The 115,343-nt window shown below is 68.1% G+C and carries 108 protein-coding genes and 8 pseudogenes (1 of these 116 running past the window's edge); 46 read left to right on the top strand and 70 right to left on the bottom strand.

Going from position 1 to position 115,343, the window contains the following annotated elements:
- Positions 1–59 carry the 5' portion of a fluoride efflux transporter CrcB gene (gene crcB, locus SLUN_RS00575; protein ID WP_108146672.1) on the bottom strand. 313 nt of this gene lie to the left of the window's left edge, so the window shows 59 of its 372 coding nt (coding positions 1–59); its start codon is at positions 57–59; its stop codon lies off the left edge, out of view.
- 202 nt (positions 60–261) lie between these two features.
- Complete coding sequence (locus tag SLUN_RS40600; RefSeq protein WP_257153616.1) at positions 262–696, bottom strand: zeta toxin family protein; 435 nt, start codon at positions 694–696, stop codon at positions 262–264.
- Between the two features lie 600 nt (positions 697–1,296).
- Between SLUN_RS40600 and SLUN_RS00560 the strand changes: the two genes are divergently transcribed.
- The 13 genes and pseudogenes from SLUN_RS00560 to SLUN_RS00505 all read left to right on the top strand — a co-directional run bounded on the left by SLUN_RS00560 (position 1,297) and on the right by SLUN_RS00505 (position 15,610).
- Positions 1,297–1,803, top strand: coding sequence for a hypothetical protein (locus SLUN_RS00560; RefSeq protein WP_108146670.1), 507 nt, complete (start codon positions 1,297–1,299; stop codon positions 1,801–1,803).
- A 29-nt stretch (positions 1,804–1,832) separates the two neighbouring features.
- A pseudogene (locus SLUN_RS00555) lies at positions 1,833–3,366 on the top strand (ISL3 family transposase).
- A gap of 1,302 nt (positions 3,367–4,668) precedes the next feature.
- The gene (locus SLUN_RS39140) at positions 4,669–4,842 is read left to right on the top strand and encodes a hypothetical protein (RefSeq protein ID WP_159100096.1); all 174 of its coding nucleotides are present in this window, start codon (positions 4,669–4,671) and stop codon (positions 4,840–4,842) included.
- A gap of 638 nt (positions 4,843–5,480) precedes the next feature.
- A complete protein-coding gene (locus SLUN_RS00550) occupies positions 5,481–6,896 on the top strand; it encodes a cytochrome P450 (RefSeq protein WP_108146669.1) in 1,416 nt (471 codons plus the stop codon).
- Between the two features lie 211 nt (positions 6,897–7,107).
- Positions 7,108–8,592: a cytochrome P450 gene (locus SLUN_RS00545; RefSeq protein ID WP_254710033.1), complete on the top strand. Its 1,485-nt coding sequence runs from the start codon at positions 7,108–7,110 to the stop codon at positions 8,590–8,592.
- Positions 8,593–9,373: 781 nt separating this feature from the next.
- Positions 9,374–10,630, top strand: coding sequence for a group II intron reverse transcriptase/maturase (ltrA, locus tag SLUN_RS00540; RefSeq protein ID WP_108146667.1), 1,257 nt, complete (start codon positions 9,374–9,376; stop codon positions 10,628–10,630).
- A gap of 311 nt (positions 10,631–10,941) precedes the next feature.
- The gene (locus tag SLUN_RS39135) at positions 10,942–11,106 is read left to right on the top strand and encodes a hypothetical protein (protein ID WP_159100095.1); all 165 of its coding nucleotides are present in this window, start codon (positions 10,942–10,944) and stop codon (positions 11,104–11,106) included.
- Positions 11,107–11,401: 295 nt separating this feature from the next.
- Positions 11,402–11,611: a hypothetical protein gene (locus SLUN_RS00535; RefSeq protein ID WP_108146666.1), complete on the top strand. Its 210-nt coding sequence runs from the start codon at positions 11,402–11,404 to the stop codon at positions 11,609–11,611.
- Positions 11,608–11,940, top strand: coding sequence for a PCC domain-containing protein (locus SLUN_RS39130; RefSeq protein ID WP_159100094.1), 333 nt, complete (start codon positions 11,608–11,610; stop codon positions 11,938–11,940). Before SLUN_RS00535 ends, SLUN_RS39130 begins: the two co-directional genes overlap by 4 nt.
- 188 nt (positions 11,941–12,128) lie before the next feature.
- Positions 12,129–12,425, top strand: a complete 297-nt coding sequence (locus SLUN_RS42225) for a DUF4158 domain-containing protein (protein WP_371413802.1) — start codon at positions 12,129–12,131, stop codon at positions 12,423–12,425.
- Complete coding sequence (locus tag SLUN_RS00520) at positions 12,415–12,834, top strand: BlaI/MecI/CopY family transcriptional regulator (RefSeq protein WP_108146664.1); 420 nt, start codon at positions 12,415–12,417, stop codon at positions 12,832–12,834. Before SLUN_RS42225 ends, SLUN_RS00520 begins: the two co-directional genes overlap by 11 nt.
- Before the next feature lie 49 nt (positions 12,835–12,883).
- A complete protein-coding gene (locus tag SLUN_RS00515) occupies positions 12,884–13,387 on the top strand; it encodes a hypothetical protein (protein ID WP_159100092.1) in 504 nt (167 codons plus the stop codon).
- A 1,101-nt stretch (positions 13,388–14,488) separates the two neighbouring features.
- A complete protein-coding gene (locus SLUN_RS00505) occupies positions 14,489–15,610 on the top strand; it encodes a selina-4(15),7(11)-diene synthase (protein WP_257153615.1) in 1,122 nt (373 codons plus the stop codon).
- A gap of 218 nt (positions 15,611–15,828) precedes the next feature.
- On the opposite strand, the gene SLUN_RS00500 is transcribed toward SLUN_RS00505, so the two are convergent.
- Together SLUN_RS00500 and SLUN_RS00495 are read right to left on the bottom strand one after the other, a co-directional pair.
- Positions 15,829–17,106 (bottom strand): cytochrome P450 family protein, encoded by a 1,278-nt coding sequence (locus SLUN_RS00500; protein ID WP_108146661.1) that lies wholly within the window; start codon positions 17,104–17,106, stop codon positions 15,829–15,831.
- A gap of 93 nt (positions 17,107–17,199) precedes the next feature.
- Positions 17,200–18,474 carry a cytochrome P450 family protein gene (locus SLUN_RS00495; RefSeq protein ID WP_108146660.1) on the bottom strand — a complete coding sequence of 425 codons (1,275 nt, stop codon included), beginning with the start codon at positions 18,472–18,474 and terminating at the stop codon, positions 17,200–17,202.
- Between the two features lie 369 nt (positions 18,475–18,843).
- On the opposite strand from SLUN_RS00495, the gene SLUN_RS00490 reads away from it, so the two are divergent.
- From SLUN_RS00490 to SLUN_RS39125, 4 genes are all read left to right on the top strand, one after another.
- On the top strand, positions 18,844–19,776 hold the full coding sequence (locus tag SLUN_RS00490) for a helix-turn-helix domain-containing protein (RefSeq protein WP_257153614.1): 933 nt from the start codon (positions 18,844–18,846) through the stop codon (positions 19,774–19,776).
- Positions 19,773–20,633 (top strand): SAM-dependent methyltransferase, encoded by an 861-nt coding sequence (locus SLUN_RS00485; RefSeq protein ID WP_108146659.1) that lies wholly within the window; start codon positions 19,773–19,775, stop codon positions 20,631–20,633. Before SLUN_RS00490 ends, SLUN_RS00485 begins: the two co-directional genes overlap by 4 nt.
- Positions 20,634–21,434: 801 nt before the next feature.
- Positions 21,435–23,354, top strand: coding sequence for a helix-turn-helix domain-containing protein (locus SLUN_RS00480; RefSeq protein WP_108146658.1), 1,920 nt, complete (start codon positions 21,435–21,437; stop codon positions 23,352–23,354).
- A 230-nt stretch (positions 23,355–23,584) separates the two neighbouring features.
- Entirely contained in the window at positions 23,585–24,421 is an 837-nt protein-coding gene (locus tag SLUN_RS39125) for a hypothetical protein (RefSeq protein ID WP_159100091.1), read from the top strand.
- A gap of 382 nt (positions 24,422–24,803) precedes the next feature.
- Here SLUN_RS39125 and SLUN_RS00475 read toward each other — a convergent pair whose 3' ends face one another.
- Entirely contained in the window at positions 24,804–25,073 is a 270-nt protein-coding gene (locus SLUN_RS00475) for a hypothetical protein (protein WP_159100090.1), read from the bottom strand.
- 262 nt (positions 25,074–25,335) lie between these two features.
- On the opposite strand from SLUN_RS00475, the gene SLUN_RS00470 reads away from it, so the two are divergent.
- The 10 genes and pseudogenes from SLUN_RS00470 to SLUN_RS00430 all read left to right on the top strand — a co-directional run bounded on the left by SLUN_RS00470 (position 25,336) and on the right by SLUN_RS00430 (position 34,542).
- Entirely contained in the window at positions 25,336–26,688 is a 1,353-nt protein-coding gene (locus SLUN_RS00470; protein WP_257153613.1) for an MFS transporter, read from the top strand.
- Positions 26,689–27,109: 421 nt separating this feature from the next.
- Positions 27,110–27,436 (top strand): SH3 domain-containing protein, encoded by a 327-nt coding sequence (locus SLUN_RS00465; RefSeq protein ID WP_108146656.1) that lies wholly within the window; start codon positions 27,110–27,112, stop codon positions 27,434–27,436.
- A 274-nt stretch (positions 27,437–27,710) separates the two neighbouring features.
- A complete protein-coding gene (locus tag SLUN_RS00460; protein WP_108146655.1) occupies positions 27,711–28,799 on the top strand; it encodes a GNAT family N-acetyltransferase in 1,089 nt (362 codons plus the stop codon).
- Positions 28,800–28,989: 190 nt separating this feature from the next.
- Positions 28,990–29,199, top strand: a pseudogene (locus SLUN_RS42220) (isopentenyl transferase family protein); the annotation flags it as partial.
- Between the two features lie 23 nt (positions 29,200–29,222).
- Positions 29,223–29,747: an isopentenyl transferase family protein gene (locus SLUN_RS00450; protein WP_108146654.1), complete on the top strand. Its 525-nt coding sequence runs from the start codon at positions 29,223–29,225 to the stop codon at positions 29,745–29,747.
- Entirely contained in the window at positions 29,735–30,373 is a 639-nt protein-coding gene (locus tag SLUN_RS00445; protein ID WP_217505931.1) for an LOG family protein, read from the top strand. The genes SLUN_RS00450 and SLUN_RS00445 overlap by 13 nt, the downstream gene beginning before the upstream one ends.
- A 101-nt stretch (positions 30,374–30,474) precedes the next feature.
- Positions 30,475–31,023 carry a cytochrome P450 family protein gene (locus SLUN_RS39120; protein ID WP_159100088.1) on the top strand — a complete coding sequence of 183 codons (549 nt, stop codon included), beginning with the start codon at positions 30,475–30,477 and terminating at the stop codon, positions 31,021–31,023.
- A gap of 32 nt (positions 31,024–31,055) precedes the next feature.
- Positions 31,056–31,562, top strand: coding sequence for a cytochrome P450 (locus SLUN_RS39115; protein ID WP_159100087.1), 507 nt, complete (start codon positions 31,056–31,058; stop codon positions 31,560–31,562).
- A gap of 666 nt (positions 31,563–32,228) precedes the next feature.
- A protein-coding gene (locus tag SLUN_RS00435; protein WP_254710415.1) for an IS3 family transposase occupies positions 32,229–33,481 on the top strand; the annotation gives its coding sequence in 2 pieces (ribosomal slippage) (positions 32,229–32,511 and positions 32,511–33,481; 1,254 coding nt in all).
- 80 nt (positions 33,482–33,561) lie between these two features.
- The gene (locus SLUN_RS00430; protein ID WP_159100086.1) at positions 33,562–34,542 is read left to right on the top strand and encodes a pentapeptide repeat-containing protein; all 981 of its coding nucleotides are present in this window, start codon (positions 33,562–33,564) and stop codon (positions 34,540–34,542) included.
- Between the two features lie 53 nt (positions 34,543–34,595).
- On the opposite strand, the gene SLUN_RS00425 is transcribed toward SLUN_RS00430, so the two are convergent.
- Positions 34,596–34,805 (bottom strand): DUF397 domain-containing protein, encoded by a 210-nt coding sequence (locus tag SLUN_RS00425; protein WP_108146652.1) that lies wholly within the window; start codon positions 34,803–34,805, stop codon positions 34,596–34,598.
- A 211-nt stretch (positions 34,806–35,016) separates the two neighbouring features.
- On the opposite strand from SLUN_RS00425, the gene SLUN_RS00415 reads away from it, so the two are divergent.
- Positions 35,017–36,219, top strand: coding sequence for an IS110 family RNA-guided transposase (locus SLUN_RS00415; RefSeq protein WP_108146651.1), 1,203 nt, complete (start codon positions 35,017–35,019; stop codon positions 36,217–36,219).
- A 5-nt stretch (positions 36,220–36,224) separates the two neighbouring features.
- Here the strand turns inward: SLUN_RS00415 and SLUN_RS00410 are convergent, their stop codons facing one another.
- Entirely contained in the window at positions 36,225–37,127 is a 903-nt protein-coding gene (locus tag SLUN_RS00410) for a helix-turn-helix domain-containing protein (protein ID WP_108146650.1), read from the bottom strand.
- A gap of 354 nt (positions 37,128–37,481) precedes the next feature.
- Between SLUN_RS00410 and SLUN_RS00405 the strand changes: the two genes are divergently transcribed.
- From SLUN_RS00405 to SLUN_RS00390, 4 genes are all read left to right on the top strand, one after another.
- Positions 37,482–37,682 (top strand): hypothetical protein, encoded by a 201-nt coding sequence (locus SLUN_RS00405; protein WP_108146649.1) that lies wholly within the window; start codon positions 37,482–37,484, stop codon positions 37,680–37,682.
- Positions 37,683–37,869: 187 nt separating this feature from the next.
- Positions 37,870–38,844, top strand: a complete 975-nt coding sequence (locus SLUN_RS00400) for a D-alanine--D-alanine ligase family protein (protein ID WP_108146648.1) — start codon at positions 37,870–37,872, stop codon at positions 38,842–38,844.
- A gap of 14 nt (positions 38,845–38,858) precedes the next feature.
- Positions 38,859–39,500, top strand: coding sequence for a cysteine peptidase family C39 domain-containing protein (locus SLUN_RS00395; RefSeq protein ID WP_108146647.1), 642 nt, complete (start codon positions 38,859–38,861; stop codon positions 39,498–39,500).
- Positions 39,497–40,882 carry a UDP-N-acetylmuramoyl-tripeptide--D-alanyl-D-alanine ligase gene (locus tag SLUN_RS00390; RefSeq protein WP_108146646.1) on the top strand — a complete coding sequence of 462 codons (1,386 nt, stop codon included), beginning with the start codon at positions 39,497–39,499 and terminating at the stop codon, positions 40,880–40,882. Before SLUN_RS00395 ends, SLUN_RS00390 begins: the two co-directional genes overlap by 4 nt.
- A 101-nt stretch (positions 40,883–40,983) precedes the next feature.
- Here the strand turns inward: SLUN_RS00390 and SLUN_RS00385 are convergent, their stop codons facing one another.
- Entirely contained in the window at positions 40,984–41,571 is a 588-nt protein-coding gene (locus SLUN_RS00385) for a GNAT family N-acetyltransferase (RefSeq protein ID WP_108146645.1), read from the bottom strand.
- 13 nt (positions 41,572–41,584) lie between these two features.
- Entirely contained in the window at positions 41,585–42,841 is a 1,257-nt protein-coding gene (locus tag SLUN_RS00380) for an NsdA family TPR-like regulatory protein (protein WP_254710225.1), read from the bottom strand.
- 146 nt (positions 42,842–42,987) lie between these two features.
- Here SLUN_RS00380 and SLUN_RS00375 point away from each other — a divergent pair, with 146 nt between their 5' ends.
- The 5 genes from SLUN_RS00375 (at position 42,988) to SLUN_RS00355 (ending at position 45,189) form a co-directional block, all read left to right on the top strand.
- A complete protein-coding gene (locus SLUN_RS00375; RefSeq protein WP_159100085.1) occupies positions 42,988–43,545 on the top strand; it encodes an ATP-binding protein in 558 nt (185 codons plus the stop codon).
- Positions 43,542–43,937, top strand: coding sequence for a DUF6415 family natural product biosynthesis protein (locus tag SLUN_RS00370; RefSeq protein WP_108146643.1), 396 nt, complete (start codon positions 43,542–43,544; stop codon positions 43,935–43,937). Before SLUN_RS00375 ends, SLUN_RS00370 begins: the two co-directional genes overlap by 4 nt.
- A complete protein-coding gene (locus tag SLUN_RS00365) occupies positions 43,934–44,434 on the top strand; it encodes a DUF6302 family protein (RefSeq protein ID WP_108146642.1) in 501 nt (166 codons plus the stop codon). Before SLUN_RS00370 ends, SLUN_RS00365 begins: the two co-directional genes overlap by 4 nt.
- Before the next feature lie 138 nt (positions 44,435–44,572).
- Positions 44,573–44,812 (top strand): hypothetical protein, encoded by a 240-nt coding sequence (locus tag SLUN_RS00360; protein WP_108146641.1) that lies wholly within the window; start codon positions 44,573–44,575, stop codon positions 44,810–44,812.
- Positions 44,812–45,189 (top strand): fic family toxin-antitoxin system, toxin component, encoded by a 378-nt coding sequence (locus SLUN_RS00355; RefSeq protein WP_108146640.1) that lies wholly within the window; start codon positions 44,812–44,814, stop codon positions 45,187–45,189. Before SLUN_RS00360 ends, SLUN_RS00355 begins: the two co-directional genes overlap by 1 nt.
- 947 nt (positions 45,190–46,136) lie before the next feature.
- Here SLUN_RS00355 and SLUN_RS00345 read toward each other — a convergent pair.
- Positions 46,137–47,282: pseudogene (locus SLUN_RS00345) on the bottom strand (IS701 family transposase); the annotation flags it as partial.
- A 217-nt stretch (positions 47,283–47,499) separates the two neighbouring features.
- On the opposite strand from SLUN_RS00345, the gene SLUN_RS00340 reads away from it, so the two are divergent.
- Complete coding sequence (locus SLUN_RS00340) at positions 47,500–47,706, top strand: DUF5958 family protein (protein ID WP_108146639.1); 207 nt, start codon at positions 47,500–47,502, stop codon at positions 47,704–47,706.
- An 85-nt stretch (positions 47,707–47,791) separates the two neighbouring features.
- Positions 47,792–49,168, top strand: coding sequence for an IS1380 family transposase (locus SLUN_RS00335; RefSeq protein ID WP_108146638.1), 1,377 nt, complete (start codon positions 47,792–47,794; stop codon positions 49,166–49,168).
- Positions 49,169–49,348: 180 nt separating this feature from the next.
- On the opposite strand, the gene SLUN_RS00330 is transcribed toward SLUN_RS00335, so the two are convergent.
- The 6 genes from SLUN_RS00330 to SLUN_RS00305 all read right to left on the bottom strand — a co-directional run bounded on the left by SLUN_RS00330 (position 49,349) and on the right by SLUN_RS00305 (position 55,466).
- Positions 49,349–49,900 (bottom strand): SUKH-4 family immunity protein, encoded by a 552-nt coding sequence (locus SLUN_RS00330; RefSeq protein ID WP_108146637.1) that lies wholly within the window; start codon positions 49,898–49,900, stop codon positions 49,349–49,351.
- A gap of 35 nt (positions 49,901–49,935) precedes the next feature.
- Positions 49,936–51,495, bottom strand: a complete 1,560-nt coding sequence (locus tag SLUN_RS00325) for a WXG100-like domain-containing protein (RefSeq protein ID WP_159100084.1) — start codon at positions 51,493–51,495, stop codon at positions 49,936–49,938.
- A gap of 312 nt (positions 51,496–51,807) precedes the next feature.
- A complete protein-coding gene (locus tag SLUN_RS00320) occupies positions 51,808–52,002 on the bottom strand; it encodes a hypothetical protein (protein ID WP_108146635.1) in 195 nt (64 codons plus the stop codon).
- Between the two features lie 100 nt (positions 52,003–52,102).
- Entirely contained in the window at positions 52,103–53,791 is a 1,689-nt protein-coding gene (locus SLUN_RS00315; protein ID WP_108146634.1) for a hypothetical protein, read from the bottom strand.
- Complete coding sequence (locus SLUN_RS00310; protein WP_108146633.1) at positions 53,788–54,666, bottom strand: nucleic acid/nucleotide deaminase domain-containing protein; 879 nt, start codon at positions 54,664–54,666, stop codon at positions 53,788–53,790. The genes SLUN_RS00315 and SLUN_RS00310 overlap by 4 nt, the downstream gene beginning before the upstream one ends.
- Positions 54,667–55,055: 389 nt before the next feature.
- Positions 55,056–55,466: a hypothetical protein gene (locus SLUN_RS00305; protein ID WP_159100083.1), complete on the bottom strand. Its 411-nt coding sequence runs from the start codon at positions 55,464–55,466 to the stop codon at positions 55,056–55,058.
- A 341-nt stretch (positions 55,467–55,807) separates the two neighbouring features.
- Here SLUN_RS00305 and SLUN_RS00300 point away from each other — a divergent pair.
- Positions 55,808–56,788 (top strand): annotated as a pseudogene (locus SLUN_RS00300) (IS701 family transposase); the annotation flags it as partial.
- A 274-nt stretch (positions 56,789–57,062) separates the two neighbouring features.
- Here the strand turns inward: SLUN_RS00300 and SLUN_RS00290 are convergent.
- Positions 57,063–57,497, bottom strand: a complete 435-nt coding sequence (locus SLUN_RS00290) for a DUF6196 family protein (RefSeq protein ID WP_108146631.1) — start codon at positions 57,495–57,497, stop codon at positions 57,063–57,065.
- Positions 57,498–57,613: 116 nt separating this feature from the next.
- Between SLUN_RS00290 and SLUN_RS40595 the strand changes: the two are divergent.
- Together SLUN_RS40595 and SLUN_RS00275 are read left to right on the top strand one after the other, a co-directional pair.
- Positions 57,614–58,249: pseudogene (locus SLUN_RS40595) on the top strand (transposase); the annotation flags it as partial.
- A gap of 97 nt (positions 58,250–58,346) precedes the next feature.
- Positions 58,347–58,661, top strand: a pseudogene (locus SLUN_RS00275) (P-loop nucleotide/nucleoside kinase family protein); the annotation flags it as partial.
- Between the two features lie 57 nt (positions 58,662–58,718).
- Here the strand turns inward: SLUN_RS00275 and SLUN_RS00270 are convergent.
- Together SLUN_RS00270 and SLUN_RS39110 are read right to left on the bottom strand one after the other, a co-directional pair.
- The gene (locus tag SLUN_RS00270) at positions 58,719–58,937 is read right to left on the bottom strand and encodes a hypothetical protein (RefSeq protein WP_217506092.1); all 219 of its coding nucleotides are present in this window, start codon (positions 58,935–58,937) and stop codon (positions 58,719–58,721) included.
- 678 nt (positions 58,938–59,615) lie between these two features.
- A complete protein-coding gene (locus SLUN_RS39110; protein ID WP_159100082.1) occupies positions 59,616–60,002 on the bottom strand; it encodes a hypothetical protein in 387 nt (128 codons plus the stop codon).
- A gap of 944 nt (positions 60,003–60,946) precedes the next feature.
- On the opposite strand from SLUN_RS39110, the gene SLUN_RS40590 reads away from it, so the two are divergent.
- Positions 60,947–62,731, top strand: a complete 1,785-nt coding sequence (locus SLUN_RS40590) for a DUF2637 domain-containing protein (protein ID WP_371413800.1) — start codon at positions 60,947–60,949, stop codon at positions 62,729–62,731.
- Positions 62,732–63,582: 851 nt separating this feature from the next.
- Here SLUN_RS40590 and SLUN_RS00260 read toward each other — a convergent pair.
- A protein-coding gene (locus tag SLUN_RS00260) for an IS3 family transposase (RefSeq protein WP_254710415.1) occupies positions 63,583–64,835 on the bottom strand; the annotation gives its coding sequence in 2 pieces (ribosomal slippage) (positions 63,583–64,553 and positions 64,553–64,835; 1,254 coding nt in all).
- On the opposite strand from SLUN_RS00260, the gene SLUN_RS39105 reads away from it, so the two are divergent.
- Positions 64,834–65,256 carry a hypothetical protein gene (locus SLUN_RS39105; protein ID WP_159100081.1) on the top strand — a complete coding sequence of 141 codons (423 nt, stop codon included), beginning with the start codon at positions 64,834–64,836 and terminating at the stop codon, positions 65,254–65,256. The two genes, SLUN_RS00260 and SLUN_RS39105, sit on opposite strands and share 2 nt — an antisense overlap.
- Before the next feature lie 162 nt (positions 65,257–65,418).
- Here the strand turns inward: SLUN_RS39105 and SLUN_RS00255 are convergent, their stop codons facing one another.
- The 26 genes from SLUN_RS00255 to SLUN_RS00130 all read right to left on the bottom strand — a co-directional run bounded on the left by SLUN_RS00255 (position 65,419) and on the right by SLUN_RS00130 (position 93,907).
- The gene (locus SLUN_RS00255) at positions 65,419–68,706 is read right to left on the bottom strand and encodes a LysM peptidoglycan-binding domain-containing protein (RefSeq protein ID WP_159100080.1); all 3,288 of its coding nucleotides are present in this window, start codon (positions 68,704–68,706) and stop codon (positions 65,419–65,421) included.
- Positions 68,706–69,173, bottom strand: a complete 468-nt coding sequence (locus tag SLUN_RS00250) for a pilus assembly protein TadG-related protein (protein ID WP_108146629.1) — start codon at positions 69,171–69,173, stop codon at positions 68,706–68,708. The genes SLUN_RS00255 and SLUN_RS00250 overlap by 1 nt, the downstream gene beginning before the upstream one ends.
- A 6-nt stretch (positions 69,174–69,179) precedes the next feature.
- The gene (locus tag SLUN_RS00245; RefSeq protein ID WP_108146628.1) at positions 69,180–69,623 is read right to left on the bottom strand and encodes a TadE/TadG family type IV pilus assembly protein; all 444 of its coding nucleotides are present in this window, start codon (positions 69,621–69,623) and stop codon (positions 69,180–69,182) included.
- Between the two features lie 5 nt (positions 69,624–69,628).
- Positions 69,629–70,036: a TadE/TadG family type IV pilus assembly protein gene (locus tag SLUN_RS00240; RefSeq protein WP_108146627.1), complete on the bottom strand. Its 408-nt coding sequence runs from the start codon at positions 70,034–70,036 to the stop codon at positions 69,629–69,631.
- Positions 70,033–70,284 (bottom strand): hypothetical protein, encoded by a 252-nt coding sequence (locus SLUN_RS00235; RefSeq protein WP_217505277.1) that lies wholly within the window; start codon positions 70,282–70,284, stop codon positions 70,033–70,035. Before SLUN_RS00235 ends, SLUN_RS00240 begins: the two co-directional genes overlap by 4 nt.
- Before the next feature lie 53 nt (positions 70,285–70,337).
- Positions 70,338–71,219 (bottom strand): type II secretion system F family protein, encoded by an 882-nt coding sequence (locus tag SLUN_RS00230; RefSeq protein ID WP_108146626.1) that lies wholly within the window; start codon positions 71,217–71,219, stop codon positions 70,338–70,340.
- Complete coding sequence (locus tag SLUN_RS00225) at positions 71,216–72,130, bottom strand: type II secretion system F family protein (protein ID WP_108146625.1); 915 nt, start codon at positions 72,128–72,130, stop codon at positions 71,216–71,218. The genes SLUN_RS00230 and SLUN_RS00225 overlap by 4 nt, the downstream gene beginning before the upstream one ends.
- Positions 72,127–73,497, bottom strand: a complete 1,371-nt coding sequence (locus SLUN_RS00220; RefSeq protein ID WP_306610638.1) for a TadA family conjugal transfer-associated ATPase — start codon at positions 73,495–73,497, stop codon at positions 72,127–72,129. The genes SLUN_RS00225 and SLUN_RS00220 overlap by 4 nt, the downstream gene beginning before the upstream one ends.
- 106 nt (positions 73,498–73,603) lie before the next feature.
- Positions 73,604–74,446: a hypothetical protein gene (locus SLUN_RS00215; RefSeq protein ID WP_108146623.1), complete on the bottom strand. Its 843-nt coding sequence runs from the start codon at positions 74,444–74,446 to the stop codon at positions 73,604–73,606.
- On the bottom strand, positions 74,446–75,045 hold the full coding sequence (locus SLUN_RS00210; protein WP_175309990.1) for an SAF domain-containing protein: 600 nt from the start codon (positions 75,043–75,045) through the stop codon (positions 74,446–74,448). Before SLUN_RS00210 ends, SLUN_RS00215 begins: the two co-directional genes overlap by 1 nt.
- Before the next feature lie 131 nt (positions 75,046–75,176).
- Positions 75,177–76,061 carry an ATP/GTP-binding protein gene (locus SLUN_RS00205; RefSeq protein ID WP_108146621.1) on the bottom strand — a complete coding sequence of 295 codons (885 nt, stop codon included), beginning with the start codon at positions 76,059–76,061 and terminating at the stop codon, positions 75,177–75,179.
- Positions 76,055–76,672: a hypothetical protein gene (locus tag SLUN_RS00200; protein WP_159100079.1), complete on the bottom strand. Its 618-nt coding sequence runs from the start codon at positions 76,670–76,672 to the stop codon at positions 76,055–76,057. The genes SLUN_RS00205 and SLUN_RS00200 overlap by 7 nt, the downstream gene beginning before the upstream one ends.
- A 213-nt stretch (positions 76,673–76,885) precedes the next feature.
- Positions 76,886–79,501: a type IV secretory system conjugative DNA transfer family protein gene (locus SLUN_RS00195; protein ID WP_108146619.1), complete on the bottom strand. Its 2,616-nt coding sequence runs from the start codon at positions 79,499–79,501 to the stop codon at positions 76,886–76,888.
- Positions 79,498–80,136: a hypothetical protein gene (locus SLUN_RS39100; protein WP_159100078.1), complete on the bottom strand. Its 639-nt coding sequence runs from the start codon at positions 80,134–80,136 to the stop codon at positions 79,498–79,500. Before SLUN_RS39100 ends, SLUN_RS00195 begins: the two co-directional genes overlap by 4 nt.
- The gene (locus SLUN_RS00185) at positions 80,133–81,239 is read right to left on the bottom strand and encodes a C40 family peptidase (RefSeq protein ID WP_108146617.1); all 1,107 of its coding nucleotides are present in this window, start codon (positions 81,237–81,239) and stop codon (positions 80,133–80,135) included. The genes SLUN_RS39100 and SLUN_RS00185 overlap by 4 nt, the downstream gene beginning before the upstream one ends.
- On the bottom strand, positions 81,236–83,500 hold the full coding sequence (locus SLUN_RS00180) for a hypothetical protein (RefSeq protein ID WP_159100077.1): 2,265 nt from the start codon (positions 83,498–83,500) through the stop codon (positions 81,236–81,238). The genes SLUN_RS00185 and SLUN_RS00180 overlap by 4 nt, the downstream gene beginning before the upstream one ends.
- Entirely contained in the window at positions 83,497–83,754 is a 258-nt protein-coding gene (locus tag SLUN_RS00175) for a hypothetical protein (RefSeq protein WP_108146615.1), read from the bottom strand. The genes SLUN_RS00180 and SLUN_RS00175 overlap by 4 nt, the downstream gene beginning before the upstream one ends.
- Positions 83,751–86,426 (bottom strand): ATP-binding protein, encoded by a 2,676-nt coding sequence (locus tag SLUN_RS00170; protein WP_108146614.1) that lies wholly within the window; start codon positions 86,424–86,426, stop codon positions 83,751–83,753. Before SLUN_RS00170 ends, SLUN_RS00175 begins: the two co-directional genes overlap by 4 nt.
- Positions 86,423–86,983 carry a hypothetical protein gene (locus SLUN_RS00165; RefSeq protein ID WP_108146613.1) on the bottom strand — a complete coding sequence of 187 codons (561 nt, stop codon included), beginning with the start codon at positions 86,981–86,983 and terminating at the stop codon, positions 86,423–86,425. Before SLUN_RS00165 ends, SLUN_RS00170 begins: the two co-directional genes overlap by 4 nt.
- Complete coding sequence (locus SLUN_RS00160) at positions 86,980–87,288, bottom strand: hypothetical protein (RefSeq protein ID WP_108146612.1); 309 nt, start codon at positions 87,286–87,288, stop codon at positions 86,980–86,982. The genes SLUN_RS00165 and SLUN_RS00160 overlap by 4 nt, the downstream gene beginning before the upstream one ends.
- Positions 87,285–88,322: a conjugal transfer protein gene (locus tag SLUN_RS00155; RefSeq protein ID WP_108146611.1), complete on the bottom strand. Its 1,038-nt coding sequence runs from the start codon at positions 88,320–88,322 to the stop codon at positions 87,285–87,287. Before SLUN_RS00155 ends, SLUN_RS00160 begins: the two co-directional genes overlap by 4 nt.
- Before the next feature lie 469 nt (positions 88,323–88,791).
- The gene (locus SLUN_RS00150) at positions 88,792–89,697 is read right to left on the bottom strand and encodes a replication-relaxation family protein (RefSeq protein WP_108146610.1); all 906 of its coding nucleotides are present in this window, start codon (positions 89,695–89,697) and stop codon (positions 88,792–88,794) included.
- Between the two features lie 434 nt (positions 89,698–90,131).
- Entirely contained in the window at positions 90,132–91,001 is an 870-nt protein-coding gene (locus tag SLUN_RS00145; RefSeq protein WP_257153611.1) for a helix-turn-helix transcriptional regulator, read from the bottom strand.
- 388 nt (positions 91,002–91,389) lie between these two features.
- On the bottom strand, positions 91,390–91,752 hold the full coding sequence (locus tag SLUN_RS00140; protein WP_108146608.1) for an STAS domain-containing protein: 363 nt from the start codon (positions 91,750–91,752) through the stop codon (positions 91,390–91,392).
- 775 nt (positions 91,753–92,527) lie between these two features.
- Positions 92,528–92,875 (bottom strand): hypothetical protein, encoded by a 348-nt coding sequence (locus SLUN_RS00135; RefSeq protein WP_108146607.1) that lies wholly within the window; start codon positions 92,873–92,875, stop codon positions 92,528–92,530.
- A 72-nt stretch (positions 92,876–92,947) separates the two neighbouring features.
- Entirely contained in the window at positions 92,948–93,907 is a 960-nt protein-coding gene (locus SLUN_RS00130) for a hypothetical protein (protein WP_108146606.1), read from the bottom strand.
- Positions 93,908–94,159: 252 nt separating this feature from the next.
- On the opposite strand from SLUN_RS00130, the gene SLUN_RS00125 reads away from it, so the two are divergent.
- Positions 94,160–95,479 carry an FAD-dependent oxidoreductase gene (locus SLUN_RS00125; RefSeq protein WP_108146605.1) on the top strand — a complete coding sequence of 440 codons (1,320 nt, stop codon included), beginning with the start codon at positions 94,160–94,162 and terminating at the stop codon, positions 95,477–95,479.
- Entirely contained in the window at positions 95,476–96,135 is a 660-nt protein-coding gene (locus SLUN_RS00120; RefSeq protein ID WP_159100076.1) for a HEAT repeat domain-containing protein, read from the top strand. Before SLUN_RS00125 ends, SLUN_RS00120 begins: the two co-directional genes overlap by 4 nt.
- 23 nt (positions 96,136–96,158) lie before the next feature.
- Here the strand turns inward: SLUN_RS00120 and SLUN_RS42555 are convergent.
- From SLUN_RS42555 to SLUN_RS00005, 24 genes and pseudogenes are all read right to left on the bottom strand, one after another.
- Positions 96,159–96,396: pseudogene (locus tag SLUN_RS42555) on the bottom strand (IS630 family transposase); the annotation flags it as partial.
- A gap of 526 nt (positions 96,397–96,922) precedes the next feature.
- Positions 96,923–97,063 (bottom strand): annotated as a pseudogene (locus SLUN_RS42550) (IS630 family transposase); the annotation flags it as partial.
- On the bottom strand, positions 97,054–97,401 hold the full coding sequence (locus SLUN_RS00110) for a hypothetical protein (RefSeq protein ID WP_108146603.1): 348 nt from the start codon (positions 97,399–97,401) through the stop codon (positions 97,054–97,056). The pseudogene SLUN_RS42550 and the gene SLUN_RS00110, both read right to left, overlap by 10 nt.
- 28 nt (positions 97,402–97,429) lie before the next feature.
- The gene (locus SLUN_RS00105; RefSeq protein WP_108146602.1) at positions 97,430–97,783 is read right to left on the bottom strand and encodes a hypothetical protein; all 354 of its coding nucleotides are present in this window, start codon (positions 97,781–97,783) and stop codon (positions 97,430–97,432) included.
- A gap of 159 nt (positions 97,784–97,942) precedes the next feature.
- Positions 97,943–98,551: a hypothetical protein gene (locus tag SLUN_RS00100; protein WP_108146601.1), complete on the bottom strand. Its 609-nt coding sequence runs from the start codon at positions 98,549–98,551 to the stop codon at positions 97,943–97,945.
- 45 nt (positions 98,552–98,596) lie between these two features.
- The gene (locus SLUN_RS00095; RefSeq protein WP_108146600.1) at positions 98,597–99,133 is read right to left on the bottom strand and encodes a single-stranded DNA-binding protein; all 537 of its coding nucleotides are present in this window, start codon (positions 99,131–99,133) and stop codon (positions 98,597–98,599) included.
- A gap of 96 nt (positions 99,134–99,229) precedes the next feature.
- Positions 99,230–99,619, bottom strand: coding sequence for a CpaE-like family protein (locus SLUN_RS00090; RefSeq protein WP_108146599.1), 390 nt, complete (start codon positions 99,617–99,619; stop codon positions 99,230–99,232).
- A 138-nt stretch (positions 99,620–99,757) separates the two neighbouring features.
- Entirely contained in the window at positions 99,758–100,141 is a 384-nt protein-coding gene (locus tag SLUN_RS00085; RefSeq protein WP_108146598.1) for a hypothetical protein, read from the bottom strand.
- 169 nt (positions 100,142–100,310) lie between these two features.
- On the bottom strand, positions 100,311–100,946 hold the full coding sequence (locus tag SLUN_RS00080; RefSeq protein ID WP_108146597.1) for a hypothetical protein: 636 nt from the start codon (positions 100,944–100,946) through the stop codon (positions 100,311–100,313).
- Between the two features lie 214 nt (positions 100,947–101,160).
- Positions 101,161–101,529, bottom strand: a complete 369-nt coding sequence (locus SLUN_RS00075; protein WP_108146596.1) for a hypothetical protein — start codon at positions 101,527–101,529, stop codon at positions 101,161–101,163.
- Positions 101,530–101,628: 99 nt separating this feature from the next.
- The gene (locus tag SLUN_RS00070; RefSeq protein ID WP_108146595.1) at positions 101,629–103,113 is read right to left on the bottom strand and encodes a ParB/RepB/Spo0J family partition protein; all 1,485 of its coding nucleotides are present in this window, start codon (positions 103,111–103,113) and stop codon (positions 101,629–101,631) included.
- Positions 103,114–103,539: 426 nt separating this feature from the next.
- A complete protein-coding gene (locus tag SLUN_RS00060) occupies positions 103,540–104,277 on the bottom strand; it encodes a methyltransferase (RefSeq protein WP_108146593.1) in 738 nt (245 codons plus the stop codon).
- Between the two features lie 126 nt (positions 104,278–104,403).
- Positions 104,404–105,315: a DNA-processing protein DprA gene (locus SLUN_RS00055; RefSeq protein ID WP_159100075.1), complete on the bottom strand. Its 912-nt coding sequence runs from the start codon at positions 105,313–105,315 to the stop codon at positions 104,404–104,406.
- A gap of 222 nt (positions 105,316–105,537) precedes the next feature.
- Positions 105,538–106,476, bottom strand: coding sequence for a DUF3560 domain-containing protein (locus tag SLUN_RS00050; RefSeq protein ID WP_159100074.1), 939 nt, complete (start codon positions 106,474–106,476; stop codon positions 105,538–105,540).
- A 120-nt stretch (positions 106,477–106,596) separates the two neighbouring features.
- Positions 106,597–106,947 (bottom strand): hypothetical protein, encoded by a 351-nt coding sequence (locus SLUN_RS00045; RefSeq protein WP_108146590.1) that lies wholly within the window; start codon positions 106,945–106,947, stop codon positions 106,597–106,599.
- Positions 106,948–107,054: 107 nt separating this feature from the next.
- Positions 107,055–108,248: a hypothetical protein gene (locus SLUN_RS00040; RefSeq protein WP_108146589.1), complete on the bottom strand. Its 1,194-nt coding sequence runs from the start codon at positions 108,246–108,248 to the stop codon at positions 107,055–107,057.
- 173 nt (positions 108,249–108,421) lie between these two features.
- A complete protein-coding gene (locus SLUN_RS00035; protein ID WP_108146588.1) occupies positions 108,422–109,102 on the bottom strand; it encodes a hypothetical protein in 681 nt (226 codons plus the stop codon).
- A 28-nt stretch (positions 109,103–109,130) separates the two neighbouring features.
- On the bottom strand, positions 109,131–109,742 hold the full coding sequence (locus SLUN_RS00030) for a hypothetical protein (RefSeq protein WP_108146587.1): 612 nt from the start codon (positions 109,740–109,742) through the stop codon (positions 109,131–109,133).
- Between the two features lie 158 nt (positions 109,743–109,900).
- On the bottom strand, positions 109,901–110,701 hold the full coding sequence (locus SLUN_RS00025) for a hypothetical protein (RefSeq protein WP_108146586.1): 801 nt from the start codon (positions 110,699–110,701) through the stop codon (positions 109,901–109,903).
- A 244-nt stretch (positions 110,702–110,945) separates the two neighbouring features.
- Positions 110,946–111,386, bottom strand: coding sequence for a hypothetical protein (locus SLUN_RS39095; protein WP_159100073.1), 441 nt, complete (start codon positions 111,384–111,386; stop codon positions 110,946–110,948).
- An 11-nt stretch (positions 111,387–111,397) separates the two neighbouring features.
- Complete coding sequence (locus tag SLUN_RS00020; protein ID WP_108146585.1) at positions 111,398–111,895, bottom strand: hypothetical protein; 498 nt, start codon at positions 111,893–111,895, stop codon at positions 111,398–111,400.
- Positions 111,896–112,137: 242 nt separating this feature from the next.
- Entirely contained in the window at positions 112,138–113,439 is a 1,302-nt protein-coding gene (locus SLUN_RS00015; protein ID WP_257153610.1) for a DUF932 domain-containing protein, read from the bottom strand.
- A gap of 12 nt (positions 113,440–113,451) precedes the next feature.
- Positions 113,452–114,009, bottom strand: coding sequence for a hypothetical protein (locus SLUN_RS00010; RefSeq protein ID WP_108146583.1), 558 nt, complete (start codon positions 114,007–114,009; stop codon positions 113,452–113,454).
- Positions 114,010–114,089: 80 nt separating this feature from the next.
- Positions 114,090–114,437 carry a hypothetical protein gene (locus SLUN_RS00005; protein ID WP_108146582.1) on the bottom strand — a complete coding sequence of 116 codons (348 nt, stop codon included), beginning with the start codon at positions 114,435–114,437 and terminating at the stop codon, positions 114,090–114,092.
- Positions 114,438–115,343 lie beyond the last annotated feature (906 nt).

Raw genomic sequence — 115,343 nt, 5'->3', positions numbered from 1 at the left:
GTCAGAAACCTCAACGGCGCCCCGATCGCCGCTCCGGCGACCACCAGCAGCCAGTTCACTTCGCTGCCTCCCGGCCCACGTACCGGGCCGCGTTGTCCTCTGCACCGGGAAGCGCCGCCCAGTTCCTGTCCAGCGCCGCCGCGTCCCATCAGGCTGGCTACCGGGTCGAGCTCGTCCTCCTGGGCGTGCGGGCGGCGGACAGCCGTCAGGGCACTGCCGCCCACTACGCCGAGGTGAGCCGGAACGGTCTCCCAGCCCGGTTCACCACCGCCGACGGTCACGACGTGTGCTTCCGCGCGGTCGCCGACGCGGCCGTGGCCGGGCGCCCGCCGTGCGGGGCGACTCCTGAAGAAGCCGCAGGTAGTCCGGGTGGGAGACTTTGAAGTCGTCGCCCACGATCCGGGTCGGCCTCCGGCCGCGCAGGGCGCGCTGGACCAGACGGGCCGCCCGCGTCTTCCCCGCACCCGGCGGACCCATCACGTACACCGCCATCGGGCGCTCCTGCGCGGTGATGTCGCTCAGATAGGACGGCACGATCAACTCGTCGAAGATCCACTGGTGCTCGGCGGCCGACAGGCGGTGGTAGTCGAAGCCCGGCGGCTCCGTCCTGGCCTGAGCGATTCGACGCACCGGCTCGGCCAAGGCGAAAGTGCGCTCCGCGTCACCGCGAACCAGCAGGCGCAGCTCGGCCGGCACGCTTTCGTGGTGGACGCGCGGGAGTTGTGACGCAGGTAGTCGATGGTCGCGTGAGATCTCGAAGGACCCGGTGGGCCTCACCCAGGAAATGTGGGGACTGCTCACCAATGAACGCCCTCGCGGTCGCGGCCGAAGCGTCGCCCGAGGCGCGGTTCTCGCCGCAGGTCTTCGCTCCGTTGACCCGCACCTGCGCCTGGCCCTCGGATGAAGCCGCCACCAGGCCACGGCAGACGAATCGGAGGAACCGATAGGCCCGCTGCGCCAGACTCCGCGCCCTCACTGATCGCCGCCTCATGATCCGCCCGGTCCGCTCGTATGGCGAGTTCACCACAAACGGAACGGGACAGAGCGGGCCGGCCGTTCAAACTGCTCAGGCCAAGGACGCAACGGACGCCATCATCTCAGCCCCCAGAGAGGCAACCGAACGAAAGCCGAGGCTCGCAGTGACGAAACCCGGCTCTGCCGGGTCCGGCAGAGCCGCGCGTGGGTCGAGCAGCTCAGCGGCTACGTACGCTCCGAACACACAATATGTGACGGCGGGATGGTTGCGCGTAGACGGCCGACCGGTCGGCGGCGGCCTCCGACTCCGCCGACTCTGGGGTGACCAGCGTCGCGGTGGCGGCGCCGGGCCTCCGTCAGCCAGGCCGGCCCCAGCTCCACTGCGGCCAACGCCAGCGCCGCCGCCGCCAGTTCTCTTGCGCGGAGGAGCACGAGGAGGAAACGGGGCCGGACCGGGAGAGCTTCGGTGCGGGGGCTGTCCGCGCCGCGTTGCAGGAGGGTGTCGTACGGATCCGGGAGACGTTGGTGGACCGTATCGAGTCCATCGCCGCCACGGAGCCCTCGCGGCCGACCGACCTGCCACCTCTGTATCTCACGGCTCCCGCTCCTGCTCGGCCCGGCTGGCGGCGGCCCATGACCGCCATGCCCGGCTGGACCACCCCCGAGCACTGTGCCAGGGCCGTCCAGGAGTGGCGGAAGTCCCGTCTCGCCGAGCACATCCGGCACGACCGCCGACACCCCGGCTGGGACGCCATTGACTGGCAGGCCCCCGCCAGCCAAGGCGTAGGGTCTGTCAAACGAGCGGCTCTGTTCCGTAGTCAGTGGTGACGGCAGGTGACGGGCGTCGTTGACGTTGTATGCGAGATGTCAACTCCCTTGTGGCAACGGTGTTTTCAGGGCTTTCGGCGCTGGTCATCGAGGATGTGGCGGACGACGGCGAGGTGATCCGGGTCTTGGCCCGGACCCGGGATGTTCCCTTTCCCTGCCCGATGTGCGGGGTCCCGACGGGGAAGGTGCACGGATACCACGTCCGGACAGTTGCGGATGTGCCGGTCGATGGCCGCCGGGTCGTGGTCAACGTCCGGGTACGACGTCTGGTCTGCCCACTCCTGGGCTGTCGGCGGCAGACCTTCCGCGAGCAAGTCCCTGGGCTGATCGAGCGCCTTCAGCGCCGCACCACGCGTCTGACCAGCCAGGTCTCGGGGGTGGTCAAGGAGTTATGCGGCCGGGCGGCCGCCCGGCTCACCCGGTTACTGGCCGTGCCCGTATCGTTCGCCACCGCCCTGCGGGCGCTGCGGGGTCCCCCCGCCGGCGGTGCGGATCCCGAGGGTGATCGGGGTCGATGACTTCGCCCTGCGCCGCCGTCACCGCTACGCCACGATCATCATCGATGCCGAGACCGGGGAACGCGTCGATGTCCTGCCCGACCGCGAAGCCGCCACATTGGAGGCATGGCTGCGCGGGAAGAAAGGGATCGAAGTCGTGTGCCGGGACGGCTCGGCCACCTACGCCGAGGCGATCCGCCGGGCCCTGCCCGACGCGGTGCAGGTCAGCGACCGCTGGCATCTGTGGCGGAACCTGTGCGACAAAGTCCTGGCCGAGGTCCGCGCCCACGCCCCCTGCTGGGCCACCGTCAACCCGCCCCGGCCCGGCGGCGTCCGCGAGCAGACCACCCGCGAGCGCTGGCACAAAGTCCACGCCCTCCTCGACTCCGGCGTCGGCCTGCTCGACTGCTCCCGCAGACTGAACCTCGCCCTGAATACCGTCAAGCGCTACGCCCGCATCCCCGAACCGCCCGCGGATCGCATCGCCCCCCGCTACCGGCCCACCCTGGTCGACCCCTACCGCGACCACCTGCGCCGGCGCCGGTCCGACAACCCGGCCGTTCCCGTCACGCACCTCCTGCACGAGATCAGGGAACTGGGCTATACCGGCAGTGCCAACCTGCTGGTCCGCTACCTCAATCAGGGCCGCGCCGAAGGCGACCGCCCCGTGACAACCCCCCGCCGCCTCGCCCGGCTCCTGCTCACCCACCCCGAGCACCTGTGGACCAGGGACACCGACCTGCTCGGCCTCCTCACCGCGGCGTGCCCGGAGATGACCGCACTCGCCAGGCTCACCGGCGAGTTCGCCGCGCTCCTGACCCCGGCCCAGGCCAACGACGACAAGCTCACCCAGTGGATCGCCACAGTCCGCACCGCTGGCCTGCCCCACCTGCACAGCTTCTGCAACGGCCTCGAACTCGACCGCGCCGCCGTGAACGCCGGCCTCACCCTGCCCCACCACAACGGCCGGACAGAGGGCGTCAATACCCGAACCAAGAAGATCATGCGGCAGATGCACGGCCGAGCAGGATTCGACCTCCTCCGCCACCGCATCCTCCTGCAATAAGGAGAACGCACCGTCACCACCGACTACGGAACAGAGCCGAACGATTTACAGTCCCGCCCCAGGGGCGAGGCCTAGGGCTATCCCCGGGGCGTTTACCGGGGTGCCCTTTGCCCGTTCATCAGTAGCGTGCGGAGCGAGATAGTCCGCAGTGCCACGCGCAAGGCCCGACTCCGACGCGTGCGTGTCGGCGGCAATCCCACTCTCCACGGGAGGACAACACTTGCACACCGCCCCCGGCGACGAAGGCAGGCCTGCCGAGCCCGGCTCCAGGCCGTGTCCGTATCGGGATCCGCAGCACAGTCCAACACGCTCGGCCCTCCGGAGCGCGTCCGCGAGGATCGCGGCGCCACCAGCTGCTCGGGCTGCCCTGCGCCATCAGCCGTCGTAGACATATGAATATGCACAATATTGCCTCATCTGAGGATTTACTCGCCTCATCGAAAGGCAATTTCGGCCCCGATCAAACCAGTTAGCCGAATCTCTTCCGCAGCGTGACGGTCGTCTGCCCCCTGCGCATCAGGGCACCCTGTCATGCCGCGTCACGGGAGGCGCGGCGTGAGCAAGACCGACCCCGTACCGACTCTTGACGGCGTCCGCGACGAACTCACCAAGATCGTGGGGGCAGTTGGCGGTAAGTCCGCGGACCACTGGCCCAACCCTGTTCTGCGCGAACTGGCGTTGGCGCTCCGTCCGCCACCGTCGTGGTCATGCTATGGGACCTGTTGCTCGACTGGGCCCAGACGATGTTCGTGCCGTGGCCGGCCGGGTTGCTCTGTCAGGCCGCCGCCGGGGCCCACACATCGCGGCCTTCTGATGGAACTCTCAGATCACTCATCCCAGCCCCATGATCGGTCAAAGGGAAACGATGACAATGCGTCGCAGGTACCCAGTGAGCCCGACCCCGCCGAGCCAATCCCCGCCGCCGCCCTCACCACTGACGTGGCCCCGCTCCTTCGTCGGTCCCATACTCCTGGCCGCGATCACCACGGCCGGGGTGTGCGCGGTCCTGTTCACATTGCTCGTCGTGTTGAAGGCCGTCACCGCTGCGGCTGCCGCCGTGGCCGGGGCTGCACCCGCTGCTGGTGGCGTGGCCCTCAGTCTTGCCTTGCGCAAGAGGAATTGACCCCCTACGTGGCCCTGAAACAGACCTCTCAGATCCATCCCCGTTCGCGGGCCTGCAGAGCAGCCTGGAAGCGGTTGGAGGCGCCGAGGCGCTGCATGATCGACGCCCTTCACCTCCTTCACCGATCAAGAGCTGGACACCCGTGCCATCACCTCGCGGTTCGTGGTGTCGGCCCCTCGTTGTTCGCTCTGCCCGGCGGAGTGCGGGCACTGGAGGAGAAGGTCCTGGCCGAGGCCGCAGTCGACTGGCTCCGGCCCGCGGTGCAAGCTTTCGCCCTCGACGAGGCACCGGCCTCGCACCAGGCCCTGGAATCGCGGGCGACCATGGGGAAGCTGGTCCTCATTCCTCGGTAACGCGGCGGGTACCGCATGCCGCCCGCTGGCGACCGGCTCTTCTCAAGCGGCCACCGCCGGGCGGCCGCGACCGGAAGCACGCGTCTCCACCCTCTCAGGCTTCAGGCGCCCCCGCAGCTTTAGGTATTCGGATCTATCGTGTCGGCGAGTTGCGCCTGGGGGTCTGCGTCCGTAGCACTGCCCAACGGACGATGAGGGCACTACGACCTGCTTCACGGCAACGAAAGCGAAGATGACGAGAAGGACGATGCCGAGGATGAGGGGGATCATGCTCCTCCGATGAGCGCAGGTTCTCGAGCGGACTCTGACTTTTCGGTACATATTGCGGCGCGTTCCAGGGTGCCGCGCCGGTGCGACTCTCAGATTCTGGCCTACCCCGTCGTCGAGAGCCAGAGGGCTGGGAGACCAGGGCGTTGGAACTCGCCTCGCAGGGGCACCAGTTCACGGTCCGCTGCAATCGCCTGACGGCTTGTCGGGCGGAGAAGGGGCGGGGATATGCTGCGTCCGGCTCAGGATCTTGTAGGACCGCGGCAGGGCATGCGGCCCGTGGTCCGGCGCCGCCAGAGACGTTCGTGAGCGCGCTGCCGGGAACACTCATCCGTGACGGTGGCAGCTCCCCCCATGGCTTCGGAGGCCACGTGACCACCCCGCACCCAGACGTATCCCACGACGGTTCCGCGCTGGCGCCGCCCCCCGGCTGTCCCGCGCACGGTGTGAGCGCCGAAGGGATACGCCGGCTGTACGGGCCCGACGCCGAGGCCAACCCTCAGGGGCTGTACGAGGAACTCCGCGGGCAGTACGGCCCGGTTGCCCCGGTACTGCTCCACGGCGGTGCTGACGTCGAGGTGCCTGCCTGGCTGGTGCTGGGCTACCCCGAGAACCTTGATGTGATGCGTACGCCCTCCCGGTTCTCACGCGACTCGCGGAGATGGAACCAGTGGGACCGAGTCCCGGCCGACTCGCCGCTCAATCCAATGGTGGGCTGGCAGCCGCTGTGTGTCTTCGCTGACGGTGAGGAGCACGAGCGGCTCCGCGGCGCGGTCACAGCGGGTCTCGAACAGTTCAACCGTCACGGTGTGCGTCGCTACGTGAAGCGCTACACCGAGCAGCTGGTCGATTCCTTCGCGGCAAAGGGCGAGGCCGACTTGATCCGGGACTACGCCGAGAAGTTGCCGATGATGGTGGTGACCCGGCTCCTGGGGATGGCGCCCGGGGAGAGCCCGGACCTGGTGGAGCCCACCCTCGATCTGATGAAGGGCACGGGCACCGCAGCTGCCAGCAACGACCTCGTGACACGCACACTGGCTGAACTGGTCGAACGGAAGAAGAAGAACCCCGGACGCGATCTCGCCTCCTCGCTGATAGGCCACGACCCCAAGCTCACCGACAACGAGATCATCGAGCACCTACGACTCACCCTCGTTGCAGCACATCAGGGCACGGTGAACCTGATCGCCCACACACTGCGGCTGATGCTGACCGACCCCCGCTTCCGCGGGAGCCTGTCCGGTGGTCAGATGACGCTCCCCGACGCCCTGGAGCAGGTGATGTGGGACAACCCCTCGATCGCCGTAGTCCCGGGCCGGTGGGCCACCGGCAACACAACGCTGGGCGAACAGCACATCAACAAAGGCGACCTGCTGCTCCTCGGCATCGCGGCCGCCAACGTCGACCCCGCCATCCGGCCGAATCTGTCGGCCCCGGTCCACGGCAACCGCTCGCACCTCGCCTTCAGCAGCGGCCCGCACGAGTGCCCCGGAGCGGACATCGGCCGCGCCATCGCCGACACCGGAATCGACACCCTGATGGGCCTGCTGCCCGGTCTCGAACTCGCCGTCCCCGCCACTGAGCTCACGCTCGACGCCGCCTGGCTGACCCAGCGACCGGCATCCCTGCCGGTGAAGTTCCCGCCTCGGCACGGTGACGGCCAGTCCACAGGAGAGGTGTCGCAGCCGCTGCCGCCTTCGGTCCCGGTGGACAGCCCGTCATCGGGACCTGCAACAGCGGTGGCTCCCGGCCGCCGCTCGTGGTGGAGGTGGCTGCTCCATCGCTGATACGCGCGCCCGTGCTCAGCTGCCGGTAAGGCATGGGTGGCCGTACGGCACACCGTGTTCCAAGCACGTCGCGGGCAGGCAGTTCACAACTCTGTGATCCGCAGGACCGTTTGCCCACAAGTACTCGACGGGCCGTCCCGAGTCGATGAGAACACCGTTCTCAAGTGCACGGGGCGGTCCGTCGCGGTCTCAAGGCTGTGCACCTGCGCCATTGGAACCGCTGGGAACCCTGGGTACGATGCCTCTGGTTGATCATTTCGGGCGTCCTCCCGACCGCAGCACCTACCGCGCAGACCACACCTGCAGGCCGCATCGCGCGGGCCGGCGCAGAGAACGCCTCGTGAAAGGATCCCCCATGTCATTTGAGCTGGCGGCCATACCCCGCGCTCCGGGCGGCATACCGTTCCTCGGGCACGTCCTGAAACTGAAATCTGACCCGCTCGCGTTTCTCAGATCCCTTCGGGAGAGCGGCGAGTTGGTCCGCGTCGACATCGGTTCGATGCCGATCTACGTGGCCACCAGCGCCCGACTGATCAACGACGTCATGGTGACGCAGGGCCGCTTCTTCGAGAAGGGCCGTCTCTTCGACCGCGTACGCCCGCTGGTCGGCAACGGGCTCGCGACGGCCGGCGGTGAAGTCCATCGCCGTCACCGCCGCTTGATGCAGCCGATGTTCCACAAGGAGCGCCTTGCCGGTTACGCGGAGGTGATGAGCGAGCGCGCCCGCGCGCTGTCTGACTCCTGGAAGCCCGGACAGAGCATTGACGTGCACCAGGCGATGAGCGAGTTCGCCATCGAGACACTGGCGGCGACCCTGTTCTCTGCCGACATCGGGCGGCCTGCAGTAGAGGCGGTGCGACGGGATCTGCCGATCATTCTGAAGAACATGCTCGTGCGGGCGGCATCGCCGAAGATCCTCGACAAGCTCCCGATCTGGCGCTCTTTCGACAACGCGACCGCGAGCATGCGTCAGGTAATCGACGAGGTGGTTGCGACCACGCGCGAGGCGGGGCAGAGCGACCAGGCTGACCTGCTGTCGGTACTGCTCGCAGCGCGGGACGCGGACACGGGTGAGCCGCTCACCGACGAAGAAGTCCGCGACGAGCTGGTCACGATCCTGTTCGCCGGCACAGAGACCACGGCCTCCACCCTCGCCTGGGCGATCCACCATCTCGCCGCAAACCCCGAAGTCGAAGAGAAGCTCGTGGCTGAGATCGACGAGGTCGTGGGCAACCGTCCCGTCACCTTCGACGACGTCCCGCGTCTCGTCGGTATCCAGCGCGTGCTGGATGAGGTCATCCGTCTGCACGGGGTGGTGCTGCTGATGCGCCGCACCATCGAGCCGGTCGAGCTCGGCGGGTTCCGCATCCCCGCTGGCGTCGAGGTCGCCTTCAGTCTCTACGCCATGCACCGGGACCCGACGCTCTACCCCGAGCCGGACACTTTCGTTCCCGACCGGTGGCTGCCGGACCGGCGGGGGAGCATCCCGCGGGAGGCCGTCATGCCCTTCGGCGCGGGTAACCGGAAGTGCATCGGGGACGCTTTCTCCTGGACGGAGGCCACCATCGCGCTGGCAACCATCCTGGGACGCTGGAAGCTGCGCCCGGAGGAAGGTGCGAAGGCTCCCCGGGAAGCTGCCGCATCGATGGCCCACCCCGACCGGGTGCCGATGGTTGTCCTGCCCCGGGACGCCTGATGTCGGCGACTCGCCACAGGGTATTCGGTGAGCAATAGTCGCTGAGTTCCCGGCCTCGCCCACGACCGACCGGCGTTCTTGAGAGTGCCTGTACCAAGCGCACGCCGCCGCGGTCGCGCTCAGGAGCGACGTCGAGGCGTGACCGGCCAGCCGGCCAAAGTGGCCGCCGCCTTCTTGACGGGAACGTTTGAGCTGGTCGTGTGTCACGAACGCTGAAGGAGGCGTCGATGTAGGAGCTTTCGGAAGCGGTGCTGTGCAGGAGATGGAGGTAGGTCCTCCGGGGTCGCCCTGCAGGGGGAGGCTCCAAACCACCGCAGGCTGCGTCGGTTAAGTGCCGTTCGTGGTGAGCGCTGTGGGAAAAGGCGCGGCTTTGATCGCGTCAGGTGTGGGTCAGGAAGGCGAGCGAGAGCGAACCGCTGATGACGTGTCGTAACAAACTTCAATGGCGTCGAAACCAGGGCGAGACCAGGGCTCTGGGACAAGTCCGGGGGGAGCCTGCTGACTGCCCGGGTGGCGTCCGGCATGTAGGCGGCGCGAGCCTGACCTTGGCTCTTGCGCGGAACGTGAGAACCTGTCGCCCCGATACTGCTGCTGGCCCGCGAGGTCGGCGGCGAGAGGGAGATCCCCAAGTGGCCAACACCGTAAGGGGCCGAGTACCGATGCGGGGCACGGGGGCAGACCGTCTCGTAGTAGTGAGGAAGCCCGGTAATGCGGGTGGAGCGAAGGGGACGGATCATCCAGGTCTGCTTGGCGGTCAACCGGAGTTCCCGGGAGGAGCCGGATGAGCGGACCGAAGCCGTTCGAGATTTCGAAGCATGTGGTCTGGGAGGCGTATCTCAGGGTCAAGGCGAACCGGGGAGCGGCCGGGGTCGACGGCGAGTCGATCGAGCAGTTCGAGGCTGACCTGCAGGGCAACCTCTACAAACTGTGGAATCGGATGTCGTCGGGCAGCTACTTCCCGCCGCCGGTGCGGATGGTGGAGATCCCCAAGCCCGGGGGAGCAGGCAAGGTCAGGGTTCTCGAGGTGCCGACAGTCGCGGACAGAATCGCGCAGACAGCGGCGGCCATGGTCCTGGAACCGGAGGTGGAACCGCTGTTCCACCCTGATTCTTATGGGTACCGGCCCCGCCGAAGCGCGCTGGACGCGGTCGCGGTCTGCCGGGAACGGTGCTGGAGGACCGACTGGACGGTCGACATTGACATCCAGGGGTTCTTCGACAACCTCGATCATGACCTGGTCCTCAAGGCGGTGGCCCACCACACCGACCAGCGGTGGATTCTGCTGTATGCGGAGCGCTGGCTGAAGGCCCCGCTGCAGCACAGGAGTGGCGAGCTGGCCGCGCGAGATCGCGGGAGTCCCCAAGGCTCAGCGATCTCGCCTCTGTTGGCGAACCTGTTCATGCACTACGCGTTCGACACCTGGATGGACCGGGTCTTGCCGGGCGTCCGGTTCGAGCGCTACTGCGATGACATGGTGGTTCACTGCCGCACCGAGGCCGAGGCGCACCAGGTGCGTCGGGCGATCGGCCGGCGGCTGGCCGAGTGCGGGGACTTGCGGCTGCATCCCGACAAGACCCGCATCGTGTACTGCAAGGACGGCAAGAGGCGTGGTTCGTACGAGCACGTCTCGTTCACCTTCCTCGGATACACGTTCCGCTCGCGGAAAGTCCGGTCGAAGACGGGGAGTTACTTCTTCGGCTTCAACCCGGCGATCAGCGACGAGGCGGCGAAGCGCATCCGGGTGCGGATCCGCCGATGGCGGCTGCACCAGCGCAGTGGATCGTCCCTGGCGGACCTCGCACGGGAGATCAATCCCATCGTGCGGGGATGGATCAGCTACTACGGCCGGTTCTATCCGTCCGCGTTGGTCCCGAGCCTGAAGGGCATCGATCAGTACCTGATGCGATGGGCCACGCAGAAGTACAAGCGGCTCCGGCGTCGCCGGAGCCGGGCGTGGCAGGGCTTGGAGAAGACCGCCAGGCTCTACCCGGGGCTCTTCGCCCACTGGAAAATCCTCCGGCCTCGAACGACCGGGTGATGGGAGCCGTGTGAATCGAGAGGTTCAAGCACGGTTCTGAGAGAGCCGGGAGGTGAGATCCCTCCCGGCTACTCGCTAACGGCTTGTAGGGGGTGCCGGGAGCCGTCACAGGGCCGGGTCCGTTACGGCTTCGCGTAACCGTTCCGCGCGGCGGGCCCGGTAGGCGGCCTGTCGGCACGCGTTTGACGCCGACCGGTAGATGGCCATTCCGATTCCTACCTGGCCAGTCGCGTCGGGGCGTGTGGAGGTGACCTCGCACATGAGTATGTCTACGGGTAGCCTGGCGCCGCCGCGATCAACAGGATGGCTCCATGAGTGAGCTCGAGCGTTATCCCCAAGTCCCTGCGGGACCCGCCCGCGCCCATCGGCCCGCCCGCAAAGTGATGAAGGCCGTCCTCATCGTGGCGGCCGTAGCGGCTGCGGTCCTGCTGCTCTACATGGCTCTCTTCATCGGCATCTTCGTCATGGCAAGTTGATCGTTGCACCACGGCTGCTGATCGAGTGCCTGCCAGACGGCAAGGAGACCGCTGCGGACATTCCCGCTCTCCAGCCGAAACGGCCAGCAGGCCAAGAACACTTCGGGCTGATCGCTGCGGCATCGCCCGTACCTCAAGGCACGCATGGGAGCAAGGCCAGGCTCGCTGGCGGCTGCGGCACGTAAGGCCAACTACCGCTCGACACCGTGGCCAGCTATGAGTCGACGACGGCCAAGGCCAGGCCGACGACATCGCCCACGTCCTGGCCCCCGACGAGGAGGCCCGCCACCTCTACATGACGGCCGTCACCTCCCGCGTCTGCGCCGTGCACTGGACAACCGCCGGCCGGATCGCCTCCCGGCCCGCCACCTACGCCCACCGCGCGGACTTCCTCGCCACCCGCTTCGCGAGGGAGGCCCTCAACCCACGGGACTCTGGCGCACGCTGGTGCTCCTCGGTCATGCTGCGGGAGCTGAGCCCCATGATCGGACGGAGTCCCGCATGATCGTCTTTGAAGTCCCCCAGGGTGAGCTCGTCGACGAGCTGAACCGCCAGGCCGCCGAGGCTGGCATCACCGACGCGGCGATCGTCTCCCTGATCGGGGCCGCAGACTCCTTCCCCGTCTCCACCATGCCCGAAGGCGACGCGCTCAAGGACACCATCACCAAGTACGACCTGCCCGGCGAGATGACCGGCACCGGCGAGATCCGCAGCGGCTTCGTCCACCTCCACGTCGTCATGGGCGTCGAAGGCGACCGCGCCATCGCCGGACACCTCCACGAAGCCTCAATCGGCACCCACTTCGCGCGCGCCTACGTCATCCCGGCGGGCTGACCAGCCCCCAGGTTCGGGAGTGCGCACTATCGGCCCCGGGCGCCGGTACCAGGTCCGCACGCCCTGCCGGGCCGCTTCACCGATATCCGCGCCTGCCCTGCGTCCGCGGCTCTACCGTCCAGCCCGAGAGTTGATCACGGGGGCGGGCGGAAGGCTGCGCAGGGGGGCGGGATCTGGGTCTGGACGGGGTGGTGGACCACTTCACCCTGGCCAGCGATGAGGCGGGCTGGTTACGGAACAAGGCGGGGGCCACGAGGTTGGGCTTCAGCGTTCAGCTCAAGTTCCTGACCTGGCGCGGCCGGTTTCCCAAGGCGCGGCACGAACTCCCCGACGACGCGGTCGAGCACCGCGCGGCGCGGTATCGCCCATCGGCGCAACCTCACCCTTGCCGAGCAGACGAGCAGGCTGCACCGCGACCGAGCACGCCCGAACCACATCGGAGATCAATTACGGACAAGCCGTATGGTGGCTGCTGTGAACGGTGAACTGGGGGAGCTTGAACACGCCGTCATGACGCGCATATGGCGATGGAACCGCCCGGTGACGGTGCGGGAAGTCCTGAATGATCTCAAGAAGGAACGCTCCATCGCTTACACCACCGTCCTGACCGTCATGGGCAACGTGCATTCGAAGGGCTGGCTGCGCAGGTCTCTCGACGGCCGCGCCTTCCGGTACAGCCCGGTCTCCACCCGCGCTGTCTACTCGGCAACGCTGATGAACGAAGCCTGGTCAAGGAGCGATAGCCCCGCAGCCGCGCTGGTCGCCTTGTTCGACATGATGTCGGCGGAACAGCGCGAGGCCTTCCACGACACGCAACGCATCATCAAAGCCCCCGGGAGCGCCTCCGAAGACCTCCCGCAGCACGAGGTTGAAGTGACGGCCGACCGCGGTTGACCCGCAGACCGGTCGAGAGCAGCGGAGCCGAGCAACCTACACTCATCTGGTGGAACTGAGTTCGAGCGACCGCAGCCAACTACGGTCCGCCAAGGAAGACCTCGTGGCCTGCACAGCCATGGGGGAGCGTCGCGTCGCCGGCATGCAGTTCGACTTGGTCGAAGCCCGCTGGGGTGCCCAGGGGCTGGACCATATGCTGCTCCTCCTGGCCGAGGACATCGTCCAACACGCAGCAATCAGCGCACGCAACCCCTTCGCCAGAGTCGTGCCCGAGCAGGCACTGACTCCCGACCAGCTCGAGGCAGCGAGGGAACGAGTTCTCGGAGAGCCCGAGCCTGTATCCGATGCTTCTGACAGTGCCACGCTCTGCGAGCGAGTCGCCGCGTACCTGAATGCCGTGCAGCGCGATGACACCGACGGTCAGAAGCGCGTCCTGACACAGATTCGGAACGGCCGACCAGGCGATCTGTACGCAGTTCGCGAGATCACCCTGGAGCTTGCCGCCCTGTACTCCCCAGACGCACACACCCCGCCCACACCTCCCCCCACGTAAGGCTGTCCCCTATCTGTGGGTATTCGCGTGGCGTCACTCGGCACTGCAACGTAGCGGGGGGTTTCGTGCCCTGCTTGAGGTTCGCAGTCGGGCGGCCCCGGAGCTCGGCTGTGGGCAGCGATGATCAGTCAGGTCCAGCCGTCGGCCGTTCCCTGCCTGAGCGCCTGGGCTGTGTCCAGCCGAGGCTCTCTCGTGACTTCGGCGCGGCATAGGCTGCTCGTGCTGCGGCTACAGCTGAACTGGGATCTACACGGGGGTGAATCATGGAGTATGGCTCTGAGAGCGGCGACGGCTCGACTTCTGAGCGGTACACGCGGGATATCCGTGGAGAACGCCACTCTGTGCGCGAGGCACTGGGCTCAGATCTCCCCGCTGCCCACATAGGCCTAGGCGCCGCAGTCATCGCCTTGGTCGTGGTCGCCAGCTTCGCCGGCCCTCGATGGACCTTGATCGTCGCTGGTGCTTTCACGGCCTGGTTCATTCTTGCGCTGCCAGTGATTCACATCGGCAGTGGCCATGGCTGGAATGCCGTCCGAAGGGCCTACATCGCCACGTCTTGCTGGGGCAACTGGATCTGAACCCCCAACGCCCCGGCGGTGATGGGCGCATGGACTCCATGTCGTACCTTTCACGCCAAGGCGCGCCGGGACCGTCGAGGCGATGAAGAGGGCAACTCGGCGACGAAGTCCCAGACGGTGCCGTCCGCCAGAGCCCGGTCCCTCGGAATGCGGCACTCGCCCCGGTACCTGCCCGCCGTGTCGACCGTGACTGAAATCTCTCCTGCGCCGACGCGGGCATGCCACGCCTTCAGATGCTGCCCGCGCCCGCAATGCAGGGGACGGCGTGTCGCAGCTGAGCTCGCTCCCGTCGGCGGGCGCGACCTGGGGACCTTTCCGAAGACTGGTTACCGATGCGGCCCGCCCCGGGGGATCCCGGCGTCGGTTGGTGACGCTGTTTCGCCTGGTGTTGGGCTTGCGTAGGCGGTGCCGTGTGGCGAGAAGGCCCTATTGGAACGGCTGATACCTATGCGTACTATGCGGTGTAGTTGATCAGTCGCGCGGCGCAGGTATGCCGGCGTCCGCCTTGCAGAGAGGTGGTCCCGTGAGACCGGAGCTGGCTGTTCCGCCGATCTACTCTCCGATACCTCCGGCCATACATCCCAGCCATCCGGCCATAAACGCCCAGACCACCGCGTGGGCGGAAGCGATCGGCATCGGGTCAGACGAACTGCGCGACCGGCTCGTTCAGCACGACATCGGCACGTTCGCTGCCCGGGTCCTGCCCGATGGGCGAGAAGCAGTCATCGGCATCCTCTCCGATTTTGTTCTGTGGCTGTTCGGTGTGGACGACGGATACTGCGAGGAAGGCGAACTGGGCCGCAGGCCGGGGGCGTTGATGGCAGCCCTCCAGCGGCTGCTGCGCATCGCGCAGAACCCTGAAGCCCCCATGCTGCTGGACGACCCGCTCGCCGGCGGGCTACGTGACCTGCAGCGCAGAATCTCCCAGCACGGCTCAGTCGGGCAGACGGCTCTCTGGGTCAATGCCCTGCGCGAGTACTTCTCCACCGTGGTCTGGGAAGCCGAGCACCGCAGCACGGGCACTGTTCCCGATCTCAACGACTACACGTTGATGCGTCTCTATGACGGCGCAACGACGGTCGTGCTGCCGCTGCTCGAGATGGGCCACGGCTACGTTCTGCAGGCCGACGAGCGGGACCAGAAGCCCGTGCGGGCCGCGGCCGAGATGGCCTCCTTCATCATCACCTGGGACAACGACCTGTTCTCCCATCACAAGGAGAGCCGGGGGCCGGGCTACTACCTCAACGTCGTACGGGTTCTGGAGCACGAGTACCAGCTCAGCCCCAGCCAGGCCCTCGATCTGGCCATCGCTCAGCGGGACCGGGTGATGCGCCTCTTCCTGCGCCTGCACGAGCGACTACTTCCGGCGGCAAGCCCCCAGCTGCGGCAGTACCTCCACAACCTCAGAACGTTCATACGCGGTGCCCAGGACTGGGGCATCAGCTCCGTGCGCTACACCACACCCGAAGACCCGGCCAGCCTGCCCACAGCCTTCCGCGAGACACCCACCGACACCAGCGACAAGCCGCTGGACATCCCCGCCATCGCCTGGTGGTGGGACCTCGACCTCCTGGCCGAGCCCCACCTTGCAGGCGCCACCCAGGCAGCAGGCTCACCGCCTTCCCCGCGGCAGCGCACTGCGTAGACGGGCTTGGGCCCGAGGAACGGCACGGCGAGGGTCAGGTTCCCCGTCGCGGACGCGCCGAACTGCCCGGCGAGGCAGTTGCCGTAGAGAGTCCCGACCGGGCCAAGCACGAGGCACAGGGGCACAGGCCCTGGCCGACGGTGGCGAGCACCGCCGGTGGTGGGCCACCGCCGGAGGTACGGAACGGCATTACCGCAGGGGTGACTGAGGCGGCACGGTCATGACGCCACGTCACCTGCGCATCCGGCGGTCGGACGTGTCAGCGGATGGCTGTCGGCGTTGAGGAAGACCGGCAGGCTCGTCACGCCCTGCAGTGCGATGGACTGGATCGGCGTGAGGTCGGCGCTCGCAAGGGTGAGATCGGGAAAGCGGGTGAACAGCGACGACAGAGCGATCTCGATTTCTGCCCGGGCAAGGATCGAACCGGGGCAGAAGTGGGGGCCATAGCCGAAGCTCAGGTGCTCGGCGTTCGCGCGGATGTCGAAGGTGTCGGCCGCGGGCCCTGCGACTGGGCATTTGCCCGTGTCGCGGCCTGCTGCGGCCAGGCCGACGACGACGGGTTCCCCCGCGGGCACGGTGACCCCTGAGATGTCGACGGCCCGGGTGGTGTACCGCATGAGGACGTATCTGACCGGGGAGGCGTACCCCAGCCCTGCTTCGACCGCCGCGGACACGGGAACCGTTCCCTCGCGGATCAGGGCCAACTGTCGGGGGTTCTTGAGCAGGTGGTGCACGGTGTTGGTGATGCCGTTGACCGAGGTCTCGTGGCCGGCGGTGATGACCTGGAACAGGTTGTCGACGAGCTCCTGCTCGCTCAGTCTGGAAGCGTCATCGTCTCGTGCTCGGATCAAAGCGGTGATGAGATCGGGCCCCGGCTGCGCGCGCTTGGCGTCGATCAGCTCTCGTAGAACACGGCCGGATTCCTCCACGGCAGCGCCCATCTCCTCGGATGTACTGATGGTCAGCAGCCGCTCGATGGGGGCGCGCAGTCGGGCCGAGGCATCGCCGCTGACGCCCATGTAGTCGCAGATGACCAGCATCGGCAGCGGGTAGGCGAACCGCTCGCGCAGGTCGACCGGCTGGGCGGGGTCGGTGTCGGCCAGCTCATCGAGGAGCTGATCGGCTATCTCCTGGATGCGGGGACGAAGCGCGGCTACGCGCTCGCGGCTGAAAGCGGGAGCCACCAGGTTGCGCAGGCGGGTGTGGGCGTCACCGTCGCAGTGGAGCATCGCCGTTCCCTGGATCAGGCCGAGCAGGGGCCAGTCCCGGGGTATTTCTCCGTCCTCCCAGGCGCGCCAGTAGCGCATTTCCTTGCTCAGGAGCGGGTGCCTGAGGACGGTGCGAGCCGTGTCGTAGTCCGTCGTGACCCAGGCCGGCACCCCGCCGGGCAACTCCACGTGGACCAGCGGGCCGAGCGCGCGCAGCCGCGCTGATTCGACCGCGACGTCGGCGATGTGGGGGTTGAGGGCTATGCGGGGCGGGTGCGTGGAGCCCATGGGGCACCTCCAGAATTATGGCGGCATGCAAGGCAGCGACAGAAGGCGCGCCTTGAGTCGGCGGTGGTTCCGCGATGGGGGCGCGGGCGTTGGCTACTTCCTGCGGCTGCCTTGCCACAGTGATCGCCAGCTGGCAGAGGCAGGGTCGGTTGGGGTGGTGGCGGGTGGCAGCGGTGGGGGAGCGCTGGTGAAGTCGGTGTCGGGCAGCCACCGGACGTCCCCGGTGATGCACGGCTGGCCGGGGAGGAACTGCACGGGCAGAGACTGCGGGTAGCGGACCGTCAGGGCCTGCTTCCACAGCAGCTCGCGGGCGGGCATGCTCAGGCGCAGGTCGCGCAGGCGGAAGGCGAGCCGGTCCACCGCGGTCATGACCACCAGCCACATCAGGTCCTGGGTTGCACCGGCGTCCCCGGCCCCTGCCCCCGGGGCGTCGGCAACTGCCAGATCAGGGGGGCTTGGAACCGGGTCTCCGCCGGCAGCAGCGAGAGAAACGATGACTAGATCGCCCTCGCGGATGAATACGCCGCCCAGCGAGGTGTCGCGTGCGGCGACGCGGCCGAACAGCTCCGGGGTCGCAGGACTGTGCCGCATGACGCTGCCGGTGATCTGCGGAACGTCAGTGCGCTGGCCGTCCGGCTGGCGGCCGCCGGGATCGGGCAGCAGCGGGAACAGGACGCTGCCCATCAGCGCGGTGCATCCCTCCACAACGGCCAGGAGCAGCAGCCGCGCCTGATGGGCGAGCTCCTGCCCGCTGAACTCGCGCCCGTAGTAGATCATCCAGGAGGCGAGATCGCGTCCGGGCGCCTGGGACTTCTCCTCCACGAGCTGGAGCAGAAGCTCGTCCAGGCGCGGAGAGGCCTGGTCGGAATGCGGCTTCCTCTCGAGCAGGTCGGGGACGCTCTGGCCCACGCCGGCGGCATACCGCTCGTCCATGCCGAGCAGCCCCATCATGACAAGCAGCGGAAGCCGCTGGGCGAACTGGCCCATGAGATCCGTCCTGCCTTGCGGGGCGCATTCGTCGATGAGCTCGTCCACGAGTTGCTGGATGAAGTCTGGGGTGCAGGGCGCGAGTTCGCCCAGCGCGCGGGCTTGGGGGGATGGCAGGGGGGCGGGTTCGCCGGAGGTGCTGTGGCCGGACTGGATGCCCGGGCGCCAGCGCAACAAGCGATCCGGGCGACGGCGTCGGGCAGGCACGTCGCCATGCCACCGGCGCGAGTCAGGGCTCCACGCCCCGTCGTCGTTGCCCAGCACCTCCAGCACCTCCTTGCTGCCGAGGACCAGCCATCCCCATCCCGCGTCCTCGCCGCACACCACCGGGACAATCGGCCCGAGCCGTCGCAGCGCCGCGTAGCAGGCATCGGGATCCACATCGAATCCCGGTCCGTACAAAGGGACGGCGTCCGCCGGGCACCGGGCTGGCGGGCGCGGCAGTTGAAGGCGTTCCCCTGGGCCGGGGCTGGCGGTGGCGTGAGGCGGTACGGGCACGAAGTCTCCGCTCAGTGAGGCAACTTCAGGGACGGGCCGCGCCGGGAAGAGGCGGCACCGGATAAGAGGTTCACGGCGCGGGCTGCCACATTGAGCGATGCGGCAGCACGGGCCAGAACCTTGTGATCTCACTGCGCCACTATCCCCGTCGATCGACTCAACTCGCAATATGAAGCCTGCAATTTGCAGCCTGTTGCTTGCAGGCGGTCTGTGGCAGACTGCGGGGCCGCAGGTCAACAAGGGAGGAGCGGTGTGGTAACGACCAAGGCGATGCCGACGGCGCTCCAGCTCCGGCTGGGGAGGCAGTTGACGGTCCTGCGCGAGGAGGTCGGCCTTACCTGGGAGCAGGCCGCTGCGCACCTGGGTGTCCATCCGGGAACGGTTCGGCGCCTGGAGCTCGGCCAGGCCGGCAAGCCGAAGGCCATGGCTGTCCGGACGCTCCTGGAGCTCTACCGGGTCCCCGGCGAGGAGGTCGCCGGCTTCATGGAACAGGTGAAGCAGGCGAACACCGCGGAGTGGTGGAACGAATTCCGGGACGTTCTGCCCGAAGGCTTCGGCAGCTTCGTCAGCCTGGAAGGGGCCGCCAGTCTCATCAGGGCGTACGAGCCCCACAGCATCCCGGCCCTGCTGCAGACCGAGGACTACGCCCGCGCCCTGTTCAGAACGGACCACCCCGCGGCATCCGACAAGGAGCTGGACCGGCGGGTTGAGCTGGTGCTGGAGCGGCAGCGGCAGGCCCTGACCGGCCGCGCCGCGCCCCCCACCTTGTGGGTGGTCATGGATGAGAGAGCGTTGCGCTGGTCCTACGGCGGAGCGGCCGTCATGGGACCGCAGATCGAGCGCCTCATCGCTGATGTGGAACGGCCCAACGTCCAGCTACAGATCCAGCGGCACGCCGCCGGCGCCTACTCGGCGAAGCAGGGACCTTTCACTCTCTTCCGGTTCGTCACCGCACCCGAACTGCCCGACTACGTCTACGTCGACAACCTGACCGGCGGCGAGTACCTGCAGCAGAGGACGAGCCCCTACCTGGAGAGCCTGGACCGGATGAGCGCCGCGGCCGTGCCCCTGAAGCACACCCAGGAATTCCTCCGAGACATCCACCAGCGGAAGTGGGCCCAGCCCGAGGTGTCGAAAATGCACGAGGTTTCGGAGAGTGGGAACACGAACGGAGAAGTGGCATGAACGGGGACTACCGCGGATTTTCCGCGGAACGCATCGATACCAGCACCAGCGTCGCTCACCCAGCGCGGGTGTACGCCTACCTCCTCGGATACTCGGACTGGTACGAAGCAGACGAGAAGGTAGGCGCCCCGATCATGAAGGATCACCCCGAGGCCCGGCGCTCGGCGTGGGCCGCCCGCCACTTCATGCAGCGCAGCACCTACTACCTGGCCCAGCTCGGCATCAGGCAGTTCCTCGACATCGGGTGCGGCTTCCCCATGTCTCCGAACCTCCACCAGATCGCCCGGCACGCCTCACCGGACGCCAGGATCGTTTGTGTCGACAACGACCCGGTTGTGATCCGGCGCTTCGAGGCCGAACTCAAGGGCTCGCCGCAGGACCGAACCGCTCTGGTGTATGCCGACTTCACCAACCCCGGGTCGATTCTGAAGGCACCGGAGCTCACCGCGACGCTGGACCTGGGCGAGCCGGTCGCACTCTGCCTCAACAGCATGCTGTGCTTCGTCGCCGACGACGACCAACCCTACGACAGAGTCGCCGAGCTGGTCGACGCGCTCTGCCCGGGCAGCTACGTCTCGCTGAGCCATCCAACCGGCGACTTCCGCGATATGGGAAAGGTGGTCACCAGCTACAACACCCCGTGCGGGACCGGGCCGCTCGTGCTCCGCAGCCACGCCGAAATCCTGCGCTTCTTCACCGGCCTCGAAGTCATCGACCCCGGCCTGACCGTGTGCCACCAGTGGCGACCCGACGTCGTTGTGCCCGACATCGGCGACGGCTCCGGGCCCAAGGTCGACTCGTCAGGGATCGGCGCACTCGTGGACTCGAAGTACGCGGGCATAGCCCGCAAACCCTGACCGCCCACGTCACCTCGGCCGGATGCTGTGCAACCAGCCCCGACCGCCTCGCAACCCGGCCAACCCGCACGAAAACGAAGTGTCCGCCCCATTTGGCGAAGGAACGGCCACCACAGACTCGCCAGAGTCAACGCACCACCAGAGATCCAACAACCGAAGCCACATCTCTGGGGTGCTCTAGCAGGCGTGTGCTACCACGCCGTGCTCAGGATAGACCGGCAGCTCCCTGCCGATCTGAGCGCCAGGGCTCCCCGCCTTACAGAGGGGAGCCCCTCATGTTTTCTGCGCACTTACCAGGCCCGGTCACCTCGCCAACCCAAACCGCCGCGGAGACAGCGTCGCCGGCCGGGGCGCAGGTTCGCTTGGTGCCCACAACGACCACACAAGACCAGCGAACTCGGAGATTCCCCGCCGAAAGGGGAAACGACGTTTCCCCTTTCTGGCGCCTCGCGGAGAAATAGCCATGATGGTGGTCCAGCGGCCACGTGGAGCTTCGAAGGCCCTGGTCGCGTGCGCTGTTCCAGAGGCGAGGCCTCGTCGTGGGGTGAGCTTGGGGTCGCCATCGTCGATCGCCGGGAACCAGGTCGCCCCTTCCCCGTTCATGGCGCGTCGCCGGGGTCCAGGGCTCCCCGTGCCACCCGATGACTACGTGCATCTGGCGCGGAAGCACGGGCTCACTAAGCCTCCGCCCAGCCCCCGGAAGCTCCTGCAGCTCTTCACCAAGCAGCACCACGCACCGCCGTCCCGCCCTCCTCGATCGGCACGGGGAGATCCATACACACGCCAAGCGAGGAGGGAGACATGCCGACTCTCGGATACCTGGTCGACAACCGCCCGGAGCTGCAACTGCGGTTTGTCGAGGCGAACACAGCTCAATGCGTCGAAAGCAAGGTCGCGACCATGGTGATGGTCAGCCACGAGGAACTACTCGGCGGCCGGAGCGACTTCGCCCATCCCCCCGGGACTCTGATCCTTCTCACGCTCACCCCTGACGGCATCACAGGGAGCACCGCGGCTGCCGTCGACTGCATGCTTGGCGCACTCGCGCGGTACAAGGCGGCTGGGCTGGTGGTGACGGCGCCTGAGCACGACGTGCGCGCCTTCCCCGCCGCGACCCGCACCCTCGCCAGCCGCTTGCGGGTCCCCTTGCTGACGACGACAGCAGCGCCCACTGAATGGCAGGACCTCAACTATGGAATTCAGCAGTGCCGCACCCAGTACGCCGAGCGCCAGGTGGACAATCTGGCCGGGCTCCTCCATCGGCTGCCGGCCCAACTCGCTGATGGCAGAGCGATGCAACGCATCACCGACTGGCTCGCCGCCGCGCTGGAAGCGCAGGTTCTCGTCAACGAACCGAAGCACGGTATGATCGCCAGGGCTCCTGCCACCTCTCCCGCACACCTGGCCCACGCTGTCATCACCCAGGCCGCTGATCCGGCACGGGTGCAGTCGGAGTTGGAGAGGGCCGGGGTCCACACTCGGCTTGTCTCCTTGGCGCCGACCCGCCGGGGAGAGGCCGTCCTCGTGGTGGCCGCGGAGAGGCCGTTCGACCAGGCCGACTCGCTCCTCATCCAGCACGCCGCGAAGCTGCTCGGGTTGGTCGACCAGGCTCGCCGCGGGTTCGCGATGGCGGCACAGTCCGCTCGCGAGGCCCGGGCTGCGACCTACCAACTGCTGATGAACGGTGAGCCGGCCAAAGCGCAGCGCGTTTTGGAAGGTCTCACCCCCGGTCTGCTGGGCACCGACTCGGCGCGCGTTTACGTGATCGACTGTGGGTCTGCGGAGCTACGCGAGACCACGGTGCGCAGTTGCGAGGAGGCCGTAAGCGATCGGGCGCTGGTCGTCCGCTGCCCTCTCCAGGAGCGGCACATTGTGATTGTGGAGCCCCTGGGCGACCCAGACCCCGGCGGGCTTGGGATCGCCGGCGATGTGCAGAGTCTCGTACTTTCCCTGGCCGGCCCACACCGGCTTGGAGGCAGCGGCCGACGCCCTGTCGCCCTTGCATTCAGCGCGTATGAGGAGGCCCTCACCGCGCTCGGTTTCACTGAACACACGCAGGATCCTGTCGTCCTGACGCTTGGCCAGACGAACCTTGTCGATCTCCTGGACCCCATTGCTGCTCGTGGCTGGGCCTTGCGCGTCCTGGCGCCCATCCGGACGCTCCCCGTCACCCAGGCGGAACAGATCGAGCGCACCCTGCCACTGGCACTCGGCCACCCGCATACCGCCGCTGCGCGCATCCTCGACGTTCACCGCAACACGGTGAAGCTGCGGCTGAACCGGGCCGCCGATCTCTTGGACATGGATCTTGGCCGGCTAGGCAACAAGGTCGTCATCGGGCTGGCCCTCGACATCACCTCTCTCCCCGCCACCTCCGCGTGCGTCCCGACGGGGGGTGCGCCCCTTGATGGCGAACTGGACAGCCTTCTGGCCGGTCCGCGCGTACGCGCTTGGGCCGAAGCTCTGCTGGATCCTCTGCAGGCCGACCGCCGCGACCTGACCCGCACGCTGCAGGCGTGGTTGAGCTACGAAACGCGGGTGGATGCGACTGCTCGAGTGCTGGACGTGTCCGAGGTGACGGTGCGAAGCCACCTCAAGAACGTCGAGCAGGCCACGGGCCGGGACCTCACCACCCTGGCCGGCCTGCGCGACATCGCCGTAGCCCTGAAGGTCTGTACCGGAATTCCCACGCTCGCCCTGTGGAGCCTCGCCGCGGCTTGACCGGCCGGCGCAACCCTAACTCGCGGTTCAGGAAGGTTACCGGGCCGCAGGCGACCGTCCTTCTCGCTAAAGCTGCCGTGCACTTTGGCGTAATAGGCACTCCGTTCCATGCACGGCAGACCGCCGCCGAGCCAGGGGAGTGCATGTATGAAAGGCAGCGAGCAGACGAGTGTGCACTCATGCAGTAGCACGGCCCTTGCAATGCGGCCTACCGTGATGCCCGTTCAGAAATGAAGCCCCCGGAATTTGAGGTCATCGACATGACATTCCGCCGCGCTGCCGTACTTGGATCGGTGTGTGATGCCCTTCCTGTCGTGGACGCACTGCGTGCAGCAGGTGTAGAGGTCGACACTTGGTTCCTGCCCGCGGGCTGCACTGGGCGCGAGGCAGCAGTTCTCGCCGAGATGGCAGCGACGGGCCCGGAATGGTCTTCCCGCTTCGCGGGAACCGGCCTTGTCGTCACCGTGTTCCCTGACTCGGAGATCCTGTCCCAGGCTGTCGTCCCCTATGTGCTGCCGTATCTGCCCATCGGCTCCGTGTGGCTGCACATGGGGTACAGCACCAGCGACGAGACGGACGGCCTCACCGTCGCGGCCGCCGACTACGAGATCAGTTTCGTCCAAGCCCAGCCGGTCCGGAAGAAGATGCACGTCGCGATTGCCCGACTGAATGGGCCTACCGACATTCACCCCACAGCGACCATGGGCGGAGTGCGGGCGCGGCCTCTGGAGCTGCTCACTCCGAGGCAATCCGGCCCGATTCTTCCTGCCCTGGAGCGTCGTGTGATTGAGAAGAATTCGCCAGCCTTATCCACTCACGCCGGATCCCTGATCACCCGTCGGGATCCTGGGTGGGATCGGGTAGGCGCCGTTCGTCAAATGCCGCGCACTGCGGAAACGGGTCGATTGGGCGCCTGCACCAACCGCGGCCGCGAGAGTCCGCCTCATCGTGGGTGTGCTGCCGCCGCAGCGCCGGAAACGGATACGCCGAATAGGAGCCAGGCTGTCATCTGCGGGTCAAGTGTCCGCGGGGGAGGGGCGGTTCACCACCCTGCTGCGCCGCCGTAGGGGCGGAGACGGAGGGCTGATTGGAGTCGGCCTTTCTGGCGCCCAGCACCCTCAAGGGTGCACGCCGGTGCCGGCCTGTCGAAGCGCCGGCACCACTGACTCGTGCGGAGTCACCACCAGCAGATCCATCAAACCCACTGGGGCCTTGCCGCCGACGTGTTGGAGCACATCAGCGGCGCTCAGGATAGACCACCAACCCCCACCGGGGACAGTACGGACGGCACCTCGCCCGCCTGGTGGACCCTGAGCAGCAAGGCCCCTCGGAACCTACCGAGGGAAGCACCATGGCACCTCACTTCGGCCGCCTCACCGCGGCCACGTCGCGACCTCAGGGCTCGCTGACGCCGACCTCAGATCCCTGCGACCGCGGCCCGGGTCGGCCTCACCACCACATGGTCGTCGGCGACTTGACGTCGCCCGGCGACCCGCCGTCGGCCCTGGCGTAGCCGCCAGCTCGGCCGACCGCTCGGGGGAGCCAGTAGCTCCCGTCGCGCGGGCGGTGCCGGCAGTAGCTGAACTCGCTCCCCAGCAGCAGCTCCTGCCGGCACCACACCCATCGCGCACCCCGCATCGGGGTCCGCCACGTCCCGCCTCCCGAGGCGAGGACGAAGGCGGCGAACTGGCAGGCCGACGCCACGGGCACCTTCGACATCGCCGACGACGGCAAGCCCGAGAAGAACTGGGACCTGACCGCCACCCGCGCCGTGTACTAGCGCGCCGCTCCCGCTCACCCGCACCTGCCCGCAGACCGGCCAAGACGCCGTTACCACCATCCCTGGGCGGCTTCCACTTGGCCCCTTGGGGGTGCCGCTGTCCCCCCGGCGGCGGCACCCCCATTCCCCCTCTGACGCCCGACGCCGAGCTGTGCCCGGCGCCGAGAGCGCCCCGCGCAGAACTCCGCTGCAGGAGTGTCCGTGTCCATCACCGCCCCCGCCCGCACCACCCTTCCAGCCGCCCCCACTGCACCTGAGACGCATCGGTGGCCCCCCGTCATCTGGGCTCTCCTGCTTGGCACTTTCGTCGTGCGCGCCGCCGGGTTCGCCCTCCCGTTCCTCTCCTACCGGCTGGCCGAGCTGGGCTTCTCCATCAGCACGATCGGCCGCATCCTGGCCGCGTTCGGCGGCGGGTGGCTGCTGGGCCAGCTGCTGTGCGGCTGGCTGGCCGACCGCGTCGGCCGCCGGACCACGCTGGTCGGTGCGATGACCGTCGCGACGATCACCATGCCGGCGCTCGCCGCGGCCCAGTCCCTATGTGCCGTGCTCGCAGCCGCGTTCGTCTCCGGGATGGTCTTCGACGCGCCGCGCCCGATCGTCTCGGCGGTGATCCTCGACACCATCCCCACCGAGTCCGGCCGCACCCAGATCAACGGCTGGCGTCACATGGCCGTCAACGTCGCGGCGGGACTCACCGGCGCCATCGGTGGCCTCTTGGCCGGCGACGCCGGAACGAGCCCGCTGTTCCTGATCAACGCAGCCGGCTGCGCGAGTTGCGGCATCCTCGCCCTCCTGGTCATGAAACCCGACCGGACCGCCCCGAGGCCGTTGGCCGAGCGCTCGAGCCTGCGCCGCCCCCTGACCGACGGACGGCTGTGGCTACTGTGGATGGCCAGCCTCGCGGCCCTGACCTGCGCGGCCGCAATGTTCAGCGCGCTGCCGCTGCTCATGGCCTCCGACGGCTTGAACGCAGCCGCCTACGGCCGCACCCAGGCCGTCGCAGCCATCGTCGTCCTCGCCCTCTCACCCGTCCTGACCCCACGGCTCAGCCGCCGCGCCGAGCGCCCCACCCCTATGGTCGGCGTTCTTGCGACCGGCTCGCTCCTGCTGGGCGCCGGGATGGGAGCGGCCGGTCTCGCCAACGACACCGCCGGCTACGCCCTCGCCTCGTCCCTGGCCGTCCCCGGCGAGATCGTCCTGTTCATCGCCGCGGGCTCCATCCTGAATCACATCTCCCCGCCCGACAGCCGAGGCCTGTACGCCGGGATCTGGGGCACGACGATGGCCGTCGCCGTCATCGTCTCGCCACTGCTCGCCGCCTGGTCCCTCCAAACCGGTGGCGACCTGCTGGCCGGCGCCACCATCCTCGGCTCAGGCCTGCTCGGCGCCGCACTGTGCGCACCGTTGAAAGCCCTGCTGCATCCGGGCAGCCCGCCAACCGCCACGCACCCCGCGGCCGCGGAATCTCTTCGACTGCAGAGGGTGCCCAAGCCTTCGGCCTCCGGCCGGCTGCTGCATCCCGACGCCGCTCTCCACGGGGGAGGCGCCTCGTGACCCACTCCGTTGCGGACGCGTTCGAACGTCGCCCTCGCGCGCAGCCCGGACCGCCAGCCCGTGCGGCAACTCGCCATCGGCGCATCCCTGCTGGGCATTGTCGGCGAGGCCCCCTCGGTGCCGGGGGCGGCCCTCGCTGGAGTCGGACACCGGGACGTGGGCGGGCGGATCGACGTCCGGCGGCTGTCCTCTCCGATTGCCGCATGCCCCTGGCCCGCGGGCCGTGATGCCGAGCGGCCCCCCTCGCTGCGGCCATCGCGTGCACGTCACCCCGCGCGAGCCCATGCGGAAGCCATGAAGCCCGCCCACCGGCATCGCGTTGCTGGGCGCAGGAAGCAAGAACCGAGCTCCCACCATCACACCGGTCACTCCCCGGTGTCCACTCACCGCCTCCATGAGGCGGAACACGAAAGCGAGAATCATGCGCGTCAAGTCTCGAGCAGTGGCCATCACGACGTCAGTACTCGTCGCCTTTGGCGGAGCGGTCCTCACCGCGGCCCCTGCATCCGCCGTTGGCTCGTCCTCGTGCAACTTCACCTGGGCATGGCCCCAGGACAACCGGACCACGGCCACGGTCAACCTCCGCAACGGCCCCGGGACCGGCTACTACTCCAAGGGCATCGTGGCGAAGGGGTCCCTGTTCACGGAGTACTGCAACAAGGACTGGAAGTGGTCCTACGGCAAGGTGATGAGCGGGCCCAACACCGGCAAATGGGGATGGATCTCCAAGGCCTACATCGGCGCCTGACAGGCCATCCCCGGGGGAAGGGCCAGCTCTCTCCGGAGAGCTGGCCCACCCCCGGAGGCCGTAGCTCGTCAGCGCCCGGAGAACCCGACGACTTTCATCTCCATTTCCGCCGTCAAACCAGCTCTGCCTCACCAAGGTCCTGCCGGGCGGCCGGAACCTCGTGCACACCTCAAGCCGCCCTTGCGTGTCCCCGCAGTCAGACGGATGCGGGGTGGGTGCATGTGCCGCCGCGCCTGCTGTTCACCATCGTTGCTCGCACGGGAGTTGATCGCCGATGACCAAGTCCGTAGCCGACGCCCTCATGCGCGGGCCGGGAGGACTGACGCCCCTGCCCTCCGCGTCTTCGGTGACCGTGGACGTATTGGAAGGCCCCGGGGCGAAGGACTTCCTTATCTCCCAGTGGGCGGCCCTGTACGACCAGACTCCAATGGCGACGCCGTATCAGTCGCCGGTGTGGCTTGCCGCGCACGCGGATCTTCTCCCGCCCACAGCCGTGCTGCAGATCCTGGTTGCATCCTCCGGCGCAGGCCCGCGCGCGGCCCTCGCTCTGGTCCAGGACCGCGGTCTCGTAGGCCGGATGGAGGTGCAGCCGCTGTCTGCTCCGGACGCCGAGTACATCCGGCTCGTCGGACCCGACGCTGAGCAGCCCGCCGTCGCCGCAGTCATCGCCGAGTCGCTGACCGGGCTGAATGCCGACGTCATGCTCCCGGACGTCCCGGCCGACAGTGCTCTGGGCCGCTACATCGCGCAGTGGCAGCACACTCTCACCCGATGCGCGAGGATCCAGCTCCCGGTCGACTACACCGCAATGTCCCGCTCCACCCGGCGCGAACACAAACGCCGCACCCGGGACTGGAATGACCTGGCCGCCGACGGCCACACGGTCACCTACCGCCGCACCAGCTGCGCCACCGAACTCCTCGACGCCTACGCCGACCTGGCCCAGCTGCATCAGCTCCGCTGGCGGGGGACCGGGCCCGGGGATCGCCTCACCTCCGCTGACGAACGGTTCCGTAGCGTCCTCGAGCGCTGCGCCGCTATGGCGTTCATCGCCACCCTTGCCATTGGGGAGGACGTCGTCGCCGCTCAACTGTGCCTTCACCGTGGCCGCCACGCGTACTCCCTGCTGCCGGCTATGAACCCAGCCCTTCAGGACCTGGCCCCCGGGCACGCCCTGCTCCGCCGACTCACCGCAGACCTCGCCGCCGCTGGCTACACCGCGCTCGACCTCGGCCGCACATCATCCGCACCGGGCCAGCTCGCCTACAAATCCCAGTACGCGCCGACCTGGACTGCCACCCTCACCGCCGCCCAACCCAGCACCGCAGGCAGCGCGCTGACCGCGCAGAAGGGGATCGCCTGATGCTCACCACCCCAGGACCACCACTCCCACGCGATCCGGCCCGCCTCCAGGACCGCGACCTGCCGGCATTCGGAACTGGGCAGCCGCCCCTCGCCGAGGCAACGCAGCCGCCGTATCTCCGCAAGTTCATGGCGGAGCCCGCCCGGGCACGCAGCGCGCGAGCGACGGCGACGGGGGAGAGGACGCTGTCATGAGTTTTGCCACGCTCGACCTCGTCCTCGGCGCCACCTGCCTGGGGAAAACGCGTCTTGCCGTTGGGCTCGCGGCCTCCGCGGAAGGCCCGTGCCCAGTGGTCGCCCTCGACCGTATCCAGGGCCACCCTGAGCTCGGCATCGGCTCCGGTCGGCCCTTCAAGCAAGAGTTGGGCAGCACGACGCGGCTCTACCTCGGCGACGGCCCGCTGGCGGTCGGCCCGACGCCGCCATCCCTGCCATCGACCAACTCGTTCAACTGCAGCGGCGGCTCCTCGAGGGCGGCACCCGCGCACTGGTCGTGGAGGGCGGGTCGATCTCTCTCCTGGACGTGCTCCTGGCCCGCCCCGAGTGGTCCAACGGATGGCGCGTCCACGTCACCGTGTGCGTCGAGCGCAGCGCCAGCCGATACGACGCGGATGTCGCCGCGCGGGTGGAGCGGATGCTCGGATACGGCACCCGCCCGGGCGAGGCGCGCACGCTGCAGCACGAGCTTGTGGCCCTGTGGGACCACCCCCAGGCCCGAAAGCACACGGCTGAAGTCCTCGGCTATCAGCAGGCCATCGATCTGTGCGAGATCCATGGACTCCCTCCGCAGCAGCTCACCGGCCCGGCCGGACCGCTGTGGCGCGGGGAACTGGCACAGCTCATCCACGGCGCGCATCTCGCCTACGCCCGTCAGCAACGCCGCGCCCTCGCTGCGGCCCTGCCAGCCCTGAACGACATCGCGGAAAGAGTTGAGCTGTGCGAGACCTGACCATCCCCGACCCGCAACGAACCCTGCGCGTTGCGGTGTTCTGCGGCGCCGCCCGCCCAGCCGACCCCGTACATCTGCAAGAGGCCGCCACGATCGGCCGACTCCTGGCCGAGCACAGCATCCACATCGTGATGGGCGGCAGCAGGCTCGGTCTGATGGGCGCGCTCGCCGACGCCGCGCTCGCCGCCGGAGGCCAGGTCACGGGCATCATTCCCCGCCCCCTCAACACCCCGCGCATCACCCATCCCGGGCTCACCTCGCTCGAAACCGTGCCGGACATGACGTCGCGGAAGCAGCGATTCGTCGACCTGGCCGACGCCTATCTGGCACTGCCCGGCGGATTCGGCACACTCGACGAGCTCGCGCACGTCTGGGCAGGCGCCGCACACGGCGCCCGCGCCAGGCCCGTCGGCCTTCTCAACACCAGCGGGTACTACACGCCGCTGCTCACCTTCCTCAACCATGCCGCAGCAGGCGGCTTCCTCACCCGCCACCCCGATCTGCGGCTCGACGAACTCGCCGTCGTGGACGACGACCCCGCCCGCCTCCTGCAGAGCATCGCCGCGCGCATCGACCGGCCGACGGCGACACGACATGCGATGGCCACCCTTCATGGGCCGTCGTGAACGCCCCGCCGATCCGGCCGCCCGGAGCATGCCCACACCGCGAGATCCATCCCGGGCCCGGACTGCACCAGCAACTGGCCCACCTGCGCGAGCACGCCCCGGTGGCCCAAGTGCTGCTGCACGGCCGCGTGCCGGCCTGGCTCGTAACCCGAGCAGCCGACGTCGAACGAGCCCTCCTGGACCCCAGGCTCAGCAGCAGCGACCACTGGCTGAGCGCAGCCCCCGACCGGCGCGAGGCAGGCCGGTCCAGCATCAAAATTTCGCTCATGGGGCTCGATGGCGCAGACCACCAACGGCTGCGACCTGTCCTCGCCCGTCCGTTCGGGCCACACCGCATCGAAGCACTGTCGCCACCCATCCAGGTCCTCGCCGACAACCTCGTCGGCCACATCGCCGCCCGCCTCGAACGCGGCGAGATCGTCGACCTGGTCCAGAGCTTGGCACTGCCGCTGCCGCTGCCCCTGCACGCCATGTGCGACATCCTCGGCATCCCGCCGGACGACCGCAAACAGGTGCATCAGCTGACGCACCACCTACTGGCCCCCGGTACCGCCCCCAACGCACGAGAAGACACCCGGCAACAGCTACGATCCCGCATCAGTATTCAAATCGGCCGCCTCGCCGCCCCCGACCTCTTGCCGGAAACCTGACTCTGGAGGAGAAGGTCGACGCCGGGCTGCTGTTGCTGGTCGCGGGCTACGAGACCGTCGCCGCCCTCATCGCGAGCACGCTTCTGGTCCTACTGGACACCCCCGCGGCCTACAGGGCAGTGACACAGGACCCGTCCCTCGTGCCTGCCGCCATAGACGAGATCGCCCGCATGGAAGGGCCGGTCGCCTTCGGCGTCACCCGCTACACCACCACCGACATCACCATCGCCGGCACAGGCATCCCTGCGGGGCAGCGCGTGCTGCTCAGCCTCGGCGCTGCCGACCGGGACCCGGACCGCTGGTCGCACCCTGACGAGTTCGACCTCGCACGGCCGGCTGGACACACTCTCGCCTTCTGTCACGGTCCCCACTACTGCCTGGGCGCTCACGTCGCCCGGCTGGAAGCCCGGACGGCTCTCGCTGCCTGCGCACGGCGCCTCCCGCTACTAGAGCTTGCTGAGAGAGCCGACGGCATCCCACGACAGGGCGGGATCTTTCAGGGCCCGGCCCGGCTGCTGGTACGGAACAACATGCGATGAACCGGCCTCCTGACGATCCGGCCCAGCTCCGGAACCGTTGGCACTGCGCGGCCCGTGTCGGCGTACACATGAATGAACGTGCCCAGCCACGTACGAATGAACGTGCCCAGTTCTTGACGTGCTGAAGGTTGCTGCTGGGCAGCCTGCTGCTGGCCTATTCGGGGTGGCGGAGGACTGGTCAACCGCCGCAGCAGCTCTCGGCTGCGGCACGACGTGAACCCGCAGCATCACTCCATCGGGACCGGGAAGCTGGCAGCCCTCGCAGAGGTGTGTCCACAGATTGACGTTCAGCTGCGGGCCGAGCAGTCGAAGCGGTCAAATGGTGCATGTCATTTCGTCGGCGCCAGCAGTTGCACCGTGTGGCCAGCCGCAGGCCCCGCGTCGGGGCGGTCCCGACACCTCCAGCCCGCCGCAACCCCAGTTCCCCGGCGCCTTCCCTACAGACATCGCCCCCGGCGGCCCCTGGCCCCGCAGTTAGCGACCCTGGCGACACCACGGCCGGAAGGGACCGTTGGGCAAGACGAATTGAGCTATTCGCCATCCTCGCGGGTGTTGTGGCTCTGGTGTGGTCCAACATGCAGGTACAGGGCCAGTTGCAGGTCAGCCAAGGCGAACTGAACCGCCCCGGTTCGAATGGAGACTCGATTCCGTGTAAGGATCAGAGTCATGGCACGTCCCTCCTCCTATCCCCCTGAGCTGCGCAAGCGCGCGGTGCGCATGGTCGCCGAGGTCCGCGGTGACTATCCGACAGAGTCAGCCGCGATCAACGCGGTGATGGCCAAGCTGGGCATCGGCTCACGCGAGACACTGCGCAAGTGGGTCCGCCAGGACCAGATCGACTCCGGGACCCTGCCGGGGGCGACGAGCGAGGAGTCCGCGCAGATCAAGGCGATGAAGAAGGAGATCGCCGAACTCAAGCGCGCGAATGAGATCTTGAAGGCCGCGGCGAGTTTCTTCGCGGCCGAGCTCGACCGGCCACTGCCTCGCTCGTAACGTTCATCGACGAGCACCGGGACCGCTTCGGCGGCGTCGAGCCGATCTGCCGCACGTTGACCCAGCACGGCTGCAAGATCGCCCCCTCCACCTACTACGCCTGCAAGAAACGACAAGCGACTCCCTCGCCGCGAGCCGTGCGGGACGAGGAACTCAAGGAGCTGATCCAGGAGGTCTACACGTCCAACTACCGCGTCTATGGCGCGAGAAAGGTCTGGCGCGAGCTGAACCGGCAGGGCCATGCTGTGGCCCGCTGCACGATCGAGCGCCTCATGCGTGAGATCGGCATCGCCGGCGCGGTCCGCGGCAAGAAGGTCATCACCACCCTCCCGGACCCGACCGCCGCCAGGGCCCCGGACCGCGTCGACCGCGACTTCGTCGCCCCGGCCCCGAACCGGACCTGGGTCGCCGACTTCACCCACGTGGCCGCCTGGGCCGGCGTCGTCTATGTCGCCTTCGTCGTGGACACCTTCTCCCGTCGCATCGTCGGCTGGTCCGCCTCGCTGTCGAAAGAGACCCAACTCGTCCTGGACGCCCTGGACATGGGTCTGTGGCAGCGCGATCGCGAGGGCCGCCCACCGGCGCCTGGCCAGCTGATTCATCACTCCGACGCGGGTTCTCAATACACGTCATTCCGGCTGGCCGAACACCTGGACGCGGCCCAGATCGCGGCCTCCATCGGCTCGGTCGGCGACGCGTACGACAACGCGCTCATGGAGTCGACGATCGGCCTGTTCAAGACAGAAGTCATCAAGCCCCAGCGGCCGTGGAAGACGCTCTCACACGTCGAGCTCGCCACCGCCGAGTGGGTCGACTGGTACAACCACCGCCGACTCCACGGTGAGATAGGGCACATCCCGCCCGTCGAATACGAAGCCAACTACTACCGAGCAACCACGAAACCCCAGCTCACAGCCACCAACTGAGATCTCCACCGAACCCGGGGCGGTTCAAACTGAGTGTCGGCAGGGAAGGACTCATCACCGACCGGTATACGGCGGCCGTGGTGAACCTTGGCGATGACGCTATGGACGTGCGTTTGGGTGGCATCTATGCCCTGCAGCGGATCATGGAGGACTCGCCTCGTGATCAGCCCACCGTCGCTAACGTCCTGACCGCCTACGTCCGCACCCACGCCATGAAGGCGCCTGCCAAGAAGGCCACTCGTCCCTCGGTGCCCCCAGCACAGTCAGCGAGTCCTCTGCCCGCCGACGTGTTCGCAGCCCTCACGGTGCTCAGCTTTCGCGATCCCAGCTTGGACGGTGCGTTCACTCCCGATCTTCGAGGCACGCAGCTCTCCCGTGCTGAACTGGCGCCCGTTGTATCCGGCTCCGATGCAGCGCCGCGGTATGCGCAACTCACAGGCGCAAACCTGACCGGAGCCGACCTGGCCGATGCGAACCTGACCGCCGCCAAACTGGGCGGCGCATCGCTATACGGCGCCGACCTCACTGGTGCCATCCTGACTCGAGCGAACCTCAGCGACGCGAACCTGGATGGCGCGAACCTGAGAAGCGCGGATCTGGAGAAGGCGAAACTCGTCGAGACGACCCTAGTCGGCGCACAGATGACCAATGCAAATCTGACTGGCGCCGATCTACGAGACGCGAACTTGACTTACGCACATATGCCGGGGTCGTTGGCACGCAACGTGAACCTGGCTGGGGCGGCACTGGGTGAGGCGGACCTACGCTCTTCGGTGATGGTCAATTGCACCCTGACTCACGCCAGTCTGTGGGCTACCGACTTGCGTGGTGCGAACCTTACGTACGTGACCATGACGGGCGCAGACTTGCAGGAGGCTGACCTGCGAGGAGCAAAGGTGACGGTGCAGCAGATCATCTCTGCCAATCCCACCGCCAAAACGAAACTGTCGCCTGGCCTTGCCAAGAGTCCTGCCGTCATAGCGCGCATAGCCGAGGTCGAGAAGCAGCGAGCTCAAAGGAGGCTGGCTGATGCTGAGTCGAAAGCCTTGAGCGAAAGGTGAACAGCGAGTGTCCCTCCTCACAGTGACCGAGGAGGGAACCCGCTCGTGCGCAGTCAGACGTCGAGCCGTCCGCTGTTCACCTCGTCCACGAAGGCGATCCAGGACGGTGCTGGGAACAGAAGTGCTGGCCCGCACGGGTCCTTGGAGTCGCTGACGGCCATGCTCCCGTTGGGGCAGTGGGCGCCTCGGACGCATTCGCCGCCCTGGTCGTTGCTGTAGCTCGATGTGAACCACTCGACTGGCAGGTCACGGGCGTTGGTCATGTGAGCTCCGTAAGTTGTTAGGCGGCCCGGGAGGGCCGGATGTGGCTTATGTGGGCTTGCTTCAGTGGCTCCCAAGGAGTGGCCGTCCGGCTCTCCGGGGCGCCCTGGCTGCTGATTGAGATGTGCGCGCCGTGTGCGGTCGCTGATTACGGAGATGACAGCGGGGTGTTCCTCGGGCCGACGGCATGCTGTTGGAACTGAGGAGGAGCGAGTGAGCGAGCGACAGGCCCAGGTCTGGGCCGGCATCGACGCCGGCAAGGGCCATCACTGGGCCGCGGTGGTCGACGAGACCGGCGCGACCCTGTGGTCGAAGAAGATCGACAACGACGAGTCGGCGATCCTTTCCGCGCTCGGCGAGATCCTGGAGCCGGCGGACAACGTGCACTGGGCGGTGGACATCTCCGGCACGTCCTCCGCGCTGCTGCTGGCCCTGCTCGCGGCCCACGGCCAGCAGGCCGTCTACGTGCCGGGCCGGACCGTCAACCGGATGTCCGGCGCCTACCGGGGGGAGGCCAAGACCGATGCCCGCGACGCCTACGTCATCGCGGAAACCGCTCGCCACCGCAACGACTTCGCCGCGATCGGCGTGCCGGCACAGCTGGCGGCCGACCTCGCGCTGCTGACCGCCCACCGCTCTGACTTGGTGGCCGACCGGGTGCGGATGATCAACCGTCTGCGCGATGTGCTGACCGGCGTCTTCCCCGCGCTGGAGCGGGCCTTCGACTACTCGGCCCACAAGGGCGCACTCGTCCTGCTGACCGGTTACCAGACCCCGGCCGCGATACGCCGCCGCGGCCGGGCCCGGCTCACTACCTGGCTTGCCAACCGCAGCGTCCGCACTGCGGATACGGTCGCGGCGACCGCCCTGGAGGCGGCTCAGGCCCAGCAGACCGCGCTGCCCGGCGAGGACGTCGCCGCCCAGATCGTCGCCGACCTGGCGGCACAGATCCTCGCCCTCGACGACCGGCTCAAGCGCATCGACAAGCAGATCCGCGAAACGTTCCGCAGCCACCCGCAGGCCGAGATCATCGAGTCGCTGCCCGGTATGGGCCCGATACTCGGCGCCGAGTTCGTCGTCGCCGCAGGCGACCTCACGGCCTACGCGGATGCCGGCCACCTGGCCTCGGCGGCCGGGCTGGTACCGGTCCCGCGCGACTCCGGACGCCGGACCGGCAATCTGCACCGGCCCAAGCGATACAGCCGACGCCTGCGCAGGGTGTTCTACATGTCCGCGCAGACCAGCATCATCCGTGAGGGACCGAACCGGGACTTCTACCTCAAGAAACGCGGCGAGGGCTGCAAACACGTCCAGGCCGTCATCGCGCTGGCCCGTCGGCGGGCGAGCGTGTTGTGGGCGCTGCTGCGTGACGAAAGGGTGTTCACCTCCGCCCTGCCGGTCACGCAGGCGGCTTGACTTCGTCATTGAGACTCCTTGACTGCGTTCTTGATCATGCTCAGGGATTCCTGGTATCCCGGGGCAAGTGCCTTGAGGTCGCTGATGGCGGCCTCGTACAGCCGGACGTCCTGTTCCCGCCGCGAGACGCTGGCGCCGATGAGGTTCTCCAGGTAGACGATCGGCTTGAGGGGGTCCCGGAACTTCAGGCAGGTGAACTGGCCGTTCATGCCGGGGTGGGTTCCCAGTTCGAACGGCACGACCTGCACCTTGACGTGAGGGTTGCTGGTCGCGAGGTCGGCGATGTGCGCCAGCTGGTCGCGCATGACGGCCGCCGTTCCGACCCGGCGGCGAAGCACGGCCTCGTTGATGATCGCGGTGAACTCCAGCGGGCTCTGCTCGCGGTGCAGAACCTCCTGCCGCGTCATCCGGACGGCGACCCGGCGGTCGATCTGCTCTGCGGGGAGGCCGGCGTGGGCGCGCTCCAGGATGGTGGTGACGTATGCCTGGGTCTGCAGCAGGCCGGGCACGTACTCGCTCTGGTACGTCTCCAGGCGCGAGGCCACGGCCTCCAGACCCAGGTAGGCCTTGAAGCCGGGCGGGATGACGTCCCGGACGTCCTGCGTCTGCCACCAGTCCCGCTTGGTCTTCGTCACGGTCGCGTAGCCGACTAGCTGCTCGGTCTTCTCCGGCGATGCGCCGTAGATCGAGCACAGGGCCATCACGTTGGTGGGTTCAACGATCCCGTTGTCCGCGGTCTCCAGCCTGGTGAGCTTCGACGGCGCCCAGGTGAACGCACGCGCCACCTCGGCCGCGGTCTTGCCCGAGGCGAGCCTGAGCTGGCGCAGTTCCACGCCGAGGTGCAGTCGGCACAGCGCCGGTGTCGCCGACTCGATCGCAGGCTCGGTCGATTCTGCTGCTTCGGTCATTCGTGCCCTCCCCGTGCATGCCTGCCACACAGTGTGACGGCGAACATTCGAGCCGTGCAACGAATCTTTCACGGTCTCGCGGAACATTCGAGGTGTTGCTCCAACTCGCCTTGCCAGGACGGAAGTTCGGCACGCAATTCGTCTCACAGAATTCTGCCAGATGCATTCCATGGTGGAGATTCTGCTGCCATGCTGGAGCTCGCCGAGCACACGGCGTTCCCATCAGGGAACTAACCGTGATCTTGACGCTGCGTCAGTGAGGCTCCGCCCCATCCCACCGCGTCCGAGAGGCAGTTCACCCTCCATGAGCACACCCGCTGCGCCCCCGGTATTCCTCCCGCAAGCGCTCGCGACATGAGCGGCCACTTACACGCGCCCAGGCGCCTGCCACGGCTGCGGTTCGCTGCGCGACACCCCGTCCGAACCCTGCGGCGCAATCAGCGAAAGGCGATCCGCGGCACCGGCTTCGGACTCGGACAACTCGTCGGCATCGGCGTGTTCGCCATCTGCGTCGTCGGCTGGCTCGCCTACCAGTACCTGTCGCAGCGCCCCTGACCGCCGCGCGCACCGTTCTCCGCTCGGAGATCCGGAGGCACGATGCCCGGATCTTCGAGCGGTCTCAACTGGGCGCCCGGTACGAGGCACGCAGCCCGCCAGCCTGGACAGCGAACGCGGGCCACTGCACACGTACCGGGACGCCGTCGACCGGAGCACCACACTCCAATCACGAAGGAGCCTACGCATGCCCGCAACACCCGACCAGCTCTCCCAGTTCGACGGCCGCATCGGCGTGCTGTTCGGCGGCGACTCACCCGAGCGCCCCGGCTCGATCGCCTCCGCGGAAGCCGCCTGCAAAGCCCTGACTGTTCGGGGCCTGACCGCGGAACTCATCGACCTGCGTGGACTGGACCTGACCGCGCTCAAGGGACGGGCCGACGTGGTCCTGCTCGCCTCCCACGGCCTGGGCGGCGAGGACGGAAAGATCCAGGGAGCGCTCGACACGCTCGGCATCCCCTACACCGGCTCCGGCGTCAAGGCCTCGGCCCTCGGCATGCACAAGCCCGCCTTCAAGGAACTGCTGGGTGCGAGGGTGATCGACACCCCGCGGTGGGTGGACGTCCACCCGGCTCATTCCACCGCTACCACCGTGTCGATCGCGGCCATGACGCTCGCCTTCCCCGTGTTCGTCAAACCCGCTTCCGGCGGTGGAAGCCTCGAGGCCGGGATCGCCCGCGACCATGCTGAGCTGACGTCACTGCTGGAGCAGCACCGCGAGCAGCCCTACACCGAGTACATGGTCGAGGAGTACATCGTCGGCACTCCGGCCACGATCGGCGTGCTGGACATCGCCGGTGAGGCGACCGTTCTGCCGGTGCACACCGTGGAAACCGACCGAGAGTTCTACGACTACGAGGCCAAGCACGACCTGCACTTACGACGTGAGACCTGCCCGGCCGATCTTCCCGATCTGACCGCGAAGCGGCTGCAGCAGAAAGCACTGCAAGTGCACCGGCTGATCGGGGCCCACGGTGTCTCGCGCGTCGACTTCCTCATCTCGCCCGACGGCCGTACCCCGGTCCTGGAGATCAACACGGTGCCGGGACTGTCCGAACTGGGCAACCTCGCCACCATGGGACGCGCAGCAGGCATCCCGTACGACGAGTTGATCGGGCATGTTCTGGCCACGGCGTTCACCAAGGAGGCGTACGTGCCGTAGCAGACTGTGGAGTCATGACTGGCTCTACGACCACGCACCGAGTGCCGTACTACTCCCAGTGGGAATCCGCCGACCTGGTGCCCGAGTTCATCACGGGCGCCCGGTCGGCGGCCGACGATCCGCTGTGGCAGAAATCCGGAGCCGACAGCCGCGAGGAGTACGCCTTCTGGGCCCCACGCATGTGCGGAATGGCGTGCCTGCGCATGGCCCTGGACCACTGGGGCCACCCCGTCCCGCCCTCCCTCCCGCTACTGCACGAAGCCCTGGAAGCCGGCGCCTACGTCCGCACGGGGGAGACGACCGTGAAGGGCCTGATCTACGCCCCGTTCGCCGACTGGGCGACACGTCGTTGGGGGCTGCACGCCGAAGTCCGCCCGGAGCTCGTCGCCGCAGACATCGACACCGAGATCGCCCGCGGACACCTCGTGCTCCTGTCGGTCCACAAGACGATCCGCACCCTCGCCCCCTCGCCGCCTCAGCGTGGCGGGCACCTGGTGCTCGCTGTCGGCGCCGGCCCGGCCGGGCTGACGCTGCACAATCCCTCCGGCCTTCCCGGACGCTCCCAGCAGTTTCACCACGTCCCCTGGAGCGACCTCCACCGGTTCTTCGCCGGCCGCGGTGTCGTCCTGGGCAGCCACGCACAAGGAGTCCAGTGATCCCCCTGACCCTCGCCGAGATCGCCGACGCGACCGGCGGCACTCTGGACCACATCACCGACCCGCACACCCGAGTCACCGGCCCGCTGTCGTTCGACTCACGCCATGTCGCCCCCGGAGGGCTGTTCGCCTGCCTCGCTGGCAGCACCGTGGACGGGCACGCGTTCGCCGCGCAGGCGGTACGCGACGGCGCCGTCGCTGCGCTCACCACGCGCCCGGTCGATGCACCGGCCATCATCGTGCCGGATGTTCTCGACGCCATGGGCCGCATCGCCACCGCGGTCGCCGCCGCCTACACCGGCACCGTCATCGCCCTGACCGGCTCGGCAGGCAAGACCAGTACCAAGGACATCCTCGAGACCGTCCTCAGCCAGCACGGGCCCACCGCCGCCAATGAGCGGTCCTTCAACAACGAGATCGGATTCCCCGTCACCGTCAGCCGCGTGATGCCCGACAGCCGCTACCTGGTGCTGGAAATGGGAGCCCGGGGCAAGGGCCACATCGCCTCCCTGTGCCAAATGGCCCGCCCTCGCATCGCCACCGTTCTCGGCATCGGATCAGCGCACGTCGGCGAGTTCGGCAGCCAACTCGCCATCGCCGACGCCAAGGCCGAAATCGTCCGAGCACTCCCCGATCACGGCGTGGCCATCCTCAACGGCGACGACCCGCTCGTAGCAGCAATGGTCCACGACACCAGCGCGCAGGTGCTGCTGTTCGGCACCGGCAGCCACTGCGACGTACGAGCCGAGGAAATCAGCGTCAACTCCCACGGCCAGCCGAACTTCACACTCCACCATGGACACCACCACAGCTTGGTGCAGCTCCGTGTCCACGGCCGGCACAACGTCACCAACGCGCTCGCCGCCGCCGCAACCGCCATCGCCGCAGGCGTCCCCTTCGACCGCATCGTCACCGGTCTCACAGAAGCAGAACTGTCCTCCGGGGCCCGCATGGAGATCCTGCAGCGCGCCGACGGAGTCACCATCATCAACGACGCATTCAACGCCTCGCCGGAGTCCGTCATCGCCGCACTCGACGCCCTCGCCGACATGGCCGGCACCAACCGCCGCAGCGTCGCCGTCCTCGGAGAGATGGCCGAACTCGGCGACGACGCACCCGCATGGCACGACAAAGTCGCGGACAAGGTCCTCGCCGTCGGCGTCGACCGGCTGATCGGAATCGGCGGCGCGCACACCCTCCGAATGATCGGCACCGTTCGGGAGGGCAGCGGGCACGCCACAGAAGCCGACTCGACCATTCCCCTCGCTCAGCACGTCAACACGCTCCTCCAGCCCCATGACGTCGTTCTGGTCAAGGGCGCCAACGCCCTCGGCCTTGAAGCAACCGCACGCGAACTGGCCGGCATGTGCACAACTAGGTAGTGGCGGCGCCGGTGGCTGTGCGCACGACGTCTGTGCCACCTGGATTGGGACCGCGAGCGTGCAGACCGATCTCCCAAGTGGCTCCGCGCATGGCGACGGCGCTATCCAGACAACCTGGTGACTGGGGCGGCCCCGTAGCAGGCTTGCCGCAGAGGCAGCAGCATGGCGTGAAAGAGCGGCGCGTCTGGGATCCGAGGGCGGAGGTCGCCGAGGGTCTGCCATCCCCATGTCTCGTATAGCCGGTGGACCTTGGGGTGTTCCTGGTCGACCAGCAGCGTCGCCCGCTCCTCACGCCTCCCGTGGAGGAGTCCGTCGTGCAGCAGGCGGCTGATGCCCGTCTTGCGCCATGGGAGACGGACCATCAGCTCGCTGAGGGCGTAGGTCCTGTTGCCCGTCTCCATGACCACCTCGGAGGGCACGTCGATGAGCAGTCCGCCCCACCACGGTGTGCCTGCGGGGAGTGGGGCACCGTAGGCGTAGCCGACGGGCTGGTCGCCGTCGTAGCCGACCACGCACGTCCAGCCGGGTTTCCCGCTCCAGCCGTCGAGGCCGCGGGCGAAACGTTCGGTGGAGGCGAACGGGTCGGACTGCTCAGCCTCGTAGACCTCGGCGTACACCTCGAGCAGCAGCGGGCGCAGTTCGGCGGCTTGGCGGTGGTCGTAGTGCCGTATGGCGATCCCGGGGGTCACGGGCGGGGGCCTCCTATGTGGTGAGGGTGCGTTGGACGGCGGCGAGCCGTCCGGCGATGCGGCGGCTGTCGAGGGAGCTGGCGTCCAGGGCCTGGACGGTGGCCGCGGCTTGGGCGCGGTCGCGCTGTGTGAGCTGCAGTTCGGCCAGCTGTACGGAGTAGTAGGCGTGCGAGCGGCGCATGGACGGCGGGAGCAGCCGCAGTGCCTGGGTGGTGGCGGCCTCCGCCCGGTCGTACTGGCCCAGCGCTTCGTAGGTGATGGCTGCCAGCCCGGACAGTTCGGCAGGGGAGAGGAAGCCGAGCCACGTCGGGGCCGGCCCGGCGGCGTCGACCCGGTCGTATGCCTTCTCGGCGGCGAGGAGCGAGCGTGCGGCCCCGGAGCGGTCGGCGGTCCGGGCCTGGCCGATGGCGAGCCGGGCGTGCAGCAGGGCGGCGATGCGCGGGTCCTGGCGGGCGCGACGGCTCTCCAGCGCAGCTTTCGTGATCTGGACTGCTTCGCGGTGCCGTCCCTCCATTCGGGCCTGTAGCGCGAGGTTGGACCAGGCGCGGGCGGTGGCGGAGGGGTCGGCGGCGAGCAGGGCGCTTTGCAGGGAGGCGGTGTGCAGCAACGCGGCCCGGGCGGGTTCTCCGCCGTCGTGGGCGGCCCAACCGGCTGAGGCGTAGAGGCTGCTGATCGCGCCGTGCAGAGCCTTTTCGACACGGCCGCCATAGGTGCAACTGTCCTGGGCGTCTCGCAGACGGCCGACGTATGCGGTCGCCGTTTCGGCGAGCGGCCCGCCGCCGATCTCGAAGAAGTGGGCATCCAGACGGCCGATGCGCTCGTGGACGCGGTCGATGTCACTCATGGACAGGCGGCCGCGGACGGGTGTCTGGTCGATGCCCAGGGCGAGGACCACCGTGGCGGCGGACGCGGCGATGAACCGGCGGCGCTGCACGGGCTCCACCTCCTTCGGTGCCGGTGACCGTAACTGCGGCGGGGTGGGGAGGTTGGCGCTGTGCTTACCGCGCGGCACGAACCCCAGCCCCTGGGCCGGACGGTCGAAGATGCGTTCCAGTGGGAGAAGGTACTTCGTCCACGGCCAGCGGACTTCCCCGCTGATCCAGCGCCTGACATGCCGGTCCGTGCAGTCCCCGGCCTTGCCGAAGATCTCGCCCGTGACCTTGTTGACTTCCTTGGCAAGGCTCGTGTGGCTGAAGTCGAACTCGGTGAGAAGGGCCTCTAAGCGGGTGTTGCGCTGTCTTTCCATCGGTCCCCCGGGGCTGCTGAGCATTGGGCGTGACGGTAGTCCTGCCATGCGCCCGCCGTTGGCAAAACTGTCCGGTCCCTGCCCGATAAGTGCCCAGTTTCTGGCCTGAGCCCACCCGATCGTGGCGCGGTTGTATGGGAGTACGCGAGAGACAACCGTGGGGAGACGCCGTGCCGAACCTGTCCGGCGACAGGACCTGGTGCTCGCTGGTGACGGTCAATGCCAGCCAGTGGGCAATGGCGACACGTTCTACAGCTGGTGCTGCGCACCAGCTTGGCGACTGGAGCAGGGACACCACGCCAGCCGACGCGATCCTCAACGGGATCGAAGTCGCAGTCGCATGCTCCCCTCAATCCGGAGCCGGCCTGAGTGCCGAAGATCTCCGGCGGCCGGGTCAGCTCCGGCGGATCGGCCTCGCATGCCTGCGGCACTGGCGGCTGGACTGTCTCGCCGACAACGCCGCACTCCTGATCACCGAGCTGGCTACTAATGCGCTCCTCCACGGCAGCGGCACGGAGTTCGCGCTGCGAATGATCCACACTGCCAGCGAGGTGCGCATCGAGGTCTACGACGGATCGCCGGGCCGGCCGTGCGAGCGTGCGGCGGGGCCCGACGACGAGAGCGGCCGCGGCATGGCCATCGTCGCCGCCATCGCAGACTCCTGGGGCACCAGCGGGACAACCACCTGGTGCGCCCTCACCGTACCCACAGCAGGGAAAGCCCAGTGAAAGCGCAGCACGTGCGGCACTGGGAGCAAGACGACGACGTCGTCGAGCGGGTCCTGTCCGGACTCCGGCTCTCCCTCATCCTGGACCGCCTCTACCTCGACACCTTCTACCGCGACCTCACCGCAGTCCTCCACGAGAATGCTGCTCCGACGATGGACGAGATCGAGAAGCTGGCCGACAGGCTTCGCGGGGCGCTCATGCCGCTCGTGGCCATCGTCCTGGAGCATCATGACCAGCCCGGCGAAGCATCCTCAAGGACGATCACGCGCGCACGTGCCCTGCAGGAACAGGCGCCGCCCGGAAACCTCCTGCCGGCCCGCGCACATCTGCACCAGCTGGCGATGGCCACTCAGGACCTCCTGAAACTTCTGAGGCAGGAGGACACCCGATGACCCCTCCCACGGCACCTGGCCAGCCGCCGACCATCACGGTGCTCCCCCCTCACACGGCCGTCGACTACGCCAGCACCGCCTCCCGGCTGGAGGACCCCCACCTCCTGTCGAACAGCCTCGCCATCTGCTTCCTCCGCACGGCCCTCATCGCCGTACCTGTCGGGGGACGCCGCCGCGGCGGCTGCCTTGACGCCGGCCGCAGCGAGATTGCCCTGGCGATCCGTGATCTGCTCCTCGGTCGACCCGGATTCCCCCAACCGCGGGTACGGCTGACCTCATCGCAGAACCGACCTCACTGGGTTGTCGAATGGGGTGAGCGCGCACCCGATGTACGCGCGAGCAGCACCGACCGGTACCACTTCTACGGATACTCCGACATCGCCATAGCGGCGCACACCCCCAAGACGCTGTCTCCCCCCGGGGCAGCACGGGCCTGCCCGGCGTCCCCCGGCGCCGGGCAGGCCACATCCCCGGGCCGTCGCACTGGAGCCGAATGAGAGCCCCTGACGGCGAGGCCGCGACCAGCCGGTTTGCCCTGGTCGTGCCGACGTCATCTGTGGCGGGCCGGCATGCTGACCCTCGACGCGCTTCAGGAAAGGCATCGCCAGCTTGGTAACAACTGTTACCATGCAGGGATGGCGAAGACGCAGCTCGGTGCACGTGTGGATCAGGACGTCGCGGACCTCGCGAAACAGCGCGCCGCAGACCTGGGCCTGAGTGTCGGGGACTATCTGGCCCGCCTCGTGCAGGACGATGCCAGCGGCCTGCGCGCACGCGGGGTGGATGCGGCTGCCCGGTTCCTTGCCGAGCACCAGGTGGTCTTCGACGAGGCCGAGGACGCGCAGCAGACCTCTGCGGGAGGGCGCGCCGCCTGATGGACCTGCACATCGACGTTCCCTGGATCCTGCAGGTCGCAGAGGTGGCCGGGGCAGGCGATCCAGCACCGGACGATTACGGAGTCCCTGTCGCCGCCTGCGCGCGCCACCGGGCCGAGCTCTTCGAGCAGCCGGTCTACAACGGTCCCTACGCCAAGGCGGCTGCACTGGTGCACACTCTGGGGCGGTGCCGCTGGCTCGAGCGCTCCAACATGGCCGTCGCGGCCGCCACCGGCGTCATGTACCTGGAGGCCGCTGGCATCGCCGTCAAACCCACCCGCGACGACGCCATCGCGTTGCGGGACCTGCTCCTCGGACCCACCTGCACGGCCGCGAAGATCGCTGCACTGCTGCGCTCCTGGCCCACCGCCAGCTGACGCCGCCGATCACGCACCGCGCCCGTGCACGTACACCTGCACGCCGACAGTCACGGCTCCATGTCAGGGCTCGCCGACGCGCTCCTGCTCTACCCGCAGTGGTACACACCGGCCGCAGGTCGGCCGACCGCACATCTCCAGAGGGGTACCGCCTTGGTCCCATCGGTTTCTCCCTCGCCAACGTTCCTCGTAGCAGAACTGGTCGGGCTTCGACTGCGGGATTACCTCCAGTGCCCGGCGCAGGGCCGCCCGCCCTGGAGTCCCTTGAGAGCCTGCCGGATCGGTAAACAGGTGCCACGCCCGCTCCACCTCTTCTAGGCCTTGCAAGTGCCCCGGAAGCTCATTCGTCGGCACCACTGTTCCCCGCTGGCGGTCCGCTGCGTCCGCCGCCTCTCGCCACTCCCGGGCACCAGGTTCCCTATGCCAAGGCAGCATCGCTCTGCACTCCGTTCGCCACGGCCACTCAGGCAGCCACCGATTCCATCCACCCTCTTGCGACCGCCCCCGACGCGGACACGCGGGTACGCCCCGCTACTCTTCTTCACCTGAGAAGTGCTTCTTTCCATCGCACGATCTGGACTCTCGACAAGTCCTATCGTTGCAGGTCAGGAGCAATTCTCTCGTTTTCGATCACACCTCGGACAACCCGCCTCGTGAAAGCCCGAGGCTAGTACTCCAGTTGTGCTTCTCCATTTGTCCTGGTCAGCGTGCCTGTTTCGAGTCTAGTGGACTGACGCTGCATCAGGGCGGTGGTGGCTCGTGACCCACCCGATCGGGGTGCGTGCGGCGTTGGTAGTGGCAGTGGCGGGCGACGGCTTGATGGCGTCGGCGCCAGTGCGACCAGTGGAGCCGGTGTCCGGGCCGCGGTAGCCGGGCTGCTGGGGAATGGGCAAGATCCAGGAGCCGTCGCACTTCTGCCACGGTGAGGGGAACGAGACTGCTCGGACCGTTTCTTCGGCCCCCTTTTCGAGGGCGTGGGCGGCCATCGCGGCCAGGAAGGCGTGCGCCAGCATGGCCAGCGTGATGTGGCGGTACCAGCCCACGTAGCGGCGGACTTCGTACTGGTCCAGGCCGCACTCGTTCTTCGCGGCCTGGAAGCACTCCTCGATGGCCCATCTGGAGCCGGCCACGCGGACCAGTTCGGAGACGTTCGCCTCCGTGGGAGCGAAGGCGAGGTAGTAGGCAATCTCCTCGGGGCGGGCCAGGCTACGGCGGGCCAGCACCCAGCGATCGTGCGTGGGTGCCTCGCCGTTCGCGTCGGCGGCGGCAGGGAGCCTGGCTGCGGCCCAGTCGTAGACCCGAGGCCCCTTCGCGCCGTCCCCGCACGAGATCCGCTCCCAGGCGTCGTCCGGGGCACCGGTCAGAACATGGTCGATGCGCCAACTCCCCGCAGTCGACTTGACCTGCTGCGACTTGGGAACCGCCAGGACATAGCCCACGCCGGCTTCCTCCAGCATCCGCCGAAAGCCCCGTTCTTGCCCGTAGGCCGCATCAGCGGTCACCCAGGCGATCGGCAGCGCGGAGCCGAGGGCCCTCAACACCATCGCACGCGCCAGTTCGGGCTTCGTCGCAAAGGACCTGTCCTCAGGAATTCTCGCCGTGCGGCACCGATCCGGGTCATCGGTCCAGGACTTGGGCAGATACAGCTCCCGGTCCACCAGGGCCCGGCCCTTCGCCGAGGTATAGGCGGCGAACACGCCGATCTGGCAGTTCTCGGTGCGGCCGGCCGTCCCCGAGTATTGGCGCTGCACCCCGGCTGAGACGGTGCCTTTCTTCAGGAAGCCGGTGTCGTCCACGATCAGCACACCGTCCGGTCGGCCGAGCCGCTCGGCCACGTAATCCTGCAGGTCGTCACGGATCTTGTCTGGATCCCACTGGCACCACGACAGCAGCCGCTGCAGGCCGTACGGGGTGGCATGGCCTGCGTGCTCGGCGAGCTGCCAGCTGTTCTTCCGGCCGACCGGGCCGAGCAGCCCGCGCACGTAGTCCTGCATCCGACGTCGTGGCTCGATGCGCCCGAACCGCTGACCCACCCGCAGCAGCAACGACTCCAACTCGGTGGCCCACAGCCCTGCTTCGATATCCGGCTCCATAGCAGGCTCAACGCACCCCGATCGGGTGGGTCACGAGCCACCACCGCCCTGATGCAGCGTCAGTCCACTAGACTCGAAACAGGCACGCTGACCAGGACAAATGGAGAAGCACAACTGGAGTACTAGTACTCCAGTCACACTTTGCGATCTGGTTGGATGACCTGAGGGCCTTTCGGCTCGGGCGGGTCGTGGAGGTGGGCGGATACACGAGCGTGCGGTGATCTTGAATGAGCTCGCTCAGGGCCTGCGCCCGATCTCGCAGGGGATCGACTGGTTCGAGGCCCTGACTGACGAAGCCCAGTCTGAAGCTCTGCGGGATCTCTGCCAGTTCTGCGTCCAGGCCCGTGCCACCAGCGATGACGGCCCCGAGAGCATCCGCCGTTCTAGCCTCGGGCTTTCACGAGGTGAGCTGTCCGATGCGTGATCGAAAACGCAAGAAGTGCTCCTGACCTGCAACGATAAGACTTGCTGAGGGTCTTGTCCGTTGCCGTCGAAGGAGCACTTCCCGGGTGAAGAAGCGTATCGGGTCCTATCCGCGTGTCCGCGTCGAGGGTGGCGGTCGCGGGGTGGTCTCGCAGTCCGGAGCCGTGCTGCTGGTCGAGACCGCCCGCAAGACCGGTCTCGACCAGGCGATATCGACGGCCCTGACGCCGTGGCGCAAGCCACGGGCCGTGCATGATCCGGGGAAGATCCTGCTGGATGTGGCCCTGGCGGTCGCGCTTGGCGGGGACTGCCTGGCGGATGTGGGCATGCTGCGGGCCGAGCCGGCCGTGTTCGGTGCGGTGGCCTCGGATCCCACCGTCTCCCGCCTGGTCGGCGTCCTCGCTTCTGCCGGACCGAAGGCCCTGGCAGCGATCCGCACCGCACGTGCGCAAGTCCGCGAACGGGTCTGGAAGTTGGCCCAGGCGGCGGCTCCAGATGCCGGCGGGCAGGTGATCGTGGACATCGACGGAGTGCTCGTGCTGGCGCACTCCGAGAAGCAGGACGCCACCGCGACCTGGAAGAAGACGTTCGGGCACCACCCTTTGATGGGCTTCGTCGACCACGGAAGCGGCGGCAGCGGGGAACCGGTCGCCGGACTGCTGCGGCCCGGGAACGCGGGCAGCAACACCGCCGCCGATCACATGGAAACCGCCGAACTCGCCCTGGCTCAGCTGCCGAAGAAGTACCGGCGCGGACGCCAGACACTGATCCGTACCGATTCCGGCGGTGGCACCCACGAGTTCGTGGCCTGGCTCGCCAAGCGCGGCCGGTGGTTGTCCTACTCGGTCGGGATGACCATCACCGACGCCATCCACCAGGCCGTTCTACGGGTTCCCGCCACTGCCTGGACGGTGGCCGTCGAACCAGGCGGGGAGATCCGTGACGGCGCCTGGGTCGCCGAGCTCGACGGTGACGTGCTCAAGGGCTGGCCGAAGGGCATGCGGCTGATCGTCCGCAAGGAACGTCCGCACCCCGGTGCCCAGTTGCGGTTCACCGACGCCGACGGACTACGGCTCACCGCGTTTGCCACCAACACCACCGACGCTCCCATCGCCCACCTGGAGCTGCGGCACCGCCGACGTGCTCGCGCCGAGGACCGTATCCGAAACGCCCGCGCCACCGTCCTGCGCAACCTGCCCCTGCACGACACCGCACAGAACCGGATCTGGCTGGAGATCGTCCAGCTCGCCCTCGACCTGCTGGCCTGGATGCCGATGCTCGCCCTCACCAGCAAAGCCCGCAGGTGGGAGCCCCGCCGACTGCGGCTGCGGCTGTTCGCCGCTGCCGCCCAGCTCGTCACCACCGGCCGGCGGCGGCATCTGAGATTCGCGGCCCACTGGCCCTGGACCGACGTCATCACCGACGCGATCCAGCGGCTCGACGCCCTCCCGAACCCCGGCTGACCAGGCACAACCAATCGTCCCGACGAACCTGAACCACCCCACCGGAACCGTGGAACCCGGCGCACCCCCGACGCGACAGCCGGGCCATCACCCTGCCCGCAACCCGCCCAACAACCCGAAACGGCCCGCCAGTTGAACTGACGAGCCGTCATGAAAGATCGAGGCTAGAGGAAACAGAATTCACCAGGTCCCTTCGATGATCTCTTCATAGATGATGTTCCACTCGGAGATAGGGTCCGCAAAAGGGTTGTCGTCGAAGCGCTCAATCTTTGACCGCATCTCTTCCGCGAAGGCATCCTTGTCCTCGACCGATTCCCTTGCCAGCTGGAAATTCTGCAGTGCGCAGAGAGCGTGCACCAGGGATTCGACGTTGCGGTGCATCAGTAGGTGCCTATTCGTCCCTTCCGGGAATGCGTAGACTTGCCCGTTCGCCGGGTCGAGCGCCAGGATAGAGTCGAGAAAGTAGCCGAGGACGAGCCATTTCTCGGCTGCTGGCGGATACGGGCGCTGCTGCCGCGTGAGTGTCTCCCCGAGGAGCACTGAGTCCTGACCGGGGTCGGTGGCGTCGATGCGCGAGAGGAAGACGTCATCGTGGGGTAGGCCGACTTCGTGGAGGAAATGGATGGACGGTGACTTGTCGGAAGCATCGCCGGGTTCTTCCCGCGGGAAGAAGACGATGCCCTGCACGCCGAACAGGTTAATAATGTCGTCTGCGCTGACGCTGTATTTCATTCCAGAAGCTCCCTGATCCTCTTCTCATTTCATGCTTAGCGGCCGTGAGATTTCTTCAATCCTTCAATATACTTTGCTTGTTGGGCGTTTCCTTCGTCCTTTTTGCCCCCTAGCTGATCATAGTCGACCGCGTTTCGGACTTTCAGATCAGGGTTTTCTGCGGCGAAGTATTTGGCGAGCCAGGCGTCGCATCTACTGTTTCGCAACTGGCAGGGTGCTCGTTCGGTGAAAACTTCGTCAAGTCCAGCCGCCTTCCCATTATTCAGCAATGGATACCCGATTACGCGCTCGGAGTGCATGCCCCGATCGCTGGCTCCGATCAGGGTAATCTCTTTGCCTGTTGTTGGGTCGATGTATCGCCCGGCAGCATAGTTAACGTCGGGATTATAGTCATTGCGTGCATAGCGGGCTAGTTGGGTCGCCTTACCCAATTCATTTTCATATGGGTCTATTTTGTCAGACTTCACCGTGTTTTTGGTGTCGTCCAAAGAGACCCTGTACCTCCCGCTCTCACCCCGTGACGTGGGGCGCCATGCTTTTCCGTCCGCCTCAAGGAGGTCGTGGATACCGGAGTTGTCGTTCTTACCGACTGGCTTGAGTTTACCGTCCGGGGTGAGTTCTTGGACTGTGCCGTCCTTGCTCAGGAGGTACATCCGGGTGTCTCCGTCTGCGTCCGGATGGCACTTGTCTATCTCTTTTTTCGTGTGCTTGTCGTTCTCGTCGTTGGTGCGCTTGGTCTTGTCCAGGCCGTCGACGTTCTTCTCGATCTCCTTGTGCATCTTGACGGCTGTGGACTCGACCTTGTCCTCTGCTTTGTCGATGGCGGTTCCGAACTTGGCGAAGCGGTCATCCTTCTTGGTTACCAGGCTCCGCTTGTCGCGCTTGTCGCCGAACTTCTTCTTTTTATCCTTGAACCTTCCGTGTTCCTCGCCGAGTTGGTCGATGGCGTCGGCGAATTCAGCGAACTCGATCCACAGTTCCTGGCCCATGGCGTCGGAGCCCTCGGGGAGGAGAGCGCCGTTCCTGTCGCGTCCTCCGGAGATGGCTTCGACGTCGAAGAGTCCTTCGAGTTTCGACATGATCTCGCCCTCGACCTTCTCGACGGCCAGATCGATGAGCTGTTCGACGAGGAGGTCGATTGCTTCCCTGATTGCCAGCTTCAGAGCGAGGGCAGCAGCGGCCCCGAGCAGGGCGGTGAGGCCTCCGGTGAAGATGGCGCCGATGATGCCGCCGGCGATGCTTGCTGCGGCAGCGCTGAGGTCGGCGATGACTGCCACCTTGCATGTGGTGACATACCGCGCACCGGTGTCCATTGCGTCGGCCAGCAGGTCCATTGCGTCGGCCAGGTACTTCATGTCCTGGCCGGAAACCTTGCCCCAGCGTTGCTTGAAGGCATCGACGGCCAGGCCCTTGCTTCTGCCCGCCACCACGTTGCTGCATGCCCTGTTGGCGTCGCGGATGGTGTCGCGCAGTTCTTCGGCGAACTCGCGGTACTCGCCTGCGGTGGCCTTGAGTTCGTCCTCGTCGATGTCTGGCCAGTCGACGCCGACCATCTCCATGACGTCCCGCAGGTCCTCTGGCACCTGTATGCCCACCAGCCACACCCCCCGTAGTACCAAGCCCAGATCACAGCAGTGATCCACTTTACGCGAGCGCCTCAACAGACCTGCGCCCGGCGGCCGTTGGATGAGGTGAAGATAGAGCGGTGAGCGATGCAACGGCATTGCCGATACCGCTCGTCCGTCAGTCGTGTCGCAGTCAGGTCGTGACAGCGCCCGGCACGCAGCCAGCCGGCTGCTCAAACAAGCGCCGCCCGGGACACGCATCCCGGGCGGCATCTGTACCTCAACGACAGAAAGGCCCACTCTGCAGTCACTGCAAGTCGTCCTTCATGACTGTTCCTTGCCCTACGGGAAGCTCCTACGCCGGGATGCCGAGTCATCCGAGCGGAGGCGTGGCAAGCTGAAATGGTCGATGATTATCCGGATGGTTTCCTCGCCACCGAGGTTGAAGTCGTCGTCCTCATAGCGGGAACCGTCGTTGCCGATGATCCCGGCCGCTTCCAGAGCCGGAGCCAAGATGTCCTGCCCCTCGGCCGACATACGCTCCTCCTCACTGCCACATCCCATGCCGAAGCAGTGACGAAGCGGCCATCCCTGCCGTGAGTGAACGCGGGCCGCCATGCGCTGGGCAAGCGTCAAGTCAGCGCGGGCGTAGGCAGATCAGCGCTTCGTCGGTGCCGATCAGCAACTCTTCACCTTGAGTTACACCGACGGCGTTGACGGGTGGGCCAGGACAGAAGAACCGCACATCGCCAGTATCAAGGCGGCGGTACTCAACGATGCCGTCCGCCCAGCCAATGGCCAGCACGAGCCCCGCCGTGACATGAGCAGCGTCCAACGCGACTACCGGGCACGAGCGTTGAGCCACAGGTGTAGGAAGTGGCTCACCGGCGGGAGCCCAGCAGCGGACAGTGCCGTCCGAGCCACCACTGTAGAAGAGCGTCAAAGGCGTGCCCTCATCGCCGGCCGGCAGGTCGACCGCCGCCATGGCCGTGACACATCCCCGATGGAGTCGAGCGCTGTGCCCGGTCGCCTCTGCTGCGTCGTTGACGACGTGCACGCTGCCCTGCGCATCGCCGACGGCAGCATCCCGCTCCGTGGCTGCCAGGGCTGTTCCCCGCGCTTTCGCTAGCTGGGCGGTGACAGCCTGGACGAGTCGCTCCGTTGGTGTGGGACCGTCATCGAGTAGGGCAGCGAGGCCCGAGCCGGTTTTGTGATCTGCCGAGGGCACTTGCTGGACGTGCAGCTGGCTGTGGCTGTCGAGGGCCAGCACCGTTCCGTCTGTCAGCGAGGCGAGAGCGGTTGTCTGAAGGGCAGGTTGGGCAAGGCGGCCGCTGGGAGCTGCATCAGCCACCTGCATGATGCGTACAGCTCCGACATGGTCGGCCACCAGCAGCTGGCCTTCCAGGAGACCACGGCCAGGGCACAAGGCCACGGCCGGACCCGGCCAGGGCGGACGGACATCCCCGCGAACGCGGCTCCAGAGCACGTCCCATGGCGCTGCGGCAGCGAGTTCGGCCAAAGCCGGCCGGAGTCTGGGATCGGCGCCATCGCCCAAGGCCGTCAACAGGACGAGCGCACGCTCCGCGGACTCCTGGTCATGGCACAGTGACTGGCCAGCACGCAGCCAGGCCGTGCGCAGTCCTCCGTGCTCATCCGGATCGGCCTCATAGGCTCCAGTGACCAGCAACGGGTCCGCAGAGCAGATCGCAGCCGGGTCATCCAGGGCCGCCGCCGGCCCGGCGCCACTCATCATGTTTGCAACAGAGGCGTGTCGGGCCTCGGGTTGCGTCTCACGCCAGGCTTGATAGCGAGCCGGATCCGTCCACTTCGGGTCGTCGAGATCCATCACCGCCGGCCCTGCTCCGGTCAGCGACCGGTAGCAAGAACCGTCGCTGCGCGTTTCGACGATCAGCCGGACGTGCTCCAGCTCCCACAGCGTCAGCACCAGCTCTGCGAGAGCGTCAGGATCGATGCTGGCGTGCAAGTCGGCCAGCACGATGACGGTGCGGCGCCGGTCGTTCGCCAGCGCCTGGACCAGTTCACCCGGAGCCCGCGCGACCACACCGAGCTGGTCGGCGAGCGCCCACACGGCGCCCTGCACGCTTTCCCGGCCTATCGGCACAAACGCATGCACGGTCCGCTCCACCGGCGTGTCCGACCGGCTGGCGTGCCGCACCAGCCACGCGAGCAGAGACGACTTTCCACACTCCGCACTGCCCGAAATCAAGCACAGCCGTGGCGCAGCCGGATCGACCAACCATTCGAGCAGTGCCGTAGCGGCAGGCTCCCTGCCGGCCGCGGGCCGCTGCCACACAACCCTGCTCACGAGCGTCCAGCCTGCTGTGCCGTGTAGGTGATCAGCTCCTTGAGTCCCGCCTCGCGGGACGCGGCGCTGGCTCCGTAGTCGAAGCTATGCGTGAACTCTGCGGCAGGAAAAGTGCGTTGCATCCATACCGCGCAGTAGTGCCCGGGCATCAGGCACGGTGCCAGTTCGCAGTACACCCGCTTCACCTGGTGCGGCGAGATACCGGCCGCCGATAGCTTCTGCCAGATCAGCTCCTCCGGATGCGGTCGCCCCGGCCCGGTCGCCTCGGTGACGATCTGCTTGCGGCCTGTGTCATCTACGTATTCGAAGGCCGCAGAGAACGGGAAGTTGAGTGTGTGGCGCACATCGTCCAGCACCCGCGGCCACCAGCTCTCCCGTTCCCCGAACGCCGCAGCGTCAATGTCGTGCAGCTCCGCGTTCAGGTCCCGGTAGGCTGCTGCCGCCTCCGACAGACCCGACGATGCCGCGATCACCGGAAGCGCCCGGTCCAACGCCGTCAGCGCGGCATTGAGCGCGGTGACGCTGGTGTTGACGAACATGTCGTCTTCTTCGGTCCCCAAGATCACCGCCTGCACCGCGCCGTCCGGCCGGACGCACAAGTGCCCCAGCCCGTCGTCGCCGATGCGCAGCCAGTTCTCCAGCTCCGCCGGCGGACGCGGCAGCCCTTGATGCCCTGCGAACACCGAGAGCTTGACCGCCTCGCCCTTGCCCGAAGCAGTGAAGTACGGAGCAACCAGCAGCGGCACACCCACCGCTTCAAGCACCGCGCGTGAGTTGTCTGTCAGGCGCACCTCATGGATGGCGCCGAATTGGAACCGGCGCAGTCCATGCTGGCCGAAGTGATCAGCAGCCTGATCTGGCGAAGGAAATGACATGGGGCTACCTCACACGACAGACATGGCGACGCCACAATCCTAGTTCGGAAATTGTCCGCGGTGTGGGCTCCCCTGGACGAGGTACCGGTCGACTCGGAGATGAGGAGACCACCCTGTTGGTTTCTGGGTCACCCGCACCGACCGGGACCGGCTCGATGACCTCAACACGGCGCGGCCCCTGGCCGCCGCTTCACCAGCTGCGCCAGATCCAGGTCCCGCATTGCCACGTTCTCCGCGGCCCGGCTTAACCCGAGCGAGGCGGCGTCGGCTGAAGCGACCGAACGCCCGCTTGCTCGGGAAGAACTGCCTCCAGGTCCTGGTCATCCGGCGGGAGAGCGCAACACCCCTGCGTGCGCCGGCCGGGGCTCGGGAAGTGTGGTCCGGGAGTCTCAGTACCCGCCGGAGTCGCGGAGTTCTTGCGTTACCTGGGCCCGCAGAGCGGGGCAGTGGGACTCCACCCCTAGGACGACCAGCTCTTGCGCGTCCGGCTTCGCCGTCCCCCAGTCCATGTCGATTGGATACAGGTTCGCTCCCTGCAGGCTGAGCAGGTAGTCGACGCTGTGGCCTGCCTGCAGCTTGGCACACCACTGAGCTGGGTAGGGCGCCAACTCCTCATCCGTCGGCCCCTTGTCCTTCCAGCTCTCGAATGCTCGGGTTCGGACCGCCGTGAGGAACTGCTGATCGGGATTGGCCGTCACTGTTGGCTTGGCAGCGGGCTTGGTATCCTCCCCTCCGTCGCTGCCGCATCCGGCCAGGCCGACCAGCAGAAGCAGGATGGCGGCTAGCGTTTTGGTGCGCATGGTCCCCCCCCACGGACGTGCCGTTGAAGCCTGCATCATCCCGTTCGGACGGGCTCCGTGCACGATGTGCGACGAAACCGTGCCCGAAGGGGTGATCAGCCACAGTTCGTGGGCGGGTCTCCCGCATGTCGTGATTCAGCACCCCTGCCCGCCATGCCCCACATTCCGCTACTGTCGCCTCCTTACCGCACCTTGGGGCAACTTGCCCAGGACATGTACGTCGTCGCATCCGATGGAGAGGAGAGGGGACGAGAGGCGCCGGGCGGGGCGCGCGGGTCGGGGACCGGGGCACGGCGCCCCCTCGCCACCGATCAGGTGGACGTCGTGGCTCGATGCGCCACAAGATCCGTGACGACCTGCAGGATTACGTGGCCGAGCGGCTCGGCCGACCGGACGGTGTGCTGATCGTGGACGACACCGGCTTCCTGAAGAAAGGCACCGTCTCAGCCGGGGTGCAGCGCCAATACTCGGGGACGGCCGGCCGCACCGAGAACTGCCAGATCGGCGTGTTCGCCGCCTATACCTCGGCGAAGGGCCGGGCCCTGGTGGACCGGGAGCTGTATCTGCCCAAGTCCTGGACCGATGACCCGGATCGGTGCCGCACGGCGAGAATTCCTGAGGACAGGTCCTTTGCGACGAAGCCCGAACTGGCGCGTGCGATGGTGTTGAGGGCCCTCGGCTCCGCGCTGCCGATCGCCTGGGTGACCGCTGATGCGGCCTACGGGCAAGAACGGGGCTTTCGGCGGATGCTGGAGGAAGCCGGCGTGGGCTATGTCCTGGCGGTTCCCAAGTCGCAGCAGGTCAAGTCGACTGCGGGGAGTTGGCGCATCGACCATGTTCTGACCGGTGCCCCGGACGACGCCTGGGAGCGGATCTCGTGCGGGGACGGCGCGAAGGGGCCTCGGGTCTACGACTGGGCCGCAGCCAGGCTCCCTGCCGCCGCCGACGCGAACGGCGAGGCACCCACGCACGATCGCTGGGTGCTGGCCCGCCGTAGCCTGGCCCGCCCCGAGGAGATTGCCTACTACCTCGCCTTCGCTCCCACGGAGGCGAACGTCTCCGAACTGGTCCGCGTGGCCGGCTCCAGATGGGCCATCGAGGAGTGCTTCCAGGCCGCGAAGAACGAGTGCGGCCTGGACCAGTACGAAGTCCGCCGCTACGTGGGCTGGTACCGCCACATCACGCTGGCCATGCTGGCGCACGCCTTCCTGGCCGCGATGGCCGCCCACGCCCTCGAAAAGGGGGCCGAAGAAACGGTCCGAGCAGTCTCGTTCCCCTCACCGTGGCAGAAGTGCGACGGCTCCTGGATCTTGCCCATTCCCCAGCAGCCCGGCTACCGCGGCCCGGACACCGGCTCCACTGGTCGCACTGGCGCCGACGCCATCAAGCCGTCGCCCGCCACTGCCACTACCAACGCCGCACGCACCCCGATCGGGTGGGTCACGAGCCACCACCGCCCTGATGCAGCGTCAGTCCACTAGACTCGAAACAGGCACGCTGACCAGGACAAATGGAGAAGCACAACTGGAGTACTAGTACTCCAGCTGTAGATCGTGATCTTCACCGTTTGTGGATGGATCGCCGCCTGCATGCAGATCAGCTGTCTCGTAGCGTCCTGACGACCGCGATGGCCTGATCCAGCAAGTCGATGGGACAGCCCCAGTAGTCATAGATGCCGCCGCGGGCGCGGTTGCTGCCACAGACAACAAATACGCCGGTCCCCAGCTCAACCTTGAGGTGGGTGGCCAGCCAGCCGACGAAACCGCTGTTGTCCACATGATCGGCGAAGTGGAAGGAGAAGATTCCGAAGCGTTCGACGTCGTCGCCCTCCTGGGTGAGCGGGACCAGGCGGCTCCAGCTCTCCCGGTCCCGAACCACTGCCAGCGTCTCGGCGGTGAGCGTCGGCGGCTGGTCGGCCGGAGACTCTTCAAAACACCAGACGCCGTCGTGCACGACGAGGTCAGCCTGAGCGATCTCACGGCGTAGCCGCTGCTCTGTCTGTTCTGCAGTCTCCATACTCACACTGACCATCAGCGAGACTCCTTGATTCGTAACGACCTCCCCCGCGATTGATCGTGAGCGGGCCGTGACAGGAAAGTGGCTGCGCGGGTTCTTGAGGTGTGAAGATCAAGCAGGCCCGCGCGGCCATGTCTCATCCTGCCTTCTGTGGTGTCTCGCTCCAACATCTCGGCGATTTGATCGAAGAACTCGCGCCACGTTGGCAGGCACAGTGCGAGTCCGGGCGCCACGAGAGACGTCGGACTGCCCGTAGGAGGTCGGCCGGAGCCGGGCCGAAGTACGAACTCGTCTTCGTCGACCGGGTATTGGCTACCTTGGTCCATCTGCGCACCGGCCTGACACACCAGGCGCTGGCAGTGCTCTACGACGTGAGCTCCTCCACGATCGGCCGGGCGATCACCGAGATCCGCCCGCTGCTGGCAACGCGGGGGTTCGCCGTCCCCGACCGGCCCGGAGTGCGGTTGCACACCTTGGACGACGTGTTCGCCTACGCCGAGGCCGAGGGCGTAGACCTGTGCATCGACGGCACCGAGACCCAGGTCGGCCGCTCCAAAGCGCACGGCCCTGGACGCCGCGCCTTCGTCTCGGGCAAGCGCCGACAGAACACCATCAAAGCGACCACGATCAGCGACCACCAAGGTCGCACCCTGTGGTCCGGCGCCCTCCGGCCGGGCCGGATGCATGATCAGACCGCGATGCGTACCGAAGGCATCGCCGAACTGTTGCACCGGCATCCGACGGTGAAGACCGAGGTCGACGAAGGCTACCGGGGCCTGGCCAACGAGTTCCCGAGCCAGGTCAGCGCCCCGCCCAGGAAACCCAAAGACCTCGACAACGCGCCCCGAACGCCCGGTCGTCGACGCCGTGCGGCAACAGGTGGCCGACGAGCTGGCCGCCGGCCGCGATGTCGTGCTCGACCACGGGCTGTGGCTGCGCGAGGACCGCGACGCGTGGAAGAAGACCGTCGAGGCCGCCGGCGGCCGGTGGGCGCTGGTGTACTTCCCCGTCGAGAAGACGGAGCTGCTACGGCGCCTGAACGAACGCAACCAGCGCGCCGACGCCAACGCGCTCACCGTCACCCCCGGGGCGCTGGACGACTTCTTCGCCCGCTTCGAGCCCCCGGCCCCGACGAGGACGCCGTCAGCGCCAACGAGCTGGACGGGGCGCTGGCAGTGAGGTGATCAGCTCACCCACTCGTAGCCGTCCTCCTAGTCCCACCCGGCCCCCTGGTCCTCACCGCTCAGCAGGGGAGTTGGTGAGCTCCGGGAACAGCCGTTGATCAGCTTGGCCGGTCGGCCCGCCCATCGCCGGCCTGCCCGGGGTGATCCCGGATGCCTCCGCCAGCGCCCGGTACTTCCTGATCGTCTTGAGGTCCACCCCCAGCGACTCCGTCGGCTCGCTCTTCGAGCGGCCCGCGTACCAGTGGACGTAGACCTCGGTGATGTCGACCACGACGAACGTTCTCCTTGCCGTCCGGGCTGCCCATCGGCCTTCCGAACCGCAGGCCGAGAGTCACCCACGCGCCTCCGCGATGATCAGGTCCCTCGCTCCCGTACTCCGCAGTGCCCAAGGCCAATGAGGAGAATTCGTGATCAGGGATTGCCTGACGCTCAAACCACCCAGGATGGGAAAATGTGATCGCCGACAGCTGGCGAACGCGACGGTACAGGTGAGGCCCCTCCCGGCCGGTGCGGTTTGCGTCAGCTGGCAGAGCACGCGCGGTGCTCAGATTGGGTTCATCGCCACGCTCTGGACTGTGCACACCCGAAAGGCGATCGACTGAGATTTGTGCACCTGTGGAGTACCCGGAGATCGGTGATGTGCATACGGTAGTTCATGCTGTCGGCGAGATGCCTTGCGGCCAGGGGTTGATGGCCATGAGCTTCTACTCGCTTCGTTCATGGGGCTGTTGGACCACTTCACACCATCGGCAAGCGGATGCGTTGCCGATAATGCGACTGGAGATTGGGCAAACCGTTTGAGCGGAAGGCCATAGGGCTGACTAGAAGTATCTGGATCCCAACGGTGCTTGAGGGCAGGGGTACTTCTATAAATCGAAGCGCGGTTGTCATGTAGTGGGACGAATCTTCGGTCTGGGGAGCTGCGCCCGACGCTGACGTCTGACCAACATCAACACTCCGGGAGAGGAATGCGTTGAAGGGCTATGGCGTGGGTGTGCGGCGTGGCGTGATGGCTGAGGATCACTTCACCCAGATCGCCAATGCGCTCTTTCGTGACAGTCGAATCAGCTTCAAAGCCAAAGGTCTCTTCGGTTTGATATCGACGCATCGCGATGGCTGGCGCGTTTCGGTGGGAGACCTTGCACATTCGGGCCGGGAGGGGCGAGACGCTGTCAGCGCCGGCCTGCGAGAGCTGGAGCGCTTTGGCTATCTGGCCCGGGAGAGGATGCGAAGGGCCGATGGGACGCTCGGTGAGGTCGTCTATTCCATCACAGATGTGCCGAACGCCGAGACCGACGGCTTCGGTGGCGACTCCGCGATTGTGCAGCTGCACCACAGCAGGTCGCAACCTGAATCGGAGAATCCAGCATTGGGTAAGCCAGGCTTGGCTGATCGATCCATAAAGAATACCAGCCTGAAGAAGACCATCACAGAGAACGGCCAACTTGTCATTCCGTCCGTCCGTGACGAGCGGGCGCGTGACACGTCGAGGGGCCTGGGCGATCGAGTTCCTGCGCCGTCTAGGAATCCTGCGTTGGAGAGCAGTTGCCGAACCAACGCAACGACGCCCGGAACTGAACTACTCCTGTCGATAGGGGCCGTTCACCCCGAGCTTCGGCTGACCGGCCAGGCACTGCACGACCAGGGTTTGGTCATCGACGGGCTCCTGGACGCCGGCTGGACGGCCTCTCAGGTTCAGCATGTTGTCGCTTCCCGTCCGTTGCCCAAGCCCGTCCGCAGAACTGTCGGGGCAGTCATAGCGGCCCGCCTGCGGGCTGCGAGCGAAACTGCGCCGCCCACCGATTCCGCTTCCTCTTTCATGGATGCGAGGGTGCGGGGGACTTCCGCGAGCCGGCCCGTGCCAGACGCTGTCGCCTACCGGGCGTTGGTTGAGTGCACGGGCTGCGGCAGTCCCGGGAGGGCTGCAGGATTGGAGTTGTGTCCGGCCTGCCTGGGCTGGCCTGCGTGCTCGAGTTGCACTGGACCGACGCCGCGGCGGGCCAGTCCAGCGGGAGACGGGAGATGCACCGTCTGTGCTGCGGAAGCGTCCCAGGCATCGTGAAAGGCCCGGCGGCCTGTCGGATGTGTGGCCATTTTCCTTTCGTCCTGCGTCTCGTGTGCCACCGATGAGGCAGCGTTGTCGGTGAGGGGTTCGCAATGGGTGCCCATGTGGCTGAGGGGAGGCCGATTACTCGTGGGCAGGAAGCCAGTCGGTGTTGCTGGTGCTGATGCAGCGCCGCTTGTGACGGTAGTTCAGCAAAGGCTCGAGGACGGCGAATCGTGGTGTCCGACGGAGAATTGAGGCCTGGGGAGCTGACACGTGCGCACCGAATACTCATCGGGCTCGTGGTCGCAGGCGCGGTGATCATTGCCGCGATCGGTTTCGCAGGCTCGTACGCCGCTGTGCGTGAGCTCGCCGAGCGCAAGGGGTTCGGCGACTTCTCCCTCGTCTTCCCGATCGGCATCGACGCGGGCATCTGTGTCCTGCTCGCCCTGGACCTGCTGCTGACCTGGCTGCGCATCCCCTTCCCGCTGCTGCGCCAGACCGCCTGGCTGCTCACCGTGGCCACCATCGCCTTCAACGGCGCAGCCTCGTGGCCCGACCCGCTCGGTGTCGGCATGCATGCGGTGATCCCGGTCCTGTTCGTGGTCTCCGTCGAAGCGGCCCGGCACGCCGTGGGTCGGATCGCCGACATCACGGCCGACAAGCACATGGAAGGTGTCCGCCTCACCCGCTGGCTGCTGTCCCCCATCCCCACCTTCATGCTGTGGCGCCGGATGAAGCTGTGGGAGCTGCGCAGTTACGAGCAGGTCATCAAGCTCGAACAGGACCGGCTGATCTACCAGGCCCGCCTCCAGGCCCGCTTCGGCCGCGGGTGGAAGCGCAAGGCTCCGGTGGAGTCGCTGATGCCGCTGCGCCTGGCGAAGTACGGCGTACCGCTGGCGGAGACGGCTCCCGCGGGGCTTTCCGCGGCGGGTATAGAGCCGATGCTGCTTCCATCGGCGCCGACCATGAGTGCCGAACTCCTCAATGCAGATGTGGTGGTGTCGTCTCCTCCCGAGGAGGATCCGGAGAGGCCACACCCTCTTGAGTACGCCCAGGGACCGGCGAGCAGTCCCTGGTTTGCTGCGACGCAACCGCGCCAGCTGGGCGAGCCTGAGGCGGTGGGTCAGCCTCAGCAGGGGGAGCAGGAGTTCCTCGATGGCCTGGAAGCCCAGTTCCAGCGGGAGGACTTCCGTCGAGCCGGAGACGTGGCCGACTTCCCGGCGGCGCGCGCGGGGGAGCCGGTCCAAGCGCCGGAGGTCGAGCAGTACTTCCTTGTCTTCGAGCGATTCGTCAGCGAGTACGGGACCTATCCCGATGAGCAGCAGCTCGCCTACTACATGCTCCAGCTGCACGGACAACGCACCTCAGCCGGCGCCCTGATCGGAGGCCAGGACCTCGGCAGGCACCTCTCCGCGTTCCGTGCACGGCACGAGGCGGAACTGCGCAGCCTGCCAGGGCACCCAGGCGCGATGCCCGATCCGGGTGGCGACGCGGTAGAGGAGCCTGCGATAGGCGCTGAACCTCCCGCGGCCAACGGTGAGAACGAAGCAAGGGGGGAGGGACTCGAGCTCGTCAGCCTCCAAGCGCCCCCGCTGTCCGCCGCGATTCCGCCCCAGGGTTCCGGCCCTGCACCTGACATGGCGGGTGAGCTCACCGTGGTCGACCGCTACTACCAGGCGTGGACCGTGTACCGCCGGGAACACGGACGCGAGCCCAGAGACAGCGAGCTCTCCCAGTTCCTCGCCGAGCAAGGGATCGTTGGCCGCAGCGGAGCGCCGGTCAAGCCCAGCACCCTGCGCCGCTACCTTCCCCAATTCCGGATCTACGCCCTGTGGTCTGTGCAACGCGAAGAACACGCCAGACCGCGAACGGACAGCCTGGTCAAGGAACTCGCCGAGCTTGGCGTCACAGCCCAGTACGGGCAGCCGATCACGGCCCCCTTCGTGGAGAAGTTCCTGCCCGACTTCGAACGCCGCTGGAAAACCTTCTCCGCAGCCTGGTTCAGCGCACCTGCCTGATCCGGCCATCCCAACGCCGCGGCCCCTGGAGCTCCCTCCCAGCTGTGGGATGCGGACCCTAGATTGCGTGAATGCCCGGGCTGGGGCCTGTTCCCCGGCACCGCCCCAGCCCGGGCGTTGCGCACCAGTGCACGTGACAGCGGAATCTCAAAGGCGTTCCTGTCCAGTGAAATGGGGACGCCTCGACGGCCGCCCCGTGCCAAGGGATGCGGCTGCGCAGTGCACGCCGCCTGGCCGGTCGGCCGGTGGCGGGGGAGTGGCACCCCTGGACGAAGGCCTTCCGAGCCATCGCGCACATGACTGCACAGACTTGCCGAGCGGAACGCAACCTGCATGACGACAGCGGCTGCCCGACAACTTTTACGCGGTAAAACTCGACAGCGGCACGGCTGCCCAGAGGGCTCGCGGATGTGCACCACGCGATGATCGCGCTCGGTGTGAAGGTGACCTGGGCCCGCCCTGCGCATGATCGTTGGCTTTGCCGCCGGTCCGCTCTCGGAGTGCGCATCGCAGGTCAGAGCGCTGCGCATCCCCGAGTGACCGATATGTGGATGACCGCTTGGCGCGCAGGACGGAACGCCTTGCCCGCACCGCGCCCCCCGCCCCCGCCCAAATGCCTGCGGCCGCCGAACGGCCATCAGCCCCGGCCAACAGCATGACCGAACCGAACCGTTGCAGGGACCTGGGCCCGTACGCTCGAAGATCCGCGGCCGCGAGGAAAGGGGGCTGAGCATGACGATGAGCGCATTGCGCATCGACCCGGATGGCACCGTCGAGCCAGTGGAGTTGCCCGATACCTACGGTGCGCAGCGCCAGGTGCTGCGTGAACCGCCCCGGGTTCGGTGGAGATCTCAGTTGGTGGCTGTGAGCTGGGGTTTCGTGGTTGCTCGGTAGTAGTTGGCTTCGTATTCGACGGGCGGGATGTGCCCTATCTCACCGTGGAGTCGGCGGTGGTTGTACCAGTCGACCCACTCGGCGGTGGCGAGCTCGACGTGTGAGAGCGTCTTCCACGGCCGCTGGGGCTTGATGACTTCTGTCTTGAACAGGCCGATCGTCGACTCCATGAGCGCGTTGTCGTACGCGTCGCCGACCGAGCCGATGGAGGCCGCGATCTGGGCCGCGTCCAGGTGTTCGGCCAGCCGGAATGACGTGTATTGAGAACCCGCGTCGGAGTGATGAATCAGCTGGCCAGGCGCCGGTGGGCGGCCCTCGCGATCGCGCTGCCACAGACCCATGTCCAGGGCGTCCAGGACGAGTTGGGTCTCTTTCGACAGCGAGGCGGACCAGCCGACGATGCGACGGGAGAAGGTGTCCACGACGAAGGCGACATAGACGACGCCGGCCCAGGCGGCCACGTGGGTGAAGTCGGCGACCCAGGTCCGGTTCGGGGCCGGGGCGACGAAGTCGCGGTCGACGCGGTCCGGGGCCCTGGCGGCGGTCGGGTCCGGGAGGGTGGTGATGACCTTCTTGCCGCGGACCGCGCCGGCGATGCCGATCTCACGCATGAGGCGCTCGATCGTGCAGCGGGCCACAGCATGGCCCTGCCGGTTCAGCTCGCGCCAGACCTTTCTCGCGCCATAGACGCGGTAGTTGGACGTGTAGACCTCCTGGATCAGCTCCTTGAGTTCCTCGTCCCGCACGGCTCGCGGCGAGGGAGTCGCTTGTCGTTTCTTGCAGGCGTAGTAGGTGGAGGGGGCGATCTTGCAGCCGTGCTGGGTCAACGTGCGGCAGATCGGCTCGACGCCGCCGAAGCGGTCCCGGTGCTCGTCGATGAACGTTACGAGCGAGGCAGTGGCCGGTCGAGCTCGGCCGCGAAGAAACTCGCCGCGGCCTTCAAGATCTCATTCGCGCGCTTGAGTTCGGCGATCTCCTTCTTCATCGCCTTGATCTGCGCGGACTCCTCGCTCGTCGCCCCCGGCAGGGTCCCGGAGTCGATCTGGTCCTGGCGGACCCACTTGCGCAGTGTCTCGCGTGAGCCGATGCCCAGCTTGGCCATCACCGCGTTGATCGCGGCTGACTCTGTCGGATAGTCACCGCGGACCTCGGCGACCATGCGCACCGCGCGCTTGCGCAGCTCAGGGGGATAGGAGGAGGGACGTGCCATGACTCTGATCCTTACACGGAATCGAGTCTCCATTCGAACCGGGGCGGTTCAGCGCGACCTGCTGGGCGGCACGGTGGATGCAGGCGTGTATCACCGGCGCGCGTTGCTGCACGTCCATGGCGGTGGCCCAGGGGAGCCCGGCCGGGAGTTCAATGTGGCGGTGTGGGCGCTTGCTTGCGCATGGCGCGGCTTGGACATTCCCTACGGCTTGTACGGCACCGCGGTGGTGACTGGTCCCGGTGACGGTCGTGTGGCTGGACTGGAGGCCGGTCTGGTTGTGCAGGTGCGGGCGGTGTGCGCGGCGGTGCGCGATGTTCTGGCCGAGTGGCAGACGCGCCCGCCGGCGGGGGAGTCCGCCGCGCGGTCGGAACTGCTGGCTGCTGCCCGGCATCAGGTGAAGGCAACTGCCCCGGCACGATAGTGAGACCTGCCCCCTTTGCGAGGGTTGGCGTCGTAGGCTCGGTGGGAGCCGGGTGCCGGGCTGCGCACCCCCGTCGCGGTCCGGCGCCCGGCTTTCGACATGTCTGGCCGGCTGGTGTGGGCAGTGTTCCTGGGCTCCGTTTCGAGCGTGGGGAGTGCCAGATCAGAGCCTCTGGAGCTGTGCAGGCTTGCTGAAGATGTTGTCGATGACTCGCTCGGTGGCCGGTTCCATGCTGACGTCCAGACGCCGATTGACGGCCTGGAGAGTCTCAATGGCCTTGAGAACTCCAGCGCGGTTGCCGACCTGGTCGTCGATGAGCATCCACGCCTGGTAGAGGATCTCGGCGCTGTCATCAATGTCGAGCCCGACCGTGATCGCTCGGCGCGCGGCATCCAGGTCCGGGTCCGGGCCGGTGCGATGCCACGTCGCGAGGGTATGAGCGACGTCGATGATCCGGGCCAGCATTTCCTGAACGAGCGGGGAGGCCCAATCGTGATCGGCCCCGCCAAATGGACGGCCCCGGACCAGGCGCAGAGCGGACTCGAGGTCACCCATACCGGCGCCTGGGCCTCTAGCGAGGCCGCGCTCGGCGAGGGATTGGAAACGCGACCAGTCGCAGCGAACCTTCGGGGAGAGCCGGTAGCCGTCTCTGCGTTCCCGCGGCAGATACGGCTCCCCGTCCGTATCGACCCCAAGGCGGTTGCGGAGTTCGGACATACGCGCCTGCAATGTCATCTTCGACCACGGCTTGCGCGGCTCCATCGCTTCACAGAGAACCTCGGCGCTGCGTCCCGGCTTGAAGTACACGAGCGCGGCGAGTGTGGCGAGCCTGTTGCCGTGTCCGGAGGCCTTGATCCCGGAGACGAGGATGGGGCCGAGGATGCTGATTTCGGGCGTGTGCAGGTCGATCGGGTCGTCGTCCTCAACCGCGCTGCTCTGCGTCGGATTCCTGGTGCTCTCGCTTTCGACGGCGTCAGGTTCGCCCGTGCCCGTATTGGGAGTGGTGGGGGAGACGATGCGGAATGACGTGGGGGTCCCGGCGGCGGCTGCCAGGGCGGGGAATGGGGCTGCACGACCAGCCGCGCCTGGTCCGCCGGCTGATGCGCCTGCTGTACTCGTGTCGAGGTGGGCGTCCGGGACGGACTGCCAGGGGCCCTCGGCTGGGGAGGCAGGGTCTTCGGTCGTGGCCAATGTCTGGACGAAGCTCTCGTAGTCGGCTTCGGTGACGTACTGGATGGCGAGATCCGAATCGAGCGTCTCGCACCGCTGGAGCGTGTCGGTGGCTGCGGCCAGGCGCTCGGCGTCGGGAAAGCATCCTCCTGCGACCGAGGCCGGCAGCACGAGGGCAACGGGCAGATGCCGTGCTTTGGAGATAGCGTCGGCGAGTTCCCACGCATCGGATTCGGTGGCCTCCGCTGCGCAGATCAGCACCCAGGGCAGCGGGCAGACCGGTTCCTCTTCATCGGCGACCTGGTGTGATTCCAGGAGGAGTTCGCCCAGGTCGCTGAGCGCAGCGCGAAGGTGCGGCACCGGGCGGATCCGTCCCTGTGGGAGCAGAGCGGCGATGTCGTTGCCGAGACCGACGGTCAGGATGTCGGCGTGATCGCTCCACGCGCAGGTGGCTGCCTCCAATGCGATCGCCCGAGTTGTGGCGAGGACCTCGGAGGGCGTGCCGTCCAGGAGAAGGGTGCCGGTGTGAGGAAGGTTGAGGAGAAGGTGTCCGCCGTCCGGGTCGGTGCCAATGGTCGTCAGGCCGGGGTATGGCGCGGCTGCGGCGTCCGAGTCCAGGAGCGGGGTATCCGGGTTGAGCCGCCACCACGCATCGGTGCCGCGAGTGAACGGCGGCGGTGGCTCTAGTTCTGTGTCGTCGGGGAGCAGTTCGACGGTGCGGGCGGTGACGCGTGCGCCTCGGATGGACGGCAGGTGCTCGCCCTCGTGCTGTGCGTGGTGAGCGAGTGTGCGCAGCGCGGTGTCGAGGAGGTGGATACTGCCCGGCTCTTGGGTCGCGGCGAGGACCTGCTCGAGCTGCCCGGTCTCTTCCGGCATGGCGATGGTTTCGCCGGGCTTGCGGCGTCGGCGCTGCAGAATCCGCTTGAGGCTGAGCGTGGCCAGCAGGCCGGCCGCCAACAGCATCCCGACCCCGGCGACTTCCCGCACGCCGATGCCGGACTGGCCCTCTTCCGTAACGGAATCGGGCGCCGCGATGGCAGGGGAGGACGCCGCCGGAGTGGTTGGCGCCTGCGAGGTCGGAGCCGGAGTGGCGGAGGGCGTCTTCGACGCAACTCCCCCCGGACTGGTCGGCCCCACGGGCGGTACCTGATGGTCCCCCCGGTCGGCAGGCGCCTCATGCGATGGCACCGCCGTCTCCGGGGCCCCGTCGCTCTCGGGTTCTGCCCCGTCTCCGTTGCCCTGCGGTGCATCGTCGTCGGCCGGCGGCGAGTTGTGCTGTGGCGGCTCGGCAGGGTCGGTGGACTCTCCGGGCACGGGCGAGCGCTGGGCCGGGAGATCGAGTTGCTGGCCCGGGTAGATGAGGTCGGGGTCCTGGACCTGGTCCCGGTTGGCGTCGTACAACTCAGGCCACCGGTCGCCGTCACCGAGCTGCTCCTGAGCGATCTTCGACAGGTAATCTCCGGGCTCGACCGTGTAGCTGTCGTCGGATTCCTGCTGACTGCCGAGAAGTTGGAAGGTCGGGGCAGGAGGAGGCTTGGCCGCCGCGTGGGAGGTGTGGTCAGCGGGGAGGAGCAACGTCCAGCCGGGCTTGATGGACGCGTCCGCGTGAAAGACGCTGCCGTCGGCCATGGTGCGGCCATCGTTGAGGTCGGCGATGCGGGTGTACAGCTCGCCGCTGCCGAGTTCGTTCTCGGCGATCTGCCAGAGGCTTTCGGCGGGCCGCACATCGCGGACCGTGTACACACGCTGCCCGGCGCCCGACTCGGCAGCTTCCGGCTGCTGTTGCCCTCCGCCACCATCGGCTCGGGCGGTGGCCGCCGCGGTGGGGCCGCCGTGCCCGGGCAGCTGCTCGGCGGCAAGGGTGGGCGAGGCCTGGGCGGGGGAGGCCATGGCGGTACCGGTGGGCAGCAGCACCAGGAGGCCGCCGACGAGTGTGGCGGCGACGCGCTGGCTGAGGCGGAAGCCCGGCAGGCGGGGAGCGGTTCGGCCGCGTAGCTGTGCCGGTATCTCCAGGAGCAGCGCCAGGGCGAAGGAGCCCCAGCTGATCCAGCCCACGGCGGCGAGCGCCAGGATGAACGCCCCGGAGGTGTCCTGGCGGGTGAACAGGTGGGTGAGGTCGTCCATCCCGGCAGGCGCCGCGGCCCAGATCGCTTCCCACAGCAGCCACGGGAGTCCTGTCAGCAGTGCGACGAGCACGACGAGTGATCCCAGGGCTCGTAGCAGGCTGCCAACGGGGCGGGAGGGCCGCTGTGCGGGGGAGTGCGAGGCCTGCGGTCGCATCAGGGGCCTTCCTCGGGAACGGTGATGCCGTGGAGCAGGGTGGCTTGACCTTGGCCGGTCACAGGCATCTGGGAGACGCCGATCAGGGGGAGGAACTTGGTGTCGTACGCGTCGTGGACCGTGACCTGCAGGCGGGTTCCGCCGCCGGTGAAGGTCACGGCGCCGCTCACCCCGGCGCGGCCCAGATAGGCCCGCACGGCCGCTGCTGCCGCCTGGGGGTCTGCGACGACCGCGTCGCCTTCGATGGCCTGGGCTGGGTCGATGGCTTGGGCGCCGGCCCGGGCGGCTTCCATGGCGAGGGCGTCGGCCCGTTCGGTGGCGCGGAGTTTGCCGGTGCCGTCGACGACGAGGAGCCCGCCGAGTGCGAGCAGCGGGACGGCGATGATGGCGGCGAACACGGAGATGCCGCCACGGTCGCGGCCCTGCCAGCGCCGATACCGTGCCCACGCCCGCGAGTTGTGCCCCACTGCTGCTCAACTCCTCTCTCTGTAGGCGTCGACGATCGAGGTGAACGATGAAGTCACGGTGCGGGTTCCGGGGCCTGCGTGGCCGAGGAAGAACAGGTCACCCAGCGGCACGGTGCAGGAGACGGTGACGGTGACACTGGACACCTGCCCGACTGGCACCGTGAGACCGGCCGTGTGCGCACGCACGCGTGTGGCAGTGCACGGCTGCCCCTCCCCTGCCAGCGAGTCGGCAGCCGCCGCCTGTGCTGCGGACTGTGCCGCGCCCGGCGTGCGGGCGAGTGAGGCCGCCCGGGCGGCGTGCTCGGCTGCCGCGTCCGCGGCTTGCCCGGCCAGCGAGAGCCGGGCAGCGGCCAGGAAAAGGAGCCCGAGGCTGATGAGCAGCGGCACGATGATGACCGCTTCGATCGGGGAGCTGCCCCGGTCCGTGTCCCTGCCCCTGAACGGCGTCACGGATGTCAGCCTTCCTGCGGGAGGGTCCAGTGCTCGACGGCGCCGGAAGCGAGCGCGGACACCTGCCAGTTCGGCACCCCCGGAATCAGCGACATCGCCGTCCCGGACACGCGGATCTGGATCCGTTCGGGAGTGCTTCCGGCAGCGGACACCGACCGGTGGGTGAGGTTGTTGCCGGCGAGACGCTCCAGCGCGCTGCGGGCCTGGGCGGCGCCGTCGGCGGGGCTCGCCCCGTACATGCGCCCGGCGGTGACGCCTTCGCGGGCGGCGCTCTGCGCGATGTTGCGGGCGTAGCCCCACATCGCGGCCTGCACTGCGGTGATGGCCACGGCCAGTGCGATCGGGTAGATGATCGCGGCCTGGATCGCGGCGGCCCCCCGGTCGCCGAACCGTGCCCGCAACGCTCCGCTCATGGGCCGGTCAGCTTCCCGCCGTACTTGGCATACAGCGCGGCCAGTGCGCCGGCGATGGTGAGGGCTCCGGCGATGGTGACGAGCAAGATGATGACGGTGGGGATGGGGCCGTCGCCGCGGTCGCCGCGCTCGGCGATTTCCGTGCGGGCCGCTTCCAGGCGTGTACGGGCGGTGTGTGCGAGGCCCGCGGCCCTGACGGCTGCCCTCAACGGCGCGTCCCGGACTGCTGTTTTGACTGCTTCGTTCACTGCTTCCTCTCCTTGATCATTGCCACTCCGTCCCGCCCACCGGGGAAGCTAGGTCAGAGGAACAACATGTTCAGGACGGCGGGGAAGGCGATGGCGAACATGACGATCGCGGCGAGGAGCGCGCCGGGCGCGCTCATCTTTTCGCTGTCCGCGTTCGCCTCGGTTGCCTGCGCGGCGAGCAGTTCAGTGCGCAGGCTCCTGGCCCGGGCGCGCAGGGTGTCGTAGACGGGGGCGCCGTCGTTGGAGGAGAGCCGCATGATGTCGGCGACGTCGGCCAGGATCGGCAGCCTGAGCTGGTCGCCGAGGTCGGCCAGCGCATCCCAGGGGGAGGACTTCTCCGTCCGCGCCCGCAGCAAAGCTTCCTGGAGGCGAGTGAACGCCCAGCCGCGTCCCACCCGGGCCGCGTCCTCCAGGGCTTGCGAGGCGCCGACATTCGACCTCATCCGCATCGCCACCAGCTCGAGATAGGCGGCAGCGGCGTGGGCGAACTCGGAGCGGGCCTTGGCGGCCTGGTCGCGGACGTGCCAGTCGGGCACGAACCACAGTGCGGCCGCCGCGATGATGCCGACGATGCCGGGGATGAACAGCGGCACACCCAGCCCCATCAGCATCCATCCCGCCACCACCAGGACCGGCAGCAACAGCCCCATCAGAGAGAGTCCGGCCTTGGTGATCAGGAACTGTTCCGGGCTCTGCCCGATCAGGAGCAGATCCGCCCGCGGCAGGGCACCGGGCGCCCGGTCGACCAGCCAGCCACCCCACAGCGTGCTGGCCGCCGCAGGCGTCGCAGCACCGTCGCCGCGGGCTGGGGGCGGGTTCAACCGGCGCAGTGCCGGGCCGAGTTTCGGCGCGGCCGGCACCATCTCCCGCACCAGCAGCGCCACACCGGCGCCCGCTGCGCATCCGCAGATCACCAGGGTGGTGGTGGCGTTCATGGCTGGACCTCCGCTGGTTCGGGCTGCTTGACGCGGCTGCGTGGGTCGTTGATGAGGAACCGCGGTACCGGGCGGTGGCTGGCCAGCGACCTCATCCACACCAGGACGGCGGTGAACGCCCCTGAGAGCAGGGCCAGGACCAGCTGGCCGACCGCGCTTGCGTAGGGGGCGGTGTAGGTGGGGACGGCGAACCCGGCCAGGACGATGAGGACGGTGATGATCGTCATCCAGCGGACCGCGGTGCGGGACTTGGCCCGGTCGGCTTCGATCTTGCGCCGCTCCGCGACCTCTTCGCGTACCGATACCGCGAGGTCCTCGAGTGCCTGGGCGAGGCCGGGTCCGGGATCATTCGCGCACAGGGTGAGGGCGGCGCAAGCCTTGTCCGCGGTCACGTCGTCGAGCTGGTTCGCGAAGTCCTCGAGGGCTTCGCGTGGATGCCAGCCTGCCTGCAGCTTCTCGGCCAACTCGGCCACTTCGCGCTCCAGCAGCGGCGGGGCGTTCTTCCTGCTCGAGGTGAGGGCCTGTTGCAGCCCGAATCCGAGGCGGATGACATCCGACAGGCGCTGGGTCCATTCGCCGAGGGCTTCCAGCTTGGCGATCCGCTGCGTCGTGGACGCGGTCGGCGCGAGCAGCCACGGCACTCCCACCACCGCGGTACCCAGCAGCAGCGCCGCCACGAACACCCCGGTGACCAGCCACACCAGGCCACCCACCACGGCCGCTGCGCCGAGCAGCGTCCGCTGCCGTGCGGCCCGCTGCTGCTGATCGGGGCCGGACAACCACCGTGCCCGCCACCGCACGAGAACCGGCGGTCCCTTCGGCGCGGTCGTCCCCGCGACCGCCACGGCCATCGCCACGACACCCGCCGCGAGCAGCGCGCCGCACACGCTCCACCACAGGCCGCCGGTCATACCCGCACCCCCCTGGGCCAGGACCCGGCCGACTGGCGCAGCAACTGGGCGTCGAACCCGGCCCGCTCCAGACGCCGCAGCGTGGCGGGGGAGGGTGGGGTGCGCGGCATGGCCCGGGGCTCATCCCACTCCGGGAGGGGCCCGAAGATCTCGTTGTAGGCGGGCCGGCCGCCCTCGCCGACGCCGGTGATCTCCCACACGTGGGAGACAAACCTCTGCTTGCGCCCACCGGTGTCATCCACGGACAGGAACACGATGAGGTGCAGCCCATTGGCGATCTGCCGGTAGGCGAGCTGCTCACTGAAGTTGCCCTGTGCCAGCAGATACAGCTCTGCGATCCGGTCGAAGACCACATGCGGCTCGGAGGCGTGCATCGTGCACAGATTCCCGCCGCGCCCGTTCGTCAGCGCCTGCATCAGCGCAGTGATCTCCGGGCCGCGGACCTCACCGACCACGATCCGGGTCAGCGACATGCGCAGCGCCCGCTGCATCAGGTCCATCAGGGTGATTTCGCCGGCGGCGCGGCCATCGACCCGCTCACCGTTGGACTCCCGTGCCTCCATGGGCACCACCTGCTGGTGGAAGCCGTTCTTGTGGGCCCACAGCTCGAACTCGGTCTCCAGCGTCCCGAACCGCTCGGTGGCGGGGATCTCCTTGAGCAGGGCGCGCAGCAGGGACGTTTTGCCGGAGTTCTGCTCGCCGACGATCATCACGTTCCGCTCGGCGCGCACACACGCCGACAAGAACTCCTTAAGGGCGGGGGAGATGGTGCCCAGCTGCACCATGGCGTCGAGGTCGGCGTCCTTGATGCGGTGACGGCGGATCGTCACATACGTCCGCTCCCCGGTCACTTCCGTCATGGCCTGGAGGCGAGAGCCATCGGCCAGACGCAGGGCGACGAGGGGGCTGCCGGTGGAAAAAGTCCGTTCACTCTGCCCGCCGTTGCGCGCCAGGTCCCGCACCAGCTCCCGGAGCTCTTCGTCGGAGTCAGCGACCGGCTCCACGCGCACCAGGCGTTCGTCTCCGAAGTCGAGATAGACCTGGTCGTGCCCGTTGATGAGGATGTTCTCCACCCGCGCGTCGTCGAGATAGCGCTGCAGCCGCCCGGCACGGAACAGCATGTCGAACACCATCGCGGCGAGCGCCTGCTCATCGGGCGAGGACACCGGCCGGGCGCTGTGGCCGGCCGCATCCGCCCACACGGACACGGCCTCGTTGATCAGGGCCCGGCCGCGCTGCTCGCGCACAGCCCCCACCAGAGCTGGGTTGGTCTTGCGCTCGGCGAGCAGCTGCTCGTTGACGCGCCGCTTGATCTCGCCTGCCGCCTGGTAGTTGATCCGCACCTGCGGCATCGCCTGCCCACGCACCGCTTCAGCAGCTGCCGCAGTCCCGACAACTCCGGCTGGGCGTCCAGATCGCTGCGTCCTCTGCGTCTCCACCACCCGCGGCCGCAGGGGCTGCGGGTGGACGGGTTCAGCGTGCATCGGCGACCACCCCCAGCCACTGGTGCAGCGGAGCGGCGATACGGGCGCGCTGCTTGGAGACGTGTCGCTGGATCGGGTCCACGGCCGTGCGGGCGGCCCGCATCAATTCACTGCCGGCGAACCGTCGGTCTTCTGGCGCTCCGTCGGACAGGACCGCGGCCTCCTTCGGCCGGTGGGGGAGTGTGGCGATCACTGGCACGTTGAGTGCTTCCTCCACCTCACGGGTGCCGTAGGGGCCTTCGGTAATGAGCAGGACCGACAGAGCTTCGGAGCCCGTCCCGCTGCGCTGGTCGCCGTCCAGCAGAGCGCGGAGCATGGCGATGCGCGGTTTGGCCGCGTGCACGCTCCGCAGCGTTCCGCGGACCACCACGACGACGGCGTCCGCGCGCCTCGCCAGCACGCTGGAGGGCCCGAAGGCGCCATCGCGGCCAAGGTCGATGAGCACGTCGTGCTGGTGCTCCTCGATGGCGACGAACAGGTCCGCGAGCTGACTCCACACCGGGCCCAGGCTCGGGGCCTGTCCCGGTTCGGTGAGCCCGGGCAGCAGCAGGCGGCTGCGCTCCCCGTCTCCTTCGCCGGTCAAGGCCATCAGCTGCGTCCAGAACGAGGTGACCAGTTCCTGCGTGCGGGAGGAGACGGCGAGATTGGGCAGGCCCCGGTCGGCCGGGACGCGTCCCGACAGCGCGCCAGGCAGGATGGCGCCGCCGTCCGGATCGCACTCGGCCAGCACCAGCCGCCACCCACCCCCAAGCGGCCAAGTCCGCAGCAGCGCCAACGCCGTACTCGTCACGCCCGGCGCGCCCGGCAGGCCCACCAGGGCTATCACGGCCATCAGGAACCGCCTCCGGCATCGACCACCAGCGCCACCCGGCCGCCCGCCGCCTGCGACGCCAATCCCGGGCCCTCAGCCGCCGGTACCGCCACGTCCACCACCACTTCGCCCGTGGACTGCTGCCTTTCGCCGACGCGCACCACCCTGGCGGCTACCGACTTCGGCTCCGCTGGGGGCTGCGCGCCTGTGCCAGCCGTGTTCTCCGCTCCCTCGGCGGGAGTGAATACCACCAGCACCTTGTCGCCGGGCGACAGTTGGGTAGCGGGGAGCTGCGAGGTCTTGAGCCCGATCCCGACCAGCTGCTCACCCTTCTCCACCAGCGCCCGGTCGGTGACCTGTCCCTGGGCGAGGAGCGCACCGGGCACGAGAGCGACCGCCGCCCGCTTCCCGACGACCGTGTCCCGCTCGCCGGCGCCCAGCGGCTTGAGCGCCGGATCCAGGGACACCGCGGCGTCGGTGAGATCCGCGTCCTCGATCACATCCCCGGCCGCAACCTCGCGCGCCACCGCCAGGACCGGCGTGCGCTGGCCCGTCTCCTGCCAGGCAAGGAATCCGCCCACCCCGCCCGCCGCGATCAGGGCAACAGCCAAGGCAGCCATCCCTGGCCGGCGCCGCCGCGACTGGAAGGACACGGCGGCCGCGGGCAGGGTGGGGCCCGGCTGTGGGCCACGGGCGGGTGCCGGTGGGGGAGTTGCTGTCTTCCTCACGGATGTCTTCCTCAATGTCAGCGCTACCGGCCCACAGCCTGCAGTTCCCCGATCGCGACCTGCGTCTGCGAGTTGCGGGTCTGCGTCAGCTGGCCGCCGCCGCCCGATCCCGTGACCTGCCAGTCGATGACCCAGGTTGAGGTCGCGGTGACGGTGTACTGGCTGCCCGGCCTGGATCCGGAGGTGCGGGCGTAGACATGCCCGCACGTCGGCGAAGTCCGCTTCCCGTACGACGCCGTGTACGCGGTGCCCGGACCGGTGCACGTCACCGACGTCCCGTCCCCCATCACCCAGACGATCTTCGAAACTTTCGCGGTCGCGGTGACCGTCACTCCGCCGGCCGTCGCAGATGCCGAGTTCGGGCCGAACGTGGTGGGTCCGACCTCGGTCCACATCCACACCGGCATCCCGACCAGACCGGTCTTCCCCGCCCCGGGCGCAAGCTGGATCTCCGGTCCGGTCAGCAGCATCTTGTCCACGGCCTGCTGCGCCAGCACCGCCGGATCCACCGCGGCCGGCGGTGCGCCATTCGCGCCCCATACCAGCTCGCCGAAGACCGCGCTGGCACCCGAGTCCATGTAATGGCGGCAGGAGCGGATGTAGAGGGCGCCGTCTTTCGGGTCGTGGCCCTGCCAGTACTGGCTGCCCGCGGGTGGCTGCGGCTCCATCTTGTTCACCGTGCACACCGGCGGCTTCTTCGAGCCGGAACCGCTGCCGCCGGCGGGCTTCTGACCGGAGCCGCCGGGCTGGTAGGGCGTACCCGCGCCGACACAGAAGGACTCGAAGTCGCAGGGCTTGGCATCCGCATCAGGACGTCCCGGGCCGCCGTCGGCCCACGCCGTGCCCGCACCGGCGACCGAACCGACAACGAATGCTGCCGCCGCGGCCATCAGCCGCAGGCTCAGCATGAGCGGTTCTCCTGCGTGGCCTTGAGGATCACCCAACGCCCTTCCCAGCGCTCCGCCGTGACCCGGCTGACGTAGCGCGTCAGCCGTTCCTTCGGCAGCGTGATCGGCTTCTTGCTCGCGCCGTCGACCAGCGTCCACGCCGCGACGTCGACACAGTCACTGATCGTCGCCGACGGCACCTGACCGCTCGTGTTGACCGACGCGACTTTGGGCGTGGTCCGCGGTTTGCCTGTGGCGACATAGCCCTGCTTCGACAGGGCCGCCAGTTCACGTTCGGTGGCGGCCAGCGCCTCACCCACCGCATACGTCTTGAGCCGGGTCCCCTTGACGCTGGCCCGGGAGTAGGCGGCGACCTTCTCCTCCCAGTAGCCCAAGTAGGCAGCGGTCACGGCCGTCTTGGCCGCTGCCTGCGGATCCGCGTCGGCTGCCGGCTCAGTCGAGGAAGCGGCAGCGCCGGCCGACGTGTCCGGAGTGGTGCCGCCGGGATCGGGATCAGTGTCAGTACTGCATCCGGACAGCAGCAGGGCCGCGCACACCCCAACGGCGACGCCAGCCCCACGGCTTCGCCCGCGGATCGTGGCGCGCCGGGACTGGTGGACTGCTCGTGACACGGTGCCTCCCCCGTGTGGCGTGTGCCGAGCTGGGCCCCTGTGGCCGCCGGCCTGGGGCAGCCTGTGCACGGCATGGTCGATGCGATCACGGTAGGGACACCGTTGACCTGGCGGTATTGCACGAGTGCACCGTCTGACGCCGATCGCCTTTCGATGTGCACAATCGGGCGCAGTGCAGGGCGTTCTTGGCGTCGACCCCCGCCGGGTTGCGGGTCAGCTGAACTCGGGGTCGATGGGTCCCTCGGCGGGTGGCTGCTGCCCCGCGGGGCGTGGGGTGTTGCGTGCGGGTCTGAGGAACTCGGCGACGGCGGCGTCGTGTTCGGCTGCTACGCCGCACAGGTAGGCGACAGGGCGGGCGCTGAGGTTGGTGTCCGCTGTCAGCCGCAGGAGCTGGGTCTTGTTGGGGCGGGCCAGGTTGCCGAACACCTCCTCGAGGTGCGGGTTGCGGATGAGGAGGGGCCCGATCATGCGCCCGTGGTGGGTGAGGGAGACGTAGTGGTGGAAGCGGGGTAGGTGCGAGATGCCCACTGGGTCGATGCGGCCGTGCCATTCCGTTGCCACCAGGCCGGTGGCTTCGACGGAGCCGGCGCTGGAGGAGAGCACTGAGGCGTTCTGCAGCAGCGACGTCCGTACGGCTGTCGGCACCCGTTGCAGGAGCTGTGTCATGGCGTGCAGGCGCAGCCCGAACTTGCGGAGCTCTTCGGTCATCTCGGCGAGGATCTCGGCGGCCATCGCGGACACGGAGATCAGCTCGTCGATGAAGGCGTGGAAGTCCCGGCGATGCTGTGCGGGCATGTCCCGCCGTGCCAGGGTGGCGCGGAACAGGTCACGGAACAGCAGAGAGATCAGGAGCCGGTCGGTGGGTCCGGATGCGGACGGGCTGATCCACACGAGCTTGCCGGTGTCCATGGCTTCGCGGATGTTGTAGCTGCTGGTGGGTGAGCCGAGCAGGGCCCGGGTGACGCGGTTTTTGAACAGGCGCTCCAGCGGGTTGAGGACAGGGCTGGTCGCGTCGTCGGAGAAGGTGGGGTAGATAGTTCGCCACCACTCGGCGGCCTTCGGCTCAAGGCCGGCGACGACGGCGTTGCGCCAGGCTGGTTTGGTCAGCAGCGTCGGGATCTGGAACAAGGTGGCCTGCTGATCGGGCCGGCCGGCCCGGACCGCGGCGTTGTTGACGGCAACGAGGGCTTCGACGGCCTTGTCGAGGATGGTCATGGCGCGGGGGTGGCTGGCGTCGGTCCAGCCGAGGACCTTGGTGAAGGTGTCCACGACGTCCTGGGCGACGCTGCCGGGGTCCTGGCCGTGTTCGAGTCCGAGCGGATTCCAGGTGCCCATGCGGGCCTGGTCGCCGTGGCGGCCTGTCAGGTCCAGGCACAACAGCCGGGCCATGATCTCCGGGTGGGCGAGGTAGGGGGCGAGGGCGGCAAGGCCGTCTCCGTGCGGGTCGACGAACAGGCCGCCCACCTCAGGATTGCCGTGCGCCAGGGCGGCGAACTGTACCAGCGCCTGCTCCGTCTTGCCGTAGCCGGACTTGCCCACGCGGACGGAGAACTTGGTCTCCGTCAGCGTGCTGGCGACCAGGCGCTCGGTGCCGTCAGGGCCGGTGTGCCATCCCTGCGGCATCAGGGCGGGCGCTCCGGGGGAGTAGCGGGGCAGGTCGGAGGCGAGGATTGGCAGCTGGCAGTGCACGGTCGGCGGCTTGAGGAGTCCGGCGATCTCTTGGGGCCGCACCCACGAGACGGGGCCGTGGATCTGTGCTCGCTGCCACCGTTCGTCAAAGGCGCGCCGGTAGATTCGATGGTCGGAGCCGATGCGCCAGGGCCCGAAGCTGAGGCCTCGGCGGCCCAGGTGTGCCGGGCCGGCGAACACGTCGAACGCGGCCGCCAGATGCGCCAGGCGGGCCTCGGCACGGCCCTTGTGGTCGGAGGAGCAGCGCACGAGCAGCTGAATCCGCAGCAGACCAGCCGATTCGTGCAGTTTGCCCAAGGTTTTGGCGCGGTCGATCGGGCGCGGCTGGGCCGGGAGCACCATCCGGTTCCCGCTCGTGTCGCCGTTGAGTAGTGCGGAGAGCTGGTAGCGGAGCGAGCCCTCGGCGTCCGCGCTGTCCGCGTGGGCGGCTCGTGATTCCCTGCGGGCTGTGCGGCGGGCGCGCTCGCGGGCCTCGGCGAGCAGCCGCCACCGCCGGAGTTTGAGTTGCCACCGGCCCACGGGCTGCAGGTCGAGGCAGACTTCCGCAAGGTCGCCGAGATCGGACCGCAGCGTGGCGACGGCGTCGACGAGCGGCTGCAGCGGATCGGGCTGGAGCGGCACCTCGCGCAGGGTCCGCGTGAGCGGGCCGGACAGGGTGAACTCGGCGCGGACGGTGAACTCCCGCCGCTTGTCCCGCTTTTGCTCGGTCTTCGATGCGGTGACCTGCTTGAACGGGGTGGCGGCCAGCAACTGGGCGGAGGCGCGGGGCCCTTCGAGGAAGTAGTCGAGGGGCCGGGTCCCATCAGCGCGCAGCACGACGCGTACGGTGCGGGCGCGGGCCGGGACCCACCACTTGCCGGAGCGGGCGGCGCGGGCCAGCAGCGTGGCCTGGCGCCAGATCTGTTCCTCGTCAGGGTCGAAGGTGGCACCGGGCGTGAGCCTGAAGCGCACCCGGCCATCACTGCCCCGATTGGCGAGCTGCCGCACCGCGGCCGCGGCAGCCCCGTAGATCAGGGTGGTGAGGGCCGTGAGGAGGAACAGATGGTCGCCCGCGAAGGAGGCAGCGCCGAGTGCGATGCGGACCAGCGCGGCGCCCATCTGCCACACGGTGGCGATCTCGCCGGAGGCGTGGACGGTCAACGGATCGGCTCCCATCGAGTGTCGGCGCGAGAGAATCGGATGACGGCGGTGCGCCCGTCGCGCAGTTCGCCGGAGGGGTCTGCTCCGGCCCACACCAGATGCACTTGGGCGCGTCCGGGGGTGTCGGCGCGGGCGATGCCGGCCTGGATACGCACGCGGGTGAAGGCGGCACGTCCGGGCCGGTTGTGGGAGAAGTAGCGGGGCCACTTGTCGCGGTCTGCGCCGGTGACATCGGCGCGCCAGATGCGGGAGGCGTCGCGGACCAACTGCCGCTCCAGGGCAGGGGCAAGGTCGGCGGGCCAGGATCGGGTGAGCATCTGCTGCACCGCTGCGTCACCAGAGCGTCCGTCGCCGGGAATCGGCGCGGTGTCGAGGCGTCCGGCAGGTGGAGTGGCCGTAGCGGGTGTCACCGGAAAGGCAGGTGCGGGCACGGCTGTCGTCCGGGAGTCCGTCGGCGTCTGCCGTGCCGTCGAGGGGGGAGCCGCGGTCGGGCTGGTGCCTGAGGCCGGTGACGGCTGTGCGCTGAGTGGACGGGCGGCGGTGGGCCATAGGAGCAGCGCGCCGGCGACGGTCAGGATGAGGGCGGCCGCGAGCAGTGCGCGGATGGGTCTGGTGGTGACGCGGGAGGGAGTCATGTCAGCCGTGCGCCTCCGGCGAATCCGTCCTGCCACACCGGCTCGGTGCGCACCGAGGTTCCAGGGCGGGGGGAGTTGACCATCTGCCCGGAGCCGAGGTAGATGCCGACGTGGTAGATCGTGCTGTCCCGTCCCGGTGTGTAGCCGAAGAACACAAGATCACCCGGCTGCAGGGCGGCAACCCCCTGGCTGGCAGGGATCCGCTCGCCGACGCCGGCCTGGGCGGCGGCCGTCCGCGGCAGGCTGATGCCGATCTTGGCGAAGGCGTAGGTGGTGAGCCCGGAGCAGTCGTAGCCGACGGTGCTGGCCCCGGACTTCCCGCCCGGCGAGCAGCAGATGCCCACGGTGGGGCCCTTCGCCCCGCCACCGCCCCACGAATACGCAGTGCCCTCCTCGGCCAAGGCCGCGGCGATGACTAGGCGAGCATCGCCGCTGGCGCTGCCGTCCAGCGAGATCGATCCGCTGCCGAGGGCGGCGTACCGGTCGATGTGCGCGAGCACGTCATTCACGTACGCGTCGGAGTGGTTGTACGCGAACACGGCCCCTTCCAGCTGCTTGCGGTCGGCAAGGTTGCGGCCGTCGCCGCACAGGTACACGGCCGCGCCGAGGGCGGCGTCGTCGGCGTTGTGCGGATTGGAGCTGCCGTCGCCGTTGCCGTCCCGGCCCGAGGAGCGCCAGGTGGCGGGTATGAACTGGAACGGTCCGACGGCCCGTTCATACCGGGCGTCGCCGTCCAGGGCGCCGTTGTCGGTGTCGGTGAAGGCGGTGGTGTTGCCACCGGCCCCGGATCCGTTGAGGACCGGGCCCAGGATGTGCGGGCTGATGTCGCCGTTGGCGGCCACGGTGCGGCCGCCTGCATGGTTGGACTCGATGCGAGCGATGCCAGCCAGGACGGGCCACGCCATGCCGCGGCACTTCGGCGCTTCACGGGGGGTGAGGTCTGCGGCGTTCTGGTAGGCGCTGAGCATCCGGGCCGGGATGTCGGAGACGTCGGCGACAGCGGTCATGTCCGGCAGGGTGGGGGTGCGTTCGGCGGCGAACAGCACCATCAGAGGCACCGCCAGCACGGCCAGCAGCACGATCAGGCATCCGGCCCGCTTCATGTCTCCTCTCCTTCCGGCCGCGGCCGGGCCTCGCTCCACAGGCGCAGCCGGTTGGCCTCGCGCAGCGGCCGGGCCACCGACTCATAGCCGCGCCGCGCCGGCGTGGACAGGTCTCGGGCACCGGCGTGGGAATCACGCAGCCACGATGCGGTCGTCCGGTCGTAGTGGGTGAGCTGGGACTTCATCTGCCCGGTGAGCGCGGACTTCGCCCGGCGGGCCCTGGTCCAGGTCGCGGGGAGGCCGACGGTGGAGTGGAACGCGACCTTCCCGGCGGTGTTCAGGACGCGGCCGCCACGGGTGCGGCGCAGCCGCTGCTCGAGGCGGGTCCCGACCGGGGTAGGGCCTTGGCTGGGGTCGCTGATGATTTCGCCGGTGCTGCCGTCGATCACGAGCCCATTGGGCTGCCCGCGCCCCTGCGTTCCGGGCTGTCCGTCCGGGCCGGGCTGCTGCTGGTCGGGGGGCGTGCCGGTCCACACGTGCCGGGCCCCGTTGAGGCCGAGCATCACCGGTGCAAGCCCTCGGCGGCCTTCGGCGACAGCATCGCCAATGAGGCCGGCCGGGTGGCCGGGCATGCCCGTGCTGTCACCCAAAGCGTTCAGGTTCGCAGCGAAAGAGGCCCGCCGGCCGTTCAGTACGGCGTGCCCGGGCAGCCCGCCCGCGGTCAGTCCGTCGCCGCCGCGGCCCACCCCCAGCGAGGCGAGTGCCATGCCGGTGGCGGCGGCGTTCTCGCCCATCAGGTGGCTGCCGCCAACGCGCGCGAACCGCATGCGCTCGGCGAACCGCTGGCCGATACTGCCGCCGCTGCGCAGCATCCGGCGGTGCAGGGCCAGCCCCGCGAACGCCAAACCGTCCAGCAGCAGCAGCCGCTCCAGCATCGGGGAGTTGCTGTCGCTGAGGAGTTCGTCTGCGGCCACCCCGAACGCCGGGAGGAACACAGCAGTCCCGAACAGGACGACGGTGGCGGCGGCGAACATGCCGACCCACTTCCACAGCACAGCCCGGTTCGGGCCGGGCAGCATCGCCCACGCGAACACCACGCACCCGGCCACGGCCGCGGCCACGCAGCCGAGTTGGGCGGCCAGCAGACTCAGCACCATCGTCAGGACGATCGCGACGATGATGACCGAGGCGACCAGCACGAGCAGAGCCCCCAGCACCCGCGGCCACGTCACGTTGTTCATGTACTGGGCGGCAACCTTGCCGTCGTCACCGGCTTCCTCGAGCACCTTCTTACGGGCCTTGCCGTGCTCCAGATCAAACTCGGAGTAGCCGTCGTTGCCCACGCAGAAGCGACCGGCAGTGCCCGTATATTCACGGCAGGGATCATCCTTGGGGAGCTGTTCCCCCAGGCTGAGGCTCTTCTGGTGCGCCTTGTACAGCGGGTCGTCGGCTTCGATGATCCGCCCGTACTGCAGGAGCATGTACGGCTGGACGACGAGGGTGCGGGTCAGGGTCTTGGTGATGGGCCGGGACACGTCGCCGGCGACCAGGACCCGCTCGCCGGACAGGCAAGGGTCGCGGGCAGGGCCGACGATCGCCGCGCACTCCTTGGTGCGGTCCGGCTTCTTCTCCTTCGGCTTCTGCGCTGCGGCGTTCTGTTGGCAGGCAGCCTGCGCAGGGCCCGTGATCAGGTCGCAGGGATCGGTGCCCGGGGGTTTGGCGCTCCCCCGGTTGGAGGTGATCGTCGCGACTTCGAGCGCCGCCCGCTGCGTCTGCTGCAGCGGCCCTTCGGGTCCCAGAAGCACGTCGGGGCGGACCACTGAGGTGGCGGCGATCGCGGCGATCAGCAGAGTGAGGGTGATTTCGCCGAAACCGCGGGCCACCTTCCCGCGCATCACCATGATCAGCCCGAAGATGAACGCCCAGCCCAGGAAGAGGGGGGCGATGCCGAGGGGGGTGACGACTTGATCCTGGTAGGCGTCCGAGACGCGTTGCGCCGGGCCTGCGAGCTTGTCGATGATGGGGAACTGGTAGGCCCAGTCGACGAGCCAGCACGCAAAGCCGACCAGGGTCCGCGACAGGGCGAAGATCCCGGACAGGATGAACCTCAGGACCGTGTCGATCGGCCCGTCGCCGCCGCCGGTCAGCTCGTATTGCTCCAGGCGCACGCCTTCGGACGTCTTCACATTCAGCGGGCCTAGGACGCCGGCCGGGTCGTCGCTGTCGGCGGCGTACGCGCCACTCGAGCCGAGGAGCACCAGTCCTGCGGTGAGGGCGACCACGATGCCGGCGCGGCCAAGTCGCACCCGTCGGCCAGTCATCGCGCACCTCCTGCGCCGTCGGCGGTGCCCGGTGCCGATGCGGCCGGGGTGGGGGAGTGGCAGTACTCCCTGGCCGCTCCGATCACGAGATCGCACGGATCCTCGTTGGTGGTCCGCGCTGCCAGGGCGTCGCCGATCAGCCAGAACGCGATCACCACCACGGCAGCAAGCATCAGGACGGCGAGGCGGCGCAGAGTCCGGCCGCTGGAGCGGGGATTGGTTAGGCCGGGGGCGTAGGGACTGGTGAGGTTCATCGGGAACTCCCCGTCGTGGTGAGGGCGAACGCTCCCGGAGCGGTGTCCGTTGTCCGGGCGGGCGGCGCCTCGTTGATGCGTTCGGCGCTGGGGGCCTGGCGCTTCTTGCCCTGGCCGGGTGTGGTGAAGATGCCGTCCTTGAGGCGGGGCAACTCCGGCACGTGGACCTGCAGGCGGCCGACATTCAGGCGCGGATCGCGGGCGAGCATTTCGCCGGCGCGGTCCTTGGACCCGACCGGTGACAGCTCTGTGGTGACGACCTGCAGCAGCGCCTCGTCATCACTGGGCAGGCCGAGGAAGCTCAGGCCGCGGGCGGCCAGCACCGGGTCGGTGGTGCGGGACAGGAACCGGTAGGCGAGCAGTCCCCGGATGACTTCGTCCCCGAGCTCGGATACGTCGTGGCCGCCCATCCCGATGCCGGCACGGTGCTTGCGGCCGTCGTGCACCACTTCGTGGACCAGGGCCAGCCCCTCGGCGGAGGTGGTCAGCCAGTAGCACTCGTCGACGGTGATCAGGCAGAACCGGTCCAGATCGGTGAACGCGGTCTGCCGTGCCAGTGCAGCGATCAGGTAGAGGACGGCACGGCCGATGAGTGCTTCGAGGGGTTGGGTGCGCAGCAGTTCGGGCCGGGTGACCGCCTCGCGCGGGGGCAGGGTCAGCCCTGCCGTGGTGATGACGACGAAGTCGGAGCCGAGGTGGCCCTCCATGCTGATGGTGGGCAGTTCAGGGTCGAAGACGCTGGCGGCGAGCGGATCGTCGGACACTACGTGCAGCAAATCGCACAGGGTCGCCGCGTCCTGGGTGCGCGGGCCGTCCTCGCCACCGGCCATCTCCTCGAGCGCACAGATCACCTGCGCCATGCAGGGGAAATCTGCGTCGGCGGCCTGCCGCACCGCCTTCTTGAGCACTGCGCCTTCCCGTGTCATCGGACCGATGCCCAGCTGCAGGGTCAGGTACGACAGGGCGTAGTGCGCTCCCAGAGCGGCCGGGAAGATCCGCAGTGGGTCGATGGAGAGCTCGGCCTCCGCCGCGTCCACGACCTGGCAGCGCCCCTTCGCGGCGCTCTCGGCAAAGACTGCCCATTCCCGCATGGGGGTGCGGTCGATGACGATGGCGCGGCCGCCGCGGTCCACCACGCCACTGGTGATCAGCTTCAGCAGCACGCTCTTGCCTGCCCCGAGCTCACCCGCGACGCCGAAGGAAGCGGACGCGGACTGCAGCGGGGCGTTCGCGATGTCCAGCAGGACCGGCTGGATCGTTCCGGCATCCAGGCTCACCCCGACCATCTGGCCGCGGCCGTCGCCGAACCGGCTGCCGGTGAAGGCCCCGTTCATCGCCCAGTCCTCGGACAGCTGGTTCTGCGTGTACTGGCGCACCTGCTGCGGCGCATTCGTCGCGGGGAGGGTGAGGGTGAGGAGATCGGTCTGCCCGCCGCCGGGCCGGATCAGCCGGTAGTTGGCGCCGCGCAGGACGGTGGCCAGAGTGCGGGCCCGACGGTCGCACTCCTGCGGGGTGGGCCCCCACACGGTGAGCACGGTCACCGACTGGACCTCGACCTCGACGCCCTTGGCACGCGCGGCACGTGCGGACATGTCGCCGAGATCGTCCGCCGCATCGTGCAACTCGGATGGCAGCCCGGTGGCGTGCTGGGCCGCGTACTGGTCGGCCTGGTCGACCAGTTCACGCTTCTTCTTCGTGATCTCGCGAACCACCTTCTCCGCCGGCACCAGGCGAAGGTCGGTGGCCCAGTCCACCGGAAACGGCAGCTGTTCCAGATGGGCGAGGAACCCCGCATCCTCGGCCAGCACCGTGCGCGGCATCTCCGCCACCGCGAGCTGCGCCTGGTAGCCAGTGCCGTACTCGGACTCGACCTGAACCCACCGCCTGGCGACCGGCGACCCGGCCAGACCCCACTTCGCGCGCCGGCTCCGCGGCTTCTTCTCCGCAGCGGCCAGGTCCCGCCCGGCCTCCAACAGCCGCACCTGCCCCAGATCCGCGTAGGACGGTGAGCGCAACTGCCCCCGCGTCACCGCGCCCGCATACAGAACTGACGCGGCGGCCTCGGCCAGCAGCGGCCCGGATCCGGTCCCGCGGGCGATGGCGTGCTGATGCATCCACACGATCTCCGCCGGACGCGCCGGGCGCAGCCCGTGCCCGCCACCGAGCTCGGCCACCAGCTGCCGGGCACGGACCTGGGCATCGGCGACCTCGTGCGCCGGCACCGGCGCGGCCTTGAGCCCGAGTAGCGAGGAGAACTCCGCCCACGCCGATCCGGCGCTCGCCGATATCTCCCCGCGCGCGCCCGATACCTCCAGCGGGACTGCAAGCCACCAGCTGCGCTGATGCATCTCCAAGGGCGACATCAGATCCGCACCGGCCAGCAACTCCAGCTGCGCCTCGGCGACCTGCCTCCAGTGCGGCCGCCCCTGCAGGTCGACCCCGGCCACAGAGCGGGCCACGATCTCGCCCGGGTCGAGCTGCGCACACAGCCCGTACACGCGGGCGGACGAGGGCAGGGACCGGGCCAGGTTGGTGACCCGAGCGAGGATCTCCGAGCGCTTGCGCTCGCCCATATAGCGAGAGCCGTCCGGCTCCACACGCCAGATCGCCCACACCTGACCTGACGTGGACCACACCAGGTGGTCGACGATGTGACGGATCGCCACTCTCATGACGACACCCCCTGCCGAGCTCGGAGCATCTGCTGCATCGGCGTCGGCACCGGCACCGCCGGTTCCGGCTCCGTCGTGCGTGTCCGGGACGGCTGCCGACCAACCGTGGTCGGGCGAAGATGACTGGCGGGGCGGACCTGCGCGGCGGAGGGAACAGGGTTGGGGGGAGCGGCTGCGGTCTCCTCGATGACGAACCCGCCAACCATCAGCCGACCTCGCGGCTCGCGCGCAGCACGTCCGCCGATCCGCCCGCCGGCGGGCTGCAGCACGAACGACATCCAGTCCAGTGCCGCATTCAGGGGCGAGCGGCCGGCGATGGTGCCGCGTGCCGCCCACACGGCAACGCCCCACGCAACAACGGGAAGTGGGCCCATCCAGGACCACCACGAGAAGGTGCGGATGAGGACGAACGCGCCGCCAGCGCCGATGACGAGCTGCGCAGGGGTGTAGGGCCCCAGCGGCAGCGTCCAGTCACCGATCTTGCCCAGGACCCACGGGTGACGCCGCGCGCGCGTGTAGGTACGGCCGATGCGCGGCCGCGCGCTCTCCGCGCTCATGAGAGCCCACCAGCCCGGTCGGGCCGAATTGCCCCTGGTTCGCCGAGGCCCTGTGGGGTGCTGTCCACGCTGGTGATTTCGTTCTTGAAGAATCCGGACAGCTCGGTGCGGGAGTTGTAGATCCCCAGACACAGCACCAGGCCGATCAGCGCACCCAAACCGGCCTTGAACGAGAACTTCCGCATCAAGGTGACGATGACGATGATCAACAGGGCCAGGCGGAAACCTTTGTCGCCCCAGGAAGTGCCCATTCCGAGAAGGTGGTCACCCATCTGCTCGAGCTCGGCGGCAAGCATCACATTCACCGGATCTCCTGCACGGTCGTCATGGGCAGACCAGCGGACCGCGCGGCCGAGGACGGCACGGCGGCGCTCGCTGGTGATGGCTTCGTAGCCGTGCTGCCGGACTCCAGTCCGGTCACCTCCCAGCGGCCCGCACGGGCGGTGAGGCGCAGCGCGTAGGCCAGCGGCCACAGGCCGCCGGCCGCATCGCGCGCGGTCACCCGGGCCTGGACCCGCACTGTGGAGCCGTCCTTGCGGACGCCTCCGTCCCCGGACTCGTCGGCGCTCAACCGGTCCATCCGCACCTGCCGGTACGGAGCGGGAACCAGGGATGGCAGATCCACCCCAGGGGCCAGGTACCGGTCCGCGCTGCCACTCCCGCCCGCGTACGCGGCGAGGAACTCGCCCACCGTGACCGCAAGCGGCGACTCCGTGGGCACCTCGCTCCCGTATACGGACGTCGGCGCCTTGAGTCTGCGCGGCCCGGCCACCTCGGCCGGCGCCGAAGTAACCACCAGTCCCGGCTGGGATCCGGCAGCCCGATCGCCGCCGTCGAACGTCATCGGCACGGCGAAGTACCGCACTCCACCACCCGCGAACTGCACCCCGACGGTCACCGACCAGGTCGAGTTGCGCAGTCGCGCGGTGCCTACCGCCGTGACCCGCTCAACTTTCGGGACGTCCTTGCTCCACACCGGCGACTCCACCGACGGCGCCATCGTGAGCAACGCAGCCGCGGCTGCGGGGTCCTGCCGGTTGCCACTGCGCAGCCACAGCGCCACAGCCACCTCTGCGTACCCGGACGGATCCGCCTGCAACAGCCGACTTCCCGACGGCTGCGCAGCCGCCGCCTTCGGGATGCGCACGACCGGATCGGGACCTGCGCACGAGACGGCCAACGCGAGAGGGCCGGCCGCAACCGCCGCCCACACCACGGTGCGCACCATCGCCATACGGTGACGCGGCAGCCGCTGCGCATGACCGGCCGCACCAGCATCGGCAGCCGGATCGGCAGCCGGTCGGCGCCGATCGGATCGCGTGAGAAGGCGGCTGGACATGGGGACTCCTTGCGGCGAAGAGGGGCGGTGGGATCTGCCCTCACTCTTCGCCGAGCCCCTTACCACCCCGCTTTCCACCAGGTGCCGGTGGCTGTCACAAGCTCATAACGCCTGCTGTGGTAAGCACCCTGTGGCCTCGTGGTAAGCGTGCGAGGCGGCGACCACTGCCCGTGGTAAGCGACTGTCGCGGCACTTACCACGCGCAGTCTCGGGGTCGCCTGAGTCAGCCGGCTGCGCACCCGGCCAAGGGGCGGCGGCGGTGACACCGAGACCCGGCGCCCTATGGTCAACCCGCCTGTGCGAAGTCGACCAGCGTCGTCGATCCAGCCAAGCAGGGTGCACAACTGCGCAGCGAAGGCTGCGCACCGGTCAGCCAACAGCGCTGCGAACGCGCATGCACAGCCCGACCTCTGCGCAGCGTGCGCACAGAGCGCAGCGAATCACTCGGATGCGCAGCCGCGGCTGCGCATCAGAGATCCATCCAACTGCACGGCCCCTGCCGGTGGCCGAGCGGCGTCCACACCGGCGCCGACGCCCCTCGCTCCTCGAGGTCCTCCAGCACCGCAGCGCCCAGGGGCACTGCTTCAGCCATCTGGCCCACCAAGGGATGCTGTCTGACCATCGCCCGCAGATCCGCGATCCGCTGACCAAGCCATAGCGGTCCTGCCCCGGTCAGTACGAACAACAGCCTGGGGAAGACCGGATAGCTGAGCTGCCACGGCGGGAGCACCCCCACACCGCCGGATGCAGCGGTACGGCGCCGACTGGGCGAGGCGGCAGGGCTGGCGTGGAATCGCGCGTAGGTAATCAGCTTCGAGGCGAGCTGCTCACTGGACTCGGTCGTCCGGTCGACTTCGACGAACGCACGCAGCAAACAGCGGTTCTCGGTGCGGGTGTAGCGCAGCAGCGCATCCGCGATGAGTGTCCGCTCGCCGGCGGCGGCTCCGTCGCGCACCGGATGCGCAACCTCAGTAGTCCAGTCCAGTGCCGAGCACTCATCCCTGCGAGCCCGGCCATCCTCGACGAACGCGAGAGCCGCTCGCGTCACGGTCAGGGTGTGCACACTGCGCAGCCCGGCCTCACTGCCCCGATAGCGCCGGGCACCCTTGAACTGTGGCCACAATGTCACAGCGGTTCGTCCCTGCTCTGTCAGCGACCAGATGCTCGAGTGATGCGCACGATCGTGCGAGACCACCAACTGCGCAGTGCGCAGGGCCCGGAGGCATTGCCGCATCGTCTCAGGGTGCGGAGGGGGCTCGATCAGCCGTCTCAACTGGCCCGTGTCGGCAGCACGGTGCTGAAAGAGGATGGCCAGGGCCTGCTCGCGCACCGGCACACGCTGTCGGCGTTCGAGCATGGCGGCGTGCTCGGTCATGGATGAGTCTCTCCTCGATGAGGCTGACAGCTGATTGCCGCGTCGTTGGGCAGGGGAGGGGGTGCGGACCACGGCGGGGCACGGCGCCCTCGCGTCCACTGTCGTCACGGCACTTACCGGCTCGCTTACCACCATGGCGGGTCGGCGTCTCAATACAGCAACGTCCGCTTACCACGCAGTCGGCCGCCGCTGGTAAGCGCCGCAATGGCGCAGACCGCGCGGCCGCCCGGCGTGCATGAGCGCGTAGCAGAAGGGACAGCACTGATGGCCGGCCCCGTGCAGGCGTAGCGCCTGCACGGGAGGAGAGATTGGCGATCTCTCCATACCGGCCACCGGGCGGCGCACCTGGCCCGCCGGGGCGATCGTCACGCCCACAGCCAGGAGGCCACGTCTTAAGTTAGTCCGCGCCGTCGGCCCGGCCCTGCGCGCGGTGTTCAGGAAGCGGCGCGGCCTGCTGCGATGCGCTCGAGCCGCTTCTTGGCCCACTTCTTCTGCGGCTTACCGCCGCCGGTCTGCACCTCGACCAAGTCCGGCTCCTCGAGCTCAGGCAGCCGGCCCCGTGAGAGGGCACTCATGAAACTGTTGGTGCTGCTGTAGCCGAGGATGCCGGCGGCCGCCTCGGCGTCGAGAAGCTCATCGTCGGTACCAGGCGAGGAGCCACGCCGCTTGACCGCGGTGAGAACCCGCTCGCGGCGCCACTTGTTCAGCTGCTGCCCCCGCAGCCCGGGCACCTTGGCGTCCGGGCCTTCGAGCTCAGGGAGATTGCCCTGGTACAGCGAGCTCGAGAAGGTCTGCACGCTCTTGAACCCGAGCAGTGCGGCTACCTCCGCAGTGCCCAGGAGCTCGTCCGGATCGCCTTCCGCGGATACAGTCGGCAGCGCCTTGGCCGTTCGCACAGTGCCGGCTCTCCGCTTTCCCGGCCGGCTCTGCACCCACTGGACGATCGTGCCCAGTCGCCACTTCTTCCCGTCGATCGTCTCGTCGGGCTCGGGGAAATAGCCCGGCACATTGAGCAGGTACCAGTAGATCGTCGACGGGCTCGAGTAACCGAGCAGCGCAGTGACCTCCGCGGCGGTGAGCAGCTTGTCCTGGTCGTCGTCGAGAACCGACGCCGGCAGCTTCCTGGGAGCGCGTGCCTTCTCGACCACGGCGAAGAACTCCGCGACCTCGTCGTGATCGAACCAGCGCTTCCGCCCCTCGGTGCGCTTCGCCTCAGGGAAACCACTCGTCGCACGATCGCGGTACCACTCGCTGATCCGTGAGGGCCGGGTACCGAACTCCTCACAGATCTCAGCCGTGCTCACGAGCCGGGGACCCGCGGGCTGCGCCATCACGCACCTCATCCAAGACGTCATCAGGGGCGCGCACCACCATCAGTGCGACAAGTTCCATAATGACAAACGGGGGTGCTTCATGTCCAGTGGCTGGCTCTGTCGGTGAGTGTTGAGGCCAGCGGTCAGTGGGATCTGACTCCACCGTGTCTGCGCGGTAAGTCGTGTCAGTGAGTTTTGACTCCACTGGCGGGGTTGCGGTTGGAACATTGGGGTGTTCCAGGTAGCAAGGGGGCATAAGTGCCCGTCTCCAAGGTCGAGTTGTACGCGGCGATCCGCCGGGATGCGCGGGTTGAGGGGCTGTCGAGTCGCGCGTTGGCGCTGAAGTACTCGGTGGGCCGGCGGACGGTCACCTCACCGCCTAATCATCTCGCAGGGAGGCGATGGGCTGGTGGCGCCAGGCGTCCTCGATGCTGGCATACCGGGGGAAGCGCTCCAGCAGGGAGGTCAGGCGCAGGAGCTGGCCGATGCGGTCCTGGTCGTAGACCACCCGGGTCCACCGGCCGGTCACCTCGCTGCGGTCCCAGGCGGCGCACAGGTCGTGCAGGGGGCTGCAGTCCATGAACGTCACCGCCCTCAGATCGACGATCAGCCAGTCCGCGCCGGCCTGGGCGTCCATGCCCCACAGCAGGGCGCCGAACGCCGGGGCCGACGCGAGGTCGAGCTCCCCGGCCGGGGACTCCAGGCGGCAGTTCTCCAACAGGGCGGGCCATCTGGTTCGCATCGGGTCCAACTCCTCCGGCCGTTCGGCACCAGCAGTGGCCATGCGGAGAAAGCCCGGGGCGTGAAAGCCGCCCTCGCAGCCTAGAAGGGGTCGCACATCCGACCGATCACAAGTCCAGGTCTGCCCCAGACTCCCACTGCCGTGGCCGTACTTGTCCGCGAAGTGGCTCCTGATGTTCGAACCGGGGCCCTTTACCGGCCCGGTTGCGACAGGAAGCGACGGCCCCCGGCATGGCGACGGCCGCCGTTCAGGCGGCGGCCGCGTGCCCTGCGCAACATCGCGCCCCCGCGGCAGTGCCAGGCGGTAAGCCCGCTACCAGAACTGGTACAAAGCTGCCCCTCGTCGGCACCAGGCCCTCTGCGGGATGGAGTCACTTCTCACCTTCAGAACGTGGCTTTGAGATCCCCAAGTGGAGTCAAAACAGACCTACCGATGGAGCCAGTTGTCACTGACAAAGCCAAGTGGCCGGCCTGCCGCGAAGCTCGTGTCGTCAGGGGCACTGGAGACTTGGCAACGGCAAGAGGGTGGTGATCGGCCCCGGGCGCAGGTCAATCTGCAACGGCAATCACGGCAGATGGGCCTCGACAGGAGGTTCCTTCGCAAGAACCGAACGGGTCAGGCCGTACGAGAGGGCCCGGCCGGCACCCACGCCGCGCTCACGTGGGACTCACTCCGCTACCCGCTGCGGGAGGCACGCGCTGTTCAGCAATCAGCGCAGGGTGCAGCTCGAGAAGGACACAGAGGCCTGAGCCCCGCTCGACCAACGCCGCGGGAGTCACTCAGGAATGAGGCAGATCCCGAACTCGGCCGCCCGCTCCTCGAGGGCGACGTAGGCCATCGCTGCCGGTGAAGCATCCCAGACGGCGAAGGCCAGGTTGGAGACGGCCTCGCAACGCGTCTGTCCGCCCTCCCAGGGAGCTTCGGCCTGTGTGCACCAGGCGGCGAGCGCATCGTCGTCGAGCGCGCTGGAGCGCTGTGCGACGTCGGCGCGGACTTCGGCGACTCCTTCGCACCAGGCGGCGTGGCCGGCCTGCAGCATGGTGCGCAGCTGGTCGGGGTCGCTGATTGCTGTGCTGCGGCCCACCAGGCTGAGCAGCGTGCTGGTCGAGTTCATGTTCTCCATGGTCTCTCTCCTTGGTCTGGTCGTGCATCGGGTTGTTCGCGGCGGGCCGTGACTCGGCGCCGCGGAAGGAGGTCAAGCGGCGGGGAGGCGGAGCTGTTCACCGGCTACGGCGCGCCACTCCGTTTCGAAGCGGTCCTGTTGCTTGTCGCGGACGTGTGCGGGAGCGGTGACGAAGAGCTCTTCGGCGGTCGGTGCTGTCGCTCCGCGTTGGCGGAGCCAGACCCGGGTACGGCCGAAGCGGCAGTCGGTCTCGACCGGGAAGCCATGGTGCTCGGAATGGGAACTGAGCCAGCGGCCGAGCTGGGCGGGGCGGCCCAGGTCGACGCGCTCGACGGAGCGCAGCGCTGGGGCCCGCACCGCTGGGTTGGTCTTGGAGACGGGCAGGATCCGCCGCACGTGGTAGAGCGCCCAAGTGCAGTCCAGCTCTTGCTCGAAGGCGTCCAGGACCTGGCGGTCTTCGGGCCGTGCGGGGGCGAACTGGTCGAGCAGGCTGCGCTTGCCGAAGAGGCGGGCGTTGGGGTTGAGGCTGACGGAGGTGTACTCCAGGCGCAGCACCCGTCCGGCAATGTCGGGGTGCCGGCGCATCCGTTCCAGATGGGTGGGCAGTGCGCCCATCGAGACCGGGAAGCAGCAGAAAGTGCAGTACGACTTCTCCCACGGCACGCCGAAGCGCTTGAGGAGGTAGTCCTCGCACCTCCGTCGTCCCCACCCCCATTCGATCAGCGGGTACACGCCGGTCCGCAGCGGGTGGGAACTCGCCGCGCGGTCGGTGACAGCGCGGCCTTCCTCGTCGGCGTTGAAGCCCATCAGCTGCCTGAAGGGATGGTTGATGACGCTGGCGATCCAGCGGTCTCCGACGTCGCCCTTCGCGCGGATGCTGCAGATTCTGGGTCCGGCCTGCTGCGGAACGGTGCCGTTGGTCTCGTACTCGTCCCACAGCGCCCATTCGCCGCGTTCGATCAGGCGGGTGGGATGGCGGGAGTCGTCGAGGACGGCAATGCCGGCGGCCCTGTCCGCGACGATGACCCTCACTCACATAGCCGAACTGCCGAGCTTGCGCCAGCCGAGATGCGCCTCCCGGCGAGTCGACGCAGACTGGAGCGAGGCGCTCCCCATCCGCACGGGTAAGTGGGCCGACACAATTAGCCCGGTGGATGATCTGAAAGTGCGCCAGTCGCAAAGCGCCTTCGATATGTCCGGCACGGGTGTTTCGCCAGAACCGTGATTTGGCTCTTACGGCGAATCTTCCTAGCGACCGTTTCATCAGGGAAGCTGGAGGCGGAGATGGTTGAGCTGGACGTACTCATCATAGGCGGTGGCGCCCAAGGGCTGTGGCTACTCAACGACCTGACCAAACGCAACTACCGAGCGGCGCTGCTCGAGCACGGTGAGCTTGGCGGCGGGCAGACTTGCCACTCTCATGGCCTGATACACCGGGGCCACTACTACGACGACAAGGATATGATGATTGTCCTGAATGCCGCAGCCCAGTTCTGGGAGGCATTCGTTGACGAGAAAGGGATTGACAAACTCAATACAGAGCGGGCAGTCGCAGGATTCGGTCCTGGGGCAGCAGTAATTAAGTACACCTACTTCTGGAGAGCTGCTGGCCTGCGCTTCGACGAGGCTAAACAAGTGCCTCCGGTGATGGAGGGGGGAAAGGCGAGAAAGCTCTTCGAGACGCATGAGTTCTCGCTCGATGCGAGCGAAATCGTCGCTGGGCTTGCGCGTGACGTGGACCATGCAGCATACAAACTGGACGACAGCGAAGACGCTCTTAAGTTTGTACCGAATGGTAACGTAATTGAGCGCGTAGAGGCCCTCCTGTGCGGAGAACAGATTGAGTTCCGGCCCAGGATGGTGGTCTTCACTGCAGGCGTCGGCAACTACGGTCTGCTGGCTAGGCTCGGTGCGGACACGAACCCTCGGCCGGCGGGAACGCCTGTCCAAGCATGCCGTAAGAATCATATGCTGGTCCTTAGGGGTAGTAATCTGCCAATGCTGACTGCGGTGTTCCCGATAGAGGGAGGCCTACGAGGCGTATTCCTATGCTCCCGCACTGATCCGGCGACGAAGAAGCACGTTTGGCTTGTGTCAGATCACCGCAGCACAGCGTTCCCGATGACGACAAGCGGCACGTCCACGACTGACGCATCTCCATCCGAGGATTGGGTGAAGCCGATGTTGGTCTCACTGCAGGCAACCACGCCGCAATTGTTTGCGAATGGAACTGCCGATGACCTAGAGGTAGCGGTTTACACTGGGCTGACATCCGAGAGAAGCTTCGGCGTGGGCGAACACATGAATGATCTATACATAGATCCGCTCGGATTCGAAAACCTCCTCGCGATATGGCCGACCAAGCTCACGATGACACCATTCGCGAGCAATGTGGCCTTGAGGTTTATCCGGCCCAAGGTGCCAGAGCCAAGTGGGCGTTGGCCCACGGTCGACCGTCCGATCACCACCTCAGGTCCGGCAGTGGCCGAGGAGCTGTGGCGTCGGACACGGACCGCGAACCCGCACGAGTGCAAGACCGATTGGCTTCCGTACAGAGAATTCCTGGACCGGTGGCACGCAAATGGACAGGGGAACATCTCATGACCAGGGAATTTAGCAGGCTCACTGAGGGCTTGGCGCGCGACCCTGATCCAGATGAGCGCCGCGCCATTTCGAAGCAATTGCGCAATATCGGGTTTGCGATGCGTACCAGCATCAAGAAGCGGGGCAGCCTATCCAAATCAGCTAAAAGTAGACTGGCGCCCGAAGAACTCAGAGCCCTGCATGGCGCACTGCAAGACACGGATCGGTCGGTGCGTATCAATGCCATCATCATCTCCGGTGACCTAGGAGACGCCTCCTCTGTTCCGATACTGGAAGAGTTGTGCAAGAGCGACGATCTCAATGTCCGGCTCGCGGCGATCATTTCACTCGGCGACATAGGTGGTCCCCAGAGTATCGCCGCACTCACGCGCCTTGCGTGTGATTCTAGCGAGGTAGCGGACATTAGATTTGCCGCGCTCTCTGAACTTGAGAAACTCGCGGCGAAGCGGATCACCTCCGGCCCGGACATATTTGATCCCCTTCCGCCGCAGAGTACGCCAGATGAACCCACACATGAGCCAGAAAAGATGGCAGAGCAGAACGCGGAACTCCTCCAAAAAATGAAAGACATTGAGTCGGATGAGTCTGCGGACGACCTGCTACGCGTCAAGGCTGCGGACATCCGCCGCTACCTTGAAAGCGGCATCGCCGATTAGCTAGAGAGCTTCAATCGCTGGGGTTACGGAGGTCGGAGGTCGAGCCGGGTCTTGGCGATGAAGCCCTCGATGAGGCGGGGGCGATACTGTATCCGTTTCAATAGTGTCTTCACTAACACGCGGTCGAGGCAGTTTAGTGAGGTTGGCCGGGGATCTCTACAGCTGCGACCATACGCCTTAAACGGGGTTGAGTTCTGGGGTGTACGGCGGCAACTGGTAGACGGTCAGCCATAATCGGGCGGCGATCAGCTTGTGCATGGTCAAGATTTTAGATGGGTGCTCAAAATGCGTCATGAGACCGAAGCGCGCACGGATACACCCGTGACAGTTTCCAGAATGGCACGTCGGCTCAGCTCGTGAGGTGGAATATGGCCGTTCACGATTTCGGCCCTGTCATTGTTGAGGTCACACCCAGAGACTTCAACGTCGTGGTTTACCGGGCTATGGGTGTCACCGTTGCCTGCAAAAGGAAAAGTCGAAGGCGATGGTGGTGTCTGTGGCTGTGCACAACAAGAGATCCAGTAAGAGTCCGCAGCCTGCGGGTCACTTGTTCAGTCAACAGCTACACCCTGGGTTGGGTCAGCCAGAGCGACAAGTGCTCCGAGTGCACTGGAATCAACGTGGAGGCAGTATCGCAACGGGGATTCTTCGTTCCTAGGCTGGCAGGAAGCTTCACATACTCCGGAGCCGTGGAAGTAGATGGCCAGGTCTTCCACTTTGAAGACTCAGGCATATATGGAACAGGGCAAGCGCCACCCCCCTAACTAGAGATCTTAAATGGCTGAGGCTATGCCGGTTGGAGGTCGAGGCCGGTCTTGGCGGTAAGGCCGTCGATGAGGCCAGGCCGGTACTGCATTCGTTTGAGCCGGGTCTTCACGAGTGCGGTGAGCTGGTCGAGGTTGTGTTCGGTGAGGTTGGCTAGCGCTCGGAGCGCACTTGGAACCAGTGAACTTTCTTCCAGGTCGCGGTACGCAGGAAGGTGACGCCACGTCGGAAGTGTGGCGGCTCCGCTCGCGAGGGGGCATTGCGCAGGTTCTGATTGCCGGGCTTACCGATATCGGCGAGTTCGCGGGTACGTGGCCACTCGCTGCCGGTCGCCATGTGGATCACGGCGGTCCGGGTGAGATCGATGTCGTGGGCGGCGGGGTCGTCGAGGATCTCGACTATCTCGGTCGTGGAGTCCACGCCCAGGCCCCAGTTGATGACGGTGTCGACGTCGTCGCCTGGCGAGCCGAAGAGCTGCGGCGCAGTGCGGTAGTGGGGCATCGGTGTCTCCGGTGAGGGAAGTGTCGGGTCAGGGCAGTTGGCTGGCGGGGACGATCAGGACGAGTTCGCGGGCAGCCCACGGGTCGCAGGCATGCCAGGGGTGTCCTTTGGAGAGCACGACAGCGGGGCCTGGGCAGTCGGCTTGCAGGCAGCACACGCCGCACTGACAGGTGGGGTCGAAGGGCTGCGGGTGTGCCTCGTACTGGTCGTTGAAGTAGTCGGCGCTGCCATCCGGGAAGCTGGCCAGGATCACGTCGCCTTCGACGACGTCGCCGGCGGTCACGATGCGCGCGGCCGCAGGGTCGAGGAGCAGCGTCGCGTGCTCGGCATCGTCCGGGTACGTGGTCACGATGAGCGGATAGAAGTCGACGGGCTGAGGCATGGAGGCTCCTTCGGCGTGAGGGCGTGGGGCGGAGATCTGCCGGCGGGAACGGGGGATTGGGCGGCGGCCCGCGACCGCCCGGCCCCGCGCGAGGACGCGCGGCCGGGGGCGAAGGGGCGAAGCCTGCGGGTCTGGATGCAGAGCGGCGCCTGTGGAGGTTCAGATGATGGGGGCGGGGGCGCGGCCGTGCCGGTCCGCCAGCCCGATCAGGTGGGCGACCAGAGCGCCGGAGTCGGTGGCGTAGTTGCCGGTGGCGAAGTCGAAGGACTCTGTCTCCTCGTCATCGACTTCGGAGAACCAATGCCCGCCGAACGAACCGTGGTCGGCGATGGGGTGCAGGTTGGACACTTCGTTGCCCAGCCGGTCCATCCCCGACCATGTGACATAGCCGCCGTCCGCGAACTCGACCTGACCGTACGTACGGTCGCGGCCCTCTCCGACCCGGGCGCAAGCCACATCGGCTGCCGCCAGACGCTTGATCACGGACCGTTCGACCGCGTGGGCTGCGAGGTTCTCGGTGTCGTCCGTGACCAGTGCCCATTCGCAGTCACGGCTCGCATGGCGGCGCAGCACCGCGCCGGTGTCCGGGTCGTACTCCGCCCATGGGAGCGGATCGGCGTCGCTGTGCGGTTCGTGCGCGAGCGGCACGACTCGGTCGTCGGCAGTGACGATGCGTATCGCGCCACGACCTTCGGCGCGGGCGCTGACCAGATCGGCCGTCGTGTATTCCTCTCCCCGGCGGGGGAGGGGCAGCGGGCTGCTGGGCACGGCTCAGCTCCTTTGCAAGCAAGAGGGTCGATATGTGGTCGGGACTCAGCAGGGCGGGCACCAGGGCCGGGGCCGCTGCGGGGCGGTGATGTCTGCCCACTGCCTGCGCCGCTCCTCATCCATCCAGTAGGGAACGGGCGGTGTCGCGGCGGGCTTCCGCGCCGGGTCGGCGGCGGGCTCGTCGGGGTTCGGCCGCTTCAGTGCAGCCCTGACGTTCCTGGGGCCCTTGCCTGCCAGGACGGCGGGCAGGGTGGCGTCGATGTAGGCGATATGCGCGTCGAGGTCGACGCCGACCCGGGTGACGTTCAGGTGGAGTTGGGCGTCGCAGGCGGTCAGCTGCCCGGTCACGATCACGTGGACTCGGTCGGCGAGTGAGGCCGCAACGTGCTTGGCCAGGCGACCCCATGCCGTACAGACGACCAGCACGGGCTCGCCGTCGCGCCACTCGCCGCTGGTGCGGTCGTACTCGCGAGGGAACGACACGACGCGGAACCGGGCAATGGGCCTACCGCTGTCGGCGTGACGCAGTTGAGGGTCCTCATAGACCCTGCCGTAGATGGTGGGCGTGACCTCTCCGGCCATGGGTGTCCTCCCTCAGGTGAGACAAACGACGAGTGCGACATGTTCCATAATACCGAAGATTGGGGATGGCGCCACCCCTTTTACTGAGACCGGGGGTTACGCGGGAGAGGTAACGCCGCCCGGACCGTCGCCGAGCAGCCGTTCCCAGTTGAGGTGAGTGCAGCCGGTCGCCTCGTGCAGGCGCAGCTCCAGCCACGCCGCGCCGTCCTGCAAAGTGAGGACTGCCTCAGCGTGGAGGGCTACCACCTCGGAATAGACGCTGGCATCGGCCAGGTCCTGGGCCAGGACCAGGATTCCGGGCCTTCGCGGCTGCTGGCGCTGCATCAGGTCGGCGCAGGAGCGCCGGTCGACGACGATCAGCGGTGCCTCGTCCCACTCCGAGTCGGTGAACTCCTCGGCGGTCCGTGCCTGAAGCGGCACAGTCCCGGCGGCCTGGGTCAATTCCTGCGGCAGGGCAGGGGTGATGATGAGTACGGGGGCAGTCATTAGAGCTGTGCTCCTTCGGGTGAGGTGCTGACGCACTCGCGAGCGCGACGCACTGAGGTGCGGAGATCCCGGCAGTGGGCGGCAACGCCTCCGGGCGCATCTGGGACGCGTTGGTCGGCGCTGGTGAGCGTGGAACTGTTACTCCAGCCAGTCCAGCTCGCCGTCGTCGCAGAACTCGATCACTCCGCGGGACAAGTCTTCGTTCTGGTAGCGCACTTCCTCGACCCAGTCGTGACCGAGGGTCAGGCACAGTTGGGCGAACTGCCGCAGGCGATCGTGCGTCTCGCTGCGACGGGCGTATACGTCGACCTTCAGCGTGGCTACGTGGGTGGGCCGGCCCGCGGCGTCGAGGGCGCAGCCTTCGGGTGGCAGGAGCAGCCATTCGCCGCGGGCTCCGCTGGCGTTCGCGGTCGTCGCGAGGATGAACGGGCTGTGCGGTCTGTCGATGAACTCCCACAGCGCAGCCAGCGGCAGGGGTGGGGTGACGGTGAGGGTTCCTTCGACCGAGCAGGTGACGCTCACGGGAATTCTCCAAGGATGGTGACGGGCCCGCGTGGTGCGGAATGGCTTTCTGCTCTGTTGGCGGGCGACGCTCGCGGTTCCGGCTCTGTGCTCGCCTCGGGCAGCAAGGCCACCACCCGTGGCCAGCTGGCTGACATCCCGCTGAATGCCTGGGTGAGGCCGGGGGCCGTCAGCTGTCCGGGGCGGCGGGAGCTGCGGCGTCGCTGACCGGCTCTTCAATGGGGGTCGGCGCCCAGCCCTCACGGCCCAGCAGTTCGCGTATCAGCGCGGCGCCCTCGGCTCCGTCGAGCCCAGTGATGTGCAAGTCAACGCCGCTGCCGTCCGGCTCCACTTCCACGACCAGCTGGCCGACACTGGAGCCGTTCCATGGGCGACGGCGCACGAACACCCTGCGGACCTGCGGCCCGTCGACCTGCGCGGAAAGCGCGAGCAGGGAGAGCAACTCCTCCCGCCGCACCGACTGCTCCGCGTGACCTGCCTTCCGGGCGGCGCAGCGCTCCAGCGCAGCGTCGTAGGCAGGCAGAAGGTCGCGGTGGATCTGGTTGGCCAGCCATGCCGGGTCCTTGAACTGCTCGGGCCTGAGCCATAGGAACGGTTTGTGTACGCCTGAGACAGGCTCCGGCAGTGGCATCTCCACTTCCTTGTGCTCGCCGTCTGCGGCGTCGCGGAGCACGATGGTCCGGCCCGCTTCGTCGACGATCCACGCGCGGGGTTCGAGGCCGGGTGCCGGTTCGGCGCGGAACCCTTCACCCAGCAGCGGGGCGACGAGCGTGGCGAGCGCCTGGTACTGCTCGCGCAGGGACATGGTCAGTGACTCCTCAGGTCGGTGAATGCATCGGGGGCCACGAGCGGTCCAAGGGCAACCGGATCCATCGGCGCCGGCCGTGCGCGCCCATCTACCGCACGGGCTGGAAAGGGGGCCGCTGTGCCACACGCTCCGTCCGGGAGCGGCGCAGCGGACGTGGGGGCCGGGCGGCCAGGTCGGTGCTGGCTCGGCCGCCCGGCGCAGGCGATGGCTGCTAGTCGGGGCCGTCCTTCGGTGCCAGCACCTCGCAGACGGAGGCGGGTACCCCGGTGAGGAGGTGGCGCTTCACGCCCCTCTCTACGTACAGGATGTGCCGCATGTTCTCGGTGGACTCTTCGTCCAGGAGGATGCTGACGATTGCGCGGGTGCGCTTCTGCTCGACGGTTTTCACGGTGCCGGTCAGTCCGTTCAGATACTTCGGCTTGATCTTGGACAGGCGAACTTCGGTGCCCTCTGAGACGGCAGCGGCTCGCAGGTCCCGAAGGGTCTGGGTGCGCTGCTTGGCGGCGGCGTAGACGCGGTCGAGGTCGGACTGTGTGGCGTGCAGGGTGATGAATTCGAGGGCCTGCTCACGCGTGGACATAGCGATGTCTCCTAAGGGGGTGTGAGGAATTGCGCGGGGAGGGCCGCCCCGTGAGCTGCGGGGCGGCCCCGCGTGTGGGCCGCGATTGGGCCGGGCCGCTCAGGCGGACTTGCTCGCCTTGGCCGTCTTCGGCCGATGACGTGAGACGGCCTGGTTCTCGACCTCGGAGAGCGTGTAGCCCTCGGCTTCCAGGAGGAGCAGCCATCCGGCCTGATGGGACTGGAGGCTCGCCCATGCCTTGGGTTCGCGGATGTCGAACTCGCATGCCGCCGCGACCTGCGCGAACCAGGCGTAAAGGTCGCGGTTCCTGGCCAGTGTCTTGATCAGGTTCTGCACGGCCTCGCTGTCGTCCTCGGGTGCCTTGGCGCTCAGGAAGCGGGCTACATCGGCGGCCTTGCCCTTCTGCGCCCAACTGCCGTAGAACCACGGCATGGTGAGCTGCACCTGGCGGGAGTAGTCCCGTACCCCGTCGGACAGGTTCTTGCCCCGGCACAGCGTGGCGATGAACCGCTGCCGCTCGCCGCGCGCCGCCTTCCACGCTCGATTGCAGGCGATGACCTTCCGCCGCTCGGCTGCCGCCTTCTCGTCGCGCGGCTTCTTCGGCTCCTTCGCCTCCGGGCGCAGCTTGTGGCCGTACTGATCGGGGTCGGAGCAGTGCCACACGGGCTGGTGCTCGTCGTCCAGGCGGGCACTGTGCCCGTCGCACCCCTTGTGGCTGTCTTCGGTCAGCGTGTTCCCGAGGCCGGTGGTGAGATCGGTCAGCGGACGGGACGTGTCCTTCTCGCCCCAGCTGAAGCGATCGCGCAGCAGAGGGATGCCCGCCGCCTCCAGGTTGGCGACGGCCTCCGTCCGCGCCTGGCTGCTCGCCTGCTCCTCGCGCAGCAGGGCGAGTTCCTGGTCCCAGTGGCCGCGCCCGCCCTTGCCCTCCTCGTGGTCCCGTCCAAGGGCTCGGAGGAGCCGGGTCTCGGCTCCGCTCACCTCCTCGACATCGGCGAGCTGGGCGGTCTGCTCCAGATCCATGCCTCCGGCCAACGTCCGGCGCAAAGTGGCGTCGTTGAGCTTCTGGGCCTTGCGGGCGTCCTTGGCCGCGTCGCGGCGCACGCTGAGCGCCCGGCTGGCCTGCTTCTGCTCGACCTCGTTCATCCCGATGAGGGAGAGCTCGACCGACTTGACGGTGTCGCGCTCGGTCATCTGCTCGCGCTGGTCGTTCTCGATCAGGCTCAGCATCCGCGTCCAGCTGTCGCGGCCGATCAGGTCGGGCCGGACGTAGGCCGGGGCTGTCTGCTGTGGACGGCCGTCGGCTTCGGCCGTGGCGTTGGCCTGCTGCACGGACTGCGCTCGCCGCCAGCCCTTGAACACGCCGAACGTTCCGTCCGGGAGGGGCCGGACGCTGACGGCCTCCTGGATGCCGAGCTCCTTGACGGAGTTGATCAGCTTCTCGTCCGGCTCCGGGTCCGTCTCGCGGGCGTTGCAGTCGTCCCGCACGAGCAGCGCGGGGTCCAAGTGGGCGATGGCGAACTCGTGGTCGTCCTGCGGGGCGGGCTCGTTGGACTTCTTCTCGTCGGGGTTGATGACGGTGGCCATGGGGGCCTCCTTGCTCGTGACTGACGTTCTTTCGGCGGTGTCGGGAGGGCGCCATCCCTTCCGACATGTTCCATAATATCAAATTCGTGGGGTGGGGCAACCGGATTACTTCCGGGCTGCCCCACCCCATGGGGAGGGCCCTGAACGGCCTCCTAGGCTCAGGCGCTGCGGCGGCGCCGGGCGTCGTAGGCGCAGGCGAGCACGGCGAGCTCACCGCCCTGGGCCCGACGGATCGTTGCCACCTGCTCCATGCCCGGCCTCCCGCAGTCGACGCAGCGGGGGTCGATGGGCTCCAGGCGACAGCGGGCGGGGGGCTCAACTGCCTCCAGTGCCCTTCGGGAACGCTTCCTGAACGTCACGGCTTCCTCCTCTCTTGGGCCGCGGCCAGTCGCTTAGGCCGGCGGCTCCACGGATCGACGGTCCACGTCACACGACGATGGCCACCAGGACCGTGCGCACCCCGGTGCCGGACTCCTTGAATGCGTCGTCAGGCAACCGCGTGATGGTGCCTCCGAGCTCGTCGACCAAGTCGCGGAAGTCGGCCGTGGCCCGGTTGCTGCGGAAGGTGACTCCGGCGCTCATGACGGAGACCAGCAGCCCGCCGGGGCGCAGGAACTTCAACGCGTGCCGCACATGGGCGATGTCGGCCTGCTTGGCGAAAGGCGGGTTCATCAGCACCCGGTCGTAGCGGGGCTCCGGGTCAATCTCCAGGAAGTCGCCCACCTCCACACTGCGCACCAGCCCGGCGGCGGTGAGGGCCTTGGCGTTCTCCTCCAGGAGCTCGATGCAATTGACCGAGCAGAACTCCGCGACGCGGTGCGCGATGGCGCCGCGCCCGGCGGAAGGCTCCAGCACCAGGTGCCCGGCCTCCAGTTCGGCGAGCGACAGCATCTCCTCCACGACGGGAGTGGGGGTGGGGAAGTATCCGAAGTCCTGCGCGCGTACCACCTCACCCGTCATGAGGATCGGCTCGATCGCCTCCGCCGCGTCGCCCGGGAACAGGTGCGCCCGAGCCTTGCGGTTCCAGGTGCCGCCCGCCGCCGCGAGCACCTGGTTCACGGCGAGATAGGTGGACCGCCCCAGTTGCTCGCTGGGGAGGAACAACGCGCTGTCCTTGGTCTGCGAGCGGTCCAGAATCTGCATGACTTCGTCGGTGACCTTCATGGGATGCCTCCTTGAGACGTCGGCCAGCCGCAAGGCGGCCAGGCCGTGATGAACGGGGCCGGGCGCGGAGCGCGCCCGGCCGGGGGCTTGATGACGGGGCGTGCGGGGCAGCCCTGTGAGAGAGGTTCAGGTGAGGGCCGCGATGACGTCGGCGGTGCTGGCGGCCCGGTGCGCCTGGACGGACTCAAGGAGCTGGGCGGCCTCGCCTGCCGTACCAGGTCGGCGACGTCCGCCGCGTCCACGCGTCGCGCGGCGGGCGTGCCCAGCGGCTGCGTCGATGTCGGCCGAGTTCAGGAGGAGAACCGGTCGGCCCATCCGGTGTGCTGCCTGGGCGGCTTCCAGCGGCACGGTGCTGGGATCGGGCGCGGGCTCCACCAGGACGACGGCCCCCGCCAGCGCGGCGAGGAGCTGCGCGGTCGCGGCCAGCGTGTTCCTGCTGGCGGGAGTTCCGGGCCGATAGGCGCTGACGGCCACTCCGCCCCGGTTCACGACGCTGTGGAGTAGCTCGGTCTGGTTGTGGGGGTGGCAGCTGTCCAGCCCGCAGGGGAGCACGGCCACGGTCGGGGCGGGTACGGCGTGCGCCGCGTGCTGGGCTGCGGTGTCGATGCCGTACGACAGGGCGGAAGTGACGGTGCGTCCGGCGTCGATCAGCTCGCGCGTCAGCTGCGCGGCAGTGGCGGTGCCGCTGGCGCTGGAGTTGCGCCGCCCGGTCACAGCGACAGCGTGGGCGGACAGATCGGCGAGGTCGCCCGAACCCCGGACCCATAGCCCGAGGGGGCAGGCGTCGCCGAGTGCATCCAGAGCGGCGGGCCATTCGGCGTCACCGGGGATGACGAAATCGGCCGTCAGTCGCGCAGCGGACAGTTCTTCCTCCGGCCGGTACCCGGCCAGTCGGCTGCTGGGGTCGGCGGCGAGGTCCTGCCACAGGTCGACCGGGCCGATGTTGGCCAGGTCGGCGGCGACGTCGGCGGGGCGGTAGAAGTGGGAGAGCGCGGCGCGGGCGGCGCGCTTGCTGGGCTTGTTGGGTGAAACGGGCACGGGAACCTCGCAAGGGAGTTGGGAGCCGTTCGGGTCGGCCGGACGCGGGTGCGTCCGGCCGGGCTGCAACGGGCTTTCATCGGGAGTGGCTGTGGATCTCACCCCCGGGAACCGGAGCAAACGATCCGGCGACATGTTCCATAATACCGAAGTTCGGGAGTGGGGCAACCGAATTACGTTCGGACGTACCGTCCGCCGGCGGGGCGCACGGTGCTGCGCCTGTCAGGACGGCTTACCCTCGTCGCCTGACGCCTGGTGCGGGCATCGGACGCTGGTGATCTGCTCGTACCCGTACCGGTCCACCCACGAGTACCCGGTGTCTACGGACACCGACTTGGGGTTGGGGCGCACCAGCTTGCGCCAGTCCCCTTTGATGCGCAGTAGATCTCCGGGGTGCAGGTTCTGCTTCGTCCACTGTCCGAAGGCGCCTGCGGCGCTGGCTTCCTCCAGGACCCTGCGGTCTCCGGCCAACTGGATGTCGATGACCTGCCGCTGTACGGCGAGCTCCTCGGCGTGCAGGCCGGATGCGGGCTTGCCGTCCCACATACCCTCGCCGTTCAGGCTCCGCTCGATCGTGCGTAGTTCGGCCTCCAGCCGCACGACGCGCCGGGCTATGACTTCGGCGCTTTTGCGGCTCTCCTCCCGGTCGACTGAGGCGCGCACCCGCTCGGCCTGGCGGTTGGCTTCGTGGCCGAGCTCTCCGGCGCGGATCAATGCTGCGGCGGCATTCTGCTTGGACCGGTTCAGCCACTGCCCGCGCTTGCCGGGCTTGGACGGCTGTCCCATCGGGATGTCTCCCACGAGAGCGTCTGAGCGGCGAAGCAGCGCGTCCGATGTGGATGCCAGGCGCTGGCTGCGGTCAGCAATGGCTGAACGGCGCCCCTCCAACCGCTCGTGCTGGGCCCGCTGAACGGTTTCGTAGTCGCGCGGGGTGTCGTCTATGGAGGTCTCGACGCCGAATCCGGCGGCCCGCAGCTGGTCGGCGGCGCGGTGGATTCTGCGACGGCGGGCGGCCTGGTCACGGGAGTTGGCAATGCCCCACATCTCCAGTGAGCGCATCCAGCGGAAGCCGTTCGCGGTGAGGATGTCGCCGGCGCCGTCGCCCATCGTGGTGCCGTCGGCGAGTGTGCCGTCCGCGTGGGTGTGCGTGATGGTGATCAAGGTGGCCTCCAGAAAACCGGGTAGGGCGAACCGTGCCGCGACAGCAACGCGGCGGGGTGCGGGGGAATGGGAGGGGCCGGGGTGTCCGGCCCCTCTGGGCATGGCTGCGGGATTGCGGGGTCAGGGCCGCAGGGAGATGTCGGGGTGTCGTTCGAGTACGCCGAGGTTGGCGCGGACGGCAGCTCGGGTCTGGTCGGAGATTTCGTCCCAGCCGAGCGCGTACGCAGCCGCGTCGATCTGCTGCTCGGTCTCGGCGTGGCCCACAGTGGCGCCGTTTTGGAGCATGTGGAGGGCGATCGGCAGGGCTTTGCGCGCCCGGTTGTAGCTGACCGCTTCCTCGCCGGTCGCTGTGGGCAGGGCGGTCCTGGCGACCGGTGGCAGGTGGGTGGGCGGCGCGGGCGGCCGTCCGGCGACCAGGAAGGCGGCGGCGGCCGGGGTGCGGCGCAGGGCGCGGAAAAGGGGCTGGAGCATGTCGGCTCTCCTCGGGGGGCGTTTCGGTGAACCGTGCGACATGTTCCATAATCCCTAACCTGTGGGGTGGGTGCAACTGATTTATCTCCGGGTCGCCCCACTCCCGGTCAGCTCCGCGACGGGTCAGCGCTCGCGTCGGTGAACTCCACGCGCACACATCCCTCGGACGAGACGGAGACCTTGCGGCTTGGTGCAGTCAGGCAGCGGGCGTACTCGGTCAGGTCCTGATTGCGGCGCTCGACGACAGCGGGCGGTGCGTCCCGCCGCCCACCGGGCCAGACACCATCCCGCGGCTCCAACAGCCAGTGCACCCGCGCCTCATGCGGACACTCGGAACGGGCCAGAACCAGGAACCCGGGCACCTCCGTGTGACCCATTGCGCCCGTCCCGTACGCCATATGGCCACCCCTGGCCAGGTCGACGGCGACTGCCCGCAAGCGTGGGTCCTGCACCTCCTCCGTACCCAGTCCCGGCAGATAGAGGGATGCCCACCCCGAGGCGGACTGCATTAGAGCTTCGCGGTCAAGCTCCTCGGCCAGCTCTCCGGCGCGTTCGCGGTCGACGAGACTGCGCACCCTAGCGCCGGTGCAGCCGTCGACCAACTCCCAGGCACCGGGCCGATCGCGGGCGGGGCCGACTACATGGCGCGGCTCGTCGGCTCCCACGGGCGACACGGCGAAGAACACCCTTCGCTCCGTGCACGGTTCGGTGGTGGACAGACCTGCGCGGCGCAGCGCGTCAGCGAGAAACGGCGCCATGGCCTCTTCGGCGCTCGTCGGCTCCGTGCTCCTGGCGGACTGCCACCACGCCGCGAGCAGCGGCCGCGCGCGGCCGCTCCCCGTACCGATGACCCACCCGGCTGCCTCCCCGGGGCAGTGGGCCGGGGCGATTTCATGCAGCGCGACGGCAGCGCGCTGGACGACCTGTGACGACAGGACGGAGGGTCCGCCCTCTACGGGCGGCGCCGGTGCCCGGTCAGCGACGCGTGAAGCGAGTTCGGCCAACGCTTGGGCGTGCGCGGGCATGAGGCGGCGACGGATGTGTGCCGCCGCGTGGCCGGCGGGCAGGGTGGCAGAGACAGTGATCGGTTTGATGGCAACGCCGTGGTCATCCGCTGCCGTGGGGAGCTGGGCGCTGATGGTCAGGCGGGACGGCTTGGCCACGTCATGGTGCAGCAGGATCGCGCGCCCCTCGTCGTCGATGATGCGCAGCGTTGCGGGGTCGTCGGTGGGCTCTGTGCGGCAGTTGGCGCCGAGCTCTGCGGCGATCTGGTCGGCGAGTGCACGGGTCAGGGCAGACATGTCGGTCTCCTGTCGGAGGGTACGAGAAGGGGACTGATCTCCGGCCTGGTGCTGGCGCCTGGTGCCAGCACCAGGCGGTGACCGGGCCGGAGAAGGGCGGGGACGCTGAACGACCGGCCTCGGCAGTCGGGCCGGGCCTTTGCCCGGCCCGCGTGCCGGGGGTCGTCGACGGACTAGGGGGCGTGGAAGACGTGCACGGCGCGGTACGCGGCCGTGGTCAGGTGCTCCATTTCGCGGACGATCAGATAGCCGTGATGGTCAGCTTCGACGAACCGTCCGACGAATTCGGCCTGTCGGGTGTGGCAGCGGAGGTGGGCGTCGTAGTGCCAGCCCCGCACTGTTACCCCCTGGCCTCGGCGCAGGACGGTGGGGTCGACGGGCTTTCCCTCCAGCCACTTCGCGACGTTGTCGCGGTAGTGCAGCAGTGCCCCGAGTTCGTCGACCAGCCGTTTGCCCAGCAGGCAGCGGCGCGCCGTTCCCCAGAACACCGCTTCCTCGCAGCAGGACCGGCAGTCCGCGGTGTGCCGCCGAATCGCCGCGGTCAACTCCCGCGCGCTGGAGTCGAGCCGGACGGCTGTGGGTCGCTGCGCTGGATCGCTGATCACGACGTGGTGCGGTGCCGCGTAGACGCGCTGCCCATCGACCCCCGTACACAGCAGCCTGCGGTGTCGTCCGCTCGCGTCGTAGGTGGTGCGCTCCACGGTGAGCGGCAGTGCGGGGGAACGCGTTTGCCAGATGACGGAACCGTCGGGGTACTGGAGGGCCGATTCTGTCCGGTCGCTCGCCCGTCCTGCCGGGCGGGTGGCCGGTGGGTTGGCGGCGGCGGATTTTGGGCCGGTGGCAGGGTGTTGCATGGCTCTCCCTTCGGGAACGGGGCGGCTTCTACTGGCGGCGGGCGAGCGTGGCGAGTCGGGCCATGGCGGCGGCATTGTCGAGACTGTTCAACAGGGCGTGCGGCTGATCCTCGGTGAGGGCGAGGAGCCACGCAGCCAGGTGGGGGATGGGAACGCTCATCCGGTAGGCGCGTGCGACCGGGTCGGCCCGCAGTTCGTATCCGGCGAGATGACAGACGGCTGCCGCGATACACAGCGTGGTGCCAGTCGGCGGCTCCTCACCCCTCGGAATCCGCATGTCCTCGACGTCGACTGGGCCGATGCATGCGGACTGGTCGTGGACTCGAGGACGGGCGGCGAGCCAGTCGTAGGCCTCGGCGGCAAGTAGGGCCTGGTCCTCGGGCGTGAGTGGCCTCGGGTCGGCTTCGGTCGCTCGCGCGCGGTCGGCGCGGCGCTGTTCCTCCTCGATGTGTCGCAGGCGGTCCGACTCGGGGCAGCTCTGGACGGTGCCCTGCCATCCGTCGTCGGTCAGGACACTGGCGCCGGGCTTGCCGCAGTTGTCGCACTGCTGCTCATGGTCGTGAGCGGTGGCCATGGCGGCGACTTGGGCGCTGGACGTCCATCCGTTGGCGCGGCGGGCGAGGGTCAAGGTGCGGTCCATCGGGTCTCCGTACGGGCTGGAGTGCGGCGGTTGTGGTCAAGGCGTGCGGGTGGAGCGGGGCAGCAGCGGCCGGTCGGAGAGCGGCCGGCCGCTGCTGCCGGGCAGGGGGCGGTCCGGGCACGTACCGGGACGCCGGAACAGTCGACGGTGGCGAGGCTCTACACAGCAGTGGGTGCGGGGGCGGCAGACCTCCGGCGCGGACGGCGCAATGCGTCGGCCATGGTGCGGTCGTGGTTGAGCCTGCGGCGGTAGAACTGGGCGGACTCGTCGTGGATCTCGGCCCACTGCGGCAGATAGTTGGCGCGGTGGGCGAGGCTTTCGCGGGTGGGGGCGAGCACCAGGGCGAGCAGCGGGCTCGGCTGGGCGGCGTACCAGCGGGCGGCCTGCCACCAGGCGGCGGTGACCTGGCGCGCGGCCTGGCGGTACTGCTCCGCTTGCTGCTCGCTGCGGCGCATGTCGCGTTCGTCGGATGGGATGAATTCGGCGAGCCATGCGCGGAGCTTCGGTGTCTCGCGTCGTCGGGCCACGTCGAACAGTCGCGGGAGGTCGGGGCGGGCGGCGTAGTTGCTGGCGCAGGCGCGCATGACGGTTTCGAGGGTGTGGGCGGACTTGGGGGGAGCGTCGCGGTCCTCGGTGTCCTGGATGCCGCAGGGGGTGAGTCTCCAGCCCCATTCGCTGTCGGCGGGCTCGTTCAGCAGGCGCATGATGCTGCCGTGGTAAGCGCGGCGTCCGCTGCGGACGCGCGGCAACGGCTCGGCGGGGAACTCGTCCATGCTGTTGGCGGCTCCGAGGCTGACGCGTACTGCGGTGAACTCGTCCCATTGGGAGGGGTGGTGGGTGGCGACGGCGTGCACGGTTCCGCTGACGGCTCCGGCGAGGGTGTAGCGGACTGCGCCGGTGTCGTCGGGCTCGGCGGCGGTGATGCGGACAGTTCCGGATGCGGTCGAAAGGCTGAACACGAGTGCGCCTCCTTGGCGTGAGGATGCTCGGTTGGGGGAGGGGGGTGGCAGACCTCCGTGCGGGTGGCCCAGCGGCCGGCGCATAGGAAGTGGTTGAACTTGCGCCGATAGAACTGGGCGAATTCGTCGCGGAACCCCGCTCAGCGCGCCGGGCCGCTGCGGACGCGGGGCAGCGGCCCGGGGGGCAGCGCCGATCGATCGGTGATCGGCCTGACGCTGTCCCCGCCCGACGCGTCCGGGTCGTTCACAGAAGCGTCTCGGCCACCCTTGTACCGCGGCGCAAGTGAAAGATCCGGTGAGAGTGCGTCAGATCCTGTTTCCGCTCCCACCCCTCCGCATGGGCATCCGTCGTCAGGTGCTTGCATCGCTCGCACTGGTATGACGGGGTAGAGGTGAACCGAAGCCCACCGTTGCAACCACGCTTGGGGCAGAGGACCGGTACCACGGTGTCCTCGACCGGAACCAGGGTCGGAGCATGCTTCCGAGCAAACCCCGTCACTGGACTGCGCGTGCGGTAGGAGCGGACCACGTACCGGCCGTCCAGCGTGACGAGATCGAACGCTCCGGCCGGAGTCTGGACGCTGTAACCGATGATCTTCCGATCCGTGTCCAGCACGCTACGGGGCTCAGACAGTCGGTTCGTCGTCATGGTCAACTGCGCCTGCGGGGTGATCACAAGCTTCACGGGAGTGCCTTTCACGTTCGAGGGTGCTCGGTCGCGTGGGCAGGGGCTGGCCTGGGCGGCGCGTTGAGGGCGGGTGCGGCGTAGGTCTCGCGCGCAGGCCCGGGTGTGCCGGGGCAGGGGGCCAATGCCTGCTGGAGTTCGGCGGTCGGCATGGGGTGCAGCCAGCCGTCCCGGACGCTCCATCCGCATGCGCGCGGTTGGGGCTGCATCTGTGTGGTGGCGACGAGTACGGCGCGGTTCACACAGCTGCCCTCGATGGCGAATGTGAGCGCGGCGAGGATGCGGCGGACGTCGTCGGGGTCTGCCTCCAGGCGGGTGGGGCCCGGGGGCAGGGTGATGGACGCGGCCACGGTGGCAAATTGCCCGTCGGAGTCCTGGGCTACATAGTTCAGGGTGTGCGTGCCGGTACCGAGGGCCGCGAGAATGCAGGTGAGTGCGCGGTGGGCGCGCTTGTGCGCGGCGGATATGGCTTGGTCGCTGGGGCGGATTAGTGCGCGGTGCATGGGCATGGCGCGGCTGCCTTTCTGGCCGGCGGGGGCGTGAGGGGTGGGGAGCGTCGGCAGTTCTCGACTGCCGAGCGGCGGGCCGTGAAGGGGGGCGGGGACTCTCCCTGCGCTCGCCCTGCTCGGCAGGGACGGCGCCCCGCCGGTTAGCGGCGGGGGGTCGGGGGCGCTCGGCGTGCCCCGGGTGGGCCCGACCCCGTGGGGCGCGGGGTCGGGCCCACCCGGGCCCCCGTAGGGGAGCGGGGGGTTTAGGCGGCGTACGCGGCTGCGGCTCGCAGCGCAGGCAGCGCAAGTGCCTCAAGGTCGTACGACGCATCCGCGTTGGGGATCTGCTGCGCGGCGGCGGTGATGGCCTGCATTACGCCTCCGGCCGTGATCTGCCTGCCCTGGATGAAATGGGCAAGGATGCGGTCCTTCACCGGGCCGCTGATGTTCAGCTTCTTGGTGACGTGCTCGATGGTCTGCGTCGGGTTGGCGACCGGGCGACCAGCGGCGGCCTCGATCCCCCGAAGCTTGCCTTCCACGAAGTCGCGGGAGAGGAATGTACGTACCGCGTCCGTGGTCTTGGCGGTGATGAGCTCCAGAACCTTGCTCTGCGTGGCGCCGGACCACTGGATGACGCCGTCATCCTGCTTCCCGCCAAGGTGGACTTCCCGCATGACGTCTTCGGTCATGGTCAGGCCGTTGGTGCACACCTGCACGACCGCGCGCGGCGTGATCGTGAACGCGCCCGCTCCGACTTCGCTGTTCCGGATGACGAAACCGGCCGAGATCAGCGGGAGTTCGTCACCGGTCTGCCCGGTGTAGGGGGAGCGGTATCCCTTGAGCAGCTCGCGTGCCTGAACGGCGACTTCGTCGGACTCGACGCGGACGTACATGCGGCGGTCGGTCAGATCGCACCCGGTGACCTGCGCGGCGTGCCCCGACTGCCGGATGCCGTCCAGCGCGGCCAGCAGCAGATCAAAGTTATCGATCAGGCGGTAGCTGTCCGACAGGAAAGCGCGGGCGACTCCCTCGCCGGGCTCTCCACCCGGCGCGGCGGCGTCGCTGCGCAGCGCGCGCACCAGGAAACGGCGCTCCGGCTCCTGCTCCAGCCACCCGTTCACGTTCAGGTCGTACAGCGGCAGGTGCTCGGCGCGCAGGCGACGCAGGTACTGGGTGGGGATCTTCAGCTTGTCGGCGAAACCCTCGTCTGCGACGTCGGTCGGGCGGTAGGTGCCATCGACGTTGACGACTCCGGTCGGCTGAATGTGCGGCTCAACGCCCCGGATCACCAGGTTGCCATCCCGCATGTCCAGCGCGGACGCGGGGGCGATGACGTCGAGCTTCCTTTCCTGCTGGGTCTGGAGGATTGTTGCCAGGTCTTCCAGGGTGGCGTTCCGGGCGCCCTCCGCGTTGGTGCGGACGGCGGTGCGCTGGGCGTACTGCTGGGTCATGTTGTTTCCCCTCGGGGTTGACGATCTCTCGGCGGTGTCGGGGCTTGCCCTCGACATGTTCCATAATACCGAATCTTCGGGGTGGGGCAACCGAATTACCTCGGCATGCCCCACCCCCGGTGCTCCCTAGCGCGGCGTCCGCGTTCCGTAGACGCGCTGGAAGAACACAGGCAGTCCCGTGACGCTCTTCGGGTTGACGTTGCTCACCACGATTTGGAAGCGGTGGCCGGTCCACACGCTGAGCGTGTAGTGGGCCGACGTCTCGCCGCCCGTGCTGGGGGCCTCCTGCTGAATCTCCGTCACCCAGTACCGGCCGTGCTTACTCTCGATCGAGCCGTGATAGCTGACCTGCTGCAACAGCCTCGGCGTACTCTCCTGCTCGTCCGGCAGGGCGTTGTCCAGCGCGGCGAACGCGTCCCCAACTACCTGTGTCGGCAGGGGCACGTTCTCCAGAGCGGCCCCGGTGCTGCCGTTCCGCGCTCCGGCGATCCAACCAAGGGTGAAGATCGCCCGAGCGATTTCGACGGTGCGGCGGCGCGGCTTGGACGCGGCCGTGAGGGGCAGCGGCGCGGCGCGGTCGAGCGCGGCCCAAAACGCCATGTCCATTTGGTCCTTCTCGCCACCGGTCGGCCGGCGGGGCAGATGGCGCGCGATCGGCGCACCGTGCGTGGTGTGGCTGGTCATGTGATCACTCCTCGTGCTGCGTGGATGACTCGGCCCGTGATGCCGCCCGGGGTGAGTTCCGGGCGGCACCATCGCGATTGCTACTTGAGACTCTTGAGCCTGAGGAATTCAGAGATGCGGTACGCGATGGCGCGAGCCGCGAGCGTCTGACCCTTGATGCTGCCGAGAATCCGGCTACCGGTCTCGGACTCGTGAACGACAGTGAATTCGAATCCGGCCGCGACCGGCATCATCACGACGACCGGTCCGGCGTTCGTCTCGAACCGAATTCCGGTGTAGTTCTCATCGAGGTTGTGCACGATCGTCGCGCCCGTGAGCAGCTCGGGGCGGGGAAGGAAGTTGGCGACGGTACGGGCGCGCTTGGCGGACGGAGTGTCCGGGCCCGTCGTCTCCGAACGAACCTTGCCCTCAGTGATCACGATCTCCACGTGTACGCCTTCCGTTTGACGATGTTTCGGCGGTGTCGGGGGGTGCCACCCTCTGACATGTTCCATAATACCTAAGTCTCGGACCTTGTCCAACCCTTTGGCAACACTGCGTTGCCCGGATTTCCGCCAACACCCTGCCCAGCCCGCTGCGGCAGACGCTGCCACACACCCTGCACCTGAGGCTGCATCACTCCCCGTAACAGCAAACGATTCCCGCAGGTCAAACCCCATGCGAGACACCGGTAAGCATGCCGACATCCCTCCGCTTGCCGTCCCCTGCACCTGACCCACCGAAAAAAGAAGAGAGAAGAAGGAAGAAATGGGGTGGTGGGTGGGGCTGGTGGCCGACGCGCGATCGGGATTCTGGGGCGCTGCGCTGAGCCCCTTTTCCCACGGCCTGGCGGCCGGGGCTGGCGCGGAACGCCAGCACAGCGGGTGGCGCGCTCACGCTGCGCGTGTGCGCGCCTGAGAGGCAGTCACAGGCGAGCCTAGGCCGCGACGCCGAGCGTCACGAGCCGAATCCCTCAACGGGCCGTGAGCGGCCGCGTGGAGGGAGCGGGGTGGGGGCGCTCTGGCAGCGGGTGATGAACGGCTATGGCGGAGCCGTTTGCGGTACCCTGATTCTCCCTTGTGGGACCCTTTTCCGTCTTGCGAGTTGGGCAGGGCTTGGGGGTCCGAAGGGGTGCCGTCAGCGGGACGGGTGACGCCGTGTCAGGAGCGGGGGAGGGGGGCGCGAAGGACCCAGACTCTAGCCAGATTCTCTTTTGATGCACTCCACCCGCTCGGCTTCGAAGGGTGAGCGAAGCGAACCCTTCCGCAACAGAGCGAAGGTCCCACTGGGCCGCGGCAGCTGCAATCCTTACCGAGCGAGCGAGTCAAGTCAGCGAAGCGAGGACTTGCAGCGCC

The sequence above is a fragment of the Streptomyces lunaelactis genome (assembly GCF_003054555.1).
Lineage (GTDB): Bacteria > Actinomycetota > Actinomycetes > Streptomycetales > Streptomycetaceae > Streptomyces > Streptomyces lunaelactis.
This window is presented reverse-complemented; position numbering and strand designations above follow the sequence as displayed.

Coding starts and splice junctions, on each gene's coding strand:
- ltrA (WP_108146667.1), top strand. CDS start 9,374: ATGAGCGGACCGAAGCCGTTCGAGATTTCGAAGCATGTGGTCTGGGAG.
- SLUN_RS39135 (WP_159100095.1), top strand. CDS start 10,942: ATGAGTGAGCTCGAGCGTTATCCCCAAGTCCCTGCGGGACCCGCCCGC.
- SLUN_RS00535 (WP_108146666.1), top strand. CDS start 11,402: ATGACGGCCGTCACCTCCCGCGTCTGCGCCGTGCACTGGACAACCGCC.
- SLUN_RS39130 (WP_159100094.1), top strand. CDS start 11,608: ATGATCGTCTTTGAAGTCCCCCAGGGTGAGCTCGTCGACGAGCTGAAC.
- SLUN_RS00500 (WP_108146661.1), bottom strand. CDS start 17,106: ATGGGCTCCACGCACCCGCCCCGCATAGCCCTCAACCCCCACATCGCC.
- SLUN_RS00485 (WP_108146659.1), top strand. CDS start 19,773: ATGAACGGGGACTACCGCGGATTTTCCGCGGAACGCATCGATACCAGC.
- SLUN_RS00480 (WP_108146658.1), top strand. CDS start 21,435: ATGCCGACTCTCGGATACCTGGTCGACAACCGCCCGGAGCTGCAACTG.
- SLUN_RS39125 (WP_159100091.1), top strand. CDS start 23,585: ATGAAGCCCCCGGAATTTGAGGTCATCGACATGACATTCCGCCGCGCT.
- SLUN_RS00475 (WP_159100090.1), bottom strand. CDS start 25,073: ATGTCGAAGGTGCCCGTGGCGTCGGCCTGCCAGTTCGCCGCCTTCGTC.
- SLUN_RS00465 (WP_108146656.1), top strand. CDS start 27,110: ATGCGCGTCAAGTCTCGAGCAGTGGCCATCACGACGTCAGTACTCGTC.
- SLUN_RS00460 (WP_108146655.1), top strand. CDS start 27,711: ATGACCAAGTCCGTAGCCGACGCCCTCATGCGCGGGCCGGGAGGACTG.
- SLUN_RS00425 (WP_108146652.1), bottom strand. CDS start 34,805: ATGACCAACGCCCGTGACCTGCCAGTCGAGTGGTTCACATCGAGCTAC.
- SLUN_RS00410 (WP_108146650.1), bottom strand. CDS start 37,127: ATGACCGAAGCAGCAGAATCGACCGAGCCTGCGATCGAGTCGGCGACA.
- SLUN_RS00405 (WP_108146649.1), top strand. CDS start 37,482: ATGAGCGGCCACTTACACGCGCCCAGGCGCCTGCCACGGCTGCGGTTC.
- SLUN_RS00400 (WP_108146648.1), top strand. CDS start 37,870: ATGCCCGCAACACCCGACCAGCTCTCCCAGTTCGACGGCCGCATCGGC.
- SLUN_RS00395 (WP_108146647.1), top strand. CDS start 38,859: ATGACTGGCTCTACGACCACGCACCGAGTGCCGTACTACTCCCAGTGG.
- SLUN_RS00380 (WP_254710225.1), bottom strand. CDS start 42,841: ATGCTCAGCAGCCCCGGGGGACCGATGGAAAGACAGCGCAACACCCGC.
- SLUN_RS00365 (WP_108146642.1), top strand. CDS start 43,934: ATGACCCCTCCCACGGCACCTGGCCAGCCGCCGACCATCACGGTGCTC.
- SLUN_RS00360 (WP_108146641.1), top strand. CDS start 44,573: ATGGCGAAGACGCAGCTCGGTGCACGTGTGGATCAGGACGTCGCGGAC.
- SLUN_RS00355 (WP_108146640.1), top strand. CDS start 44,812: ATGGACCTGCACATCGACGTTCCCTGGATCCTGCAGGTCGCAGAGGTG.
- SLUN_RS00330 (WP_108146637.1), bottom strand. CDS start 49,900: ATGAAATACAGCGTCAGCGCAGACGACATTATTAACCTGTTCGGCGTG.
- SLUN_RS00320 (WP_108146635.1), bottom strand. CDS start 52,002: ATGTCGGCCGAGGGGCAGGACATCTTGGCTCCGGCTCTGGAAGCGGCC.
- SLUN_RS00310 (WP_108146633.1), bottom strand. CDS start 54,666: ATGTCATTTCCTTCGCCAGATCAGGCTGCTGATCACTTCGGCCAGCAT.
- SLUN_RS00305 (WP_159100083.1), bottom strand. CDS start 55,466: ATGCGCACCAAAACGCTAGCCGCCATCCTGCTTCTGCTGGTCGGCCTG.
- SLUN_RS00290 (WP_108146631.1), bottom strand. CDS start 57,497: ATGGTCAGTGTGAGTATGGAGACTGCAGAACAGACAGAGCAGCGGCTA.
- SLUN_RS39105 (WP_159100081.1), top strand. CDS start 64,834: ATGACTCTGATCCTTACACGGAATCGAGTCTCCATTCGAACCGGGGCG.
- SLUN_RS00255 (WP_159100080.1), bottom strand. CDS start 68,706: ATGCGACCGCAGGCCTCGCACTCCCCCGCACAGCGGCCCTCCCGCCCC.
- SLUN_RS00240 (WP_108146627.1), bottom strand. CDS start 70,036: ATGAGCGGAGCGTTGCGGGCACGGTTCGGCGACCGGGGGGCCGCCGCG.
- SLUN_RS00230 (WP_108146626.1), bottom strand. CDS start 71,219: ATGAACGCCACCACCACCCTGGTGATCTGCGGATGCGCAGCGGGCGCC.
- SLUN_RS00225 (WP_108146625.1), bottom strand. CDS start 72,130: ATGACCGGCGGCCTGTGGTGGAGCGTGTGCGGCGCGCTGCTCGCGGCG.
- SLUN_RS00215 (WP_108146623.1), bottom strand. CDS start 74,446: ATGGCCGTGATAGCCCTGGTGGGCCTGCCGGGCGCGCCGGGCGTGACG.
- SLUN_RS00210 (WP_175309990.1), bottom strand. CDS start 75,045: ATGGCTGCCTTGGCTGTTGCCCTGATCGCGGCGGGCGGGGTGGGCGGA.
- SLUN_RS00205 (WP_108146621.1), bottom strand. CDS start 76,061: ATGCTGAGCCTGCGGCTGATGGCCGCGGCGGCAGCATTCGTTGTCGGT.
- SLUN_RS39100 (WP_159100078.1), bottom strand. CDS start 80,136: ATGACTCCCTCCCGCGTCACCACCAGACCCATCCGCGCACTGCTCGCG.
- SLUN_RS00185 (WP_108146617.1), bottom strand. CDS start 81,239: ATGAAGCGGGCCGGATGCCTGATCGTGCTGCTGGCCGTGCTGGCGGTG.
- SLUN_RS00180 (WP_159100077.1), bottom strand. CDS start 83,500: ATGACTGGCCGACGGGTGCGACTTGGCCGCGCCGGCATCGTGGTCGCC.
- SLUN_RS00175 (WP_108146615.1), bottom strand. CDS start 83,754: ATGAACCTCACCAGTCCCTACGCCCCCGGCCTAACCAATCCCCGCTCC.
- SLUN_RS00170 (WP_108146614.1), bottom strand. CDS start 86,426: ATGAGAGTGGCGATCCGTCACATCGTCGACCACCTGGTGTGGTCCACG.
- SLUN_RS00165 (WP_108146613.1), bottom strand. CDS start 86,983: ATGAGCGCGGAGAGCGCGCGGCCGCGCATCGGCCGTACCTACACGCGC.
- SLUN_RS00155 (WP_108146611.1), bottom strand. CDS start 88,322: ATGTCCAGCCGCCTTCTCACGCGATCCGATCGGCGCCGACCGGCTGCC.
- SLUN_RS00150 (WP_108146610.1), bottom strand. CDS start 89,697: ATGACCGAGCACGCCGCCATGCTCGAACGCCGACAGCGTGTGCCGGTG.
- SLUN_RS00140 (WP_108146608.1), bottom strand. CDS start 91,752: ATGCGAACCAGATGGCCCGCCCTGTTGGAGAACTGCCGCCTGGAGTCC.
- SLUN_RS00135 (WP_108146607.1), bottom strand. CDS start 92,875: ATGGAGAACATGAACTCGACCAGCACGCTGCTCAGCCTGGTGGGCCGC.
- SLUN_RS00125 (WP_108146605.1), top strand. CDS start 94,160: ATGGTTGAGCTGGACGTACTCATCATAGGCGGTGGCGCCCAAGGGCTG.
- SLUN_RS00120 (WP_159100076.1), top strand. CDS start 95,476: ATGACCAGGGAATTTAGCAGGCTCACTGAGGGCTTGGCGCGCGACCCT.
- SLUN_RS00110 (WP_108146603.1), bottom strand. CDS start 97,401: ATGCCCCACTACCGCACTGCGCCGCAGCTCTTCGGCTCGCCAGGCGAC.
- SLUN_RS00105 (WP_108146602.1), bottom strand. CDS start 97,783: ATGCCTCAGCCCGTCGACTTCTATCCGCTCATCGTGACCACGTACCCG.
- SLUN_RS00095 (WP_108146600.1), bottom strand. CDS start 99,133: ATGGCCGGAGAGGTCACGCCCACCATCTACGGCAGGGTCTATGAGGAC.
- SLUN_RS00090 (WP_108146599.1), bottom strand. CDS start 99,619: ATGACTGCCCCCGTACTCATCATCACCCCTGCCCTGCCGCAGGAATTG.
- SLUN_RS00080 (WP_108146597.1), bottom strand. CDS start 100,946: ATGTCCCTGCGCGAGCAGTACCAGGCGCTCGCCACGCTCGTCGCCCCG.
- SLUN_RS00075 (WP_108146596.1), bottom strand. CDS start 101,529: ATGTCCACGCGTGAGCAGGCCCTCGAATTCATCACCCTGCACGCCACA.
- SLUN_RS00070 (WP_108146595.1), bottom strand. CDS start 103,113: ATGGCCACCGTCATCAACCCCGACGAGAAGAAGTCCAACGAGCCCGCC.
- SLUN_RS00060 (WP_108146593.1), bottom strand. CDS start 104,277: ATGAAGGTCACCGACGAAGTCATGCAGATTCTGGACCGCTCGCAGACC.
- SLUN_RS00045 (WP_108146590.1), bottom strand. CDS start 106,947: ATGCTCCAGCCCCTTTTCCGCGCCCTGCGCCGCACCCCGGCCGCCGCC.
- SLUN_RS00040 (WP_108146589.1), bottom strand. CDS start 108,248: ATGTCTGCCCTGACCCGTGCACTCGCCGACCAGATCGCCGCAGAGCTC.
- SLUN_RS00035 (WP_108146588.1), bottom strand. CDS start 109,102: ATGCAACACCCTGCCACCGGCCCAAAATCCGCCGCCGCCAACCCACCG.
- SLUN_RS00030 (WP_108146587.1), bottom strand. CDS start 109,742: ATGGACCGCACCTTGACCCTCGCCCGCCGCGCCAACGGATGGACGTCC.
- SLUN_RS00020 (WP_108146585.1), bottom strand. CDS start 111,895: ATGCCCATGCACCGCGCACTAATCCGCCCCAGCGACCAAGCCATATCC.
- SLUN_RS00010 (WP_108146583.1), bottom strand. CDS start 114,009: ATGACCAGCCACACCACGCACGGTGCGCCGATCGCGCGCCATCTGCCC.